Here is a 113,655-nt window from a genome sequence, read left to right on the forward strand (position 1 = left end):
AACCAGAAAGTATTTCACCCAGGTCTCCCATCAGCAAGGTTGGGAGCTCAGTTCCGGATCTGTGAGATAGATGTGAGCAAAAGTCCGAGCATCTCCGGGGTGCAATTTTTTTGCACCCTTCCTCTTGCGTGACTGCTAACGATGATCCATTATTGGCCTGTCGTGACTGCTAACGGAGGTTGTTGTGAAGAAGGAAGAATCGAAACGCCCACTATCTGCGGCCGATCGCCAGAGGATCTACAAAGAGCGTCAGCGCGAAGCTGGTTTTAGGCAAACAACCGTATGGATTCACGGTGAAACAGAGGAGGAGGGCAGGCAGGCAGCCCGAGACGGCAAGCCACTCAAGCCGATGGAGTCGAAAGACCCTCTGAGCTGGGCAGCAGGTTGGATCAGCGAGAAGGCTAAGCAATAACCGGCGGAATATTTTGCCGATTGAATCGATGGCTCTGTTTTGAGCCATCACAGAAAAGGTGCCAAGCCGCTGCGTCAACAGCGGCTTGGCGATCACACGACGTAACTAAAGGGACACGTCATGCAATTTAAACAGAATACCATCCAAATTTTGGACGCGCACGGCCAGGTCATAACCACCATGGTGCTGCCGGCCAATATCAAGCTGGCCCAGTTGGCGCCACTGAAGATCCTCGGCGACATCAGCGTGAAGGTTCTGCCAGGCGCCGCGCCATTCCGCGGAATCTGCGTAGGGGGTGCGCAATGAACCAGCCAGCCGCCCGTATCGCCGACGAAGCCCTTGAACTGCTGCGCGCCACGCACGAACGCATCACTAATATGCGAGTGCTGTTCAACGCCATCACGAAGGACTTGAAGCGCGGCAAGTCGCACGACATCGAAGAGCTCGCCAGTCTCGGGAGCTTTCTTGGATACGACTGGGCGAACTACGTCGATAGCGAAGTTGAGCAGATGCAGAAGGCGCTCGACGCGGCGGAGGTGGCCCAATGAGCGCCTCTATTCGATCACGGGACGACCTGAGCTTCACACAGCGCGATGATGCCGGTCGGCTTATCAATTGGCCGCGGTACAACTACGGCGTGCCTGGGGACTGGGAGAAGGGTATCGCCTGCTTCGATGCCGAGATTGCCGAGCTGGCCGCCTACGACGAAACAGAGGCGTTCCATGCGATCAAATTCGCGATCGTGGGAATGGGAGGGCGCTGTACAAGTCTGGAAACGGGATTCATCGATCGCGTAGCCCGGGCGGCGGTGATTGGTCTCCGTTCGCTGCGGTCTGGTGCTGAGCAGTTCGTTCCTACAGACATCGACTGACAAACTACGAAAGCTTCGTAGTATCGAAGGCACTACCCTGCAACGGGGTGGTGCCTTTTTCCATCAGGGTATCAACCCCGTCGCGAGCTTTCGAAGTTCGCTATCAGATCTGGACGGAGCGAGCGCGCGCATTCACGGCAGTAACCCGCGGTAGTCCAAGGCAACCAATCGACGACAAGGAATGTCATTCCACCAGCTTGCGCACACTGCCTGTAGTCCATGCCAATACAGCGACCTTGCTTGAAGTTCTGGATCATCTAAAACCCCCTATGGGGATGGTAATTTATAAAGGTGTCCATTTTCTGGACTCACAAAACCCTTGAAACCGGCTAAAGCAGTCCATTTTCTGGACTGGTTTTTTTATGCTCTGGAACAACCGGACGTAACCAGAAAATGTGGGTCTATTTTCTGGACTGGTGTAGTCCATTTTCTGGACTAGAAATTCTGTTGATCAGAGGAGTAATTTCCGCTTTGGCGTCTCTGTTGGGCCTTCCTCGAGGTCGGCGCCCGGGCACTCGTCGATCGGTAGCCAGGTCAGTGCATAAAGGTTCGGCCTGCCATTGTCCCGGCTCCGGTCGTACCCCCTCGTCTTCTGAATCAGATTCCGCTCAGTGAGCTCTCTCAGGGATGCAGCCAATACCGTTTTGGACATCCCGCCCCAGTCGGCCATCATTACGTGCGTTGCTGCGAGATTGCCGTTGTTTCTCCCGTTGAACTGGTACTCCAGGACTTCCAAGACCTTGCGGGCAGCCCATGACATTTCCCGGTATTCCTGCTGGGCCATGAGAACCTTCGGCTTGGCGAACGCCCCCCTAGGCCCCCAATTTGATTTGGCTATTTTTTTCTTGGCCATTCAGTGACTCGCAGGCAGGTGCGGAGATATCCCCAAAGGTGGGGACACCTCCGCTTCGCTGGGTTACGACGCTTCGCGCAGGAGGATGTATTTGGCCACTCGGTGAGGCGGTCGCCCCGGCTCCGTGGACTGATGCGTCCAGTAGGTCTGGATTTCGTGCCCCTTTTTCCTGAGGCGGCGGATGGTGCTTGGTGGTTGAACGATGTCGAGTGCCTGGGCGGCCTCGACAGAGGAGATCGGGCCGTTTCTCAGCGCGTCGATCATCTTGCGGTCTTGCTCAGTTGAAGAATGGCGTGTCATAGTTTGCCCTTCACGTTGGTGCTATCCAGTGTGTTTTCGCCTAGGCGGTGTTCCCGCACCGCCTTGGCAACTTCTCGCGCATTCCTTCGCAATTCCTCCCTGATCATTTGTCGCTCGGCTCGTCGACAAAGCGACTTAGAACAAGCCAAAGGACGGCGGATTTCTCCTCCTCCCAGCGCTTGTACAGTCGTTCGTATTTGGTGGTAGTGGTGCTCACTCCTTGCATAGCCTGGAACGTGTCGCAGGCGGACTGAAGCATCAGCTGCTCCTTATCGGTAAATTCCAAGATCATCGCGCACCGTCCTTCGCGGCGCGCTCAACCCACGCCTTAAGCTCTGTCATCAGGATCAACCGGCGGCGGCCAATTTTGAACGCCTTCAGGTCGCCCGAGGCGATCAGCTCATAAACACCAGAGCGCGAATACCCGACAATCCGCGCGGCATCTTCGACGCTCACCGATAGCGGGCTTACCTGATTTGCTTGTTCCATGGGGGCATCTCCAAATCCTCTGCCGACAGGGCGAGGTACAACAAAAGAATATTGCTGTAAGTATTGCACGTCAACTGCAATCACTGACTGATTGCAATCGCATGGACTTCGGCGGACGCAAAAGGTAGGATTCGCTTCAGGCGTAAATTTGGTGGGTAAAGCGGAATGGCGAAAAATAAGCCGAGTCAAGGAGCACGTAAGACAGAGACGCTGACGTTGCGCCTTGATCCAAAGGTTAAGCTGATGATCGAGTTGATATCACGCATCCGTCGTCAATCCATCACTGGGGTGGTGGAGGCTGCGATTGAGGAGATAGCTTTCGACCTAGATGCGCCGTTTGTTTCTGGCGGCGAAGCACATCCCATGTCTCTGCTTAGTGCCGTGAGCGAGATTTGGTCAACGGACGAAAGTGAACGATTTATTCAGCTGTGTCATTACCTGCCTTCACTGATCACTTACGAAGAGCAGCGCCTATGGGAAACCATTAAAGCGTCGAAATTCTTTCTTACTCCTGGTACGGGGGATAACGCTCAATATTGGGAGGTGCCGGGCGTGGGGCGAATCGATCGACAGAATCTTCGGCACTGGTGGCAGGAACTGCTGAATCATGTCGAGGACAACAAAGAGAGTAGAACTATTGTCCCCTACGAACCGCCGTTCTAAATGAGCTCTACTGCGGCGGCTTTCGTCCCAGGTGCCAGGTGGGCATACCTCAGCGTCATCTTTATGTCGGCGTGCCCCAGCAGATCCCGTACCGTATTGAGCGGTACGCCGGCCATCACTAGGCGTGACGCGAAATCGTGACGCATATCGTGCCAGCGGAACCCTTCGATATTGGCTCGCTCTAGCAGCTTGAGCCAGGCGCTTTTAACGTCCTCCAGACGGCCGCCTTCCTGACTCGGGAACACATATTCAGATTTGCCGGCCAGCTTCTTCCAGTCTTCCAGCACGCGCACCGTTTCCTTGTTCATCGGGATGTGTCGTGTGTCACTTGTTTTGGTGGTGGCGCCGGCGGCGGTGATCGTCTTCGTCTGGAAGTTCACCGCGGACCATTTCAGGTCGAACAGCTCTCCGCGTCTCATGCCTGTATTCAGCGATACCAGGACCATAGGCTTTAGGTGGTCTGTGAACGGGACCTGCAGCAAGCTCGGCATCAGTTCCTTACCGCGATCCGCTCGCCACTTGTTCGCACTCTCGCGCTCTGCCCTTGCTTCGTCTTGGCGGGCGTCCAGCGCTTCACGGAGCCGTTTTGTCTCTTCAGCATCTAAGTAGCGGACCAGTCCCATCGAGTCGACTTTTAAGGCTTTGAGCCTGTCCATCGGGTGGGTATCGATGTACTCCCATTCAACTGCTCTGCTGAATACCCCGCTGATGGAACCCATTTTTCGATTGACCGTCGACGGCTTGTTGCCTGACTGCATCCATCCAGTACGGATCTGGTCAAGGTCGCGTCCAGTGATCGCATCGAGACGCTGGGACATGATTGCTTCGAAGTTGTTGTTAAGCGTGTGCTGGGTCTTCTCGTGGCCTTTGTGGTGGGCCTTGAACCACGGCATATAGATGTCGTCGATGAATTCGCGAAGAGAGGGCAGGGCGGTCCCCTTTCGACCCTGAGCGACTGCCAGTGGCTCGCCGTGGGCGTGCGCGTCGGCCAAGTACTGAGCGGCCTCGGTTCTGGCTTGATCGAGCGTGAGGACACCAACGCGCCCCAGGGTGGCGTTCTTGTTGCGCCCCCATGTGACCATATAGGACTTGTGACCGCTGGGCAGAACGCGGATAAAGAAACCCGGTTGTACGGTGTCATGCACGCGGTATGCTTTCGCCTCGGCGGCCAGGCTGCCAATGAGCTTTTGGGTGATTTTGGTTTTCAAGGATTCGACCGTGACAGCAAGGTGGCAGCAAAAAGCACTATACCGCTCTGTTTTCATGGACTCAATGGGACGAATAGGACCAGTAATATTGGGCTTATGCCTGATCCTGCTGGATCTGATTTGTCCCTCCTAAGGGGAAGGTTGGCAGTTCGAACCTGCCCTGGGACACCAATTATTCAGGGCGGGACAAACGTCCGAAAAAAGCCCCGACAGGATGACCTGCCGGGGCTTTTTCATGCGCGTGAGACGGGAGTCAGTTCGCCGCGCCACCGTCCGCCTTGCCAATCGAGATGCTCACCTCCGTCACATGCCGTCGCCCATTGACGTCGTAACTGCGCCCGCCTGCCTCAACGTCCGGTTTGCGCAGTGCCAGTTGGGCGGACAAACCGTGCTTTTCGTCGTAGCTGCCAAACCAGTCGACCAGTTTTCCGATGTAGCAGTCTTTACCGATTATCACCGGTAAATCGAAAACATCCTCGACGGTGTAATGCACCGGGCCGTAGCTGTAGTAATCGTTTTCTCCCGCACCTGTCGCAGGTATCGGGCAGAGGGGAGTGCGCTTTGCCGCGTCGTGACGGGTTTGATCGTCGTTGGCCTTAGTGATTGCCCGGTTGAGCGTCAGGCGCAGACCTGGTTCCAGTTCGAAGGTGCTGATGCCGTCTTCTTTGGGTTGAGTCGAGGGCACGTTCAGGTAGTAGGCATAGCGAACCGTAACGGTAGGTACATCACAGTTGATTTTCAGCGGGGTGAGCAAGTACACGTGATCGACGCCATAGGCGCCGTTTCGGTAGGCCGCGTAAATATTGCCGCGAACCTTGATCCAGTACACCGATTGGTTGGCGCCGCGATCATTGGTGTAGAACAAGGAACTCTGCGGCTCGGCAGTTCTTTTGACGAAACGTTCGCCGTCTCGACGCCAGGTTTCCACGTAGGTGAACATGCCGGTGCCACCGGCATAGGTCTGGACGATAAGGTCCCGTTGCCCGTCGCCATTCATATCGAGCAGCGAATATGAGGTTTGGCCTGTTTCTGCTGCGCCATCAATGTTTGAGGCGATCAAGGCCTGCCATTCATCCGCAGTGACGTCTTTGGGCATGTTTTTCGGAAAGTGCGTCTGCTCGCTGGGGTTGTCTTTGTCCAGATCACCTGCAAAGGAAGTTTCTCCAGTGTCGATGACCAGTGATGCCAGCACTCGCTCCACCGCAACTTCCCGATTGGCGCCTTTACTTGCCCCCAGAAAGCTTTGCTGAAGATCTTCCATCGCTTGTTTATCAATACCGGTCGGTTGGTGGGCGACGACACTTATTTGCTGCGTCTGCAAAAGCTTCAGCCGATCACGATAACTTTGCTCCAGGCACGTGCTGTCTTCAGCGCACTGGTTGCGTACTTTCAACCAAAGTCGCTGGGTGCGTTTGAGCTCCGGCTGGCCCTCGTTGGAGGCCTTAAACAAATCCCGGTAAACCTCGCCCATCTGCGTATCCAGTTCATACAAACCGGTATTCGCACAGATAGTTTTTTCCACGGCTGTCACCGCTTTTGCACAATCCATTCCAGCCGCCATCGCCTGCTGGAAAAACAGCAGCGCACAGGCGGACACGATGCAACGTCCTTTGATGTACACGAGAGCAACCTTGTAGTGGAAAGCCAAGAAGCCGCGCAGAGTAATCGCAGAACGAGGAATCTTGAAGCGCCGGCTTCAGAGAACGCCACTGGTGGCCGATAACCCACTCGGTGACTTAAAAGTCGCGCGAAATCGCTTGATAGCATTTGGCCGCCAGCTATCATCTGCGCGCCTGAAATTGCCGCGATTCATCCTCTTCAATTGCCTGGAAATCTTCGATGCTGTCGTATCACCAAAAGAGTTTTCTGATCGTCGATGATTTCTCGGATTTCCGCAGTTCCGTGCGTTCGATGCTGCGCGAACTTGGGGTCAAGGACGTCGACACTGCGGATACCGGTGAGCAGGCGCTGAAGATGTGTGCGCAGAAGTCCTACGATTTCATCCTGCAGGATTTCCATCTCGGCGACGGCAAGAAGAACGGCCAGCAGGTGCTCGAAGACCTGATGCTGGAGAAGCTGATCAGCCATGAAGCGGTGTTCGTCATGGTCACTGCCGAGACCAGTCAGGCGATGGTGCTCAGTGCTCTGGAGCACGAGCCGGATGCGTACCTGACCAAGCCCTTCAACCGTTCCGGGCTGGCGCAGCGCCTGGAGCGTCTGGAGCAGCGCAAGACGTTGCTCAAACCGATTCTGCAAGCCCTTGATCGCGGCAAACCGGTCGAGGTGCTCAATGCCTGTATTGCCCTGTGCAAGCAGGACATTCGTTATTCGCCGCTGTGCCTGCGCTACCGCGCTGATGCGCTGCGCGACATGAACCAGAACGAAGCGCTGGAACGGCTTTACGACAGCATCATCGCCGACCGGCCGTTGCCATGGGCGTTTGCCGGACTAGGCAAGTTGCTGTTCAAGCGCGGTCAGGTGGCGCAGGCCAAAGGCGTTTATGAGAAAGCGCTGAAGGTGTTCCCGATGATGCCGTCGTTGTACGACGGTATGGCCGACGTGCTGGTTGCCGAAGGCGACACCAAAGGCGCGCAGCAGGTGCTGGAAGAGGCGATTCGCTTGTCGCCGCTGGCCGTGCGTCGTCAGGCCTTGCTCGGCAAACTGGCGATGACCAACGAGGATTTCGAAACCGCTTCGCGCGCCTATCGTCAAGCGGTGTCGCAAGGCGCGCAGTCACGCTTCAAGGACCCGGAAAGCAACCTCGGTCTCGCCCATGCGCTGATCAGCAAGGGCAGTGAGCGCGGTCTCGACACGCGCACGCGGCTGGAGATCAACACCACCCTCAGCGCCGTGGCCAAAGAGAACCCGACCGACCCGGGCCTGCAGATTCGTGCACGCCTGATGAAGGCCACCAGCCTGCTGCTCAACGATGCCGAGACTGCCGACAAGCTCACCGAGCAAGCCATGATGCGCCTCGACGGTATGGAGCAATTCATGAGTCCGGAGGCGGCGCTGTTGGTCGCCAAACAGTTGCAGATGCTTGGTCAGGCCGAGGCGGGCACTTCGATGCTCAAGAGCTGTGCGGAAATCTACGGCGACGATCCGGCGGTGATGAAAGACATCGCCAAGCTCACCGATGATCCGACGATCCTCAGTTCCAGCAACGCCGCCGCCGACCTCAACCGTCAGGGCGTGCGTGTGTACAAGACCGGCAATCTGGTGGAGGCCCGCGAGGTGTTCCGCAAGGCGCTGAAGATGCAACCGAAGAACATCAGTATCGCGCTGAACATGGCCCAGTCGCTGCTCCACGGCACCGACACCAGTGTGCCGTCGGCGGAGCTGGAAGAATGTCGGGCCTGCCTGAAAATGGTTGGCCTGATGCCCGACACCGACGCGCGTTTTGCGCGTTATCAGAAGCTGAAAAGCAAGGCGTTTGGCGAATGAACCACGACGAGCAATCTCTGGATTTTTCCACGGTGATCGCCTCCACCGTCCACGACATGAAGAACTCGCTGGCCATGCTCATGCAGGCCCACAGCCAATGGCTGGCGCGGTTGCCGCAAGAGCTGCGCGAAGGCACGGAGCCGGGCGTGATCGACTTCGAGTTCGCCCACCTCAACGGCATGCTGGTGCAGTTGCTCGGGTTGTATAAGCTCGGCGTTAACCAGATGCCGCTGCAACCGGCCTATCACGAACTCGACGATTTCATCGAGGCGCAACTGGCGGCGCATCAAGAGGTGTTCGCCAGTCGCGGCATCGTCGCCACCTATGAAGTCGATCCGCTGAGCCCGCTGGGTTTCTTCGATCGCGAGCTGATCGCCTCGGTGCTGGGCAACTGCATCAACAACGCGATTCGTTATGCGCGCGAATCGTTGCTGATCACCGTCAGCGACGAAGCCGGGCAATTGGTGCTGAGCATCAATGATGACGGCGACGGCTATCCGGTCGAGATGCTTGAACGTCAGGCCGATTACGTGCAGGGCATCAATCACAGCAGCGGCAGCACCGGGCTTGGCCTGTACTTCGCCAATCGCATCGCCGCGCTGCATCAGCGTAATGGCGTCGAAGGTCGCACCGAAATCAGCAACGGCGGACCGCTCGGCGGCGGGGTGTTCAGCCTTTATCTGCCGTGACACGGGTTTTTGTTTGACGCTGCTTGATATTCCGAACAGCCGGAGCCTATTTTGTACGGGTCGCCGTTCGCGGCTCGCACAATAACAAGGATTGCGTCATGACAAGCGATGGCCAGCGTTCACTCGCGCAGCGACTGACGGGCATTGATGAGATTGAATGTGTCACGCCGGATTTGAACGGCGTACCTCGGGGCAAGGTGATGACCGCCGAGGGTTTTCTCGAAGGGCGGCGTCTGCAGCTGGCGCGGGGTGTGCTGCTGCAATGCATCATGGGCGGTTACCCGGCCGCGCGGTTTTACGGCAGTGATGACGGCGATCTTGCGCTGATTGCCGAACCGACCCAGATCCATCGTTTGCCATGGAGTGACGACCCGCGTGCCTTGGCCATTTGCGACGCCGATGAACTGACCGGCGAAAGCTCCAATCTGTCGACCCGGGGGCAACTCAAAGCGGTCATCGCTCGGTATGCGGCACGCGGTCTGGCGCCGGTGGTGGCCACAGAACTGGAATTCTTCGTGTTCGCGCCGAACAGCGATCCGACTCAGCCGTTCCGTCCACCGGTTGGCCTCGATGGTCGCCGCGAGGATGGCCAGTCGGCGTTCAGCGTCAGTTCCAATAACGGTCTGCGGCCGTTCTTCAATGAAGTCTATAAATGCATGGCGGCCCTCGGCCTGCCGCGCGATACCTTCATGCATGAGATGGGCGTCAGCCAGTTCGAGATCAATCTGCTGCACGGCGATCCGCTGTTGCTCGCCGACCAGACATTCCTGTTCAAGCACCTGCTCAAGGAAGTCGCGCTCAAGCACGGCCTGAGCGTGGTGTGCATGGCCAAGCCGCTGGCGCACACGCCGGGCAGTTCGATGCACATTCACCAGAGCATCGTCGACAGCCGCAGCGGCAAGAATGTCTTCAGTGACGAGCAGGGTGAGCCGACGGCGATGTTCCGCCACTTCATTGGTGGGCAGCAGGCAGGCATGGCTGATTTCACCGCGTTGTTTGCCCCAAACGTGAACTCCTATCAGCGTCTGTGCCATCCGTACGCATCACCGAATAACGCGTGCTGGTCCCACGACAACCGTGCGGCGGGTCTGCGAATTCCGGCGAGTTCGCCGGTTGCTCGACGGGTCGAGAACCGCTTGCCGGGTGCCGATGCCAATCCGTATCTGGCAATCGCTGCCAGTCTGGCCGCCGGTTTGCATGGGATCGAGCACGAGTTGGAACCGACCGAGGCGATTCAGGGGGAGTTCGAGGTGCCGGACAATCTTTCGCTGCCGTGTACCTTACACGCCGCGCTCGAACGTCTGAAACGTAGCCAATTGGCGAGGGAACTGTTCGGACAGGAGTTCATCGAAGGCTACATCGCTTCGAAGACCATGGAGTTGACCAGCTTCTTTGATGAAATCACTCCCTGGGAACGGCGTGTTCTAGCAGCCCAGGCCTGACGAACTGTCGCCATCGGGCTATCGTTTGATAGCCCGGTATTTACTGCAAGGAGCCGCTCGGAACGCCGATGCGCCAAATCTGGAAATCCTTTCGAGCGCTGTATTTCGCCTCGCTGATGATGTTGATCGGCTCGGGCCTTCTATCCACTTATCTGGCCTTGCGTCTGGCCGCTGACAACGTCGACGGCCTCTGGGTCGGTGCGCTGATGGCGGCCAACTATTTCGGCCTGGTGCTGGGCGGCAAGATCGGTCACCGGCTGATCGCCCGGGTCGGGCATATCCGTGCTTATTCAGCGTGTGCCGGGATCGTCGGTGCGGCGGTGCTTGGCCATGGTCTGGTCGATTGGCTGCCGGCGTGGCTGGTGCTGCGGACCATCGTCGGTCTGGGCATGATGTGCCAATACATGGTGATCGAGAGCTGGCTCAACGAGCAGGCGGACGCCAATCAGCGTGGCCTGGTGTTCAGCGGTTACATGATCGCTTCATACCTTGGTCTGGTGCTCGGTCAACTGATTCTGGTCATGCACCCGGGCTTGGGTCTTGAACTGCTGATGCTGGTCGCGCTGTGCTTCGCGCTGTGTCTGGTGCCTGTGACATTGACTCGAAGGATTCACCCGGCGCCGCTGCATCCGGCGCCGATGGAGCCGCGCTTCTTTATCAAGCGGGTGCCGCAGTCGTTGAGTACGGTGCTGGGCGCCGGTTTGATCATCGGCTCGTTCTACGGTCTGGCGCCGTTGTATGCCTCGCAACAGGGGCTGTCGACCGAGCAGGTCGGTCTGTTCATGGGTAGCTGCATCTTTGCCGGTTTGCTGGTGCAGTGGCCGTTGGGCTGGCTGTCTGACCGCTATGACCGGGCGCTGCTGATTCGCTGCTTTGCCGGGTTCCTGGCGGTGGCGGCATTGCCGTTGGCGGTGTTGCCGCAGGTGCCGCTTGAGGTGCTGTTCGGGGTTGGCTTTCTCTGTTCGCTGGTGCAGTTCTGTCTGTATCCACTGGCGGTGGCATTCTCCAATGACCACGTGGAAGGGGATCGCCGGGTGTCGCTGACAGCAATGTTGTTGGTGACCTATGGGGTCGGCGCGAGCATCGGGCCGTTGCTGGCGGGTGTGCTGATGAAGCTGTTCGGCAGCCAGAGCCTGTATGCGTTCTTCAGCTTCTTCGCGCTGGTGCTGGTGTGGCGGATCCGGCCGAAAGCCGTGACCAATCTGCATCAGGTCGACGACGCGCCGCTGCATCACGTGGCCATGCCGGACAGCATGTCCAGCTCGCCACTGGTGGCTGCCCTCGACCCTCGGGTCGACGAGCAGGTGGTGCAGGAGCAGATGGTGCAGGACCCTGTGCAGACGCCGGCAAATCCCGAGCCTGAACCTGCTACTCAGGCAGAGCCTGCGGCAGAAGTCGAACCGGATACCGATAATCCTGCGCCTGATCTCAGCGGTGGCAGACCCTGAACTGAACAAAACACAGCGCGCGTAAAAAAGGGCAGCCCCGCCAGGGACTGCCCTTTTTATTGTCGCTAAGAATCACATATCGTCTTTATCGAAACGGCGTGCTTCACGTTGCAACTGATAAACGAAACGCTCAACGTTGCGCGCGGCCTGACCACTGATGTTGTGGAAGCGCAGGCCGGCAAAGGTGATGTTGAGTTTTTCTTCGAAGTGCAGATAGCGCAGTTCGACGGAGGTCGGCTGGTTGCCGAACAGCGGCGGGGCGATCAGACGGTCATAGACCTGACCCAATTGCAGACGATCAGTGATATCGCCTTCGAAGCGCAGCTTGCAGCCGGTCGCGGAGATATCCAGCAGTTTGCCGTTGATCGGCGCCTTGAGCTTTTCGCCGCCCAGTTCAACGCTGACCAGATCAGTCAATTTCAGCGCGGCGCGGAAAGCATTGCGGCGCTGGTGGTAAACCACTTCGGTCGGCAGTTCGCCGGTGTAGAAACGATCACCTTCGGACTCTTCGATGTTCAGTGTGCCGGTGCATTCCCAGGCAATGCGCACACCGTCATGAAAACCTTCGACCTTGAACGGCTCGCCGGCCAGCAGAAAGCGTTCGCCATCACGCGGGATCATCTCGTCCAGTGCGATCGAAGCGCTGTCGCGGTCAACTTTGATCAGGTAGCTCTGGAAGCGCTGGCTGCGCTCATGAAAGGTGATGATCAGCGGATCGTGGCTTTCTTGCAGCTGGCGCAGGTTGCTGGAGATTTCCAGTGGCGTGGTAAGCACCTTAGGGGGCTGCGGAGCATCATCCGCGCTGAGGGCGTTGGACACGGTTTATCAATCTCCAGACAAAATATGACGACTAGCCAGCATTTTGCCAGCATGTTCCGCGGGTTGATAGAGCTGGCGCATCAACGGCTCATGCCTGGCTGAGCGGACGCGGTGTGGCGGGTTTGGCAAAAGTACCGCTGGCGTTATACAGCGCCGGCGCTTCACCACCCGTGAGGATCTTCAGCTGATTGGTCGTGGCGGCCTGCTGGATCTGGATCGACTGACCATTCTTGAGGTTGGCGGCCTGGCATTGAGCGATCAGATCGGTCAATGCGTCGCCTTGCGTCAACAACTGCTCGCCAATGCTCGACTGGCCAGCCAATTGCTCAAGACCTGTACGATCAGTCGGCAGATTGAGGCTGGCGAGGATTTCACTGCGCTTGCGGCCATGCTGTTCAAGCAGAATGATCAACGCCTGTTTGTGCGCCAGAATTTCTTCCAGCAGGGGCATGTCGCGACCGTGCAACGCGAGGGATTCGGTTTGCAACAACTCCAGCAATTGTTGAGCTGGAGCAAAGTCGTCGTTGATCAATTGCAATAAATTAGTGTCGTGCATGGCTGGCCTTGGGTTTTAAGCGTCCAAAAGCCTGGCGCAGGCAAAGGCCTAGCGCTGGGCTTCGAAGTTGAGCAGTTTGCTGGCTACACGGTTGCTGTCGACTTTATAGCTGCCATCGGCAATCGCGGCTTTCAACTCGGCCACACGGGCTTTGTCGACAGCAGGTTGATCGCGCAGCTTGTCAGTGACCTTCTGCAACTGTTGAGCCTCATTGCTGAGGTGTACCGATTCCCCGCTTTTTGCGGTACTGGCCTGTTCGGCCGGGGTATTCAGCGGCGCGGAGGTGCCGGTTTCGGCGGTTTCCTTGGCGTTGCTGGTACGTGTACTGCCCGTAAGTGACGAGGAGCTGTTCAAACGGCTGAAATCGATGACCATGATAAAAACCTCTGGGAATTTGGACGCTTGCCATGTTTTCGGCCATCCCCTGGAAAACTTTAGGCACATTTACAATGAGCCTTGCATGCGCCGGCGCGTGTCCTGCTGCGGCACAGTTTAGGGAACAGCCGAGGTCAGCGCCAGTTTTCTACATCGCCACTTCCACTTGGCCCGGCGCGGTGACTTGCGCCTTGATGACCCGTTGCGAGTTGAGGTTTTTCACGCGGATCTGCTCTTTCAAACCGCCATTGGCCAGCGCTTCACCGGGCATGCGCACGGCGAGCGTGCCGCTGCGGGCGGTGATGACCACTTGATCACCTTTGCGAATGACTTCCGCCTGTTCCAGATGAACCAGGGTAATGACCTGATCGGCTACCGTTGGTCGGGTCAATTTCTGCCCGATCGCTTCGTCTACCGAGGTCAGAAAGCCTTGGTTGATCGTGCTCACGTCGCGCTCACGCAGGGTCACGTCCTGTGGTTCGATAATCCCGGCACGTTTGAGCGGTCGGGTGGTGGTCACAATCTCGCGAAACAGGCGGACTTGAGCGGGCACGAACACGGTCCATGGCGAGGCGCCTTCGCAGCGAACCTTCACGGTAACCCGGCCCAGCGGGCGTGCCGGACTCTCCAGCGTGGCTGTCAATTCCTTGTCGCACATAGGCATGCGCATACGGGGGTCGAGCTGGTTTACTTCGATTTCGTAGCGGCCTTCCGTTTGACTGGTAGCCAGATAGTCTTCTACGGTGAACTCAAGAAAGCCCTGAGTGACGCCGATAAGCATGTCAGGCAAGGTAACCGCATCAGCAATGGCAGGGCTGCCAGCGAAAAAGCAGCAGACGGCTGACATCGCGCAAAGGCTTTTGCGAGCGCGGGAGGTCAGGTGTCGGAAAAATGTCGTTTGAGCGTTCATACGAGTTAAAAAGCAAGCGCCGTGCCGTTTAGCAATGAATGTGCGTCGCAACAACACTTGGCGTTGGTGTAGGAGTCTGGGCATGGCTGGTGTAATGGATTCGGTGAACCAGCGCACGCAACTGGTAGGGCAGAATCGCCTGGAGCTGTTGTTGTTCCGTCTTGACGGTCAGCAGCTCTATGGAATCAACGTGTTCAAGGTACGGGAAGTGTTGCAATGCCCGTCGCTGACGTTGATGCCCAAGTCCAGTCCTGTCGTGTGCGGGGTGGCAAATATCCGGGGGGCAACCATTCCGATCCTTGATCTGGCAATGGCCACCGGTTCCGGAGCGTTGAAAGACAAGAACAACCCGTTCGTGATCATCACGGAGTACAACACCAAGACCCAGGGTTTCCTGGTCCGCTCGGTGGAGCGCATCGTCAACATGAACTGGGAAGAGATTCATCCACCGCCCAAGGGCACGGGTCGCGATCACTACCTGACCGCTGTGACTCGAGTGGACAATCAGTTAGTCGAAATCATCGACGTCGAGAAAGTGCTGGCGGAAGTTGCGCCGACACCGGAAGCGATTTCGGTGGGCGTGGTCGATGTCGAGACCCAGACCAAGGCACTGTCGTTGCGTGTCTTGACGGTCGATGACTCGTCGGTGGCGCGCAAGCAGGTCACGCGTTGTCTACAGACGATCGGTGTCGAAGTGGTGGCGCTGAACGACGGCAAGCAGGCGCTGGATTACCTGCGCAAGCTGGTCGATGAAGGCAAGAAGCCGGAAGAAGAGTTCCTGATGATGATTTCCGACATCGAGATGCCGGAGATGGACGGGTACACCCTGACGGCGGAAATCCGCGGCGACGCGCGCATGCAAAAGCTTCACATCATCCTGCATACTTCGTTGTCCGGGGTATTCAATCAGGCGATGGTCAAGAAAGTCGGTGCCGATGACTTTTTAGCCAAATTCCGCCCTGATGACCTGGCATCCCGGGTAGTCGACCGGATCAAAGCAGCAGATATCAGCTAGGGGCGTTTTGTCCCTGGCAGTCAACACGATTTAAGAGGCGGCATCATTGTCTACGGGTAATTTGGATTTCGAACAGTTCCGGGTCTTCCTGGAAAAAGCCTGTGGCATTTTGCTCGGTGAAAACAAGCAGTACCTGGTCTCGAGCCGTCTCAACAAACTGATGGAGCAGCAAGGCATCAAATCCCTGGGTGAGCTGGTTCAGCGCATCCAGACCCAGCCGCGCAGCGGTTTGCGCGAGCAGGTGGTCGATGCCATGACGACCAACGAAACCTTGTGGTTTCGTGATACCTATCCGTTTGAAGTCTTGAAGAACAAGGTGCTGCCTGAAGCGATCAAGGCCAGCCCCAACCAGCGTCTGCGGATCTGGTCGGCGGCGTGCTCGTCGGGCCAGGAACCGTACTCGCTGTCGATGTCGATCGACGAGTTCGAGCGCACCAACCTCGGTCAGTTGAAGATGGGCGTGCAGATCGTTGCCACTGATCTGTCTGGCCTGATGCTGACCAACTGCAAGACCGGCGAGTACGACAGCCTGGCGATCGGTCGTGGTTTGTCGCCGGAACGTTTGCAGCGTTACTTCGACCCGAAAGGGCCGGGGCGCTGGGTGATCAAGGCGCCGATCAAGAATCGCGTGGAGTTCCGCTCGTTCAACCTGCTCGACAGCTATGCCGCGCTGGGCAAGTTTGACATCGTGTTCTGCCGCAACGTGTTGATCTACTTCTCTGCCGAAGTGAAGAAAGACATCCTGTTGCGCATTCACAGCACGTTGAAGCCGGGCGGTTATCTGTTCCTTGGCGCTTCCGAAGCGCTGAACGGGTTGCCGGACCATTACCAGATGGTGCAGTGCAGTCCGGGGATCATTTACCAGGCGAAGTGATTGCATCGGCAACACAAAAAACGGCAGGCCCGCAAAGGCCTGCCGTTTTTTTATGCCCGAAGAAATTCTCCTTAACACCAAAAATCCCTGTGGGAGCGAGCTTGCTCGCGAAGAGGCCGTCACATTCTGCATTTGCATCGGCTGACACACCGCCTTCGCGAGCAAGCTCGCTCCCACAGTTGTCCGGCGGTGATAGTGATGGGACGGCAAGCGGCAGAAAAGCGGCATCCGGCGGAAACCGGTTGCCGCTTTTCTGGCATTGCCGCTTTGCCGACTTCCGGCAAAGCCCCGGTTTATGGGGGTTTTGTGGCTTGGCACGGCGCTTGCTAAAGCTCAGTTACGAAAAACCGGTCACCTGAAGGTTCCCGACATGAGCATCAGCTTCGATAAAGCGCTCGGCATTCACGAAAAGGCATTGGGCTTCCGCGCCCAGCGTGCCGAAGTGCTGGCCAACAACATCGCCAACGCCGATACCCCGAACTACAAGGCGCGGGATCTGGACTTCTCCAAAGTGCTTGAAGCACAGACCCAGAAAAACGCCAACGGCACCATCGCCCTGAACATGACCAACAGCCGTCACATCGAAGCTGAAGGCCTGGGCAACGGCGACGAATCGCTGATGTATCGCACGCCGATGCAACCTTCGATCGACCAGAACACCGTGGACGCCCAACTGGAACAGTCGAACTACGCGGAAAACGCCGTCGGCTTCCAGGCCAGCTTCACCCTGCTCAACAGCAAATTCAAAGGGCTGGTGTCAGCCCTGCGCGGAGAGTAATTCATGTCCCTGTCCAGCGTTTTCAACATTGCCGGCAGCGGCATGAGCGCACAAACCACGCGTCTGAACACCGTTGCGTCGAACATCGCCAACGCCGAGACCGTCTCGTCGAGCATCGACCAGACCTACCGCGCCCGTCACCCGGTATTCGCCACCATGTTCCAGGGCGGCCAGAACAGCGGCAGCAACTCGCTGTTCCAGAGCCAAGACGCCGCCGGTCAAGGCGTGCAGGTGCTCGGTGTGGTCGAAGATCAAAGCAACCTCGAAGCGCGCTACGAGCCGAATCATCCGGCGGCTGACGCCAAAGGCTACGTCTACTACCCGAACGTCAACGTGGTGGAAGAAATGGCTGACATGATTTCCGCGAGCCGTTCGTTCCAGACCAACGCCGAAATGATGAACACCGCCAAAACCATGATGCAGAAGGTACTGACCCTCGGTCAGTAATAAGGGGCGACTGCCATGAGTGTTTCCGATACCACCAGCAGCTTGAGCATGAACGACATCCTGGCCAACTCGTCGAAGAAGGCCAGCAGTTCGACGACCGGCGGCATCGCCTCGGCGACCAACAGCGCCACCGGCGGCCAGGCCCTGGGCAAGGACGCGTTCCTGCAATTGCTGGTTACTCAGCTGAAAAACCAGAACCCGCTCGATCCGCAGGACAACAGCGCATTCGTTGCCCAATTGGCGCAGTTCAGTAGCCTGGAAGGCATCACTACGCTGAACTCCACCGTGAGTGGCCTTGCTGGCAACTACAACTCGTCGCAAGCCTTGCAGGCATCGTCGCTGGTGGGCCGCAACGTCATCGTGCAGACCAACTCGGTTCAGCTCGACGATCCGAGCAAAGGCATGACCGGTTCGGTCACCGTTCCGTCGTCGATTGCCGGCGGCACCGTCAGCATCACCGACAGCAGCGGCACGGTGGTTCGCACCATCGATCTGGGCAGTCGTGCCGCAGGCGCCGCGAGCTTCACCTGGGACGGCAAGGACAAGGACGGCAATGTGGTCAAGACCGGTACTTATACCGTCAAGGCCAACGCATCGATCAATGGCACATCGACCGATATGGCGACCTACCTGCCGGCCACCGTCACCAGCGTGACGATCAGCCAGACCGGCGGCGAGCTGATGCTCAACCTGTCCGGCAAGGGCACCGTTGCCCTGTCCAAAGTACAAACCATTGGTATATAGAGCCGACTAACCGGCACAAAGGAGTGGAATATGTCTTTCAATATCGGCCTTAGCGGTCTCTATGCAGCCAACAAACAACTGGACGTGACCGGCAACAACATCGCCAACGTCGCGACCGCCGGTTTCAAATCGTCCCGTGCAGAATTCGAAGACGTCTACTCGGCCACTCGCCTGGGTAGCGGCAGCAAAGTGATCGGCAACGGCGTGCGCCTGGCCAACGTGTCCCAGCAGTTCACCCAGGGTGACATCAACAACACCGGTAACGTGCTGGACATGGGCATCAACGGTTCGGGCTTCTTCACCATGAGCAACAATGGCTCGGTGTCCTACACCCGTGCCGGTACGTTCAAGGTCGACAACGCCGGTTACATCACCAACACCGACTACACCTCGCGCCTGCAGGGTTACGGTGTTGACGCCAATGGCAAGATCATCAACGGCGTGTTGACCGACCTGAAGATTGATACCTCGAACCTGGCGCCGAAATCGACTTCCCTGGTGACGTCGAGCATCAACTTGAACTCGACTGCGCCGGTGATCGTTGATACCGGCACCAACGCCGTCAAGTTCGACCCAAGCAAGCTTGAGACGTACACGAAGAGCTTCAGCACTCCGATCTACGACTCGCAGGGCAACTCGCACGTCATGGATCAGTACATGGTGAAAACCGGCCAAAACACTTGGAAGGTTTACACCCTGGTGGACGGGCGTAATCCGGATGCAACCGGTAGCAATCCACTCACGACGCCTCCAACTGCTTCGACACTGACGTTTGACAGTTCGGGCAATCTGACTCAGGTCAGCACACCTAACCCGGCGGATCCGGCCAATCCGATCATCAGCAGCGACTTGAAGCTGGCCAATTGGAAGCCGGGCAACGTGGTCAACGGTAACTTTGTACCTAACGGCGCAGCAGCCAACACGGCTGGCGTGACCATCTCCATGTCCAAGACCACTCAGTACAACGCTGACACCGCGCGTTCGATCCCGACTCAGGACGGTTACGCCACTGGCCAGATCACCAACCTGACCATCGACGGCACCGGTACGTTGTTCGCCAACTTCAGCAACAACCAGAGCAAGGCCATCGGCCAGGTTGCGCTGGCCAGCTTCACCAACGAACAAGGCCTGCAGGCTATCGGTGGCACCAGCTGGAAAGAGACGTTCGCTTCGGGTATCCCGGGCTACGACGCTCCGGAAACCGGTACTTTGGGTTCGATTGCTTCCAACTCGCTGGAAGAGTCGAACGTCAACCTGACCAACGAGCTGGTGGACCTGATCAAAGGCCAGAGCAACTATCAGGCGAACGCCAAGACCATCTCCACTCAGAGCACCATCATGCAGACCATCATTCAGATGACTTGATGTGATCTGAGAGCTGCACTGAAAACCGACGCCAGAGCGTCGGTTTTTTTATGCGCGTTGCTAAATTTACATTCACCATTGAACCGTTTGTCGGAATTTATGGTTCGGAAGTTGCAACCCCGTCCAGTAGAGGACCTTCGCGTCAAAACTTTGCACAACCTGCTTCATTGAGCCAGGACACTGTATGGCCATATGGAAATCAGGAAGCTTCTACCTAGTTTCAACGTAGTTTCCAACACAAAAACACAAGGATGATGTAATGGCGATAATTAACGGGACCACTGGTGCAGATAATCTGCTCGGCACTGCGGGCGATGATCAGATAAGCGGTTTGGCTGGCAATGATGTCTTGAATGGCGGGGACGGTAATGATCTATTGATCGGCGGCGATGGCGCCGACCAACTGATTGGTGGTGCCGGCTTCGATATCGCCAGCTATGAGGATGTGCCCAACAGCGTTGCAGTTACCCTGAACCTGAAGACTGGTGTACACACCGGTTTTGCAGCGGGCGATACCTTTGTCGGGATCGAAAGCTACCGGGGTTCGAACTACGGTGACACCTTTTACGCCAGCGCAGCCGCCGACAACCTCGACGGTTACAACGGCATCGACATGCTGAGCTACTCGCAGTCGGAACAGGCCGTGAACATCACCATGACCAGTGCGCGAGCGGGCACCGGTCTGGGTGGCGACGCCCAAGGCGACACGTTCTCCGATTTTGAAAACATCGTGGGCTCGAACTACAACGACGTGTTCACCGCGTCGTTGGGTACCACGACTTTCTACGGCGGCGCCGGTAACGACGTGTACATCATCAATGGTTCGGCCAGCCAGAACGTGGTGGAAATGGCGGGTGGCGGTGATGATGAAGTGCGCACCACGCTGAGCAACATCACCCTGGTCAACGAAGTCGAACGTCTGACGTTTACCGGTACTGGCAACTTCATCGGTCGCGGCAATGCCTCTGACAACGTCATCACCGGCGGTGCCGGCAACGATATCTTGATGGGCGGCGCAGGCGCCGACCAACTGATTGGTGGTGCCGGCTTCGATATCGCCAGCTATGAGGATGTGCCCAACAGCGTTGCAGTTACCCTGAACCTGAAGACTGGTGTACACACCGGTTTTGCAGCGGGCGATACCTTTGTCGGGATCGAAAGCTACCGGGGTTCGAACTACGGTGACACCTTTTACGCCAGCGCAGCCGCCGACAACCTCGACGGTTACAACGGCATCGACATGCTGAGCTACTCGCAGTCGGAACAGGCCGTGAACATCACCATGACCAGTGCGCGAGCGGGCACCGGTCTGGGTGGCGACGCCCAAGGCGACACGTTCTCCGATTTTGAAAACATCGTGGGCTCGAACTACAACGACGTGTTCACCGCGTCGTTGGGTACCACGACTTTCTACGGCGGCGCCGGTAACGACGTGTACATCATCAATGGTTCGGCCAGCCAGAACGTGGTGGAAATGGCGGGTGGCGGTGATGATGAAGTGCGCACCACGCTGAGCAACATCACCCTGGTCAACGAAGTCGAACGTCTGACGTTTACCGGTACTGGCAACTTCATCGGTCGCGGCAATGCCTCTGACAACGTCATCACCGGCGGTGCCGGCAACGATATCTTGATGGGCGGCGCAGGCGCCGACCAACTGATTGGTGGTGCCGGCTTCGATATCGCCAGCTATGAGGATGTGCCCAACAGCGTTGCAGTTACCCTGAACCTGAAGACTGGTGTACACACCGGTTTTGCAGCGGGCGATACCTTTGTCGGGATCGAAAGCTACCGGGGTTCGAACTACGGTGACACCTTTTACGCCAGCGCAGCCGCCGACAACCTCGACGGTTACAACGGCATCGACATGCTGAGCTACTCGCAGTCGGAACAGGCCGTGAACATCACCATGACCAGTGCGCGAGCGGGCACCGGTCTGGGTGGCGACGCCCAAGGCGACACGTTCTCCGATTTTGAAAACATCGTGGGCTCGAACTACAACGACGTGTTCACCGCGTCGTTGGGTACCACGACTTTCTACGGCGGCGCCGGTAACGACGTGTACATCATCAATGGTTCGGCCAGCCAGAACGTGGTGGAAATGGCGGGTGGCGGTGATGATGAAGTGCGCACCACGCTGAGCAACATCACCCTGGTCAACGAAGTCGAACGTCTGACGTTTACCGGTACTGGCAACTTCATCGGTCGCGGCAATGCCTCTGACAACGTCATCACCGGCGGTGCCGGCAACGATATCTTGATGGGCGGCGCAGGCGCCGACCAACTGATTGGTGGTGCCGGCTTCGATATCGCCAGCTATGAGGATGTGCCCAACAGCGTTGCAGTTACCCTGAACCTGAAGACTGGTGTACACACCGGTTTTGCAGCGGGCGATACCTTTGTCGGGATCGAAAGCTACCGGGGTTCGAACTACGGTGACACCTTTTACGCCAGCGCAGCCGCCGACAACCTCGACGGTTACAACGGCATCGACATGCTGAGCTACTCGCAGTCGGAACAGGCCGTGAACATCACCATGACCAGTGCGCGAGCGGGCACCGGTCTGGGTGGCGACGCCCAAGGCGACACGTTCTCCGATTTTGAAAACATCGTGGGCTCGAACTACAACGACGTGTTCACCGCGTCGTTGGGTACCACGACTTTCTACGGCGGCGCCGGTAACGACGTGTACATCATCAATGGTTCGGCCAGCCAGAACGTGGTGGAAATGGCGGGTGGCGGTGATGATGAAGTGCGCACTAACCAAAATACCTACCGATTGAGCGTGGAAATCGAGCGCTTGAACTTCACCGGGACTGGCAATTTCACTGCATACGGCAATGCTTCCGACAACATCATCACGGGCGGGGCTGGCGATGACACGCTGTTCGGTGGTGCAGGGGCGGACCAACTCATTGGTGGAGATGGTTTTGATACGGTCAGTTATGCCGATGCCGACAAGGGCGTGAGCATCAATACTAAAACGGGGATCCACACCGGAATTGCTGCCGGCGATGTTTACACCAATATTGAAGCGATCATTGGTTCGAACTTTGGTGATGCGTTTGTCGGGGATGCGGGAGTCAATCGCTTCAACGGTGGTAGTGGTATGGATTTGGTGAGTTTTGCCAGCGAAACTGCGGGTATCACCCTGGATTTGGGGGCGCCTGTTTTCACCGGGGCTGCCGCTGGCGATATTTACACGTCGATCGAAATATTCCAGGGCACGGCGCAGGCCGACAGCTTTACCGGCAGCGCGGCAGGGGCGGAGAATTTCGTCGGTGGCGCTGGTGCGGATCTATTGACGGGGGTTGGTCGAGGTGATGGCGCTTGGTACTTGACCAGTACTGGTGGCGTTCAGATCAACTTGTTGGATGGCACAGTCGCAGGAGGCGACGCTCAAGGTGACGTGTTGATCAACATCGATAACCTGATGGGATCGGCATTCAATGACACGCTGACTGGCAACGCCTATTCGAACAAGCTTGAGGGTGGTGCGGGTAACGACATTATCTACGGCGGCGAGGGTGATGATTTTATTTACGGCGATACGGTCACTGATATCGGCGCTTTCGGGCCAACAGCTATCAGTGGTGTCCAGGCTGATACGCTCTACGGCGGTAACGGCAATGACACCATGCGTAGTGCCGATAACGATACTGGCAGTGTTCTTTATGGTGAGGCAGGCAACGACAACATCACCGTGTCGGCCGGGATTGCCTATGGTGGTGACGGCAACGATACCTTGACGGGTACCGGTTACGGCTATGAACTCCAGGGTGGTGCAGGTTTTGATACGTTGAACTTGCGCGGCTCGGGTGATGCCTTGGGCGGTGAGGGTGGTGATGCCTATGTCGTGTACTCGAAAACCATGGTAGGCATTCAGGACACAGGCACATCGGGGGTTGATACCGTCACCCTCAAGAACATTCAGAGTGTCAGTGATGTGCGGATCGTCCAGAACGATCTTGGCGCCTACGTCTTCAATGCCGCCGATCTGCAAAGCGGCAACTTGGACTCCGGCGTGTTCCTGAAGGACTGGTACAAGGGCGGTAATACCATTGAAACCTTTTTCACCAACAACGGTGAGTCCTTCACCATTCCTGTCGTAGGACAGGCGATGTCCGAGTCATTCGCAGTCTGACAAAGGCGTTGCATGCATAAAAACGGCGAAGCCTGCATTCAGGTTTCGCCGTTTTTTTTACTTCGGTTTTTACTCCAGACAAAAGAAAACCCCCGACAAACCAGAAGTCTGTCGGGGGTTTCTTTTGCCCGGAGAGTATCAGGCGTCTCGCAACGCCTGAGCGCTCAGCTTATTGGCAAGCTTCGCAATCCGGCTCGTCAATTGCGCAAGCCTTTGGCACTGGAGCAGGACCGGCAGGAGCAGCCAGAACCGAATCGTCGCCGTGGTTGCCGCCGCTGGAAACAGCGTTCAGCTTGCCGGTGTTGATGGTCGATTTCTCGGTGCTGGTCGCGGCCAGGGCACGGAGGTAGTAAGTGGTTTTCAGGCCACGGTACCAGGCCATGCGGTAGGTCACGTCGAGCTTCTTGCCCGATGCGCCGGCGATGTACAGGTTCAGCGACTGGGCCTGGTCGATCCACTTCTGACGACGGCTGGCGGCGTCAACGATCCACTTGGTGTCCACTTCGAAGGCAGTCGCGTAGAGCTCTTTGAGTTCTTGCGGGATGCGCTCGATCTGCTGAACCGAACCGTCGTAGTACTTCAGGTCGTTGATCATGACCGAGTCCCACAGGCCGCGAGCCTTGAGGTCGCGAACCAGGTACGGGTTGATCACGGTGAATTCGCCCGACAGGTTCGATTTCACATAGAGGTTCTGGTAGGTCGGTTCGATCGACTGCGAGACGCCGGTGATGTTGGCGATGGTCGCGGTCGGTGCGATGGCCATGATGTTCGAGTTACGAATGCCTTTCTGTACACGGGCGCGAACCGGTGCCCAGTCCAGGGATTCGTTCAGGTCGACATCGATGTACTTCTGGCCACGTTGCTCGATCAGGATCTGTTGCGAATCCAGCGGCAGGATGCCTTTGGACCACAGCGAACCCTGGAACGTCTCGTACGCGCCGCGCTCGTCAGCCAGGTCGCAGGAAGCCTGGATCGCGTAGTAGCTGACCGCTTCCATCGACTTGTCGGCGAACTCGACGGCAGCGTCGGAACCGTAAGGAATGTGCTGCAGGTACAAAGCGTCCTGGAAGCCCATGATGCCCAGACCGACCGGACGGTGCTTGAAGTTGGAGTTCTTCGCTTGTGGCACCGAGTAGTAGTTGATGTCGATCACGTTATCGAGCATGCGCACAGCGGTGTTCACGGTGCGTTGCAGCTTGGCGGTGTCCAGCTTGCCATCCACGATGTGGTTCGGCAGGTTGATCGAGCCCAGGTTGCAAACGGCGATCTCGTCCTTGTTGGTGTTCAAGGTGATTTCGGTGCACAGGTTCGAGCTGTGGACCACGCCGACGTGCTGCTGCGGGCTGCGCAGGTTGCACGGGTCTTTGAAGGTCAGCCATGGGTGGCCGGTTTCAAACAGCATGGAGAGCATTTTGCGCCACAGGTCTTTAGCCTGGATGGTCTTGAACAGACGAACCTTGCCTGGGTATTCAGTCAGGGCTTCGTAGTACTCGTAACGCTCTTCGAAGGCTTTACCGGTCAGGTCGTGCAGGTCCGGCACTTCGGATGGCGAAAACAGGGTCCACTTGCCGTCATCGAAGACGCGCTTCATGAACAGGTCAGGGATCCAGTTGGCGGTGTTCATGTCGTGGGTACGACGACGATCATCACCGGTGTTCTTGCGCAGTTCGATGAACTCTTCGATGTCCATGTGCCAGGTTTCCAGGTAGGCACACACAGCGCCTTTGCGCTTGCCACCCTGGTTAACGGCTACCGCGGTGTCGTTCACCACTTTCAGGAACGGAACCACGCCTTGCGACTTGCCGTTGGTGCCCTTGATGTACGAGCCCAGTGCACGCACCGGCGTCCAGTCGTTGCCCAGACCGCCAGCAAATTTCGACAACATGGCGTTGTCGTGGATCGCGTGGTAGATGCCCGACAGGTCATCCGGCACGGTGGTCAGGTAGCAGCTCGACAGCTGTGGACGCAGGGTACCGGCGTTGAACAGGGTCGGGGTCGACGACATGTAGTCGAAGGACGACAGCAGGTTGTAGAACTCGATCGCACGGTCTTCTTTTTGCTTCTCTTCGATCGCCAGGCCCATGGCCACGCGCATGAAGAAGATCTGCGGCAGTTCGAAGCGGATACCGTCCTTGTGGATGAAATAACGGTCGTACAGGGTTTGCAGGCCCAGGTAGGTGAATTGCTGATCACGCTCGTGGTTGATCGCCTTGCCCAGTTTTTCCAGGTCGAAGGAGGCCAGCACAGGGTTCAGCAGTTCGAACTCGATACCTTTGGCGATGTAGGCCGGCAGTGCCTTGGCGTACAGGTCGGCCATTTCGTGGTGAGTGGCGCTTTCGGCCACACCGAGGAAACCCAGACCTTCGGCACGCAGGGTGTCCATCAGCAGGCGGGCGGTCACGAACGAGTAGTTCGGCTCACGCTCGACCAGAGTACGGGCGGTCATCACCAGTGCGGTGTTGACGTCGGTCAGGGCCACGCCGTCGTACAGGTTTTTCAGGGTTTCGCGCTGGATCAGGTCGCCGTCGACTTCTTCCAGACCTTCGCAGGCTTCGGTGACGATGGTGTTCAGACGACCCATGTCCAGCGGCGCCAGGCTACCGTCGGTACGGGTGATGCGGATCGACGGGTGCGCGTTGACCGCTTCTTCGGCCGGGGCGTGGGCAGCACGTTCTTTCGAACGACCGTCACGGTAGATCACGTAGTCGCGAGCGACTTTCTGCTCACCGGCACGCATCAGGGCCAGTTCGACCTGGTCCTGGATTTCTTCGATGTGGATGGTGCCACCCGATGGCATGCGACGCTTGAAGGTTGCGGTGACCTGTTCGGTCAGACGGGCAACGGTGTCGTGGATTCGCGACGAAGCGGCAGCGGTGCCGCCCTCAACTGCGAGGAACGCTTTGGTGATAGCGACGGTGATCTTGTCATCGGTGTAAGGAACGACAGTGCCATTACGCTTGATCACGCGCAGTTGACCAGGCGCGGTGGCTGCCAGATCCGAATTCGAATCGGCGGCCTGCGGCAAGGTGCCCTGCGGGTTCTCGCGAGTTGTGTCGGTTTGCATGGGGGGTGATCTCCACATTCTCTATGTTTGTTTGGGCACCATCATGGTGCTCACCGTTCTGGTCCGAAGCACTACAACCGACGGGCGTCGGGCATAACAACTTCGGACCAGTAGGAAAAAGGCTAATGACGCCGCATCCTTGCCGAAGTTTTTGGCCGCGAGCCAGGGCTCGAGCCGGATTCCTTCCCAGGTGACAGTAATGACTGCAACACCCGTACCGTTCCGGTCGTTTCCAACCTGAAAAACGATGCCATCCGCAAGTGCGGTTTGGGCTTTGAAAAACTTGCTTGGTTCAACCGGAAACCGGCAATAAATCGCTTGAGTTTCAGGTCTGAAATGTGGTTGGGCGTTTAAGCGGAAAACCCTATATGTAGGGTCTCTCCCTGCGCCGTGCTACAAGATAATGCGTTTCAAGGGTGCTTGCAACGTACTAGCTGTGGATAAACCTGTGCGTAAATTGTGTAAGAAATCCGGAATTCGCGTGTAGGCCGCGAACCTGCTGAGCTAGACCGTCCGTCACTGTTTTTTCACCGGGAAAAACGCTTCAGCGGTTTTTTAAGGGCGCGAACCCTATCACAAAAAACCGCCTTGTCCGAACGCATTTACCGACTTGTGTTCTGGCTGTACGCCGTTTATACAATCGGCTCATGCACAGACATTCTTATCCTCCTCAAACATGACAAAAGGTCGGGAGGATCTGAAATTGTGGGAGCGAGCCTGCTCGCTCCCACAGGGAATTGTGTTGAGTCAGACGTTCCTCTTTTATCAATAACAATAGAAAGCAGAGGTCACCGGTGGAGCAACAAGCCTTTCAGGTATTGATCGTCGAGGATGACCAGCGACTGGCCGAACTGACGCGCGACTACTTGCAAGCCAATGGACTGCGCGTGGACATCGAAGGCAACGGTGCGCTGGCAGCGGCGCGGATCATCGGCGAGCAGCCGGACCTGGTGATCCTTGACCTGATGCTGCCCGGTGAAGACGGCTTGAGCATCTGCCGCAAGGTGCGCGACCGTTATGACGGTCCGATCCTGATGCTCACCGCGCGCACCGACGACGCCGATCAGATCCAGGGCCTGGATCTCGGTGCCGACGATTACGTGTGCAAACCGGTGCGCCCGCGTCTGTTGCTGGCGCGAATTCAAGCCTTGCTGCGACGCAGCGACACACCTGAACCGGCCGCAGAAAAATCCCGTCGCCTGCAATTCGGCCCGCTGGTGGTCGACAACGCCTTGCGCGAGGCGTGGCTGAGCGACAACGGCATCGAGCTGACCAGCGCCGAATTCGACCTGCTCTGGCTGCTGGTGTCCAACGCCGGACGGATTCTGTCGCGCGAAGAAATTTTCACCGCCCTGCGCGGCATTGGCTATGACGGTCAGGACCGTTCGATCGATGTGCGCATTTCGCGTATTCGCCCGAAAATCGGCGATGACCCCGACCATCCGCGCCTGATCAAGACCATCCGCAGCAAAGGCTACCTGTTCGTCCCGGAAGCCTGCGTAGACCTGCCGCTGTGAACTCGATCTTCCTGCGCATCTATGGCGGCATGTGCGCCGCTTTGATTCTGGTGGCGGTGCTCGGCGTGCTGGCGCTCAACCTGCTCAATCAGGTGCGCAGCGAGCAATATCGCGAGCGCCTCGCGCACGGCACGTTTTCGCTGATGGCCGGCAATCTGCAACCGATGAACGAAACCGAGCGCCATCGGGCGTTGCTGGTGTGGGAGCGGTTGCTGGGGATTCCGCTGGCACTGAAGAAGTTTGCCGAGACCGATCTTGATCTGTCCCAGCGCACCCGCGTGCAGCGTGGCCAGGCGCTGGTCGAGCAGACTGGTCCGCACGCAGCGAAAGTCTATCGAATGGTCAGCGACAAAGAGCAGCTTGTGTTGGTAGGGGAAGTGCAGCAGATCAGCGAGCAACTGGCCCGTGCGACCATTTACCTGCTGGCCGATGAACTGGTGCGCGTGCCGGTTGGCGAGCAGCCCAAGCGTCTTGCGCAGATAAAGGAAGAGAAGGGCTTCGGTTTCGATCTGCGCCTGGTCACGGTGAACGACGCCGACATGGACGAAGACCAGAGCCGCCGCGTGGCCGAAGGCGACACGGTGATGGCGCTGGGCAAGGGCGGTGATTCGATTCGCGTGTTTGCCGGCATGGTCGGCACGCCGTGGGTGCTGGAGATCGGCCCGCTGTATCAGATGAACCCGTACCCGCCGGAATGGCTGGTGCTGATTGCGGCACTCGGTCTGAGTCTGATCGGCCTCATCGTGTATTTGTTGGTGCGCCAGCTCGAACGGCGTTTGCGCGGCCTCGAAGCGGCGGCCACGCGCATTGCCAAGGGCAGCCTGGAAACCCGTGTGCCGGCGCGCGGTGCCGACTCGGTGGGGCGCCTGGCGTCAGCGTTCAACGGTATGGCCGAGCACTTGCAACAGTTGCTGGCGATCCAGCGTGAATTGGTGCGCGCGGTGTCCCATGAATTACGCACGCCGGTGGCGCGCCTGCGTTTCGGCCTGGAGATGATCGGCTCGGCGACCACCCCGCAAGCGCTGGAGAAATACCGCGAAGGCATGGATCACGACATCGAAGACCTCGATAAGCTGGTCGATGAAATGCTCACCTACGCGCGCCTGGAGCAGGGCTCGCCGGCGCTGACCTTCCAGCGCATCGATCTGGATGCCCTGGTCAATCAGGTGATCGAAGAGTTGGCGCCGCTGCGCGCCGAGGTCACGGTGCAACGTGGTTTGTGCCTGTCTGCGGCGGATAACGATGATGCCTGGGTGGAAGCCGAGCCGCGTTATCTGCACCGCGCATTGCAGAATCTGGTGAGCAACGCCATGCGCCACGCACGTTCGAAGGTGACGGTGAGTTATCAGGTCGGGCAATTGCGCTGCCGCGTCGACGTCGAAGATGACGGCCCGGGTGTGCCGGAAGTGGCGTGGGAGCGGATTTTCACGCCATTTCTGCGTCTGGACGACAGCCGCACACGGGCATCGGGCGGGCATGGTTTGGGGTTGTCGATTGTGCGGCGGATCATCCACTGGCATGACGGCCGGGCGATCATCGGCAAGAGCAAAAGCCTGGGCGGGGCTTGTTTTAGCCTGAGTTGGCCGAGGAATCAGGAACGCCGGTAAGGTTTGTGGTGGCTGTGATGCCGCCTTCGCGAGCAAGCTCGCTCCCACATTTGAAATGCGGTTCCCTGTGGGAGCGAGCTTGCTCGCGAAGAGGCCCTTGCAGGCACCGAAAGATTTCAGGCCTGAATGCTGACCAGACTCAACAACTGCCCATCTCGCACCCCGAACTGCGCCTCCAGTTCAGTGCCGTTGCGCCATTCGGCAGACAAGTCCGTCAACAAGCGCAACCGGACTTCACCGGCCTCCGTCCACTCCAGTACTTCAGCGTGCTCGAAATAAAATCGCTGCTGCACAATCGGATACAGCGCCTTGAACAGACTCTCCTTCACCGAAAAGGTCAGCGTCACCCACAACGCCAGTTGATCCCGCGATGCGGCCGTCATGCGTTGCATTTCAGGTGGCGTCAGAATCTCCCCAGCCAGGCGCTCGGCGCGTTCGGTGTTGAGCAGGTTTTCCAGATCCATGCCCAAACCGCGCCAGTGCTGCTTGTTGGCAACAATCGCCGCTGCGCGGCCGGTGCTGTGGGTAATCGATCCGCAGATGTGCGCCGGCCAGACTGGCGCGCGATCTTCGCCAATTGCCGGAACCATGCCGGTGCCTTCCAATTGCTGCAACGCAGCGCGGGCACAAATCCGCCCGGCGAGGAATTCTGCCTGGCGCTTGGCCACTGAACGCTGAATGCTCGGCGGTGCGATAACAGCGCTGCGCTGAAAGTCATCGCCGAGCAGTCGGGCCGGGTCGAAATGGGTGCTGAGCAGCACGGTGTCGGGCAACACCGTCGGCAACGGCCAGAGGCTGTCGAGCGCGGTGCAGCAGGCGGGAAGGGTAGGGTTGAGATTCATGGCGGGCATTTTGCCGGTTAGTCGGGCCAAGGTCGAGATTGGCGGTGCGGCTTTCGCGAGCAGGCTCGCTCCCACAGGGGATCTTATGGGCAACATAGATCCAGTTTGGGAGCGAGCCTGCTCGCGAAGGCCGCGCCGCGGTGTTCCTGTTCAGCTGAAGATTTTCTGCAAGAACGCTTTCATGTCCGCCCAGGATTTTTCATCCGCTGCCTTGTTGTACCCGATGTCCGGGCCACCGTGCTCACCATGGCTCAGGCGATCAGCGTCTGGATTGGTAAAGCCATGCTTGGCACCATCAAGGCTGACAAATTGATAGTCAGCGCCGGCCTTGTCCATTTCTGACTTGAACGCGGTGACATTGTCCGGCGTGACCATGCTGTCCAGCGCGCCATGTTCGACCAGAATCTTCGCTTTCACACTGCCGGGCGTCGCTGGGGTTTTGGTTGCCAGCGCACCGTGGAAACTCACCACGCCTGCCAGCGGCTCACTTTGCCGCGCGGCGTTGAGCACTACGCCACCGCCGAAGCAATAACCGATGGCGGCGATTTTGTTGACGTCGGTCTGCGGCTGCTGCTTCAGCAAGTTCAGCCCGGCCTCGAAGCGCTTGCTCGAAGCCGCCGCATCCTGGGTCGCGGCCTGCATGAACGCCATCGCGTCTTTCGGGTGCTCAGTGTTCTTGCCTTCGCCGTACATATCAATGGCCAGGGCGCTGTAGCCGAGTTCGGCCAAATTCCGCGCGCGGCGCTTGGCGTAATCGTTCAGGCCCCACCATTCATGCACCACGACGACACCCGGACGCTTGCCTTTGATGGCGTCGTCATAGGCGTAGTAGCCGATCAGCTTGGTGCCATCGGCACTTTGGTAGGGGATCTCTTCGGTCTTGATCGCCGCCTGAGTGAGGCTGCTGACGGCCAGCAAGGTGAGGGTAAGGAACAGGCGCATGGTCGGGTCTCCTGACAATAAAAGGTCAGATCAGCCTAGTTCATTTGGTTCAGGTCAGGTTCAGAGACGGTTCAGGGGCGGTACAGGGGCAGGTCAGTAACCTTGCGCCATACCCAAACAGCACTGTGAAAGAGGAAATACCCATGACTTTTAACAAACTGTTGCTGGCATTGACCGTAATGAGCGCCAGTATCGCGGCCCAGGCCGACACCACTTCGAACTTCGCCGGCCTGACCTTCGGCCAGACCAGCGACAAGATCAACAAATCCCACTCGCTGAACAACAACCTCGATCACCCGAACGCCACCGGCGCGATCGACGGCAACAATACCTACGGTGTGCGCCTCGGTCAGCAAAACAGCCAAGGTCGCTACTACGCCACCTACGACAACGTGTCGGGTTCGCACAATGGCATTAAACTGCGTCAGGAAAACCTGTTGGGCAGCTACGATCTGTTCTACCCGGTGGGTGGCAGCACCAAGTTGTTCGGCGGTGCGACGGCGGGTTTGACCAAGCTGACTCAGGAATCGCCAGGCTTCAGCCGCGACAGTGATATCGGTTACGCCGTCGGTGGTCAGTTGGGTGTGTTGCAACAAGTATCGCAGAACACTTCGGTCGAACTCGGTTACCGTTACCTGCGCAGCAACGCCAGCACCGAGATGAGCGAGCGCGGCGGCAGCAAGCAAGGCTCGCTGGATTTGACCAGCAGCGCGCAGACTTACCTGTCGGCCAACTACAATTTCTAAGGAGCGAATCGCCTTGGAACCCTGTGGGAGCGAGCTTGCTCGCGAAAGCGATGTTTCATTCAACATCATCGTTGACTGAATAACCGCCTTCGCGAGCAAGCTCGCTCCCACAGTGGTTGTGGAGATTTCAAGTGATTAGGAGAAGTCATGAAACTGTTGGTCGTCGAAGATGAAGCGCTGTTGCGCCATCACCTGCAAACCCGCCTGACGGAGAGCGGTCACGTGGTCGAGTCCGTGGCCAATGCCGAAGAGGCGCTGTACCAGACCGGACAGTTCAACTTTGACCTGGCGGTGATCGATCTCGGCCTGCCGGGCATGGGCGGTCTTGACTTGATCCGCCAACTGCGTGCGGGCGGCAAGACCTTCCCGATCCTGATCCTCACCGCGCGCGGCAACTGGCAGGACAAGGTCGAAGGCCTCGCCGCCGGCGCCGACGATTACGTGGTCAAGCCGTTCCAGTTCGAAGAACTCGACGCGCGCCTGAATGCCTTGCTGCGTCGCTCCAGCGGGTTCACCCAGTCGACCATCGTCGCAGGGCCGCTGCTGCTCGACCTCAATCGCAAACAGGCGACCCTCGACGAGCAACCGCTGGCGCTGACCGCCTACGAGTACCGCATCCTCGAATACCTGATGCGTCATCATCAGCAAGTGGTGCCCAAGGATCGCTTGATGGAGCAACTCTACCCGGACGACGACGAGCGCGATCCGAATGTCATCGAAGTGCTGGTCGGCCGTCTGCGCCGCAAGCTCGAAGGCCCGGCCGGGTTCAAGCCGATCGACACCGTGCGTGGCCTCGGTTACTTGTTCAATGAGCGCTGCACTTGATTCGTTCCCTCCGCGTTCGCTTGATGCTCGCCGCCACCACGTTGGCGGTGTTGTTCATGCTCGCCTTGCTGCCGGCGATGCAAGGCGCGTTCAGCCTGGCGTTGCAGGATTCCATTGAGCAGCGGCTGGCCTCGGACGTGACCACGCTGATCTCTGCCGCGCGCATCGAAAACGGTCGGCTGGTGATGCCCAATCAGTTGCCGGACGAGCGCTTCAACCTCACCGATTTCCGTTTGCTCGGCTACATCTACGACCGCGAAGGGCATCTGGTCTGGCGCTCGAAAGCCACCCAGGAAGAGCAGATCAACTACAAGCCGCGTTATGACGGCCTCGGTAACGAGTTCGCGCGGATCCGCGAAACCAACGGCCAGGAATTCTTCGTCTACGACGTCGAAGTCAAATTGCTTGGCGGCAAAAGCGCGGCGTTCAGCATCGTCGCCCTGCAACCGGTGCGCGAATACGAAACCACCCTCGAAGGTCTGCGCGAGAATCTCTATCTGGGCTTCGGTGCGGCCTTGCTCGTGTTGCTGGCATTGTTGTGGATCGGCCTGACCTGGGGCCTCAAAGCCTTGCGCCGGCTCAGTCAGGAACTCGATGAGATTGAAGGCGGCACCCGTGAAAGCCTCACCGAACAACATCCCCGCGAACTGCTGCGCCTGACCGGTTCGCTCAACCGTTTGCTGCACAGCGAGCGCCAGCAGCGCAGTCGTTATCGCGATTCTCTCGATGATCTGGCGCACAGCCTGAAAACCCCGCTGGCGGTATTGCAGGGCGTCAGTGAAGACATGGCCCAGCGTCCTGAAGAACGCGATCAGGCCTGGGTGCTGCAAAGCCAGATCGAACGCATGAGCCAGCAGATCAGCTATCAACTGCAACGGGCGAGCTTGCGCAAAAGCGGACTTGTGCGACATCAGGTGCGCTTGCAACCGGTGCTGAAAAGCCTTTGCGACACGCTGGACAAGGTGTATCGCGACAAGCATGTGCGCGTGGCGTTCGATCTGCCCGAGCATTGCTACGTGCCGATCGAGCAGGGCGCGCTGCTGGAAATGATGGGCAACTTGCTGGAAAACGCTTATCGCCTGTGTCTGGGTGAAGTGCGCATCAGCGTGCGCGAGACCCTCGCCGGGATTGAACTGTGCGTGGAAGACGATGGCCCGGGTGTGCCACCGGATCAGCGTGCGCGGATTCTGGAGCGTGGCGAACGCCTGGATGCCCAGCATCCGGGGCAGGGGATCGGGTTGGCGGTGGTCAAGGACATTATCGAAAGCTACAACGCCAAATTGGCCCTGGGTGATTCGCCGATGGGTGGGGCGGCGTTCAGGATTCATTTTCCGGCGGCGTGATTGGGAGTTGCCCTCACCCTAACCCTCTCCCAGAGGTAGAGGGGACTGACCGAAGTGTCTTGCGAAAATGATCGACCTGAGCGATTTGCGTCGAATATGGATTCAGCGAGAGCTGTCAGGTCGGCGGATTTATTGAACATCCCCCAATCAGTCCCCTCTCCCTCGGGGAGAGGGTTAGGGAGAGGGGCTTTTGATTTAGCGCCTCACTGCTCCTGCGCCCGATACGCCCCCGGCGTCAACCCCGTCCACTTCTTGAACGCCCGATGAAACGCCGACGGTTCGGAAAACCCCAACTGCTCGGCAATCTGTTGCAACGACAGATCCGCCCGCCCCAAATGATAAATGGCGATATCCCGCCGCAATTGATCCTTCAATTCCTGAAAACTCGTGCCTTCCTCACGCAAGTGCCGGCGCAAGGTCTGCGGGCTGATGTGCAAGTGCGCCGCCACCGCTTCCAGATCCGGCCAGCGCGCCGTGTCGCGACTGAGCAAACGACGCAGGCGGCTGCTCAGGCTGTCGCCGTCGTCCGGGCGCGAGAGCAGGTCCGCAGGGGAGCGTTCGAGGAAATGTTTGAGCGTGCGTTCGTCCTGCAACAGCGGCATAGACAGATAGCGGCTGTGGAATAAAAGGCTGCTTTGATCGGCGCCGAAGGTCAGCGGGCAGGGAAACAGCAGATCGTATTCGGCACCATGCTCGGGGCGGGGATAGCTGAAACTCGCCTGTTCGAGGCGAATCCGCTGACCGATCAGCCAACTCCCCAAGCGATGCCAGATCACCAGCAAGCTCTCGGTGAGAAAGTGATCCGGGTCCCATAACTGCGAATCGTCGAGGCTCAAACGCACCCATTCGTCTTCGCGCGTCAGGCTCAGGCGCGGGGCTTCGGGGAATAGGCTATAAAACAATAAACCGCGTTGCAGCGCTTTCTCCAGATTGCGGCAGTGAATCGAGGCGTGGCACATCATGGCGAAACTGCCGGGTTTGCTCGGCGCATTGCCGAAACCCAGGTATTCGTCGTCCAGCGCTAGCCACAGGGTCTGAATCAACCGGGTGAATTGTTCCGGGGCAATGCGCGCGCGTGGCTCATCGAGCAGCTCCGGGCTGATGCCCAGTTGTAACAGCAGGCCGGAACAATCGAACCCTTGGCGGCGTGCGCCACCGAGGGCGGCACGGGCGAAATGACTGGCAATGGTGCGTTCGCGCATAAACGGCAGATCCTTCCTCAGGCGCCGGATGGTAGCCGGCGGCTGGACACCCCTACAAGGCGGATTTCCGCCAAATTGTAGGACGAGAAGCGGCGAGTTGGCGGAAATCCGCCACACTTGAGTAACCGGATGGTGACATCCATGCACCTGTGATCCCTGATATCAAAAGGCTTGCAGGCAATCGCACCAAAGTGGCACGACGTTTGCGATACAAGCTACAGAAGCGTGCGTTTGGCCCTGATGGAAAACGCTGCTCCAACAACAAATCCCTCCAGTGCAGGAGGGTTCGCAATTCAGGTTTCGCGGCCAACAGATGGATGTTGCCACGCGAGGCTCTTGAGGAAATCTGCAATGACGACTCGTCAGCCACTGTACAAATCCCTGTATTTCCAGGTGATCATCGCAATCATCATCGGTATTGCGCTCGGTCATTACTACCCGCAGTTCGGTGTCGCGGTTAAGCCACTGGGTGACGGGTTCATCAAGCTGATCAAAATGATCATCGCCCCGATCATCTTCTGCACCGTGGTCAGCGGTATCGCTGGCATGCAGAACATGAAGTCGGTCGGCAAGACCGGTGGTTACGCACTCCTGTACTTCGAAATCGTTTCGACCATTGCTCTGCTGGTCGGTCTGGTTGTGGTCAACATTGTGCAACCGGGCAACGGCATGCACATCGACGTTGCCACCCTCGACGCCTCGAAAGTCGCCTCTTATGTAGCGGCTGGCGCTGACCAAAGCGTTGTCGGCTTCCTGCTCAACGTGATCCCGACCACCATCGTCGGCGCGTTCGCCACCGGTGACATCCTGCAAGTCCTGATGTTCTCGGTGATCTTCGGTTTCGCCCTGCATCGCCTGGGTGCCTACGGCAAGCCGATCCTCGACTTCATCGATCGCTTCGCCCACGTGATGTTCAACATCATCAACATGATCATGAAGCTCGCGCCAATCGGTGCCTTCGGTGCCATGGCCTTCACCATCGGCGCTTATGGTGTCGGCTCGCTGGTGCAGCTGGGTCAACTGATGATCTGCTTCTACATCACCTGTCTGCTGTTCGTGCTGATCGTGCTCGGCGGCATCGCCCGCATGCACGGTTTCAGCGTGCTGAAGATGATTCGTTACATCCGTGAAGAGCTGCTGATCGTACTCGGCACCTCGTCGTCGGAATCGGTACTGCCACGCATGCTGATCAAGATGGAGCGTCTGGGCGCGAAGAAATCGGTAGTGGGTCTGGTGATCCCGACCGGTTACTCGTTCAACCTCGACGGAACCGCGATCTACCTGACCATGGCCGCCGTGTTCATTGCTCAGGCAACTGACACGCACATGGACATCACTCACCAGATCACTCTGCTGGTGGTGTTGCTGCTGTCCTCCAAAGGCGCAGCCGGTGTGACCGGTTCGGGCTTCATTGTGCTGGCAGCGACCCTGTCGGCGGTAGGTCACCTGCCAGTGGCCGGTCTGGCGCTGATCCTCGGTATCGACCGCTTCATGTCCGAAGCCCGCGCCCTGACCAACCTCGTTGGTAACGCTGTAGCGACCATCGTGGTTGCCAAGTGGGTGAAAGAGCTGGACACCGACACGCTGCAAACCGAGCTGGCCTCGGGCGGTCGTGGTATCGCTGATACCCGTCCGGAAGATGACCTGGGTGTGGCTGAAGGCCCGACACCTAGCAGCGTCAAGTAACCCTCGCTTCATGAAAAACCCGCTTCGGCGGGTTTTTTCTTGCCTGCTGTTTGAGCGTAACGGTCACACCCGCTGACATTTGCGGTGATTGCCGTGCGCGGCATCGCTGCCTAGGCTGAGTGCATCGCCCAAGGAGTTCGCCCATGTCCGCACCGCTGGCCTCACTGAAAATCCTCGATTTCTCAACGCTGCTGCCGGGGCCGTTCGCCTCGTTGTTGCTGGCGGACATGGGCGCTGAAGTGCTGCGCATCGAGTCGCCGACGCGCCTGGATCTGCTGCGCGTGTTGCCGCCGCATGATGGCGGAGTTTCGGCCAGTCATGCCTACCTGAACCGCAACAAACGCAGCCTGGCGCTGGATTTGAAGCAGCCCGAAGCACTGGAAGTGGTCAAGCAATTGCTGGGCGATCACGACATCGTTCTGGAACAGTTTCGCCCCGGTGTGATGGAACGTCTGGGCCTGGGCTATGAAGCGCTGAAGGCGATCAACCCGAAGCTCATTTACGTGTCGATTACCGGTTACGGCCAGACCGGGCCGTACAAGGATCGCGCCGGGCACGACATCAACTATCTGGCGCTGGCGGGGCTGGCCAGTTACACCGGCCGCGCCGACAGCGGGCCGTTGCCGCTGGGCATGCAAGTGGCGGATGTTGCCGGTGGTTCGCTGCACGGGGTGATCGGCTTGTTGGCGGCGGTGATTGCGCGTCAGCAGACCGGGCAGGGCACGCATCTGGATGTGAGCATGACCGATTGCGCGTTCAGTCTGAATGCGATGTCCGGTGCCGGTTATCTGGCGTGCGGTGAAGAGCCTGAATGGGAAGATCAGATGCTCAACGGCGGAAGCTTCTACGATTATTACCGTTCTCGCGATGGCCGCTGGATGTCGGTGGGCAGTCTGGAACCGGGCTTTATGCAGCAGTTGTGTACGGCGTTGGGGCGGCCGGAGTTGGCGGCACAGGGCCTGTCGCCCAAGGCTGAGCAGCAGCGGGCGCTGAAATATGCGCTGACGGTCGAGTTTGAAAAACACGACTTTGCTGAGTTGTGCGAGATGTTTGCCGGGATCGATGCGTGTGTCGAGCCGGTATTGAGTCTGGGGGAGGCGGTAAGCCATCCGCAGTTGCGGGCACGGGAATTGGTGACGCAGGTGCCGCGTGGGGATGGTTCGACGCAGGCGCAGATGGCCTGTCCGTTGAAGTTTTCCGAAGCGTTGCCGGCGCCGCGGCATGTTGGCGCGGTGTTGGGGCAGCATACGGATCAGGTGCTGGCGGAGTTGGGGTTTAGTGCTGAGCGGATTGCTGAATTGCGTTCATCCAAAGTGATTCTTTAGTGCCTGTACCGACCCTTTCGCGAGCAAGCTCGCTCCCACAGGAGAATGCATTCCAAGGTGGGAGCGAGCTTGCTCGCGAAGAGGCCACAACAGGCAATAGAAGACTGACTATTCGACGCGCATCTCGCCACTGAACACCAAGGTATTGCGGCAGCGCCGACACAAATACCGCCGCCCCTGCCTGACCAGACTATGGCGCTGCGCTGAAAACGGAAAATCGCTTTCTGCGCACGGGCATGTGTAGATATAGCGGGTCACGCTGCGGCGCTTGATTGCATAGGTGTGGCAGCGATCCGGCGGCAGTTCGTAAACCCCGCGCATGATCAGTTGCCACTCCTCGCCATGGGGCTGGATACGGTCGCCGAACAACTGATGAGCGATCAGGTGCGCGACTTCGTGGGCCACGGTCTGCTTGAGGAAGTGTTCAGCGTTTTCCCGGTACAGCTGCGGGTTGAAGCGCAGCAGGTTCTCGTGCAGATGCGCGACACCGGCTTTTTGCCCGCGCAGCTTGAGGCTGACAACTGGGCGAGGGAAGGAACGTTTGAAAAAGGATTCAGCGAGTTGGTAACAGTCTTCGACGCGGGTATTGAGTTGCTCGGGCATGCTTGATGGATCTCCAGAGGCACCGAGTATGCCGCAACGCCGTGGACTTGCGAATCGCCAAACTGCCGAATGGTCATCGCGCAAACGACAAGGCCGCCTTGCGGCGGCCTCTGATTGGCTTATCGAGTCAGTTCGTATAGACGGGACCAACGCCCAACCCCCAGACAATCACGGTAAACGCCATGATGGCGACCAGCACCACCAGACCCACCGCCAGCACCGAGCTTGAGAACAGAAAACCTTCGTCCGACGGAATATTCATGAACGTCGGCAGCCCCACATACAACAGATACACCGTGTAGCAGATGGCCGCCGTACCGACGATCATCCCCAGCCACATATGCGGATACAGCGCCGCCAGCCCACCGACGAATAACGGTGTCGCGGTGTAGGTGGCAAACGCCACGCAACGGGCCAGACTCGGATTGGCGTCGTAGGTGCGGGCCATCCAGTGCACAAAAGCACCCATGACCGCGACCCCGCCGAGCATGGCCAGATACGACATGACCGTCATCCAGATCGCGCTTTCGACGGTGAGCATCACCGGCGCGCGGTTGCCGATCACCCAGCCGACTTGTGTCGTACCGATAAACGCCGAAACAGCGGGGATCGCCGCCAGAATCAGCGTGTGGGTGAGGTACATGTGGCTGATGCTTTCCTCTTGGTCGCCACGGATTTCCTTCCATTCCTGATCGGGGTGGGTGAAAAGTCCCACTACGTGATGGATCATGCCAGTCACTCCTCTTGTTATTGCCATCGCCCCCCAACGGAGCGCCTACGGGCCAAGGTGGCCGAGCAAATACAGGTCTTCAGATTGTGTGCGACCTTATGTCGCAGTATAGAAAGGACTTACCCGCACAGGTATTAGGGGCTTAGAGCAAATCGCGCTGTAAACACAGGGCTTAATCGCCTTGGGGTCTGTAAGGAATGCAAACCTGGGCGACGACAACCTGTGCCCACAACGCCGGGGTTTTTGCGTAAAATGCCGGCCTTTCGTCACACCTCACGGATTTCGCGTCATGGGCACTCTTACGGTCAACCAGAACAAACTGCAAAAGCGCCTGCGCCGCCTGGCCGGCGAAGCGGTCGCCGATTTCAACATGATCGAAGACGGCGACAAGGTCATGGTCTGCCTGTCCGGGGGCAAGGACAGCTACACCATGCTCGATGTGCTGCTGCACCTGCAGAAGGTTGCTCCGATCAAGTTTGAGATCGTCGCGGTGAACATGGACCAGAAGCAGCCGGGTTTCCCTGAGCACGTGCTGCCGGCTTATTTGAAAGAGCTGGGCGTCGAGTACCACATCGTCGAGAAAGACACTTATTCGGTAGTCAAGGAACTGATCCCGGAAGGCAAGACCACCTGCTCGCTGTGCTCGCGCCTGCGTCGCGGCACGCTGTACACCTTTGCCGATGAAATCGGCGCGACCAAGATGGCCCTCGGGCATCACCGTGACGACATCGTCGAGACGTTCTTTCTCAACATGTTCTTCAATGGCAGCCTCAAGGCAATGCCACCGAAGTTGCGCGCCGACGACGGCCGCAACGTGGTGATCCGTCCGCTGGCGTACTGCAACGAGAAAGACATTCAGGCGTATTCGGACTTCAAGGCATTCCCGATCATCCCGTGCAACCTCTGCGGTTCGCAGGAAAACCTGCAGCGTCAGGTGGTCAAGGAAATGCTCCAGGACTGGGAGCGCAAGACCCCGGGCCGAACTGAAAGCATCTTCCGCAGTCTGCAAAACGTGATCCCGTCGCAACTGGCCGACCGCAACCTGTTCGACTTCACCAGCCTGAAGATCGACGAGACCGCAGCTTCGCGCTTCGTCAACGTCGTCAATCTGTAAACCCGATCCATGTGGGAGCGAGCTTGCTCGCGAAGGCGTCGTGTCAGCCGACATCCGTGTTGAATGACAGACCGCTTTCGCGAGCAAGCTCGCTCCCACAGTGTTTTGTGTTCACAGGTAAAATTTCATTTTCAATTCCCGGGAGAGGGCATGCGCGATTACAAGTGGCTGCACGAATACTGTCTGAACCGTTTCGGTTCGGCGGCTGAACTGGAAGCCCATCTGCCCGTTCCCAAGACCCCGGCGCAACTGCGCAAGATCAGCGACGACCGCTACCTCTCGACCATGGCCCTGCGTGTTTTCCGTGCTGGCCTCAAACACAGCCTGGTCGACGCCAAGTGGCCGGCCTTCGAGGAAGTGTTCTTCAAGTTCGACCCGGAAAAAGTCGTGCTGATGAGTGCCGAACACCTTGAGCGTCTGATGCAGGATGCGCGGATCATTCGTCATTTGGGCAAACTGAAAAGCGTGCCGCGCAATGCGCAGTTCATTCTCGATGTCGAGAAAGACAAAGGTAGTTTTGGCGCGCTGATCGCCGACTGGCCGGTGACCGATATCGTCGGTCTGTGGACCTACCTGAAAAAGCACGGTCATCAGCTGGGCGGGCTGTCGGCGCCACGTTTTTTGCGCATGGTCGGCAAGGATACCTTTGTGCCGAGCTACGACGTGGTCGCGGCGCTGAATGCACAGAAGATCGTCGACAAGGCGCCGACCAGTTTGCGTGATCTGGCAATTGTCCAGGACACGTTCAACCAGTGGCATGAGCAGAGCGGCGGACGGGCGATGAGCCAGATTTCGATGATGCTCGCGTACACCGTCAACCATTAAAACCGGGTCGCCTCATTCGCGAGCAGGCTCACTCCTACAGGGGAATGCATTCCAAATGTAGGAGCTGCCGAAGGCTGCGATCTTTTTCCATCAGGCGACGGAGATCTCGCCTTCACCCGCCAGTTTGCGATTCAACTGATAGCGCCAGCGCACATACAACAGCGCCGAGCAGAACACCGCCAGGCTCGCGACCATTTCCAGCACGCCAAACCACTGCCGGTTCGGGTCATACGCCGCCAGTGCGCCTTTGATGAAATACAGATTCACCACAAAGCACATCCACGAATGCCCACGGGCGCTGCCCATGATCATTGCGGGCGCCAGGATGATCCACGGGATCAGTTCGACCACCAGAATCACCCACGGCCGCGCGCCGTGCAGGTCAGCGAAAATCAGATAGTAGGCTGCGAGCAATCCGCCCAAGGCGAAAAAACTCAGCAGACTGATGATGCGCATTGCCTTGACGCGCGGCTCCAGCCATTCGACGGCGGGCAGGATTTTCGGCTTCTTCGCCACTGTCAGCCCTCCAGTTTCTGCGCAGTCTTGGCCAGCCGCAGACCCAACGCACGACACAGCGCCACTTCGTGCTGATCGAGACCTTTTTTACCGTCAGCCCCGGCGTGGTGACTGGCACCGTAAGGCGTGCCGCCGCCCTGGGTTTCCAGTAACGCCGATTCACTGTACGGCAGACCGGTGATGAGCATGCCGTGGTGCAACAGCGGCAGCATCATCGACAACAGTGTGGTTTCCTGGCCGCCGTGCAAACTGGCGGTAGAGGTGAACACACCGGCCGGTTTGCCGACCAGCGCGCCGGTCAGCCAGAGGTTGCTGGTGCCATCGAGGAAGTATTTCAGCGGCGCGGCCATGTTGCCGAAACGCGTCGGGCTGCCGAGGGCGAGGCCGGCGCAGTTCTTCAAGTCATCGAGGGTGGCGTAGAGCGCGCCTTCGTCTGGAATGTCTGGAGCCACAGCTTCGCACTCGGTCGAGATCGCCGGCACCGTGCGCAAACGCGCTTCGAGGCCGGCCTGCTCGACACCACGGGCAATCTGCCGGGCCATCTCGTTGGTCGAGCCGTTGCGGCTGTAATACAGCACCAGAATGTACGGCGCGCTCACGGCAACAACTCCAGAATATTTTCCGGCGGACGACCGATGACGGCTTTGTCGCCAACTTCAAGAATGGGCCGTTCCATCAGTTTTGGATGCTGGGCGATGGCGTCGATCAATTGCGCTTCACTGAGGCTTTCGTCAGCCAGCTGAAGCATTTTGTATTCATCTTCCCCGCTGCGCAGCAATTGGCGCGCGCTGATTCCGAGTTTGCCGAGCAGAGCCTTGATTTGCGCCGCATTCAGCGGGCTTTCGAGGTAACGCACGACGTTCGGGGTCAGGCCGCGGGCTTCAAGCAGCTCCAGTGCGCCGCGGGATTTCGAGCAGCGCGGATTGTGATAAAGCGTCAGATCGGTCATGGCGGGTCGCTTCTGGCGTAAAGTGGCGGCTATTCTAACTGTGCAGCGCGCAATCCAGAACCTTCGGAGGCAATGGGTCGCAGGCGCCTTCAAATTTTCACAAGGAACACGACATGACACGGCGATTGGCAGCGGCATTGACGATAATCGGGGCGTTGATGCTGGGGGGCTGCGGCAATGATTACGGGATCGACCAGAATGGTCAGAAAGTTGCGTCCGAGCGTTTGGACAAACAATGGGTAGTGCTGAACTACTGGGCCGAGTGGTGTGGCCCGTGCCGCACGGAAATCCCGGAGCTCAACCATTTGGCTGATGAGCTCAAGAGCAAGAACGTTGGCGTGTTCGGGGTCAATTTCGACAACGCGCAGGGCGCGGAACTGAAAGAGGCGAGCGAGAAGCTCGGCATCAAGTTCACCGTGCTGGCGCAGGATCCGGCGGAACTGTTCGAGTTGCCGCGCAGTGAAGCATTGCCGGTGACGTACATCATCGACAACAAGGGCAAGGTGCGTGAGCAGTTGATGGGCGAGCAGACGGCGGCGGGGGTGATGGCGAAGCTGGAGGCGTTGCAGGCGACCAAGTAACGTCAAAAGCCCCTCACCCCAGCCCTCTCCCAGAGGGAGAGGGGGCCGACCGAGGTGTCTGGCGAGTTACATCGACCTGAGAGATCGAGTCGATTGTAGATTCGCCAAAGCAAGATCAGGTCGATTATGGGGTCGCCAAAGCAAAATCCGGTCGATTATGGATTCGGCATAGGCCTTTCAGGTCGGCGTAGCTCCCCAATATCCCCCAATCATTCCCCTCTCCCTCTGGGAGAGGGTTAGGGTGAGGGCTTTTTAGCCTTCTTCCAGCCACCAACGCAACGGCTTGCCTTCCGCCGGCCAGAAACGCATCTGCTCGATCGGCGAGATGTCCCAGCGCTCGACATGCTCCAGCGCCTGCAGGAAGCGTTGCTCCTGCTCCATCAGCGCCGGTGCACAGAGTTTGCGGGTCTTGCCGATCTTGCCGAAGGTCAGCTTGTCACCTTCCAGCGTGTACGGTGCGAACCAATGGTTGCAGCCACCGTTGCCATAGGCGCGACCATCATCGCCAAGGGTCACGGTCAAATGGCTGTAATCCATCAACGGTCGCTCGCCGATCCACTCCAGAATGTAGCTGCGGTTCTGTTGCAGTTGCACAGGTTCGGCGGCGCAACCCACCAGGCCGGCACCAACCAGCGCGGTCAGGGCAAGGCGTTTCATCATGCCGGCTCCTGGCATTTCGGGCACAGGTGCTTGTCGCCAACGGCTTTCCAGCCCAGCTCGGCGATACGTGCGGTGGCAGCCGGTTTTTCGGCGGTTTTGCCGAGTTTGGCGTCTACCGCGAATTCGAAGCTCAGCTCTTTGGCGCAGCTGTCGCAGTTGACCTGCCAGGTGTAGATCGCCAGCTCGCCGAACACCGGACCTGTAGTCATCGCGGTCCATTGGCCCGGCGGGTTGATCAGGTGGCGGACAGTTTCAACGGTCAGGCGCATGGACAAGTCCTTGCTGCCTTTGAGGGTGACCAACAAGGCGTCACCGATGCGAATCGAGCCACCATTGCCGGTGACCTGATAGCGGCCCGGAACGAGGGCGCGGCATTCGGTGAGGGTGTGTTGCGGGTTCATCAGGGTATAGCGGAAATCGTGTTCGACCATGGGTCCTCCAAATATGCGCGACATGCTAGCACGGGCTTGATTGCAGAATGATGCGCGCGTGTGACCTTCGATCCGGTTCAAATGAAGCGACGCTCATGGCAAACTGCCGGCCTCGACTCTGAAGGAACGGAACATGGCGCTGATCGAATGTTATGAATGCAAGAAGAGCATCAGCTCCGAGGCCAACGCGTGCATTCATTGTGGGGCTCCAATGGTGGAGCAAGCAGTACACGCGCAGACCGCAGCCGCGCCCATACAGGCTGCGACAATCTCGTTCGGCAGTCTGCCGCGTAACAAGGCAGTGCCCGAAGTCAGTGCTCCAGCGCCTGAACCGCAACCTTTGCCGAAAGTCATGCCGGCCGCCGCGCGGCGTCGGCGCCAGCCGCCCATCGAGCAACCTGTTGCCGAGCAGGCCAATGCCGACGGCAGTCGTCCGGTGGAAGGCTGGCTGAAGATCATGATCTTCCTGCTGCCGATGGTTTTCGTCTGGTTCCTGCTGCGCTACGGCCACTCAATGAAACAGCGCTTTTTTGGCTTCGGCTGGCTGGCGTTGCTGATTCTGGCGTCTTCGCTTTCACCGAAATAAGCTGAAAAAATTTCAGCCCTCGACCTGGTTCTGTGGCGTCCCCGCCGCCCAGGTCGCGATGTTGTGCAAGGTCGTTGCGGCAATTGCGCCCAATGCTTCACGCGTCAAAAAGGCCTGATGCGCGGTAATGATCACGTTCGGAAAGGTCAGCAACCGCGCCAGCACATCGTCCTGCAAGGGCAGGTCGGAGCGATCCTCGAAAAACAGTTGCGCCTCTTCTTCATAGACATCCAGGCCCAGATAGCCGAGTTGGCCGTCCTTCAAGGCGTCAATCAATGCCGGGGTATCGACCAGGCCGCCGCGACCGGTATTGATGAGCATGGCGCCCGCTTGCATGTGCGCCAGTGAGTCGCGGTTGATCAGGTGTTTGCTTTGCTCGTTGAGCGGGCAGTGCAGGCTGATGATCCGCGACTGCGCGAGCAGTTCCGGCAGGCTCAGATAGCGTGCACCCAACGCCAGTACATCCGGGTTCGGGAACGGATCGTAGGCCAGCAACTCACAGCCGAAGCCGTGCATGATCTTGGCGAAGGTCGCGCCGATCTGCCCGGTGCCGACAATCCCGACGGTTTTGCCCACCAGATCGAAACCGGTCAGGCCATGCAGGCTGAAATCGCCTTCCCGGGTGCGGTTATAGGCCCGGTGCAGACGACGGTTAAGGGCGAGGATCAGCGCCACCGCGTGTTCGGCCACCGCGTGTGGCGAGTAGGCCGGCACGCGTACCACGGCCAGACCCAGACGTTTCGCCGCAGGCAGGTCGACATGGTTGTAACCCGCCGAGCGCAAGGCAATCAGGCGTGTGCCACCTGCAGCCAGACGCTCCAGCACTGGCGCGCTGAGGTCATCATTGATGAAGGCGCAGACCACTTCATGTGCGTCGGCCAGCGCCACCGTATCGAGGCTGAGCCGCGCCGGTTGAAAGTGCAGTTCGATACCCGTCGGGCAATCGGCGGCGAGGAAGCTGTCGCGGTCGTAGGTCTGGCTGCTGAAAACGATCGTGCGCATGAAATCCTCCTGGAACATCGACACGGATTGAATCACCCGAGCTCATTTTAGCGGTGCTGGCGTTGATCGACATTGCCGTGGATCAGGCGCTGATCTTCGCTTGCGCCGCGAGACGGTTGATCGCGCGCTCGAGTTCCTCCAGCGCTGCCACGGCCTTCGGGTCGCCCTGCTTGAGCAGGGTTTCGCTGCGCTGGCAGGCCGCGCGCAATTGCGGTACGCCGCAATAACGGGTGGCACCGTGGAGACGATGGACGCGCTCGATCAAGGCGTTCTGGTCGCGGTTTTCGCACGCCGCGCGGATGGCTTCGCGGTCAGCTTCCAGTGAGGCGAGCAGCATGGCCAGCATGTCCGCAGCGAGATCAGCCTTGCCGGCGGCCAGGCGTAAACCTTCCTCGTGATCGAGCACCGGCAGCTCATTGCCAGCGGAATTTTCGCTGGTCCGCTCCGGCCCTTGATTGCGCAAGGCCAGACCGGTCCATTTCAGCACCACCTGCGCCAGTTGCCGCTCGCTGATCGGTTTGGTCAGATAGTCGTCCATGCCGCTTTGCAGCAGCGCACGCTTTTCGTTGGCCATGGCGTGGGCAGTGAGGGCGACAATCGGCAGCGGCGTGCAGTGTCGCTCGCTTTCCCATTGGCGAATGGTTTCGGTGCTCTGGCGACCGTCCATGCCCGGCATCTGTACGTCCATCAACACCAGATCGAAGGATTCGCTCTGCACCGCTTTGACCGCCGCGTAGCCACTTTCCACTGCGAGCACCTTGGCACCCATGTCTTCGAGCAGGGTCTGCACCAGCAGCAGGTTGGCCGGGTTGTCGTCGACGCACAGCACTTTCGGCGCGCGGCTCGACAACGGTTCGCCCGGCTCGGTGCGCGGTTGGCGGGGATTGGCCAGATCGGATAACGCCCGACGCAATTTGCGCGTACAGGCCGGTTTGGCTTGCAGCTGACTGTGCGGGTTGGGCACCGACAGATGAAACAGCGTCTGTTCGGTGGTCGGGCACAGCACCAGCACTTTGCAGCCGAGGTGTTCGAGATCCCAGATATGCTGATTCAGGCGCTCGGGGAGCATGTCGTTGCTGGTGATGCCGATCACCGCCAGATCAATCGCCTGATCGGTCTGATGCGCGCCAGTGACGCCATTGGTCAGACTTTCCAGGGTATTGAACGGCGTGACAATGAGGCCGCAGTCTTCCAATTGATGCTGCAAGGCCTGACGCGCCAGTTCATGGTTTTCCAGGACTGCCACCCGGCGTCCGAGCAGCGGCGCCGAGGGCAAGTCTTCGGCATCGTCACGGGTCTTGGGCAGGCTCAGGCTGATCCAGAACTCCGAGCCTTCGCCCGGCGTGCTGTCGACGCCGATTTCACCGCCCATCTGTTCGATCAGGCGTTTGGAAATCACTAGCCCCAGGCCGGTGCCACCCGGCTGGCGCGACAGCGAGTTGTCCGCCTGGCTGAATGCCTGGAACAGGGCACGCACGTCCTGAGTGGACAAGCCAATGCCAGTGTCCTGAATACTGATACGCAACTGCACACTGTCTTCGTGTTCTTCTTCCAGCATCGCTCTGGCGACGATGGTGCCTTCGCGGGTGAACTTGATGGCGTTGCTGACCAGGTTGGTGAGGATCTGTTTCAGGCGCAGCGGGTCACCGACCAGCGACAGCGGCGTGTCGCGATAGACCAGACTGACCAGCTCCAGTTGTTTGGCGTGAGCGGCGGGGGCGAGGATGGTCAGGGTGTCCTGCAGCAGGTCACGCAGGTTGAACGGGATATGGTCGAGCACCAGTTTGCCGGCCTCGATTTTCGAGAAGTCGAGGATCTCGTTGATGATCCCCAGCAGGCTGTCGGCGGACTTTTCGATGGTGCCCAGGTAGTCGAGCTGGCGCGGGGTCAGTTCGCTTTTTTGCAACAGGTGCGTGAAGCCGAGAATGCCGTTGAGCGGCGTGCGGATCTCGTGGCTCATGTTGGCGAGGAATTCGGACTTGATCCGGCTGGCCTCCAGCGCTTCTTTGCGCGCAAGGTCCAGTTCGATGTTCTGGATCTCGATGGTTTCCAGGTTCTGCCGGACGTCTTCGGTGGCCTGATCGACACTGTGCTGCAGTTCTTCGCGAGCGTTTTGCAGGGTGCCGGCCATGCGGTTGATGCCCGACGCCAGTTCGTCCAGCTCCTGACTGCCGAGCGGCGGCAGACGCGTTTCCAGATGACCGTCCTTGAGTTGCGCGACGGCTTGTTTGATCTGGCTCAGCGGACGGTTGATGGTGCGGCCCATGCGCAATGCCAGCAGCGCCGCGCCTGCCAGACCGGCGGCAATCAACAGCAGGCTGGCAAACAGACTGCGATAACCGCGCAGCAGCATGCCGTTGTGCGACAGTTCCAGTTCGACCCAGCCGAGCAAGCGGTCGGACTCTTCCGGAATCAGTTCGCCAGCAAGATTGCGATGCTTGCCGAATACCGGCATCAGGTAACGGGTTGCGTCATTGCCGCTGCGCCGTTGCAAATGCGCGCTGTCGCCGCTGGGCGCCTGATTGAGCATGGTCGGGCCGGCATGGGCCAGCGGTGAGCGATCCGGGGCGAGGAAAGTCACCGCGCGCACGTCCGGTTGTTCAAGGGACTGCGTAGCGATGCGCTCAAGCAGATCATTGTTGCCGTGACCCATGGCGGGTGCCACCAGTGGCGCCAGTTGCTCGGCGATCATTTCGCCGCGCTGCATCAATTGGCTCTGCAAGTCGGACTGCTGCGTCCAGGTGAAATAACCACCCAGCACCAGCGCCATCAGGCTGGTTGGCAACAAGGTCAGCAACAACACGCGACCTTTGATTCCCAGTTTCTTGAGCACGCCTATCTCCTGCATCCCGCTGATCTGTTGACTCATGCGTGCATCCGGCACGCGACATGGGCGCAGTGTAGCGATTTGCTCGCAGGCAATCTTCGGAAAAATGCTGTCGCGATGGGGCAGGGCGCGGGTGCTCGTTGGTCAGGTGGGTCAACCTTGAGTTGCCCGCTGTCCGACAATCTTGAATAATCGCTCTTAACTGAGAATTACTTGCAGATACTCATGACTCCTGTTTCCGCTGGCCAACCACGCATTCTTTCTATCGAAGACGATCCGGTGCTCGGCGCCTATGTTCACGAGCATCTGGGCCGCAGCGGCTTTCAGGTGACCTGGTGCCAGAACGGCCAGGAAGGCCTGAGTATTGCCAGGCGTCAGCCATTCGATGTGGTGCTGATGGATATCCTGTTGCCGGGCATGGACGGTCTGAATGTGCTGACGCAATTGCGCCAGAGCCATTCGACGCCAGTGCTGTTGATGTCGGCCCTCGGTGCCGAGGCGGATCGCATCAGCGGTTTCCGTCTGGGCGCCGACGACTATTTGCCCAAACCCTTCAGCATGGCTGAGCTGCATGTGCGCATCGAAGCGATTCTGCGTCGGGTCGCGCTGGATCGGCGCCCGGCCGTGCACGCGGCGCCAGTGGTGGTCGGTACGCTGCGATTCGATGACGAACAGTGCGAGGTGTTTTTCCGCGAGCAACCCGCCGGGCTGACCCGTAGCGAATACCGTCTGCTCGAAACCCTCAACCGCAATGATGAGGAAGTGCTGAGCAAAGCGTTCCTTTATCAGCACGTTTTGCAGCGCGGCTACGCGGCCCACGACCGCAGTCTCGACATGCACATCAGCCAGATCCGCCGCAAACTCAAAGCCATCGGTTACACCGAGCGTGAAGTGCGGACTGTCTGGGGCAAGGGTTACGTATTGAGTGCTGCTGATGAAGCGGTCTGAACTGCCGGGGCGGCATTCGCTGTTCTGGAAACTGGCGTTTCTGCTGGTCGCATTTTGTCTGCTGATGATCTGGTTGAGCTGGTCATGGGGACGTTATATGGAGGAGCGCAATCAGTTCCTCTCCGACGAGGCGCGCGGCACCCTTTCACGTTATGCGATGCAAGCCGAGCAAGCATGGCAGCGCGGCGGACGCAGCGGTGTCGATGACTGGTTGCAGAGCATGGAGTTGCGCGAAGCCAGTTGGGTCGGCGTTATCGGTGGCAATTTGCAGTCGCTGAGCAGTGATCCGCTGAATGATCAGGAGATCCAGCATCTGACTTTCCTGCGTGGTCTCGACTGGCCGATTCACAAACAGAATCGGCCGTGGCTGCGCATACCTTTCCCTAAAGAGCCTTCCGCCGGCAGCCTGGTGATCGAATTGCCCGAGCGATTCCTGCCGGGTAAATATCGCGTGTTCTGGCGCGTCATCACTAACGGCGTGATTCCGGGGTTGTTCACTTTGCTGCTGTGCGTCGGTCTCTATCGTCTTCTGGTAGTGCCGCTGAACAACTTGCGCGAACAGGCCAACGCCTGGCGCGCCGACCAGTTGAATGTGCGGTTGTCGAGCGGCATCACCCAGCGCCCGGATGAGCTCGGTGAACTGGCCCGGGCGTTCGACTCGATGTCCGAGCGCCTGCAATCTACAGTCGCCCTGCAACAGCAACTGCTGCGTGATCTGTCCCACGAATTGCGCACGCCGTTGAGCCGCTTGCGTGTCGCCAGTGAAAGCGAACAGGGTCTGGTGCAACTGCGCGAGCGCATCGGTCGTGAAGTCGACGGCATGCAACGCTTGGTCGAAGACACCTTGCAACTGGCCTGGCTCGATACCGACCGCACGCCGCTGCCGGATGAAGCCATTCAAATTCAGGCCCTGTGGGAAATGCTCACTGACAATGCCTGTTATGAAAGTGGCTGGCCGAGTCTGCAATTGCAGTGTTCGGTCGAAGCGTCGTGCTGGGTGCGTGGCAACCTGAATACACTGGCGCAGGCGTTGGAGAACATTCTGCGTAACGCGATTCGGCATTCGCCGGCGGGCGGGATCGTGCGTCTTGATGGACGGTGCGATGGCGATTTCTGGCATCTGTGGCTGGAAGATCAGGGCGGTGGCGTAGCGGAAGGGGATCTGGAGCGGATCTTCTCGCCGTTCACCCGACTTGACGGCTCGCGGCCCGGAGATGGTGGATTTGGCTTGGGGCTGAGCATCGCGCGCAATGCCGTGCAGCGTCAGGGCGGGAGTATTTGGGCGGAGAACAGCGGGGTGGGGTTGCGGTTGAATTTGCGCTTGCTGGCTGACGATGGCGTTGCGCCGTCTGACGCTTTCGCGAGCAGGCTCGCTCCCACATTGGAGCTCGGTTCGCCGCAGATTGTGTGATCAACAGTTAATAGGGTCATCACTGCTGACACGATTCTGCGAATGACACTACTCCCTGTGGGAGCGAGCCTGCTCGCGAAGAGTCTCTGCGCATCACCACCAATGAAAATGGCTCAACACAAAAGTCGCACCACTGGTGCGACTTTTATCGCTTACTCCCACCCCATAGGGAGTGTGTTTTACCCGCAGATTGTTTGAGCAATACAAGACAGTGTCAGCACTGCTGACATTATTAATAGAGCAACACGGGTCACTGTGGGAGCTGGTTTGCCAGCGATGAGGCCATTTGCATCACCGCAAAAAAAAATGACCCAGCGTAAAAGTCTCACCAGTGGTGAGACTATTGCTGCTTATTCCCATAAACCATAAGCACCGCACTTTGCGTGATATGGCCTGCGCGGGTTTGCCGGTATGATAGGCGCCCCCGCACGTCTGGATTGCGAATACGCCATGACCTTGCAGTACCCAACCATCGCCGATTGCGTCGGCAACACGCCGCTGGTGCGTTTGCAGCGCCTGCCCGGTGCTACCAGCAACACCCTATTGCTCAAGCTCGAAGGGAATAACCCGGCGGGTTCGGTCAAGGACCGTCCGGCGTTGTCGATGATCACTCGCGCCGAGTTGCGCGGGCAGATCCACGCCGGCGATACGCTGATCGAAGCGACCTCGGGTAACACCGGGATCGCTCTGGCCATGGCTGCGGCGATCAAGGGTTACAAGATGATCCTGATCATGCCGGACAACTCCAGCGCCGAGCGTAAAGCGGCGATGACCGCTTACGGTGCCGAGCTGATTCTGGTCAGCCAGGAAGAAGGCATGGAAGGCGCCCGCGACCTCGCCCAGCGGATGGAAGCCGAAGGTCGTGGCAAGGTGCTCGATCAGTTCGCCAACGGCGACAATCCTGAAGCGCACTACACCACCACCGGCCCGGAAATCTGGCGTCAGACCCAGGGCACCATCACCCATTTCGTCAGTTCGATGGGCACCACCGGCACCATCATGGGCGTTTCGCGCTACTTGAAAGAGCAGAGCGACAGCGTGCAGATCGTTGGTCTGCAACCGATGGAAGGCTCGGCCATTCCGGGTATCCGCCGCTGGCCGCAGGAATACCTGCCGAAGATCTATCAGGCCGACCGCGTCGACCGTATCGTCGACATGGCGCAAAGCGAAGCCGAGGACGTCACCCGGCGTCTGGCCCGCGAAGAAGGCATCTTCTGTGGCGTGTCCTCGGGCGGTGCGGTGGCAGCGATGCTGCGCCTGTCCAAAGAAGTTGAAAACGCGGTGATCGTCGCGATCATCTGCGACCGTGGCGACCGTTACTTGTCGACCGGCATTTTCGACGCGCCCAACTGATGGCCAAGCACGAGAGAGGCCTGCGCTTTCAGCCCACCGGCGGTAGCAAGGCTGCGCAAATTCCGACCGGGAAAAAGCAGCGTTTGAGCATCGAACGCCTGGCCAATGACGGTCGCGGCATCGCGTTTTTCGAAGGCAAAACCTGGTTCGTCCTCGGCGCCCTTGCCGGTGAAGAGGTCGAAGCGCGGGTGCTCGGCGCCCACGGCAAAGTGGTCGAGGCGCGCACTGAGCGCGTGTTCACAGCCAGCGAACTGCGCCGCCCGGCACCGTGTCAGCACGCCGGCCGTTGCGGCGGTTGCAGCGTCCAGCATTTGCCCCACAGCGAACAGCTTGCCCTGAAACAGCGCATGCTCGCCGAGCAATTGTCGCGTGTGGCCGGTGTCGAACCTGAACAGTGGGCAGCGCCGCTGACCGGTCCCGAATTCGGCTATCGCCGTCGCGCCCGGATTGCAGTGCGCTGGGACATGAAGGCGAAGAAACTCGAAGTGGGTTTCCGTGCCGCCGGCAGTCAGGACATCGTCGCCATCAACGAATGCCCGGTGCTGGTACAGCCCTTGCAACCGATCATGACCCGTTTGCCGGAGATGCTCCGTCGCTTGAGCAAACCGCAAGCGTTGGGTCACGTCGAGTTGTTCTGCGGTTCGTCACTGGCGGTATTGCTGCGGCACATGGCACCGCTGTCCGAAGCGGATCTGACCATCCTCAAGGACTTCTGCCAGTTCCATGAAGCGCAATTGTGGCTGCATGGTGAAGGCGAGCCGCAACCGGTCGATGCCAGCCAGTCGCTGGGCTATCGCCTGGAACAGTGGGGTCTGGATCTCGCGTACCGGCCGGGCGACTTTATCCAGGTCAACGCCGGCGTCAACGAGGCAATGGTGGCGCAGGCACTGGACTGGCTGAAACCGGGTCGCGATGAACGCGTGCTGGATCTGTTTTGCGGCCTGGGCAACTTCGCTTTGCCGCTGGCCAAAGCCGTGCGCGAAGTGGTGGCAGTTGAAGGCGTGCAGACGATGGTCGATCGCGCCGAAGCCAATGCCGCTAGTAACAATTTGCATAACACAAAGTTTTTTCAAGCCGATTTATCCCAGCCTTTGAGCGATGCCCAGTGGATCGGAAACGGCTTTTCTGCGGTACTCTTGGACCCACCGCGTGACGGTGCTTTCGAGGTGGTTCGCAAGCTGGCGACCCTGGGTGCCAAACGGTTGGTGTATGTGTCGTGCAACCCTGCAACTCTGGCGCGCGATACGGTCGAATTGATCAAGCAGGGCTACCGGTTAAAACGTGCCGGGATTCTCGATATGTTTCCTCAGACGGCACATGTCGAGGCCATGGCGTTATTTGAAGCGAGCCAGGATGGCTCGTCTGAATCCGTCTGATCTGTCCGCGCAGCGCTCGCTTTAGCCCCGCGAGCGCAAACGGACAATAAGGATCAGCGATTTGACGCATTGAATCTGCGTCGTAGGGAAGGTAAAGCAAGATGGTACAGGTGAGAGCACACCAGCCGATCAACACTGACGGCAGTATCAATCTCGAGGCTTGGCTCGATCACGCGGTCAGTGTCGATCTGGCACTGGATCGCGAAGCCTTGAAAGAAGCCTGCGAGTTCGCTCGCGAGGCCGAACAACAGTCCAATGCCAAGAAGAATCTGTGGGCCGAAGGCTCCGGCAGTTTCAGTACGGGCCTGGAAATCGCCGAGATTCTCGCCGACCTCAAGCTCGATCAGGATTCGCTGGTCGCGGCGGTCCTGTATCGCGGCGTACGCGAAGGCCAGATCGAACTCGCGGCCGTCGGCCAGCGCTTCGGCCCGGTAGTCGCCAAGCTGATCGACGGCGTGCAGCGCATGGCGGCGATCAGTGCCAGCCTCAGTCCGCGCCAGTCGATGGTCATGGGCACGCAAGGGCAGGTGGAAAACCTGCGCAAGATGCTCGTGGCGATGGTCGACGATGTACGCGTCGCGCTGATCAAACTGGCCGAACGTACTTGCGCCATTCGTGCGGTGAAAACCGCCGACGATGAAAAACGTAACCGTGTCGCCCGCGAAGTCTTCGACATTTATGCGCCGCTCGCGCACCGCCTCGGCATCGGTCATATCAAATGGGAACTGGAGGACTTGTCCTTCCGTTATCTCGAACCCGATCAATACAAGCAGATCGCCAAGTTGCTCCATGAGCGACGGCTTGATCGCGAGCGTTTCATCGCTGACGTGATGACCCAGCTCAAGGACGAATTGCAGGCCACCGGCGTCGATGCCGACATCAGCGGCCGGGCCAAACACATCTATTCGATCTGGCGCAAAATGCAGCGCAAGGGTCTGGAATTCAGCCAGATCTACGACGTGCGTGCGGTGCGTGTGCTGGTGCCGGAAATGCGCGACTGCTACACCGCGCTGGGCATCGTCCACACCTTGTGGCGGCACATCCCGAAAGAATTCGACGACTACATCGCCAACCCGAAAGAGAACGGCTACCGCTCGCTGCACACGGCGGTGATCGGCCCTGAGGGCAAGGTGCTTGAGGTGCAGATCCGTACGCATTCGATGCACGAAGAAGCCGAACTCGGCGTCTGCGCGCACTGGCGCTACAAAGGCACCGACGTCAAATCCGGCTCGAACCACTACGAAGAGAAAATCTCCTGGCTGCGTCAGGTCCTCGAGTGGCACGAAGAGCTGGGCGATATCGGTGGTCTGGCGGAACAGTTGCGCGTCGATATCGAGCCGGACCGGGTCTACATCTTCACCCCCGACGGCCACGCCATCGACTTGCCGAAAGGCGCGACGCCGCTGGACTTCGCCTACCGCGTGCACACCGAGATCGGCCACAACTGCCGTGGCGCGAAGATCAACGGGCGCATCGTACCGCTCAACTACAGCCTGCAGACTGGTGAACAGGTCGAGATCATCACCAGCAAGCACGGCACGCCGAGCCGCGACTGGCTGAACTCCAACCTTGGTTATGTCACCACCTCGCGGGCGCGGGCGAAGATCGTTCACTGGTTCAAATTGCAGGCGCGCGACCAGAACGTTGCCGCCGGTAAAACCCTGATCGAGCGCGAACTGACGCGCCTCGGCCTGCCAGCGGTGGATTTCGACAAGCTGGCCGACAAGGCCAACATGAAAACCGCCGAAGACATGTTCGCTGCCCTCGGTGCTGGCGACCTGCGTCTGGCGCAACTGGTCAACCTCGCACAGCAACTGGTCGAGCCGGAACGTGGCAACGAACAGCTGGAGCTGATTCCGCGCAAAGCCACCGGTTACAAACCGGGCAAGCGCGGCGACATTCAGATCCAGGGCGTCGGCAACTTGATGACGCAGATGGCCGGCTGCTGCCAGCCACTGCCGGGCGACGCGATTGTCGGTTACATCACTCAGGGCCGTGGCGTGAGCATTCACCGTCAGGATTGTGCCTCGGTGCTGCAACTGGGCGGGCGCGAGCCGGAGCGGATCATTCAGGTCAGCTGGGGCCCGGTGCCGGTGCTCACCTATCCGGTCGACATCGTCATCCGCGCCTACGACCGTTCCGGTCTGCTGCGTGATGTGTCGCAGGTGCTGCTCAACGAGCGGATCAACGTGCTGGCGGTCAACACCCGCTCGAACAAGGAAGACAACACTGCGCTGATGTCCCTGACCATCGAGATCCCGGGTCTGGATGCACTGGGGCGGTTGCTCGGGCGGATTTCGCAGTTGCCGAACATCATCGAAACGCGGCGTAACCGTACGCCTTGAACATCGACGATTTCGAATGTGAACGCCGATCCAATGTGGGAGCGAGCTTGCTCGCGAAGACGGTATCGCATCCAGCATTGATGTGATTGAAAGTCCGCCTTCGCGAGCAAGCTCGCTCCCACAGGGATCTATGTAGTGAGTGAAATGATGTACAGCCTTGAAGACCTGCTCCACCTCATGAGCCGGCTGCGCGATCCGCAGTACGGTTGCCCGTGGGACATCAAGCAAACCTACGCGACCATCGTCCCGCACACGCTTGAAGAAGCCTACGAAGTGGCCGACGCTATCGAGCGTGGCGACTTCGATCATTTGCAGGGCGAACTCGGCGATCTGCTGTTTCAGGTCGTCTATTACAGCCAGTTGGCCAAGGAAGAAGGGCGCTTCGAATTCGCCGGCGTGATCGACAGCATCACCCGCAAGCTGATCCGTCGTCACCCGCACGTGTTCCCCACCGGTGATCTGTACGCGCCGCTGGATGTTCCGCGCTTGAGCGAAGAACAGGTCAAACAACGCTGGGAAGAGATCAAGGCCGAAGAGCGCGCCGAGAAATCCGCCGCGCCCGAGCAACTGTCACTGCTCGACGATGTGCCGGCAACGCTGCCGGCCTTGTCGCGCTCCGCCAAGTTGCAGAAACGCGCAGGGCAGGTCGGTTTCGACTGGCCGGACGCCTTGCCGGTGCTCGACAAGGTGCGCGAAGAACTCGATGAAGTCCTCGAAGCCATGTCGGAAAACGATCCCGTCGCCGTGGCTGACGAGATCGGCGACCTGCTGTTTTCCGTGGTCAATCTGGCCCGGCATCTGAAGGTCGACCCGGAAACGGCACTGCGTGGCGCCAACGGCAAGTTCGAAAGACGTTTCCGATTTATCGAACAGGCATTGCGCGACACCCACCGTCCCATAGAAGATTGCACCCTCGAAGAGTTGGACGCCCTGTGGGGTGAAGCCAAACGTCAGGAAAAGAATGCGCCCAGCTGCGGCTGAGCAACTGCCCAAGTGAGTAAGTCCCATGAGTATTTCCCTTCGCGACCAGTTGCTCAAAGCAGGCCTGGTCAACCAAAAGCAGGCCAAGCAGGTCAGCAAGGACAAGCAGAAGCAGCAGCGTCTGGCGCACAAAGGCCAGATCGAGCTGGATGACTCGCAGCAGCGTGCAGCCCAGGAAGCCATGGCCGAGAAGGTCAAGCGTGACCAGGAGCTGAACCGTCAGCAGAAAGAGAAAGCCGAAGCCAAGGCGCGTGCCGCTCAGGTCAAACAACTGATCGAAGTCTCGCGTCTGCCGAAGCTGACCACCGAGGACTACTACAACTTCGTCGATGACAAGAAGGTCAAGCGTATCTCGGTCAACACGCTGATGCGCAACAAGCTCAGCAGCGGTTCGCTGGCGATCGTGCACCATGCCGGCGGTTACGAAGTGATCCCGCGTGAAGCGGCCCTGAAGATCCAGGAGCGCGATCCACAACGCATCGTCCAGCTCAACGTGCAGACCGAAGAGGTCAGCAGCGAGGACGATCCGTACGCGGCGTATCAGATCCCTGATGATCTGATGTGGTAAATCGATAAAGCTGTAACAACGACAAACCCCGCTCATGGCGGGGTTTGTCGTTTTCAATGCTGTGGTTGAATCAGGCGGATTTCAGATCTCGTTGCTGTTCTTGCACTTCCAGTTCGGCCTTGTAATTGTGGGCGTCGATCTCGTTGTGGAACATGCCGACCAGCAAGTCTTGTTGATGCACGTCCCAGATGCGGATACCGGCGGCTACGCCTTCGTGGGACATGTGTGAATCGTCGCGTTCAGTTACTTTTACAGTCATCTGCTAGCTCCAAATCTCAAGTTATCTGCAGCAAGGCGTGTGCAGGACTCTTTTATAGAATTTGTTAGCCTGCTAAGTAAACGCTTGATTTGCGCAAGGTGTTATTGCGTTTTTTGCAACAGTGCTGCAGCCCGCGCAAACCGCGACATTCAGTCGCAGGGGGCAAAGTTTCATGACAGAAGTTTCATTTTCAGAAGCGCCGAAACCCCTGTAGGAGTGAGCCTGCTCGCGATGGCGGAGTGTCAGTCACCGACGCTGTTGGCTGATCCACCGCTATCGCGAGCAGGCTCACTCCTACAGGGGATTTGTGTCGGCCATGAGTTTTCTGCAGGCGAAAAAAAACGCCCCGAACCAGTCGGGGCGTTTTCATGTGTGGCTCAAACGGGGGGAATTACTTGCCTTCCCAGCGCTTCAGTACCAGCGTGGCGTTGGTGCCGCCGAAGCCGAAGCTGTTGCTCATCACGGTGTTGATGGTGGCGTTCTCGCGGGTCTTGGTCAGCACTGGCAGATCGGCCACTTCTGGATCCAGCTCGTCGATGTTGGCGGAACCGGCAATGAAGTTGCCTTCCATCATCAGCATGCAGTATATCGCTTCGTGAACGCCGGCGGCGCCCAGGGAGTGACCGGACAGGCTCTTGGTCGAGCTGATCGCAGGTGCCTTGTCGCCGAACACTTCACGCACACCTTTCATTTCCGCAACGTCGCCGACCGGAGTCGAGGTGCCGTGGGTGTTCAGGTAGTCGATCGGGGTATCAACGGTGGACATCGCCATCTGCATGCAGCGGATCGCGCCTTCGCCACTCGGGGCAACCATGTCGTAGCCGTCGGACGTTGCGCCGTAGCCAACGATTTCGGCATAGATCTTGGCGCCACGGGCCAGAGCGTGTTCCAGCTCTTCAACCACGACCATGCCGCCACCGCCCGCGATGACGAAACCGTCACGGTCTTTGTCGTAGGCACGGGAAGCTTGTTCCGGGGTGTCGTTACGCTTGCTGGACAGAGCGCCCATGGCGTCGAACAGGAACGACTGGCTCCAGTGCTCTTCTTCACCGCCACCGGCGAAGACGATGTCCTGCTTGCCCATCTGGATCTGTTCCATGGCGGTACCGATGCAGTGAGCACTGGTGGCGCAGGCAGAAGCGATGGAGTAGTTCAGGCCCTTGATCTTGAATGGCGTGGCCAGGCAAGCGGAAACGGTGCTGCTCATGGTCCGCGTTACGCGGTATGGGCCAACACGTTTCACGCCTTTCTCGCGCAGGATGTCCAGCGCTTCCATCTGGTTGAGCGTGGAAGCACCACCGGAACCGGCGACCAGGCCAGTACGCGGGTTGGACACTTGCTCTTCGGTCAGGCCGGAGTCAGCAATGGCGTCTTTCATGGCCAGGTAGGCGTAAGCCGCTGCGTGGCCGACGAAGCGATAGATCTTGCGATCGATCAGCTCTTCAAGGTTGAGGTCGATGGAGCCGGAAACCTGGCTACGCAGACCCATTTCGGCATATTCCGGGTTGAACCGGATGCCAGGGCGGCTTGCACGCAGGTTAGCGGAGACGGTCTCTTTGTCATTGCCCAGGCACGAAACAATGCCCAGACCAGTGATAACGACGCGGCGCATGCGAATAACCCTTAGAAGTTGTCAGTGGAGGTGAACACGCCGACGCGAAGGCCTTCGGCGGTGTAGATTTCGCGACCGTCGACAGTCACCGAACCATCGGCAATGGCCAGGTTCAGCTTGCCCTTGAGGACGCGTTTGATATGAATGTTGTAAGTGACTTTCTTGGCGGTCGGCAGGACCTGACCGAAGAACTTCACTTCGCCCGAACCCAGCGCACGGCCACGGCCCGGCAGGCCTTGCCAGCCCAGGAAGAAGCCGACCAGTTGCCACATGGCATCCAGACCCAGGCAGCCCGGCATTACCGGATCGCCTTCGAAGTGGCAGGCGAAGAACCACAGATCAGGGTTGATATCCAGCTCGGCGACCAATTCACCTTTGCCGTACTTGCCGCCTTCTTCGCTGATCAAAGTGATGCGATCAACCATCAGCATGTTCGGGGCGGGCAGTTGCGCGTTACCTGGGCCGAACAGCTCACCGCGACTGCAGCGCAGCAGATCTTCCCGAGTAAAGGCGTTTTGTTTGGTCATGCGAGCTCCTCAATAATCCCATGCGGCAGGTGGGGCAAATCTTCCCGACCGTTCGAAGCGTTCATGCCTCGAACCGGCAGCCTACTCATAGACTATTGCGTTGTGGTGAAAGTCACAGCACCAAGGACATGAATGTACACTTGTGCACTGAAATTTTTATTCAAGCCCCTTTTGAGGCTCGTTCGGGTGCCTAAGACTGCCGCACTTTCGCTTTTCACGCCAGTCGCAGATGGTCGAAAGGCCCACACTACGACACCCAGCGCTGCAGAATCTGCTGCAGATCATTACGTTTGAACGGCTTTGCCAGGTAATCGTTCATGCCCGCCGACAGACAGGTTTCGCGGTCGCCCTGCAAGGCATTGGCGGTCAGTGCGATGATCGGCACGTCGCTGCGTCCGGGCAGGCAACGGATCTGCCGGGTGGCCTCATAGCCATCGATAATCGGCAGCCGGCAATCCATCAGAATCACTTCAAAGTCGCTGCTCTCGGCACTGCGCACTGCTTGTGCGCCATCGGTGGCGACACTGACAGTAAAGCCCAGACTGCGCAGCATCGCTTCGATAACCGTCTGGTTAACCGGATTGTCTTCGACCAGCAAGACGTTGCGGCCTTCACCATGACCCTTGCCATTGAGCGCGCGCGGTGCGGCCAATGTCAGCAGCGTCTGTTTATAGAGTGCCAGTGGGATTTCCAGAGTGAACACCGAGCCGCGACCTTCCTCACTTTGCGCACGCAAGGTGCCGCCCATGCGTTCGGCCAGCGTACGGGCGATCGGCAGACCGAGGCCGGTGCCGCCGTAGCGCCGTGAGATCGAACTGTCGGCCTGCTGGAAGGCGTTGAACATCAGCTCCAGGCTTTCTGACGAAATACCGATGCCGCTGTCGCGCACCGAGCAGGTGAACCACAGCAGTTCATGATCCAGCGATTGCCACTGCGCCTCGATGCTGACCCGACCCTGCTCGGTGAACTTCAGTGCGTTGCCGACCAGGTTGACCAGAATCTGCCGGATCCGCGTCGGATCGCCCTGCACCTGTAAACCACGCATGTCGTCCGGTATCCGCAGATTCAAAGCCAGGCCGCGTTGCACCGCGCTGTGCTGGAACGACTGCGCACAGGCGCCGATCAGTTCGGCGAGATTGAACGGAATGTGTTCCAGTTCCAGCTCGGAACGTTCGATGCGCGAGAAGTCGAGAATATCGTTGATGACTTTCAGCAAGTGCTCGGTGGACTCCGAGGCGAGGGCGGCGTATTCGACCTGCTCCTCGGTCATCTCGGTGGTTTCCAGCAATTGCAGCATGCCCAGTACGCCGTTCATGGGCGTGCGCAATTCATGGCTCATCATCGCCAGAAAGTCGGATTTGGCGTTGTTGGCCTTTTCCGCTTCTTCACGGGTCTGGATCAGTTGCGCCATGGCTTGATGCTGCTCGCGGCTGGCCTGTTCCAGCGCCTGCGCGAGGTTGTTGATGTGCTGCGACAGCGCGCCCAGTTCGGTGTCATCGACGATCGGCAGCGGGGTTTTATAGTCGCCGTCCTGAATCGCCTTGACCGCATCGCCGATATCGCGGATCGGCTGCGACAGGCTGCCGGCCAGGCGCCGTGCCAAGACAAAGGTGAAGAGCAGGGCGAACAGCGCGAGAATCCCGGCCTTGAGCAGAATCTCCTGCTGGCGCTGGCTGAAGGCATCGTTGGACAGGCCGACGATCACCCGGCCCAGATAGTCCTCGCTGGCGCCGCCATTGTTGACCTTGCCGTCCTGAAAGAAATCATTGTGCAGGGCGATGCGTTGCAGGCGCACCGGGGCCTGGAACACCTCGACCTGATGTGGCCGGCTGTGCGCAGCGGCAGGTTGTTCGACGTACACCAGAATCCGGTTGGCACTGTCCTGCACTTCAAGAAAACGTACGTTGGGCGTGGCCAGTGTGGCTTTGAGCAGGCTTTCCAGCACTTCGTTGTTGCCGGAAATCACCCCGTATTCGGTGGCGGGCGCCAGTTGGTTGGCGATCAATTGGCCGGTGTGATTGAGTTCCTGACGCAAATCCTGAATTCGCACAAACGTGAAGAAACTGATCAATAGCAAGGTCAGCAACAGCGCCGGGCCCAGGCTGATCAGCTGGGTGCGGGTATTGATGTCCCAACGGCGACGGAAACTCATGGGCGGCGTTCTCCTTCAGCCAGTGCGCTGGCAACAGATGCGTCATTCAGCGGTTCGATACCCAGTGAACGAGCGACCTGCGCATTACTTGAGACTTTAAAACGTGCGGGATAGAGCGCTCGTGGCCAATTGGCCGTTGGTTGGTCGAGCAATTGATCGAGCAGCGCCAGCCAGTCGTTCTGATCGCTGTACGTACTGGCAAGGCTGCCGGCGCGAACGAAGGCGACATTGGGGCCGACCAGCGCAACCTGCCGTGAGTAGCTGCTGAGCAGCAGGTTTTTCGCGGTTTTCGGGTTGTACAGATCGGGATCGTCGAGCCCCAGCAACACATCGCTGCTTTTCAGTACAGCTTGCAGGGGACGGCTGTCGTGGGTGTTGTCCCAGCGCTGGCTGACGACTTGCAGGTTCAGCTGTTCGGCGGCGAGATTCAGTTCCTTGAGAAGGAATTCGCTGTGCTCATCGAACAGCACGCCGATCCGCCGGGCCTGCGGCAAAATGCGCCGGATCAATTGCAACTGACGGCCCAGTGGCGGATCACTCCAGAGCAAACTCAGATGCGCCGGTTGCGTGCCGCCGAGACGCTGGCGAGCCTGCAGGCGACTGATGCGTAATACCAGCGTCGCCGGGCCTTGGGGTTCTTGCAGACGCCAGTCGAGACTCGGCAGATCGAGCAGAATCAGCCGCAGGCTGGCGGACAGTTTGCCCGGTGCCGGCAGACTGGCCAGCGGCTGGAAACGCACGTTGTCGGTCGGCCGCAGTTCGCTCAGTGCCTGGACGAACGCTTGTACGCCCGGGCTTTCCTCGGCGCCGGTCAACAGAATATCGGCAGCCTGCACCGCCACGCCGTGCAGCCAAGCGGTCAGAAACAGACAAACCCCGGCCAGCCAGTGGCCAAAGGTTGGCAGCTTCCGTGACGGCCCGTAGCGCATCCTAGAACTCCAGCTCGGCACTGAAGTACATCACTCGGCGCTCGTCGTAATTATTGTCGACGAAAGTGCTCGGCTCATGGTCGAGGCGTTGCTGCAGCACGCCGGCCATTTGCAGCTGGGCTTTGCCCAACGGGATGCGTTTGGCGATGCGTGTGTCGACCCTCTCGAAGCGGTAGCCGTTGAGCGCGTTGTCACCGTAATAGAAGAGGGCGCTGTTCCAGCCATGGCCCCAGTCGCGCAGCCAACCGGCCGAACCGCTGTTGCGTGAAGTGAACTGCTGATCCAACGGATTGCTCGCCTCGGCATCGACGAAGGCGTAGGTGAAGCGCAAGCGGTCGGCGAGGCTCACGCGCCAGTCGAGCTGGGTTTCCGTGCCGCGAAACCGTGAGCTGTTGGCGTTGCTGGCGATGTATTGGTTGTTGCGCAGCGGCTCACTGATCATCCCGGTGATCTCGTCGTAGAACAGCTTCACATCGAGGGCCAGACCGAGTTCGGCGAAATAGCCGTTGTAACCCAGTTCGCGCGAGCGCATGTGCTCCTGATCGAGATCGCCCGGGCCGCGGGTCTTGACGAAGTAACGCGCCGACGATTGACCATAGGCCGAGGGTCGCAGGTTGCTGACCTGATAGCTCCAGTTGACGTTGTTCTCGAACATGTCTGGCGAACGGATCGCCTCCGAGTACACCGCGCGCAGACCATGTCGCGGGTTGATCAGGTAATTGACGGCAAATCGCGGGGTCAGCGAACTGCCAATCAGTTGCGTGTTTTCAAACATCGCACCGCCCTGCAACAGCCAGTGTTCCGTGGCGCGCCATTCCAGTTGGCCGAACGCGCGCCACGTGGTGTCGTCCAGCGTGCCATTGAAGTAGGTTTCGGAGTCGGCGCGGTCGTAACGATAGTTCATGCCGCTGACCAGACGCAGGCTGTCGGACAGGCTGAGGGTGTCCTGCAGTTCGAGATCGTAGCGCGATTCGCGGGCACTCTGGTCGATGTCGCCGCACAGGGTTCTACTGGCACCGTTGCGCCACTGATCGAGCACCTGATTGGCCAGGGCCATTTCCTGCGGTGTGCCGGGCGCCGCGCCGGGGCCGGTGAAACGGGTGATGTTGCGCGCCAGACGTTCGGTGTAATTCGGGTTGAGTTGCCACAACTGCGTCAGCTCGGGGCTGAACGACACCTCGGCATCGCAGGCGCGCCACGTTTGCTGCCGATCCCAGTGTTGCGCCGAGCCTTGTATATAGAGGCTGTGTTCGGGATTGATGTCGAGGTTCCAGCGCACCGAGCCGGCGTAATCCTTGGCGACTACGTCGGAATTGTTCCCGGCGGCGGTAATCCCTGAGAACACCGGGCGGTAGGTGTAGGGCCGTTGGTTGGTGCCGTCCTTGGCGTTGACTTGCCAGTCGAGGCTCTGGTTATCGCTGAGGGTGTGGCTGACCGCAAGACTGAAACGGTTCAAGCGGCGGCTGTCACGGTAGTCGGCACCACTGCGATCGCTATCGAAGCCGTCATCTTCCTGACCGGACAGCGACAGGCGCAGATCGCCGCCATTCCAGCCAGTGCCCTGGCTGGCATAGAAATCATTGATGCCACGCTGACCACGGGTGTACTTCAACCGCGTGCCGTGGCTGTCTGCCGGGTGCCGAGTTATGATGTTGACCACCGCCATCAGCGCGTTGGCGCCGTAACTGACGGTGTTCGGGCCGCGAAAGACTTCGATGCGCTCGATGTCTTCCATGGCCACCGGAATATCGCTCCAGTCCACCGTGGACAAACCGGCGCGATACACCGAGCGGCCGTCGATCAACACTTGCATGCGTCGCGCTTCGCTGGCGTTGGTGCCGTGATAATTGACCGCCGCCTGATTGCCGCTGATGTTGCCGACCATCATCCCCGGCACCAGCCGCAGCAGTTCGCTGATGTCGCGGGCGCCGCTGGCGTTGATCAACTCGCTGTGGAGTACGGTCATGCTCCCCGGGACCTCCGCCGGCGTCTGTTTCAGGCGCGTGGCCGTCAGCACCTGCGGCAGTGCTTCGTTGTCCATGAACAGGTCGTCCGCCAGCACTAGCGGGCTGAACAGCAGCGCCAGTAAGACGGACGAACGCGGGGACGAAGAGCCAAAAGACACGACACAACCTTGATAGTGAAGAATTGGCGCGCATGTTAACCGAGGGCAGTGACTTTTCCAGTCACGTTGCAGGCATTTTCCTAGGTTTTATTGGTCTTCTTCCTACAAGTGTCGGTAATTGTTGCTGGGGCTGGCCGCGCGTTGGCCGCCCCGTATAATGCCGCCATCGCCACTGGTATGGATTAACGGATTGCATATGACTGAACAGCGCCCGATTGCGGTCCTGGGAGGCGGAAGTTTTGGTACCGCCGTGGCCAATCTTTTGGCCGAGAACGGCCATCAAGTCCGGCAGTGGATGCGTGATCCCGAGCAGGCCGAGGCCATCCGGGTCAATCGCGAAAACCCGCGTTACCTCAAAGGCATCAAGATTCTGCCGGGCGTGACCGCCGTCACCGACCTGCAGGAAACCCTTGACGCCTGCGATTTGTGCTTCGTCGCGTTGCCGTCCAGCGCATTGCGCACAGTGCTCGCTGCCCACGCCGAGCGCCTGAGCGGCAAGATGCTCGTCAGCCTGACCAAAGGCATCGAAGCACAGACTTTCAAGCTGATGAGCCAGATTCTCGAAGAGATCGCCCCGCAAGCGCGCATCGGCGTGTTGTCCGGGCCAAACCTGGCGCGGGAAATTGCCGAGCACGCCCTGACCGCCACGGTGGTCGCCAGCGAAGACGAGGAGCTCTGTAAACAAGTGCAAGCCGCGCTGCATGGTCGAACCTTCCGTGTTTATGCCAGTGCCGACCGTTTCGGCGTCGAGTTGGGCGGGGCGTTGAAAAACGTTTACGCGATCATCGCCGGCATGGCGGTGGCGCTGGAGATGGGCGAGAACACCAAGAGCATGCTGATCACTCGCGCCCTCGCCGAGATGACCCGCTTTGCCGTGAATCAGGGCGCTAATCCCATGACCTTCCTCGGTCTGGCCGGTGTCGGCGATCTGATCGTGACCTGCTCGTCGCCGAAGAGTCGCAACTATCAAGTCGGTTTTGCGCTGGGTCAGGGCTTGAGCCTCGACGAAGCGGTGTCGCGCCTCGGTGAAGTCGCCGAAGGCGTCAACACTTTGAAGGTGCTCAAGGCCAAGTCCCAGGAAGTCGGCGTGTACATGCCGCTGGTCGCCGGGCTGCATGCGATCCTCTTTGAAGGACGCACGCTGGAGCAGGTGATCGGTCTACTGATGCGAGCCGAGCCGAAAACCGACGTCGACTTTATTTCCACCAGTGGTTTCAACTGAGTGAGCCGGGAGTAGCAAGCCATGAACGATCCGAAAACCGAAGCCAAGTACGAATCCATCCTCCTGCGTGTGTTGTGGATGATCGTCTACGTGCTGGTCTGGCAAGTGGCGCAGTTCATCCTCGGCGCGGTGGTGTTGGTGCAATTGATCTATCGTTTGATCTATGGCGCCCCGAGCGCCAGCCTGATGAATTTTGGCGACAGCCTGAGCCAGTTTCTGGCGCAGATCGGCCGCTTCGGCAGCTTCCACAGCGACCAGAAACCCTGGCCGTTCGCCGACTGGCCAATGCCGCGTACCCCGGAAGGTGAAGCGCCACACGCCGTCGCGCCGGCGCCGCATCCGGTTCGAGATGAGGAACCCAAGCTATGAAACTCTGGGTGTTGCGTCACGGTGAGGCCGTGCCTTACGGCTCGTGCCCCGACTCCGAACGGGAGCTGACCGAGCACGGTCGCAAAGAGGCCTTGAGCAGCGCCGCGCGTTTGATCGGCCAGCCGCTGACGGCGATCTACGCCAGCCCTTATCTGCGTGCGCAACAAACCGCGCAGATTGTGCGCGAAGCGCTGGGTTTCGAGCCGGAAATTCGCACGGTCGAGTGGCTGACGCCGGAGGTTGATCCGGACAAGGTCACCGATCAACTGGTATCGGTGAGCAATGTGCTGCTGGTCAGCCACAACCCGTTGGTGGGCAATCTGCTGAGCTATCTGCAGCATGGCGCCGGGTATCCGCCGGAGAAGGTCAGCACTGCCGGGTTGGCTGAACTGGAAAGCCCTGAGTTGCTGATCGGCTCAATGACCCTCAACAGCCTTAAACATCCGTAACGCTGGCCCCTTGTGGGAGCGAGCTTGCTCGCGAAAGCGGCGTGTCATTCACCCTTTATGTGTCTGACACACTGCATTCGCGAGCAAGCTCGCTCCCACATTGTTTTTTGCAACTCCCATGAAATTATTTGTTTGAAAATTCCAACCAAGCACTTGCTTGGTTGACTACGCTTGCTCCAGATCAAAAAAACAGGAGCGAGTCGCATGTCTGCCGCCTTCCGTTTGCCGCTGGACGTGTTTTACGAACGTGAAGCCCGGCACCCGCGCCAGCGCTTTCTTGTGCAACCCATCGGCGGCGGTCAGGTCGAAACGCTGAGCTGGGCCGACGTCGGCCATCAGGCTCGCTGCGCCGCGCATTGGCTGCGCGCTCGCGAGTTGCCACAAGGCAGCCACATCGCCCTGATCTCGAAAAACTGCGCGCACTGGATCATCGCCGACCTGGCGATCTGGATGGCCGGGCACGTCTCCGTTCCGTTGTATCCCAACCTCACCGCCGACTCCGTTGCGCAAGTGCTCAATCACTCGGAAAGCGTCCTGGCCTTCATCGGCAAGCTCGACGACTGGCCGGGCATGTCCAAAGGCGTGCCGGCGGATCTGCCGACCATCAGCCTGCCGCTGCACCCGCCCGGGGATTTCGATTTCAGTTGGGCCGACCTGCAGCGCAGTTCACCGATTCAGGACGATCCGCGCCCGGCCGCCGGGCAACTGGCGACGATCATCTACACGTCAGGCACCACCGGCCTGCCCAAAGGCGTGATGCACAGTTTTGCCAATTTGGGGTTCGCCACAACGCGCGGCACGCAATTGTTCGGGCTTAACGAGAATGATCGATTGCTCTCGTACTTGCCGTTGTGCCACGTCGCCGAGCGCATGTTCGTGGAACTGGCGTCGATCTACACCGGGCAGACAGTGTTCTTTGCCGAGAGCCTCGAGACCTTTATCACTGACTTGCAGCGAGCTCGGCCGACCGCGATGTTCGGTGTGCCGCGGATATGGACCAAATTCCAGATGGGCGTGTACAGCAAGATCCCGGCGAAGCGTCTGGATTTTCTCCTCGGCCTGCCATTCATTGGCAAACGGGTCGGGCACAAAGTCCTGGCCGGCCTTGGGCTGGACGCCTTGCGCGTAGCGTTGTCCGGCGCTGCACCGGTGCCGCAGACCTTGCTCGCCTGGTATCAGAAACTCGGCCTCGATGTATTGGAGGTCTACGGCATGACCGAGAGCTGCGGCTATTCGCACATCTGCCTGCCGGGGCAGTACAAACAGGGCTGGATCGGCAAGCCTTGCCCGGATGTCGAGGTGCGTATCGATGAGTCGGGCGAGGTGCAGGTACGCAGTCAGGCGAACATGCTCGGTTACTTCAAGGAACCGCAGAAAACCGCTGAGACGATCACCGGGGACGGTTTTCTGCGCACAGGCGACAAGGGCGAGCAGGATGCCGAAGGGCGCCTGCGCCTGACCGGCCGACTCAAGGAAATCTTCAAGACCAGCAAGGGCAAATACGTCGCCCCGGCACCGATTGAAAACCGCTTGGCCGTGCATTCGCGGATCGAACAGGTGTGCGTGGTGGGGGACGGTTTGAGTGCACCGTTGGGGTTGTGCGTGCTCTCGAGCGTCAATCAGGAGGAGGGCCGGGCGAGTCTGCATTCGAGCCTGGAAAAACTCCTCGAAGAGGTCAACGCCGTACTCGACAAGCACGAACGCCTGCGCCGACTGGTGGTGGTCAAGGACAGTTGGGCGGTGGAGAACGGCTTTCTCACGCCGACCCTGAAGATCAAGCGCAACGTCATCGAAGACACTTACGGTGCGCGCTTCGAAGAATGGAGCGAGCGCAGCGAGGCAGTGCTGTGGCAGGATTGAGCGACCACTAAAACAACCAAGGAAGTCTGCGATGAGCTTGTGGCGTACTACTCCCGACATCGAGCAGTTGAACGCGATCCAGAAGAACACCATCGGCGAAGTGCTCGACATTCGCTTCGAAGCGTTCGACGAAGAGTCGCTGACTGCGAGCATGGTCATCGACCATCGCACCCATCAGCCCTACGGTTTGCTGCATGGCGGCGCGTCGGTGGTGCTGGCGGAAACCGTCGGCTCGATGGCCAGTTACCTGTGCATCGATGCCAGCAAGTTTTATTGTGTCGGCCTTGAAATCAACGCCAACCACTTGCGCGGCTTGCGCAGTGGCCGGGTGACGGCGGTGGCCAGGCCGATTCACATTGGTCGCACCACGCATGTGTGGGATATCCGCTTGACCAGCGATGAGGGTAAGGCCAGTTGTGTGTCGCGGCTGACCATGGCGGTGGTGCCGTTGGGGCAGACACCTCCCTCACAATGAGTCAAAAAGCGTTGTGCGTTTGCATGCTGATTACGCGCAGGTTGGGCAACTCGTATGACTCAGGGTGATGGTTGCCAGCGGGTGTATTCCTTATCTCGCTGTTCGGTGGAGTGAAACGGTCGAGAATGAAACTGGCATCATCGGCCCTTGCCAGCTCAAAAGCGCCGCGCTGTACATGTTGTCCCAGGTAGGTTCGTGCCTCGGTGGGCGTTGCCAGACTGGCAACAGTGGCCGAGCGCAGGTTGGAGTTGTCAATGGCGTCTGTCAGAGGCTCCGCAAGCAATGTCAATGAGGCCGTCAACGTCGAGCCGGCGGTGCGCGTCAATACGCCGTACAACCATTCAGCAGTGTTCGGTAGAGTAAGGGCCGGGTGGTCCGGACTGTGGTAGTTACCTCCGCGTAATGCATTGATCGTAGTGATGGACACCCCGTCCAGGCCTTCGACGACTGCACTTGCAGAGATTTCCAGGCTGGCCGGGAGGTTGGACCCGAGCGCGCCATCAGCGAAAAGCACTGCGCCGTAGAAAGCCATGCGCATGCCTGTGGTAGTGGCCGAAGGCGCGATTGTGACGCTGGGGCCTACGTTGGCGAGCGCACGTTGGCCTGTTTCCCTTGTCATGCTACCCGGCACGCTGGAAAGCATACTGATGGCTGTGAGGTTCAAGGCTTGCGGGTCGTTCCAATAGGCATAAAGAGGGGCGGCCGCTCCCGCTGACGCGCCCGCGACGCCAAAGATTGTGGCCATGATGATCTGGGCCGTGCGCCCATGATTACGACTGCTTGCAATGCGACTGCCTGCACCAATACCCATGGCACCCCCAGCCACTGCGCCAGTGGTGGCGCCTGCGATGGTCAATCCCAGGTTTATCCCGGGATCTGGATGCGCGTCCGAATCGGATGCCCATTGTGTCAACCCTTGAGCTGCAAAGTATCGCATCGCGTTTCCAGCCAACGCACTTAACCCATCCCGGACAAAGGTAGCGAGCGCCGCGCCGGTTCCTTCTCTGACGGTGACCAGTCCCTGAAAATCCACGTGTCCGACAGGGTTGCCGTGCACCATGGCAAACAGGTTCAACCCGTCTTGCACGCCGAGCGGGTCCGCATTCAGCCAGCGCTGAAGCCACGGTGCGTAGTAACGAAATCCGTAGTAATACAATCCCGTCGCATCGCGTTCTTTGCCCGAATAACGCAGAGTTTTGTAGCTTGCCTCAACCAGGCTGCGTCCTGCCCACCAGCAGGTGGCGCCGTAGGGATAATAGCTTTCACGGGAGATGAGCTGAGCCTGCGCATCCAGTTCCAGGGTGCTGGAATTCAGCTGGTCGCTGAAGCCGTAACGTTGTTGATCCTGAGGCATGCGGTGCGGGGGCGGTTTTTCAAAGTGCAACACCTGCACCGTCGCACGACCGGCCTTGATCGTGAGGACATGGACGCACTGATCCGCGGTGATGCGAATTTCCAGACCTGGCAGGTAACGGGTTTCATTGAGCCGTTGCACGGAGCCTGTGTAAGTCCGACGGATCTTGCGCTGGCGTTGTCCGCCTGCGTCATACACATAACACTCGCTATCATTCGGTCCATCTTCCCGAACCACTTGATCAACCTGTTGCAAGCCATTGCGCCGGCTCCACTGCAGATCCTGTCCATCCTGAAGAAACATGCGATTGCCATTGGCATCGTAAGCGGCGGCAATTTCCTGCTCCTCGGGGAGCTGGCCGGTGGACTTTTGCGCCAGGCTACGGTTGCTGGAGCAGGCGACAACCGTGCGTTCGGTGCGGCTGCCACTGGCGGCGCGATGCTCCATCAACAATAGATTGGCGGCGGCATCATAGGTGTAGGTTCGTGTGTAGTTTTCCAGCTGTGCCGGGTCGGCGGGGGAGACAAATGCTGGCAGCTGCGGTCCGCCGGGAGCGTTGCGAATCTGCCGGCCACTGGCTTCGATGAGACGTGAAAGGCTGTCGTAGCGGTAGTGACAGATAGCTTCGGTGCGCTGATTACGGTGATGGATGACGGCCACTGCGTTATCGGCGAGACGGGTGATATTGCCGACAGCGTCATAGTCATAGGTCAGGTCCTGCAGGACGGTCCCCTCGCTTGTACGACAGCCCAGATGTTGCAGTCGGCCATCTTCACGGCCGAAGGTTGCGTTGGATACCACGCCATTGCCGGCGCGCTGTTGTTCGATGTGGCCAAATGCGTTGTAGCGGATATCGCTGACCAGTGTCTGACTGTCGCCTTTTGTCGCCATTTTCAGGCGAATTTCCTTCAATTGGCCTGCCAGATCTTGCACCAGCGTTTGCTGGTTGCCCATTGCATCCGTTTGGGTAATCAGTTCACCGATGGGGTTGTAGCTGAATTGGGTCGTTGCGGGGCACTCTTCCAGAAATACATCGCGATCGGCTGCTGATTCCGGCCAGTTCACTGTCCATCCGGGATCAACGCAGAAGGTTCGCTGCAAATACAGAGGCTGGCCGCTCATCGTGAAGTCAGAGAAGTGCAGTGTGCCTGCCGTATCGTCATGCCGAATCAATCGGCCGTAACGGTTATGGTCGTCATCAACTGGGCCGGTAAAGTAAGTGAAGCGTTCGGTGCAGTACTCAGGTTCTCCCTCTGATTGCTCATACGTGGCACTCGGTCGTCGCAGGGCGTCATGGCGGGTACGGTTGTGGTTGCGCTTCTGATCCCAGCCTTCAAGGTGAATGCCGTCTTCTGCGTTCAGGCTCAAGCGCCAGCCGGCGTCAGTGTTTTCGTTCAAGAGCAAGGCGCTCGACAGACTGAATACATTGCGTTGGTTCGCAGGCATGTCCTCGAGGAACAGTCTGGGGTCGCGATTGAGCACCGTCCGACCGGCTGCATCATGAGCCTGTTGAGTGATGTAAGCCTCAGGCGTCGAGTTGCTGTCACGACGGTGATAACTCACATTGCGCAGTACCAGCCCGCGCGGGTCGATCACTTGGATGGCGGGTGTCTGAGCGTGCGTCATGGGGGCCGGCAATCGGGTCAATGAGGACGAGTTTCTTATCGGGCCGCGCGCAACACCTGTCAACTGACAGAACTGACAGTTGACACCTGCACATTCATGGCGGTGGATAAGGTATAGCCGTGGCGCGACTGTCATCATTCCTGGCAGTTACGGTCATTGCTGTAAGACACGGTCTTACGGACAATCAACACCCTATTTCCCGCTCATTGGATTTACCGGCATGTCGCAACCGATCTTTTTCGCCCACGCCAACGGCTTCCCTTCGGGAACCTACGGCAAGTTGTTCGCGGCGCTGGCGCCCGAGTACCGGGTTGCGCATCTGGAGCAGCATGCTCATGACCCGCGTTTTCCGGCGGACGACAACTGGTACAACCTGGTTGATGAGCTGATCCACCATTTGCAACAGCAGGATCAGCCGGTGTGGGGCGTCGGCCATTCTTTCGGCGGCGTCCTGCATTTGCACGCGGCGCTGCGTTGCCCTGAGCTGTATCGTGGCGTGGTGATGCTCGATTCACCGGTGCTGACTCGTACCGATCAGTGGGTGATCCGCGCGGCCAAGCGTTTTGGCTTCATCGACAAACTGACCCCGGCGGGCCGCACCCTTGGCCGCCGTGAAGAATTCGCCGATCTCGACAGTGCGCGCAGCTATTTCGCTGGCAAGACACTGTTCCGTGGTTTCGACCCGGAATGCTTTGATGCCTACCTGCAACACGGTTTGCATCAGGTTGGCGACAAACTGCGCTTGCGTTTCGACCCGGCCACCGAGATCAGCATCTATCGTGGCGTGCCGCACACCAGTCCTGGCCGCACCCGGCAATTACAGGTGCCGCTGGCGGTGGTACGCGGGCACAAGAGTCGCGTGGTCATGCGCCATCACACCCGTTTTGTTTCGCGTCTGGCCCAAGGCGAAGCGCTGAGCATGCCTGGCGGGCACATGTTCCCGCTTGAGCGTCCGCAGGACACCGCACGGTTGTTGAAGAATCTGTTTACCCGTTGGGAAAACCGTCAGGACAAGGATTGCGCATGAGCCCGACCTTCGAAGAAGTGCGCCTGAGCTTGCCGCACATCGAACTGGCCGCGCATTTGTTCGGTCCCGAGGACGGTTTGCCAGTCATCGCCCTGCATGGCTGGCTCGACAACGCCAACAGCTTTGCCCGTTTGGCGCCGAAGCTCAAAGGCTTGCGCATCATCGCGTTGGATATGGCCGGGCACGGGCATTCCGGGCATCGACCAAACGGCGCAGGTTATGCACTGTGGGATTACGCCCATGACGTGCTGCAAGTCGCCGAGCAACTGGGCTGGAAGCGTTTCGGCCTGCTCGGGCATTCCATGGGCGCGATTGTTTCGCTGGTGCTGGCGGGGTCGTTGCCGCAACGCATCAGTCATTTGGCACTGATCGACGGTGTCATTCCTCCTACAGACAAAGGCGAAAATGCCGCTGAACGTATGGGCATGGCCCTGCAAGCACAACTGGATCTGCGGGAAAAGCGCAAACCGGTTTACAACACCCTCGACCGCGCCATCGAAGCACGGATGAAGGGGCTGGTGGCGGTCAGTCGAGAGGCCGCCGAATTGTTGGCTCAACGTGGGTTGATGCCGGTGCCGGGCGGTTACACCTGGCGCACCGACAATCGCCTGACCTTGCCATCGCCGCTGCGCCTGACCCAGGAACAAGCAATGGCGTTCGCGCTTCGAGTCAGTTGCCCGGCGCACTTGGTGGTCGCGGCTGAGGGCATGCTGGCCAAACATCCCGAGCTGCTGGAACGTCTACCCTTTAGCCGGGAACAGTTGGCGGGCGGGCACCATTTGCACCTGAACGATGAGGCCGGGGCGGACCTTGTCGCAGACTGTTTCAATCGGTTCTTCGCCATTCCTTGACTTGCTGCGGGCAACTGTCGAGGCTGGGCGGGTTGAAATGGGAGACAACCACGATGGATTTCTACACCGCTGTGACCTCGAATTACCCAGTCATGCCGATCCGATGAGCCTGACTATGCGGTCACTCAGTCTGTTGGCACTGTGCTGTTTCAGTACCGTTTCGTTCGCCGCCGATGTGCCGGGCAGTCAGGATCTGCAGATCGTGCCGCGTCTGGCCGATGCACAGATCGTCGACTACCGCCCGCCCGTAGAGCTTGAGCGGATCTATCCGCTGGGTTCGATCCGCAAGATCAGTGGCCAGCTGCGTTTCGATGGCCAGGTCACCGCTCGCGGCCAAACCACGTCGGTGACCTACGAGTTGCCACCCGAACATTCCGCCACCGAAGCCTTCACCGCTGCCCGCGAAGCCTTGCAAAAGCAGGACGCCGAATTGCTGTTCTGGTGCCAGGCGCGTGATTGCGGCGAAAGCAGCCTGTGGGCCAACGAGGTGTTCGGTAACGCCAAATTGTATGGCGCCGACGAGCAACAGGCTTATCTGCTGCTGAGGCTGGCCGCGCCGCGGGACAACACGCTGGTGGCGCTTTACAGCATCACTCGCGGCAATCGCAAAGCCTACCTGCATGTCGAACAGTTCGAAGCAGTGGCACCGCTGGGCGAGTTGCTGCCGACCTCGGCGACTCTGTTGCGTCAACTCAAAAGTACCGGTGAACTGGATTTTCCTGATCGCGTGAATGACCCGGACGACACGTGGCTACGCCTGATTTCCCGTGGCCTGAACCTTGATACGACGTTGCGCGTAACGGTCTCCGGGCCGAAAGCCGAGGCGTGGCGACAGGCGCTGATCAATCAGGGCGTGCGCGCGGCGCGTATGGAAACCGGCAGTGTCGAAGGCTCTGGCCTGCGTATCGATCTGTTGCGTTAAGCTGTTTCGGGCGAGCACGAACCGTGTGTTCGCCTACTCTTTGCCTGACTGACTTTTTCGAGACCTTACATGCTCAATAACGATCGCCTGCTGGTGCAGATCCTGTTGCTGGTGTTGTTTGGTGCCAGTCTGTGGGTGATGGCGCCGTTCTGGTCGGCGCTGTTCTGGGGCGCGGTGCTGGCATTTGCCAGTTGGCCGCTGATGCGCCTGTTGACCCGTTGGCTCAATGGCCGTGAGTCCTTGGCTGCGGCGATTCTGACGTTGGGCTGGATGCTGCTGGTGGCGGCGCCGCTGGTGTGGCTGGGGTTCAACCTGGCGGATCATGTGCGCGATGCCACGGCGTTTATCAAGGATGTGCAGGTCGACGGTCTGCCGGAAGCGCCGGTGTGGCTGGGCACGGTGCCGCTGGTCGGTGAGCGACTGGTCGGACTCTGGAACAGTATTGATCAGCAAGGTGCGGCGCTGATGGTGTCGGTCAAGCCGTATCTGGGGCAGGTCGGTAACTGGCTGCTGGCGCGCAGTGCGCAGATCGGCGGCGGGATCCTCGAGCTGACCCTGAGCATTGTCTTTGTGTTCTTTTTCTATCGTGACGGGCCGCGGCTGGCGGCATTTGTGCACAGTCTGCTGGAGCGCTTGATCGGTGATCGCGCCGGGTATTACATCGAATTGGTCGCTGGCACGGTGCAGCGGGTGGTCAACGGAGTGATCGGCACGGCGGCGGCGCAGGCGGTTCTGGCGTTGATCGGGTTTTTGATTGCCGGGGTGCCGGGGGCGTTGGTGCTCGGGATCGTGACGTTTCTGCTCAGTCTGATTCCGATGGGGCCGCCGTTGGTGTGGGTGCCGGCCACGGCCTGGCTGGCGTGGAAGGGTGAGTATGGGATGGCGGTGTTTCTCGGGATCTGGGGGACATTCATCATCAGTGGCGTGGATAACGTGCTCAAGCCGTACCTGATCAGCCGCGGCGGGAATTTGCCGTTGGTGATTGTGTTGCTTGGGGTGTTTGGCGGGTTGATTGCGTTTGGGTTTATCGGGTTGTTTATCGGGCCTACGTTGTTGGCGGTGGCTTATAGTTTGTTGACGGATTGGAGCAAGAGTCAGGGGCGGGTTGAGGAGCGGCGCTAGCGGTTTTGGGGTTGGGTTTGGGTTTGGGGGAATATCCGTTGCTGCGGTAACGGCTGCTTAGGGTTCCGCCCTGACGGCGGGTCACCTTTTCCAAACGCCGAAAAGGTAACCCAAAAGGCTTGCTCCTACGTGCGGCCCGCTCGCTGGGGCTCGGGGTTCCTTCGCTCCGGGATCGATCCGGGCGCAGCGCCTACGGTTTGCTTCGCTGCACCTCCTCTCGCTGTGTTTGGCTGCGCCAAACGGTCGCTGCGCTCCCACGCCCGGATCAATCCCTCCACTCAGCCTTCCGACGTCGCCCGTGGATCAAGATCAAGAGCAGGCGAGCTGACACTCGGCCTATTGGCGAAGAGCGGGTGTTCGGCTTTGGATTTGTGGTGGATTTTCCCCTCACCCCAGCCCTCTCCCGGAGGGAGAGGGAGCCGATTTTTGAGCTTTTCAGAATCTGAGTTCAACTCGGTATCGCACGTCGGCGTACCTTGCCCAAACACCTCGATCAGTCCCCTCTCCCTCCGGGAGAGGGCTAGGGTGAGGGGCTTTTGAGCTGTTTCAGAGTCTGAGTTCGACTCGGTATTTCACGTCGGTGTAACTCGCCTAAACACCTCGATCAGTCCCCTCTCCCTCTGGGAGAGGGTTAGGGTGAGGGGCTTTTGAGCTGTTTCAGAGTCTGAGTTCGACTCGGTATTTCACGTCGGCGTAACTCGCCCAAACACCTCGGTCAGTCCCCTCTCCCTCTGGGAGAGGGTTAGGGTGAGGGGCTTTTGAGCTGTTTCAGAGTCTGAGTTCGACTCGGTATTTCACGTCGGCGTAACTCGTCCAAACACCTCGATCAGTCCCCTCTCCCTCTGGGAGAGGGTTAGGGTGAGGGGCTTTTGATCTGTTTCAGAATCTGAGTTCGACTCGGTATTTCACGTCGGCGTAACTCGTCCAAACACCTCGATCAGTCCCCTCTCCCTCTGGGAGAGGGTTAGGGTGAGGGGCTTTTGATCTGTTTCAGAATCTGAGTTCGACTCGGTATTTCACGTCGGTGTAACTCGTCCAAACACCTCGATCAGTCCCCTCTCCCTCTGGGAGAGGGTTAGGGTGAGGGGCGTCGACTCAAGTCGCCACATTCAAATACTTGCCCACCGGCGCTGCGCTATCGAGCGAGTATTGCTTGCTCAAATTGGCAATCATGCGATTCAGCGCTTCTGTCGTGCTCTGGGTCGATGCCGTCTGTTCTTCGTCCGGTCGTTCACGCCCGGCCTGTAAAGCCGCTTTCAGTTCATCACTGCTCACGCCGCCACTGCTGTCGCTGTCGAGTACTTTGAGCAGTGCGGCGCTGGTGTAGGTGCTGGTGGTTGAAGTCGCGCTGTTGCTGGATTGCAATGCGCTGCTGAGTTCTGTCGCGGTCACGCTGCCATCGCTATCCGCATCGAGCTGGCTGAACAGTTCGTCACTGTTGATGTGTGGCGGCGGCGGAGGGGGCGGGGTCAGGCTGGCGGTGAGTTCGTCCTGGCTGACGGTGCCGTCCTTGTTCTTGTCGAGGGCGGAGAAGAGTTCGTTGCTGTCGGCAGTGCTGCCGGCGCTGGTCAGGCCGCTGCTCAATTCGTCGCTGCTGATGGCGCCGTCGCCATCGCTGTCGAGGGCGCTGATCAGGGCGTCGGCGAGGTCGGTGTCTGGTGCTTGATCGTTTGGCGAAGGCGGCGCCATGGCGGTCATTTCTTCGGCGCTGAGGCTGCCGCTGTCGTCGCTGTCCAGATCGCCAAATTGCTTGCTCAGGTTGACCAACAGGCCGTCGTCGGACTTCTGCGACAAGGCGCTTTTCAGTTCGTCCTGATCCACCGCACCGTCGCCGTTGCTGTCGAGTTTGGCGAACAGTTCTTTTTGCAGTTGCTGGCTGCGGGCGTTTTGCGTGGAGGTGCTGCTGGTACTGGTATAGCTCGTGTAGTTGCTGACGCTACCGATCATCGGACTCACTCCCTGGAATGGCAAACCGGTGGGTGTACCGGCTTATGCAGCGTCAAGGCGCAAGTTGTCGGGCGTATGTGGGGTTTGTACCGGTGGGTACACACGATGCAATGAGCACCGCTGAACCCCTGTGGGAGCGAGCCTGCTCACGAAGAGGGCGGTACATTCAAAAGAGATGTTGGATCAGCTGACGCCTTCGCGAGCAGGCTCGCTCCCAGAGTTGGTCGGTGGTGTTCTCAGGGGCGCGGCAGGCGAATGATGGCGGTAAGGCCTCCGCCGGCTGTTTCCTCAAGGTTGAGCTGTCCGCCCAGACGCTGCGCCGCCTCGCGGGCAATGGTCATGCCCAGTCCCACACCGCCGGAATTGCGATTGCGCGAGCCTTCCAGGCGATAAAACGGTTCAAACACAGCTTCACGCATGTCCTCGGCAATCCCCGGGCCGTGGTCGATCACGCGGATCAGCAGTTGCTCGCGCTGATCGTGCAACTCGATGCGTGCCTGCCCGGCATAACGCAGGGCATTGTCCATCAGGTTATTGATGCACGAACGCAGTGCCATCGGCTGCACCGGCAGTGGTGTGCAATGGCCGCTGACTTGCACGTCGGCGCCTTGGTCCTGTGCGTTTTCGCACAGCGATTCGACCAGCGCCTGCACATCCATCAACTGCAACGCTTCGCTGGTGCGCTGTTCGTGCAGGTAGGTGAGGGTGGCGTCGAGCATGCCGATCATGTCGTCCAGGTCCTGACGCATCTGGCCTTGCAGCTTTTCGTCGCTGATGTTTTCCAGGCGCAGTTTCAGCCGAGACAACGGTGTGCGCAGATCATGGGAAACCGCGCCAAGCATCCGCGCGCGTTGCTGCACCTGTTCGCGAATGCGCCGTTGCATCAGGTTGAAGGTGTGCGCCGCTTGTCGTGCTTCGCGCGGGCCGGACTCGTCGAGCGGCGGGCTGTCGAGGTCTTCGCTGAGGCGTTCGGCGGCGTCGCTCAGGCGCTGGATCGGACGACTGAGCAATTTGGCGCCGTACCACGCCGCGATCATCAGCGTGATGAACTGAAAGGTCAGCGGCACCACCGGGCCACCGAACCACGGGCGCGGGGGGCGTGGCGGGTAACGCGGGTCCTGTGGGGGGGGCCGCTCCGCGCCTTGGGAAAACTCTGGCGGCGGAGGCGGTGGGGGCGGGCCGTAAAGATGGAACCAGGTGAACGCCAGCAGGTGCGCGAGGACGATCGCCACGAACAGCACGCCAAACAGGCGCCCGAACAGCGTGTCGAAGCGCGCCCGCATCAGCCGATGTCTCGCGCGTCGAACAGATAACCCTCACCGCGCACGGTTTTGATCAACTGTGGCGCTTTCGGGTCGTCACCGAGTTTCTGCCGCAGGCGCGACACCAGCAGATCGATGCTGCGGTCGAACGCTTCGATCGAACGACCCCTGGCCGCGTCGAGCAATTGCTCGCGGCTGAGCACCCGGCGCGGACGCTCGATGAAAACCCAGAGCAGACGGAATTCGGCGTTGGACAGCGGCACCACCAGACCATCGTCGGCGATCAACTGGCGCAGCACGCTGTTCAGGCGCCAATTGTCGAAGCGTATGTTCGCCCGTTGCTCGGTACGATCATCGCGCACCCGGCGCAGGATGGTCTGGATGCGCGCGACCAGTTCTCGCGGTTCGAACGGTTTGGCCATGTAGTCATCGGCGCCCAGTTCCAGGCCGATGATGCGGTCGGTCGGTTCGCAGCGGGCGGTGAGCATCAGGATCGGGATGTCCGATTCGGCGCGCAGCCAGCGGCACAGCGACAAGCCGTCTTCACCGGGCAGCATCAGATCCAGCACGACAACATCGAAATGCTCAGCCAGCAGCGCCTGACGCATCGCCGCGCCATCGGTGACGCCGCTGGCGTGGATGTTGAAGCGGGCGAGGTAGTCAATCATCAGCTCGCGGATCGGCACGTCATCGTCGACGATCAGCGCACGAATGCTCCAGCGCTTGTCGTCTTTAGGCTCATCCGTCGCGGTCATTTGGGTGTTGTGCATGAGGCTGTTCATCTGCCGGTAGGCCGCCAACCACAAAAGATGGGCTGCGAGGTGGTGGTTTCAGCATAGGCGTCCGGCCGTGAGGCGGGAAGTGCTGATGTAAGGACGTGTTGCGGCTGGCGAGGCTAGCGCGGGTGCGTGTTGGCGGCATGTCGGTTGTGTATCGGAGTCGACACAATAGCAGCGAGCGCTATGCTGATCACGGTCGGCGCGACGATTTACCGATCATCGGGTGCCGCGCCGCCGCCGGTTCCGCTACAATGCGCGCCGATTTCGACCTGCCTGAGAGCCCATTCATGTCCGCCTGCCAGACTCCTATCATCGTCGCCCTGGATTTCCCCACCCGTGACGCCGCACTGAAGCTGGCCGACCAGTTGGACCCGAAACTGTGCCGGGTCAAAGTGGGCAAGGAACTGTTCACCAGTTGCGCCGCGGAAATCGTCGGCACCCTGCGTGACAAGGGTTTTGAAGTATTCCTCGACCTGAAATTCCACGACATTCCCAACACCACCGCGATGGCCGTGAAAGCCGCTGCCGAGATGGGCGTGTGGATGGTCAACGTGCATTGCTCCGGTGGCCTGCGCATGATGGCTGCCTGCCGGGAAGAGCTGGACAAGCGCAGCGGCCCGCAACCGCTGCTGATCGGCGTGACCGTACTGACCAGCATGGAGCGTGAAGACCTCGCCGGTATCGGTCTGGATATCGAGCCGCAGGAACAAGTGCTGCGTCTGGCGGCACTGGCCGAGAAGGCTGGGATGGACGGTCTGGTGTGCTCGGCGCTGGAAGCCACGGCACTGAAAACCGCACATCCGTCGCTGCAACTGGTGACTCCGGGGATTCGTCCGGCCGGCAGCGCGCAGGACGATCAGCGCCGTATTCTGACCCCGCGTCAGGCGCTGGATGCCGGTTCCGATTACCTGGTGATTGGCCGTCCGATCAGCCAGGCGGCTGATCCGGCACAGGCGCTGGCGTCGGTTGTAGCCGAAATCGCCTAAACAAACACTGCAAAACCCTGTAGGAGTGAGCCTGCTCGCGATAGCGGTGTGTCAAACAACGTTAATGTTGACTGACACACCGCTATCGCGAGCAGGCTCGCTCCCACATTGGTTTTGTGCTGGCCTTAAACTTTCAACACCAACTTGCCAAAGTTCTCACCGCTGAACAATTTCATCAGCGTTTCCGGGAAGGTCTCCAGGCCTTCGACGATATCTTCCTTGCTTTTGAGCTGCCCCTTGGCCATCCAGCCGGCCATTTCCTGCGCGGCGCTGGCGTATTGCGCCGCGTAATCCATCACCACAAAGCCTTCCATCCGCGCACGGTTGACCAGCAGCGACAGGTAGTTGGCCGGGCCTTTGACCGCTTCTTTATTGTTGTACTGGCTGATCGCGCCGCAAATCACTACCCGCGCTTTCATGTTCAGACGGCTGAGCACAGCATCGAGAATATCGCCGCCGACGTTGTCGAAATACACGTCGACACCTTTCGGGCATTCGCGTTTAAGCCCGGCCACGACATCTTCGGACTTGTAGTCGATGGCGCCGTCAAAACCCAACTCATCAATGAGGAATTTGCATTTGTCGGCGCCGCCGGCAATGCCAACCACGCGGCAGCCTTTGATCTTGGCAATCTGCCCGGCAATGCTGCCCACCGCGCCGGCCGCACCGGACAGCACAACCGTATCCCCGGCCTTCGGTGCACCGACATCCAGCAGGGCGAAGTAAGCGGTCATGCCGGTCATGCCCAGTGCCGACAAATACACCGGCAGCGGGGCCAGTTTCGGATCGACCTTGTAGAAACCTCTTGGCTCGCCAAGGAAATAATCCTGCACGCCAATGGCACCGTTAACGTAGTCGCCGACGGCAAAGCCCGGATTGTTCGAGGCGATGACTTTGCCCACGCCCAGCGCACGCATGACTTCGCCGATACCCACCGGCGGGATGTAGGACTTGCCCTCGTTCATCCAGCCACGCATGGCCGGGTCGAGGGACAGGTATTCGTTCTTGACCAGAATCTGGCCCGCCGCCGGTTCGCCGACCGGCACTTCCTGATAGGTGAAGGTCTCGCGGTTGGCCGCACCCACCGGGCGTTGGGCGAGCAGGAACTGGCGATTGGTCTGGTTGGTCATGGCAGGCACTCGAACGGAATGAAGTCTTGTTGATAGACGCTTGGCTGCATTGGCGCAAGGTTGGCTGATGCGGCGAATGCACGTCGATCCAGTGCAGTGATGATCACCTGGCCCGTTTTATCACTGCGACGCATGGGCGCCTAAACAGCCATTGGATAGTGGTGACGCTCGGCAGACCGCAATGGCTATGCTGCAAATCACCTGCAGCTATCCCTTTGAGGACATAACAATGAGCATGACGTTTTCCGGTCAAGTTGCCGTAGTCACCGGCGCGGCCAACGGCATCGGCCGGGCGACCGCGCAGGCGTTCGCCGCCGAAGGCCTGAAAGTGGTGGTCGCTGACCTGGACGCGGCTGGGGGCGAGGGCACGGTGGCACTGATTCGTACAGCCGGTGGCGAAGCGACCTTCGTACGCTGCAACGTGACCGTCGAAAGCGAAGTGAAAAATCTGATGGACGAGGTGATCAATACTTACGGCCGTCTCGACTACGCCTTCAACAATGCCGGCATCGAAATCGAAAAAGGCAAACTGGCCGACGGCTCGATGGACGAGTTCGACGCGATCATGGGCGTCAACGTCAAGGGCGTCTGGCTGTGCATGAAGTATCAACTGCCGCTATTGCTGGCTCAGGGCGGCGGGGCGATCGTCAATACCGCCTCAGTGGCCGGGCTGGGCGCGGCGCCAAAGATGAGCATCTATGCGGCGTCGAAGCATGCGGTGATCGGTTTGACCAAATCGGCAGCCATCGAATACGCCAAGAAGAAAATCCGCGTCAACGCTGTGTGTCCGGCGGTGATCGATACCGACATGTTCCGTCGCGCCTATGAGGCCGATCCGAAGAAGGGCGAATTCGCCAATGCCATGCACCCGGTCGGGCGCATCGGTAAAGTCGAGGAAATCGCCAGCGCTGTGTTGTACCTGTGCAGCGACGGTGCAGCATTCACCACCGGCCACTCGCTGGCAGTCGACGGCGGCGTCACTGCATTCTGAACAAAGCGCAATAAAAACAGCCCGCATTCGTTGCGGGCTTTTTTATGGATCGCGGTCAGTTCCGTGAAGCCCCTTAAACAATGTGTATCAAACGGTTAGAACGGTCGCTTTTGGCGGTGTTGTCGCACAGCCTGTCCGGCGCGGCTGTGATTTACTGCCGCCAGCAAAACGGACAGGAGTTTGCTTGCTCATGGAATTGAGAATTGATCGACAGGCAATGGTGCCGGTCGTGCAGCAGATTGTTGACGGACTGACTGAGTGGATCCTGCAAAGTGGCGTAGCGCCGGCCACCCGTTTGCCCTCCGTGCGGCAAATCGCGCGGGATAATCTGCTCAGTCAGTCGTGTGTTGTCGAGGCGTGTGAACGGCTGGTATCGCAGGGCGTTCTGAGCGCCTGCCAAGGCACCGGGTTCATTGTCGCCGCCTCGCCGTCGACACAGGGCTCCGATGATGAACTGGCGCCATTCGAGGGCCGTTATGCCTGGTGTGATGCAGTGTGTGAGGCCGCCGGGGGGTTGAAGCTGGGTGCCGGTGGTCTGCCGCAAAGCTGGCGCGAGCCGGACGACCTCAGCTACGCGCTGCGCGAGGTGGCGCGCACCGATATGGCCAGCCTGTTCAACTACAGCACGCCTTTGGGACTACCGGCGTTGCGCGAGCAGATCGTCAAGCGTCTGAAGCTGTTCGGTATCGAGGCGCGCAGTTCTCAGTTGTTGAGTACCTGCGGCGCCAGCCACGCGCTGGATCTGATCGTGCGCACCTTGTTCAAGGCCGGAGACTGCGTGGTGGTCGAGACGCCAGGGTATGCGCCGCTGTTCGATCTCCTGCGCCTGCATGGCGTGCGGATGCTCGAGGTGTGTCGTACCCCGAACGGGCCGGATATCGAAGCGCTGGAGGCTTTGCTGCAACAGTTTCGGCCTGGCGCATTGTTCATCAACAGCCATCATCACAACCCCACCGGCAGTTGCCTGTCGGCGAGTGTGGCCCAACGCATCCTGCAACTGAGCAAGGCCTATGATTTGCGCGTGATCGAAGACGATGTCTATGCGGATTTGCATACGGGCAACGGTACGCGACTGGCGGCGCTGGATGATGAGGGACGGGTCATCTATGTGGGCAGTTTTTCCAAGACACTGAGCAGTTCGTTGCGAGTCGGGTTCGTCTTCGCCGACAGCGAAATGGTCAGGCGACTGGCTCAGGTCAAGATGATCAGCGGTTTGGGGGCTTCGAGGTTTACCGAGGCGGTGCTGGCCAGCCTGATGGTCAGCGGCGCTTACCGCAAACTGGTGCAGCGCCAGCGCCAACGCTTGAATGCCGATCGTGCCGCCGCGCTGCAGGCGCTGGAGGACGCTGATTGGGAGGTTTTCGGCAAGCCTGTTGGCGGGTTGTTCATCTGGGCGCGTTCGCGCATGAGCGATCATGCGCGGGTACGTCGGCAGGCTCAACGCTGTGGCGTGCTGCTGTCCGCGCCTGATGCCTTCAGTCCCAGCGGTGAGTCGGGCGACTGGCTGCGCATCAACGTGGCATACGCCTGCGATCCGCGCGCCCGGCAGTTTTTTCGCCACACCGGTTCGGATCGACCTCAAGCGTTCTGAAAACGACGCAGACGTAGCTTTTTGCCATTATTCCGACGCCAGAGACTTGTGCCGGTGGATGGCCGTTGCGACTCTTCGCTCTACTGACAATGGCAGGGGACTACGCGCAATGATTTCGGCCATGCAAGGACGTTTTGCCAACCTCGGTATGGCAAAAAAACTGGGTATCGGATTTGTACTGGTCTTGCTCCTGACCGCGCTGGTGGCGGCCATTGGCGTCTGGTCCCTGCAAACCATCAGTCAGCGTTTCGACGGGCTGAAACAGATGTCCTCGCTCAACAGTGGCCTGCTCAAGGTGCGCCTGCTCGAGCAGGAATATGCTTTGCGCGGCAATCCGAAAACCGCCGATGCCCTGCGTGAAGGTGTGGACGGGCTGAATGCCCTGGCCAACGAGCTCAAGGTGCAGACGCCGGCCAATGTGCCGGTGATGACCGATGTCGAGCAATCGCTGGCGGCCTATCGCAAAGCGTTCGATGAGTTTGTGTCGTTGACCCAGGCCAAGGACCTCGCACTGGAAATGGCCAGTTGGTCGGTGTCCAGTGTGGCCAATAACCTCGATGTGTTGCAGGCCGGACTTGCCGACGACGGTGCGTATACCTTGAAGGACACCGAGGGCAAGGACGGAGCGCAGTTCATTGAGCAGGCCAACCAGGTCAGTCAGGTGTCGCGGTTGATGCTGCAAGCGATGAACGAAGCGCGGACCCGCCTCGATCAAAGCCGCAAGGGCGATGCCGACAGTGCCGGCAAAGGCAATATCGAACAGGCCGCGCAGGCTCAGGCGCAAGCCGAAGAACTGAAAACCACGGTCAAGGACGAGGGTTACCTGACCGTGCTCAATGAAGTGTCCGGGCATATCGCCGGTTTCAACGACAAGCTGGCCGAATACACGGGTTTGCTCGCGCAGGAAAAAACCGTCTACGAGCAATTGCACCAGCGTGCCGACCAAGTGGTCGAGCGGGTGAATCAGGCTTATGTCGCTGAAGACGGCGCGATGCAGGCGGAACTGAAGAAAAACTCGTTGCTGATCATTGGTTCATCGGCGCTGGCGCTGTTGGTCGGATTGTTGGCTGCGTGGCTGATCACTCGACTGATCGTCGCACCATTGCGCAGCGTGATTCAGGTCGCCCAGCAGATTGCCGCCGGTGACTTGAGTGCGACCGTGGAGGTGACCCGGCGTGACGAGATCGGCCAGTTGATGTTGGCGATGCAGCAGATGGGCGCGGGACTGAGTGCGATTGTCAGCGGGTTGCAGGCGGGTATCGAGCAACTGGCCAGTTCGGCGCAATCGTTGTCGGCGGTTACCGAGCAGACCAACCTTGAGGTCAGCAGCCAGAAGGAAGAAACCGAGCAGGTCGCCACGGCGATGAACCAGATGACCGCCACTGTGCATGACGTCGCGCGCAATGCCGAAGAGGCGGCGCTGGCCGCGCAAACGGCGGACGACAAGGTCGAGAGTGGCCAGCAGGTGGTGCGCCAGAGCATGGTGCGGATCGAACAATTGGCCGATTCGGCGACGTCGGCCAGTTCCAGCATCGAAAGCCTCAGTGCGGAAATTCAGAATATCGGCACGGTGCTGGGGGTGATCAAAAGCGTCGCCGAGCAGACCAATCTATTGGCGTTGAATGCGGCGATCGAGGCGGCACGGGCCGGTGAGCAGGGCAGGGGCTTTGCGGTGGTGGCCGATGAGGTGCGCGCGCTGGCTCGACGCACGCAGCAATCGACTGAGGAAATTGAACGGCTGGTCAGTGCGTTGCGTTCGGCGGCACATGCTTCGGTGCAGCAGATTCAGAACAGCGGGGAGTTGGTGAAGCTGGCGGTCAGTGATGCGTTGCAGACCGAGAGTGCGCTGGGGAGTATTGCGGTGGCGGTGTCGTTGATTCAGCAGATGAATCAGCAGATTGCGGCGGCGGCCGAGGAGCAGAGTTCGGTGGCGGAGGAGATCAATCGCAGTGTGACGAGTATTCGTGCGAGTGCGGATCAGTCGTCGATCGCGATGCGCGGGAATGCGGCTTCGAGTGTTGAGCTGGCGCAGTTGGGGAGTGAGTTGCGCGGAATGGTTGGGCATTTTCGGCTTTGACGCTTTGGGCTTGGCGGCCTTTGGGCCGACCATGCTCTTGGGGTTTTTGGGATATATCCGTTGCTTCGGGTGCTGCGGCTGGCGGTTCCGCCCTCACGGCGGGTCACTTTTGCAGACGCCCAAAAGTAACCAAAACGCTTTGCCCTGACGTTCGGCCCGCTCGCTAAAGCTCGGGGTTCCTTCGCTCCGGGATTCATCCGGGGGGGGCATCGCCTACGGTTTGCTTCGCTGCACCTCCTCTCGATGTGTTCGACTTCGTCGAACGGTCGCTGCGCTCCCAACCCCGGATCAATCCCTCCACTCAGCCTGCCGACGGGCTTTCAGATCAAGATCAAAAGCTGCAGCCGAGCTAACGCTCATCCTGTTGAGTGGTGAGAAGCGGAAGCGATGCGCGGTCTGCTCTTGATCTTCTGTGGGAGCGAGCTTGCTCCGGGCGGCGTTCCGACGAAGGCGGCCTGACAGCCGACCCATCTCTGCCGGATGTACTCAGTCCCAATGTAGGAGTGAGCCTGCTCGCGATCGCGGTCTGGCAGCCGACCCATCTCTGCCGGATGTACTCAATCCCAATGTAGGAGTGAGCCTGCTCGCGAAAGCGGCCTGACAGCCGACCCATCTCTGCCGGATGTACTCAGTCCCAATGTAGGAGTGAGCCTGCTCGCGATCGCGGTCTGGCAGCCGACCCATCTCTGCCGCATGTACTCAATCCCAATGTAGGAGTGAGCCTGCTCGCGATCGCGGTCTGGCAGCCGACTCATCTCTGCCGGATGTACTCAGTCCCAATGTAGGAGTGAGCCTGCTCGCGATCGCGGTCTGGCAGCCGACTCATCTCTGCCGTATGTACTCAAACCTTGTGGGAGCGAGCTTGCTCGCGAAAGCGGCCTCTCATTCACCGGTTGTCTATCGTGTTCACTCCCGCGAGCCCACAAAAAAGCCACCTCTCGGTGGCTTCTCTCAACATCTGCAATCAGTCGTAAATCACTTTCTTCTTCCAGTCCGCATCGGCCTCGACATCTTTTAGGCCGGCAGTCAGTTGGTTCTCTTCACCTTCAACCGGTGCAATTTTATCCATGACCTGGGCGTTGGCGCGGGCCAGCAGTTTTTCCAGGTATTGCAGTTGTTCTGCATACATCTGTGGATCCTGCTGTTTGCGCAGGTATTGCACGCCGCGTTCGAAGGCGAGGCGGGCCTGGCCGGGTTGGTTTTGTTGCAGGGACTGTTGGCCGAGATTGTTGAAGAATTCGATGTGCAGCAGCACCAGAATGTGGCGGACTTCGCGGATCCAGTGCTTGGCTTCGTTCGGTGGCAGGAAGCCGTCGTGCGCGGCTCGGGTGATCTGGCCGTGGAGGGCTTCGAGCAGGAAGCGTACGTCTTTGGCTTTGGCTTCGGTCAGGATCGGCGCCGGTGGGTTGTTGACCGGGATCGATTCACCTTGGGCGACCAGTGCGCTCAGTTCGGTGATGCGCGCTTTGGTGGTGGCGCTGGTTTTTTCCAGGTTCAGCAGGCGCTGGCAGACGTTCAGTTCCAGACGGGTCAGCAGCAGTTTGAGTGCCGGGGTCATGAACTGGCCCGGGAAGGTCTCGGTCAGTTCGCCGCAACGGCGCAGGCGGTCGTTGAGTTCGACCTTGGTGCGGGCTTTCTCCAGTTTGTTGTTTTCCACCACATGGTTCATGTAGCCAATGGCGATCAGAATTGCGATCCCGGCTATGACAAGCAGGGTGATCATGAGTGGTGTCACCGGTAAGACCTCTTTATAGGGTTCGCATGCGAGTGTAGTGGCTGGGCATTTAACCGCCTAGCGCCGCTCGACTGGTTGGTTCGGCAGGTTCAATCTGTATCGGCCGCACGCTGCTTATATGAATGCTGGCGATGCATGTGCAGATTGCCACCACTGTGCGGTGGACTATAACGTCTTGGCGAGTGGCGGAATATAGGCGTCAATGGTCGGGCGACGGAAAAGCCCGGTTGCCGCCGTAAAGCAGGTCGAAGTCATTGATTTAAATAAATTTATATCAAGGGGTTGACGACTTCTCAATCCATCCATAGAATGCGCGCCACTTGCAGCGTAAAGCACACAGCGAAGCGCGGCAGGGAGTGAATGTTGTAGTGTGTCCCCTTCGTCTAGTGGCCTAGGACACCGCCCTTTCACGGCGGTAACAGGGGTTCGAGTCCCCTAGGGGACGCCAATGCGGGAATAGCTCAGTTGGTAGAGCACGACCTTGCCAAGGTCGGGGTCGCGAGTTCGAGTCTCGTTTCCCGCTCCAATTTTAAACAGCAGTGCTTTCGGGCGGTGCTGAGTGAAATCAGAACCAAGTCTTCGGATGCGGATCTGGACACCGAAACACACACCATGTGTTCCGGGTAGCGTGTCCCCTTCGTCTAGTGGCCTAGGACACCGCCCTTTCACGGCGGTAACAGGGGTTCGAGTCCCCTAGGGGACGCCATTTGCGGGAATAGCTCAGTTGGTAGAGCACGACCTTGCCAAGGTCGGGGTCGCGAGTTCGAGTCTCGTTTCCCGCTCCAAATTCTAGAAACGCCGCTCAGTGAGCGGCGTTTTTATTAGTGAAAGTTGTAGCCTGTGTCCCCTTCGTCTAGTGGCCTAGGACACCGCCCTTTCACGGCGGTAACAGGGGTTCGAGTCCCCTAGGGGACGCCATTGCGGGAATAGCTCAGTTGGTAGAGCACGACCTTGCCAAGGTCGGGGTCGCGAGTTCGAGTCTCGTTTCCCGCTCCATATTTACAAAAACGCCGCTCAACAGAGCGGCGTTTTTGTATGCGCGCGATTTGTGGTCATGTCATCCGGCATCAAGAAAAAGGCCCTCCGAAACGATTCGGCGGGCCTTTTTGCAGGTTGGCGTCTGCTTACCAGGACAGCATCAGTCGGCCGGCAAACAGAATCAGCACTACGCCCATGGTGCGTTCGAACCAATGGCCCATGCGCATGAACAGCAGGCGTACTTTGCTGCTTGAGAAAAACAGCGCCACGATCACGAACCACAGCGCGTTTACAAAACACATCCACAAACCATAGAACGCCTGGATTTGCAGAGGTGTTTCAGCGCTGATGATCGTGGTGAAGATGGCCAGGAAAAATAGCGTGGCCTTGGGGTTGGTTGCGTTGGTCAGGAAACCGGTGCTGAACGCTTTGAACAGGGTTTGTTCAACCACCGGCTCCTCGCTGGTCTTTTCACCTTCAAGGGACGATTTCGGCTTGCTGCGCAGCAGGCTGACACCCAGATACAGGATATAGGCACCGCCAATCACTTTGGCGACGGTCAGCAACCACGGGGTGGTGTGCATCAATGCGCCCACGCCAAGCAGTGTGTACAGCACGTGTACGGAAATTCCCGCGCCAATACCCAGCGCCGTACAGATCCCCACCAGTCGGCCAAATCGAACGCTTTGGCGAATGGTGACTGCGAAGTCCGGACCGGGAGCAACCACGGCCAGAAAGTGAATAGTAGCCAGCGCCAGAAACTCGCCCAGATAATTCGAATACATCTCAGCTCCAGTAGGTCAGGGGTGAAGCATTGCCGCGATAGCCGACAAAAAAGGAAAGACTCAAGCGCGGATCTGCCACGCCCGGCGTCACCGAGTGCATGCGCCGCGAATTGAACATGATGAAATCGCCGGGTTGCGGTCTGACTTCAAGCGCGGGTGGGCCGAGCAGCGCCGGTTCGATGCCGTAACTGTCGCCACGCATCTCGTCGAATTGATCCGGGGTGATGTCGTCGTCCCACATCTGCAGCGCACCGCCCTCGGTCGGCATGTTCAGATAGACGTTGCAGGCGAACTGCGCCTCCAGGCTGCGGGCCTGGAAACTGTCCGGGGCGTCCTTGGCGAAGATGTCGTGATGGGCCAGGAAGCACACGCCAGGTTTCACTACTCGCGAAAGGCCGACGTACATTTTCCGACCGTAGAGATTTTCCAGATGCGCACCCGCCGGCCAGGATTCGTCGAGCATGCAGCGCAAGGTATCGATCGGCGAGGAATAGGGGGCGCAGCGATCGCGCAGTTCCGCGATGTTGCTGGTGGCGCGTTCGAAGTAGTCCTCGATCAGCAGCGGCTGGTTTTCTGCCTCGTAAAAAGCCATGCCGATGCGGCCGATACTGGGCGCGTTGATGTAACCCTCAAAGCCTGGAGCAAGAATTTTGTTGCCAATCTGAATGGCCAGCGGCTCAGGCAAAAAACCTTTGACGCGGATGGCGAGGACTTCTTCGTTGGCCAGTTTTTTTATGCACGTCTCATCGAGACGCTCGACGTCTAGCATCATTGTTTTTAGGTCCATCTATCGATAGTCAACGGAACCGGCGAATGCGGTTCCCCCGGCGTCGGACGCTGCGTGAGGCAGCGCCCGAAATGCTCAATCCACGCTGTAGTGGACGGACAACGTGCCTTTCTTCTGCGAAAGGGACGCGATCGTGACTGTGCCCAGATCCTTCAGGCTACGTACATGGGTGCCGCCGCAACCGTAGGCCGGCAGCTCACCAAAACCGATTTCCCGCGCGCCTTCGCGTAGCGAGGTCAGGCGGGGCAGGTCGTGCTCGATCCAATGATCGATCCCGTGTTGGACTGTCTCGGTGTCGACTTCCTGCGCAGCATCGCCGGGTTTGAATTGCACTCGGCCTTCATTCGGCCAGTGGTGTGCCTTGATCGGCATCCAGCCCATGGCCTGAACGAAATGTCCGATCAGGTGGCCGGCCGAATGCATGCGGGTGTTGAAGCTGCGGCGTTCTCCATCGACCCGGATACAGGTCATGCCGAGCTTTACGGGGCGGTCGACGTAATGAACGATCCGGTCCGGTTCCTGTACGACGCGTAATACCTGGCTCTCATCGATCCAGCCGGTATCGCAGGGCTGGCCACCCCCTTGCGGATGGAACAGGGTGGCGCGCAGCACTACGGCAAATTCGTTCTCGTGGGGCGTGCAGTCGAGGACTTCTACATTAGCCTTGAGGTCATCACTATGGAAAAAGAGGCGAAGCGTCATATTCCATGCCCTTATTTAAATTTCTATTTTTATTATATGAATCGTGTAATAACGTGATAATCCGTTAAAACATCAAAGGACTTGTGCGCTGTGAGCATAAATCTTCCGCTCCCGCTGCTCGGTGAGATGGCAATCTTCGTGAAGGTCGTGGAGACCGGCAGCTTTTCTGAAGCGGCTCGGCAACTGGGTTCATCGCCGTCGGCGGTCAGTCGCAGTATTTCGCGGCTGGAAAAAGCCTTGGCCACGCGACTGTTGCAGCGCACTACGCGCAAGCTGCGTTTGAGTGATGGCGGCGAAGAGGTCTTCAAGCGTTGTCAGGAAATGGTCAGCGCGGCCAAATCGGTCATGGAAATCAGTGGCCAGTTCACCCATGAAGCGGAAGGACTGGTGCGAGTCAGCGTACCGAAAGCGGTGGGTCGCTTCGTGATCCATCCGCACATGCCCGAGTTTCTGCGGCGTTATCCGAAGGTCGATGTCGAGTTGCTGCTGGAAGATCGCCAGGTCGATTTGATCGACGACCATGTCGATCTGGCGATTCGCATCACCGATCGACCACCGGCGGGGCTGGTCGGGCGGCAGTTACTGACCATCGACCACTTGCTCTGTGCCACGCCGCAATACCTGGCCGAACATGGCACGCCGACTCACCCGCATGATTTGCTCAATCACAGTTGTATTTATCTGGGCGAAACCCCGAGCGATGCACGCTGGAAGTTCAAGAAAGGTAGCAAAGCGGTAACGGTGGGTGTGCGCGGTCGCTATGCCGCCAATCACACCGGTGTGCGGCTGGGCGCGGTGTTGCAGCACATCGGCATTGGCAGCTTGCCGTATTTCACTGCCCGCTATGCCCTTGAGCAAAAGTTGGTGGTGCAGGTGCTACCGGACTGGACCTTTCTTGCTTCCTATCACGGCGGACTGTGGTTGCTGCACTCGCCGACGCGTTATCTGCCACCCAAGTTGCGCGTGTTTATCGACTATCTGGTGGAGTGCCTGGAGAAAGAGCCGACTTTGAGCAAGCCGGGCAAGTCCGGTGGTGTGAGTAACGCAGCGATGGCGTATGAATTGCCCGAAAGCGAAGGCCTGCTCTAACGCCAGCGCAAAAAAAGGCCCGCATGGTTCACCATGCGGGCCTTTTCATGACCGGGTGAAAATCAGTGCTTGCTGTCCTGAGCGGACATCGCCAGCAGCTGTTTTTCCTGATTCCAGTCGAACGGTTCGTCGTTCTGTTCAGCTTCGAAGCGGCGTTCTTCCAGTGCCTGATACAGGTCGATCTCTTCATCGGACAGGTAGTGCAGGCAGTCACCTGCGAAGAACCACAGCAGATCGCGCGGGATCAGGTGGGCGATCTGCGGGTAACGGGTAATCACTTGAGTCAGGATGTCCTGGCCCAGGTACTGGCTTTCGATCGGATCGATCGGCAGCGATGCCAGCAGTTCGTCGAAGCGCTCCAGGAACAAGGCATGGCTTTCTTCGGGAACCTGTTCGGCCTCACCTACGGCGACCAGGATACTGCGCAGGTGGTCGAGCAAAACAAGATGATCGGCAACGACGTTGGACACGAGATAAGTCCTCAAGAGCAAAACGGGCGCGGGAGTATAAAGCTCCTGCGCCCTCTTGGACATGCTTGTCAGGATCAGCGGACTTTGCCCTCTGCCAGCGCCAGCTCCTCTTTGTCGAAATCATCGACGTCGATCACCTTGCGCCGTGCCGCTTCGGCATCGCGCAGACTCTGCGCTTCCATCGGTTGCAACACCCCGGCCTCAAGTGCTGCATCGATGGCGTGTTCACCCGCGGCCGGTTTGACCTGACCGCTTTTCAGCGAGGTGTGCAGTTTTTTGTGCAACGGTTGCGCGGCATGCAGCAGATCGCTGGCGTGTTGCAGCGCGCCGACGGCATCGTCTGCCGACTGCGGGCGATAACAACCGGCAAGCAGTTCTTCCAGGGCCGGATCACCCTTGGCGCGACCAATGACGCCCGCCACTTCGGCCCCGAGTTTGTCCGACGGGCCTTTGTGACGGCGACCAAACGGGAAGACGATGACGCGCAGCAGACAGCCAAACACTTTGTTCGGGAAGTTGCGCAGCAATTCATCCAGCGCCCGTTCCGCTTGGCCGAGGCTTTCTTCCATCGCCCAACGGAACAACGGTTCCATGTACGCCGGCGAATCCAGATCGTGGTAACGCTTGAGTGCGGCAGAGGCCAGATACAGGTTGCTCAGCACATCACCCAAGCGTGCCGACAGACGTTCACGACGTTTCAGTTCGCCGCCCAGCAACATCATGCTGAAGTCGGCGAGCATGGCGAACGCCGCTGCCTGACGGTTCAGGGCACGGAAGTAACCCTGACTGATCTTGTCGCCCGGCGCGTGTTCGAAGTGACCGAAACCGAGGTTCAGCACCAGCGTGCTGGCCGCGTTGCTTACGGCGAAACCGATGTGTTTGAGCAGTAGGCCATCGAACTCTTTCAGCGCCTGATCCTTGTCCTCACGCCCCGCCAGCGCCATTTCCTTGAGCACAAATGGATGGCAGCGAATCGCGCCCTGACCGAAGATCATCAGGTTGCGCGACAGGATGTTCGCACCTTCCACGGTGATGAAGATCGGTGCACCGTTCCAGCTGCGCCCGAGGTAGTTGTTCGGGCCCATGATGATCGCCTTGCCGCCGTGCACATCCATGGCGTGGCTGATGCACTCGCGACCGCGCTCGGTCAGGTGATACTTGAGGATCGCCGACAGCACCGAGGGTTTTTCGCCGAGGTCCACCGCGTTGGCGGTGAGCATCCGCGCCGCGTCCATCATCCACGCGTTACCGCCGATGCGTGCCATGGCTTCCTGAATGCCTTCAAACGCCGACAACGGTACGTTGAATTGTTCACGAATCTGCGCGTACTGACCGGTGACCAGACTGGTGAACTTGGCCGCGCCGGTGCCGACGGCTGGCAACGAGATAGAACGGCCGACCGACAGGCAGTTCATCAGCATCATCCAGCCCTTGCCGAGCATTTCCTGACCGCCGATAAGGAAGTCCAGCGGGATGAACACATCCTTGCCGGAGTTCGGGCCGTTCATGAACGCAGCGCCCAGTGGCAGGTGACGACGACCGATTTCCACGCCGGCGGTATCGGTCGGGATCAGCGCAAGGCTGATGCCGAGGTCTTCCTTGTCGCCCAGCAGATGTTCCGGGTCATAGGCCTTGAAAGCCAGGCCGAGGAGGGTAGCGACCGGGCCGAGGGTGATGTAGCGTTTTTCCCAGTTCAGGCGCAGGCCGATGACTTCCTGACCTTCCCATTCGCCTTTGCAGATGATCCCGGTGTCGGGCATCGCCCCGGCATCGGAACCCGCGAGCGGGCCGGTGAGGGCGAAACAGGGAATGTCATCGCCGCGAGCCAGGCGTGGCAGGTAGTGATTGCGTTGCTCGTCGGTGCCGTAATGCAGCAGCAGTTCGGCCGGGCCGAGTGAGTTCGGCACCATGACGGTGGAAGCGAGGTCACCGCTGCGGGTGGCCAGTTTCATCGCCACTTGCGAATGCGCGTAAGCAGAGAAGCCTTTGCCACCGAATTCTTTCGGGATGATCAGGGCGAAAAATCCGTGTTCCTTGATGTGCGTCCAGGCTTCGGGTGGCAGGTCCATCGACTGGCCGATCTGCCAGTCAGTGACCATCGCGCAGAGTTCCTCTGTCGGGCCGTCGATGAACGCCTGTTCCTCTTCGCTCAGTTGCGCCTTGGGATAGGCCAGCAGTTTGTCCCAGTCCGGGCGGCCGCTGAACAGCTCGCCATCCCACCACACGGTGCCGGCGTCGATCGCGTCGCGTTCGGTCTGCGACATCGGTGGCAGGGTTTTCTGGAACCAGTTGAACAGCGGCGCGGTGAAGTGCTTACGGCGCAGGTCGGGCAGCAGCAACGGTGCAGCGACCACCGCCAGCAAGACCCAGAACACCAGCAACAACCAGCCCGGTGCGTGACTGAATATCCCCATCGCCAAAAGGTAGACGGCAACGATGCCCAACGCGGGCAGAGGCGAAATACGCCGGTGGGCGAGATACGCCACGCCGACGATCAAAACCAGTATCCACAACAACAGCATATTCAGTCCTCCGTGAACCAAGGCAAATCGACCCTCCAGAGCTTAGACGGCATCTGTAAAACCGGGTGGTCAGACCAAGGTGATTGAAATCGTGGGAAACCCCGGATGGTTTTCGTAGGTTCGGTGGGCAACACGTGTGGGAAATCGTTCGCTGATCCCGCGTCTTTGCGTCCAAGTTTGGCCGAAACGTCGTTATCTCTGTGCTGAAGCTGTCGCTAGACTCGGGACTCACCCAGGAGATTGTCGTCATGCACGAGTATCTGAATTCCGGCCGCTTCATCGATAGTGACCACCCGGCGGTGGTGGAGTTCGCCGAACAGCATCGGGGCGCCAGCCGCGATCCGCTCGCGCAGGCGATCAGTCTTTATTACGCCGTGCGTGAGGCGGTGCGCTACAACCCCTACACCTTCAGCCGTGATCCAAAGACCTTGCGCGGCAGTTATGCGCTGGCGACGGGGGAGAGTTATTGCGTACCGAAAGCCACGCTGCTGGCGGGCTGCGCTCGGCATTGCGGAATCGCGGCGCGGATCGGTCTGGCCGACGTGAAAAATCACCTGTCGACCCCGCGTCTGCTCGCGTTATTGAAAAGCGACATGTTCGCCATGCACGGCTACACCGAGTTATTTCTCAATGATCGCTGGGTCAAGGCCACGCCGGCGTTCAACCAGAAGCTCTGCGAGCTGTTCAACGTTGCGCCGCTGGAGTTCGACGGTATCAATGACAGCGTTTTCCACCCGTTCAACCGCGACGGTGCACAGTTGATGGAGTACTTGGTCGATCACGGACAATTCGCCGATGTCCCGGAAACGTTCTTCTTCGAACATCTGCAAAAGTGCTATCCGCATCTGTTCACTGATCAGCAGCCACCATTGCTGGGCGATATGCAGAGTGATTTGAGCCGCGTCTGATCCGGCGTATGCTGCCTGCCCACTCATTTGAAAAGAGGCGGTCATGCTGAAGATTTGGGGACGGAAAAACTCATCGAATGTCAGGAAGCCGTTGTGGGCTGCTGAAGAGCTCGGCCTGGCCTACGAGGCGATCGATGCCGGTGGCGCATTCGGCGTGGTCGACACACCCGAGTACCGGGCGATGAACCCGAACGGGCGGGTGCCGGTGATTGAGGACGACGGTTTTGTACTCTGGGAATCCAACGCCATCGTTCGCTATCTGCTGGCCAGACATGCCCTCGACAGCCATTGGTATTCGGCGGATCCGCAAGCACGCGCCATCGCTGACAAGTGGATGGACTGGACCACGTCGAGTTTTGCCGGCCCTTTCCGCACGGTGTTCTGGGGTGTGTTGCGCACGCCGGCGGAGAAGCAGGACTGGGCGGCCATCAACGCCGCGATCAAGGAATGCAACGAGCTGCTCAACATGGCCGATCAGGCGCTCGCCAGCCAACCTTACCTGTCTGGTGAAGAAATCGGCATGGGCGACATTCCACTGGGCAGTTTCATTTATGCCTGGTTCGAGATGCCCATCGAACGCGCCCCGCAGCCGCATCTGCAAGCCTGGTACGAGCGCTTGAAGCAGCGTCCGGCTTATAAAAAAGCCGTTATGACCGCGTTGACTTAATACCTACTATCGACACACTTGACTGTACTTGTGCGGCGGCGGCAAGCACCATTGCGCACTTGCGCTGCGGTTCGATCTTTCGCCGCCGTCTCCTTTTTTCCTTCAATGGTGCGTAAATCAGATATGAGTTCCGCTCTGTCCATCCGGCAGCTAACCAAAACCTACGGCAACGGGTTCCAGGCCTTGAGTGGTATCGATCTGGACGTCGCCGAAGGTGACTTTTTCGCCTTGCTCGGCCCCAACGGTGCTGGCAAATCCACGACCATCGGCATTCTCTCGACCCTGGTCAACAAGACCAGCGGCACGGTGAACATCTTCGGTCACGACCTGGACAAGAATCCTGCGCAGCTCAAGCGCTCGATCGGCGTGGTGCCGCAGGAATTCAACTTCAATCAGTTTGAAAAGACCTTCGACATCGTCGTCACTCAGGCCGGTTACTACGGCATTCCGGCGAAAGTTGCCAAGGAACGCGCCGAGCAATATCTGACCCAGCTCGGCCTGTGGGACAAGCGCGATGTGCCGTCGCGTTCGTTGTCCGGCGGCATGAAGCGGCGCCTGATGATTGCCCGTGCGCTGGTGCACGAACCGCGTCTGCTGATCCTCGATGAGCCGACCGCAGGCGTCGATATCGAACTGCGCCGTTCGATGTGGACGTTCCTCACCGAACTGAACCAGAAAGGCATCACCATCATCCTCACCACGCACTATCTGGAAGAGGCTGAGCAGTTGTGCCGCAACATCGGCATCATCGACCACGGCACCATCGTCGAGAACACCAGCATGAAACAATTGCTGGGCCAGTTGCACGTGGAAACCTTCTTGCTGGACCTGAAACACGACTTGCACGCCGCGCCGCAACTGCTCGGTTATCCGGCCCGGTTGATCGACAGCCATACCCTGGAAGTCCAGGTCGACAAATCCATGGGCATCACGGCGTTGTTCACCCAGTTGGCGCAGCAGAACATCGAAGTATTGAGCCTGCGTAACAAAACCAATCGCCTTGAGGAACTGTTCGTGTCCCTGGTGGAGAAAAATCTGTCGAAGGTGGCGGTATGAGTTCCGAATTCCGTCCCAACCTCGTCGCCCTGCAAACCATTGTTTACCGCGAGGTCAAACGCTTCACGCGGATCTGGCCGCAGACGCTGCTGCCGCCAGCTATCACCATGGTTCTGTACTTTGTGATCTTCGGTAACCTGATCGGCCGGCAAATCGGCGACATGGGTGGCTTCACTTACATGGAGTACATCGTGCCGGGGCTGATCATGATGTCGGTGATCACCAACTCCTACGGCAACGTCGTCTCGAGTTTCTTCGGCAGCAAGTTCCAGCGCTCGATCGAGGAATTGATGGTCTCGCCGGTTTCGCCTCATACAATTCTGATTGGCTTCACCATCGGCGGCGTGTTGCGTGGTCTGATGGTCGGCGTGATTGTGACGATCCTGTCGCTGTTCTTCACCCATTTGCAGGTGCATCACCTGGGTGTGACCATTCTGGTGGTGGTGCTGACGGCGACGATCTTCTCGCTGCTGGGCTTTATCAACGCGGTGTTTGCGCGCAACTTCGATGATATTTCGATTATCCCGACCTTTGTGCTGACGCCGCTGACGTACCTGGGCGGGGTGTTCTACTCGATAACGTTGTTGCCGCCGTTCTGGCAGACCGTGTCGCTGGCCAACCCGGTGCTGCACATGGTCAACGCCTTCCGCTACGGCATTCTCGGTGTGTCGGATATCAAGATCGGCATAGCGATCACCTTTATGCTGGTGGCGACGGTGGTGCTGTATCTCGGTTGCGCACGGTTGCTGGTGAGTGGACGCGGGATGCGTACCTGATCCAGAACCGCGTCGACTTCTTCGCGAGCCTGCTCGCGAATGCAAACGCCACAAATCAAAACGGCCTCCCACTGCGGAGGCCGTTTTGCATTCAGCGCATTCTGTTTTTCTTGCGCCGCGCCCATTGCCGCGCCACCCACCAGCGCCAATACATCATCACAATGCAGTAGGCGAGTGCGCCGAGTACCAGTCCCACCACCACCGAGCCGAGCAGAAACGGCTGCCACAACGTCGACAACTCGCCGCTGATCCACTCCCAGGTCAACTCGTCCGGCAGATGCCGGGCAGGCACGTCCATCAAAAACGCCCCGGCCTGATACGTGCAGAAGAACACCGCCGGCATGGTGATCGGATTGGTCAGCCACACCAGACTGACCGCAATCGGCATGTTCCCCCGCACGGTGATCGCCAGCGCGGCCGCGACCAGCATCTGCGCCGGAATCGGCAGGAATGCGGCAAACAAACCGACGGCCATTGCCCGCGCGACCGAGTGGCGATTGAGGTGCCAGAGGTTCGGGTCATGCAGCAACTTGCCGAGAAAGCGTAAGGATTTGTGTTCCCTGATGCTCGTCGGGTCGGGCATGTAACGTTTGAATAAGCGCCGGGGCATAAGGCTTCTCGGTCGGTTAAGGCGGCAAGTATGTCTGGATTCTACGTAGCGCCCATTCAGACTTTGTGACAATTGTTGACGACGCCCGTGCCCGACACCCGCTATGCCTAAGTGCGGGACTCTCAAGGACGGGCTTATGCGCACAGGGATGATGGCGCTGGCAGTCGGTCTGCTGGCCCCGGTTTTTATGTCGGCATTACCGCCGGTCTGGTTGCTGCTGTTATTGCCGGTCGTGGCTTTGATGTTGCTGCCGTTTCGCAGCTATCCGTTGGCGTTTCTGCTGTTTGGCTTCACGTGGGCCAGTGTCGGTGCGCAGTGGGCGTTGAATGATCGTTTGCCGGCCGAGCTGGATGGCGAAACCCGGTGGGTTGAAGGGCGGGTGGTCGGGTTGCCGCAGAACAGCGACGGCGTGGTGCGTTTCGAATTGGCTGATGCGCTCTCCCGTCACGAAAAACTGCCGCCGCTGATGCGCCTTGCCTGGTACGCCGGGCCGCCGGTCAACAGCGGCGAGCGCTGGCGTCTGGCGGTCAAGCTCAAGCGTGCGGGTGGTTTGCTCAATCCGGACGCTTTCGATTACGAGGCGTGGTTACTGGCGCAACGCATCGGTGCGACTGGCACGATCAAGGACGGCCAACGCCTGAGCGAGGCACGCTGGGCCTGGCGCGACAGTATTCGGCAGCGTTTGCTCGAGGTGGACGCACAGGGGCGGGGCGGGGCATTGGCGGCGCTGGTGCTGGGCGATGGCTCGGGACTCAGTCGTGAGGACTGGCAGATTTTGCAGGATACCGGCACCGTGCACTTGCTGGTGATTTCCGGTCAGCACATTGGCTTGCTGGCGGCGGTGATGTACATGCTCGTCGGCGGATTGGCCCGCTTTGGCCTGTGGCCGCTGCGCTGGCCCTGGCTGCCGTGGGCCTGCGGCCTGGCATTCGCGGCTGCGCTCGGTTATGGCCTCCTTGCCGGTTTCGACGTGCCGGTACAGCGCGCCTGCGTGATGGTCGGGCTGGTACTGTTGTGGCGCCTGCGCTTTCGTCATCTTGGTGCGTGGTGGCCGTTGTTGCTGGCGTTCAATGCGGTACTTTTGTTCGATCCCCTGGCCAGCCTGCGCCCCGGCTTCTGGTTGTCCTTTACGGCCGTAGCAGTGTTGATTTTTACCTTTGGTGGCCGCTTGGGTGGGTGGCGTTGGTGGCAAACCTGGACGCGGGCGCAATGGTTGATAGCCATCGGTCTGTGCCCGGTGTTGCTGGCACTGAATCTGCCGATCAGCCTTAGCGGGCCATTGGCAAATCTGTTGGCGGTGCCTTGGGTCAGCCTCGTGGCGTTGCCGCCGGCACTGCTCGGCACGCTGATGTTACCGGTGCCGCATGTCGGGGAAGGTCTTTTGTGGCTGGCCGGCGGTTTGATCGACGCGCTGTTTCGCGCTTTGGCGGTGATTGCCGGGCAGTGGCCGGCATGGACAGCCGCCGCCGTGCCGGGCTGGGTCTGGTTGCTCGGCAGCCTCGGTGCCGTGTTGTTGCTGTTGCCGCGCGGTGTGCCGATGCGCCCGCTGGGCTGGCCATTGCTGTTGCTATTGGTTGTGCCGCCACGCGAACGCCTGGATGCGGGATTGGCCGACATCTGGCAACTCGATGTCGGCCAAGGCCTGGCCATTCTGATCCGCACGCGTCATCACACGCTGCTGTATGACGCCGGGCCGCGCTTTGGCGACTTTGATCTCGGCGAGCGGGTGGTGCTGCCCGCGCTGCGCAAACTGAGTGTAAAAAAACTCGATCTGATGCTGCTCAGCCATGCGGACGCCGATCACGCTGGCGGCGCTTTGGCGATCACCCGTGGTCTGACCGTCGATCAAGTGATCAGCGGCGACCCGGCGGGATTGCCCGCGCAGTTGCGCGCCGAAGCCTGCGAAAGCGGCCGGCAATGGCAGTGGGACGGCGTGCGTTTTCAACTCTGGCAGTGGGCGGATGCCCGCGACAGCAATCAGCGTTCCTGCGTATTGCAGATCGAGGCCAATGGCGAGCGCCTGCTGCTGACCGGCGATATCGACACCCACGCCGAACGCTCGCTGCTCGACAGTCCGCTGGTTGCCCCGACGCACTGGCTGCAAGCGCCTCACCATGGCAGCCGCAGTTCATCGTCGATGGCGCTGCTTAACGTCTTGAAGCCAGAGTCCGTGCTGATTTCGCGAGGTCATGGCAATTCATTTGGCCATCCCCACCCAACCGTGCTCGCGCGTTATCGGAAACAGGGCCTGCGCATTTACGACAGCGCCGAGCAGGGCGCCATTCATCTGCAACTGGGCCGCTTCAAACCGCCGTGGACGATGCGTCAACAGCGGCGTTTCTGGCGTGATACGCCTGCGCTCGCCCGTTGATCGGTGCCAGCATGGATGCCACCTCACGGTCGTCGGGGCGGCGGGTCTTAATCGTCAATCGGTATGGTAAAGTGGCGCACTTTTTCGAGGGGACTGTCACTGTGTGGGAATTGGTCAAATCCGGCGGCTGGATGATGTTGCCGATCATTCTGAGCTCCATCGCGGCCATGGCGATCGTCGCCGAACGCCTGTGGACCCTGCGCGCCAGTCGCGTCACCCCCGAGCATCTGCTGGGCCAGGTCTGGGTCTGGATCAAGGACAAGCAGCTCAATAAAGAAAAACTCAAGGAATTGCGTGCCAATTCGCCTCTGGGGGAAATCCTCGCTGCCGGTCTGGCCAACTCCAAGCATGGTCGCGAGATCATGAAAGAGTGCATTGAAGAGGCCGCCGCCCGCGTCATTCACGAACTCGAACGCTACGTCAATGCGCTGGGCACCATTGCCGCCATGTCGCCGTTGCTCGGTCTGCTGGGCACGGTGCTGGGCATGATCGACATTTTCAGCGCCTTTACTGGCTCAGGCATGACCACCAACGCTTCGGTATTGGCTGGTGGTATTTCCAAAGCGCTGATCACCACAGCTGCGGGTCTGATGGTCGGTATTCCGGCGGTGTTCTTCCACCGGTTCCTGCAACGCCGCATCGATGAACTGGTGGTGGGTATGGAACAGGAAGCGATCAAACTGGTTGAAGTGGTGCAGGGCGACCGTGACGTCGATCTGGCCGAGGGCCGCGCGTGAAATTCCGTCGCAAGCCTCGGGAAACCATCGATATCAACCTCGCGTCGCTGATCGACGTGGTGTTCATTCTGCTGCTGTTTTTCGTCGTGACCACCACGTTTACCCGTGAAACCCAGTTGCGTGTCGATTTGCCGGAAGCGGTCAGTGGCTCGCCGGCAGAAGATCAGCAACTCAAGCAGATTGACGTGGCCATCAGCGCTGAGGGCGTGTTTTCGGTGAACAACAAGATTTTGCCGAAAAATGATCTGGCGACTTTGATGGAAGCCATGCAGAAAGAATCCAACGGCGACACCAATATGCCGTTGTCGATCAGTGCCGACGGCAAGACTCAGCATCAATCAGTGATCACCGCCATGGACGCGGCCGGCAAGCTCGGTTTCAGCCATCTGCGCATGACCACGGTCGAGGCGGCGCCCAAATCCTGATGAGCCTGTCCGATCGTTTGCTCGCTGCGTGGTATCAGGGGCACCCGGCCCTGACGCTGCTGCGGCCGCTGGAAATGCTCTATCGCCGCGTGGTGGTGGGTAAGCGCCAGCGCTTTCTCGACGGTGAAGGCGAGATCTATCAGCCTCCGGTGCCGTTGATTGTGGTGGGTAACATCACCGTCGGCGGTACCGGCAAGACGCCGATGATTCTCTGGCTGATCGAACATTGCCGGCGCAGCGGATTGCGCGTCGGTGTGGTCAGTCGCGGTTACGGTGCTAAGCCGCCACAATTGCCCTGGCGCGTTGAGGCCGATCAAACCGCCGACATTGCCGGTGACGAACCGCTGCTGATCGTGCAGCGCACTGGCGTGCCGCTGATGATCGATCCCGATCGCAGCGCGGCCGTCAAAGCGTTGCTCGCCAGTGAACCGTTGGATCTGATCCTCTCCGATGACGGCATGCAGCATTATCGTCTGGCGCGTGATCTGGAGCTGGTGCTGATCGACGCTGCTCGCGGCCTCGGTAATAAGCGCTGCCTGCCCGCCGGGCCTTTACGCGAGCCGATCGAACGCCTGCAAAGCGTCGACGGCGTGCTGTTCAACGGTGCCACTGAAGATCGCGACGACGGTTTCGCTTTCCATCTGCAACCCACTGCTCTGGTCAATCTGCACAGCGGCGAGCGTAAACCGCTCGATCATTTTCCAGCAGGCCAGGCCGTGCACGCCGTCGCCGGAATCGGCAATCCGCAACGTTTCTTCAATACCATTGAGGCGCTAGACTGGCGAGCAATCCCGCATGCGTTTGCCGACCACGCCGAATACAGCGTGCAAGCCTTGAATTTCACACCTTCATTGCCGTTGGTGATGACCGAAAAAGACGCGGTGAAGTGCCGCTCTTTTGCTGCTGCCGACTGGTGGTATCTGGCCGTCGATGCCGTGCCGTCGCCGGCCTTCGTGGCCTGGTTTGACACACATCTGATGCGCCTGTTGCCCGATCGGCTTTTGCCTTAACTCTTTACTCAGGGAATGTTCATGGACACCAAATTGCTCGATATCCTCGCGTGCCCGATCTGCAAAGGCCCGCTCAAGCTCAGCGCCGACAAGACCGAGTTGATCAGCAAGGGCGCCGGTCTGGCGTACCCGATCCGCGACGGCATCCCGGTGATGCTCGAAAGCGAAGCCCGCCCCCTGACCACCGACGAGCGTCTGGATAAATGACCACTGCCTTCACCGTTGTCATCCCGTCGCGTTTCGCCTCGACCCGTTTGCCGGGCAAGCCGCTGCTGGACATTGCCGGCAAGCCGATGATCCAGCACGTCTGGGAGCAGGCGAGCAAAAGCAGCGCCACTCGTGTGGTGGTCGCGACTGACGACGCGCGCATCGTCGAGGCTTGCAAGGCCTTTGGCGCCGAAGTGGTGCTGACCCGTGAAGACCATAATTCCGGCACTGATCGTCTGGCCGAAGTCGCGGCGAAACTGGGCCTTGAGCCTGACGCGATCGTGGTCAACGTGCAGGGTGACGAGCCGCTGATTCCGCCGAGCGTGATCGATCAGGTTGCCGCCAATCTGGCCGCTCACACTCAAGCGCGCATGGCCACGCTGGCCGAGCCGATCGAGGACGTGGAAACCCTGTTCAATCCGAACGTGGTCAAGGTCGTCAGCGACCTCAACGGTCTGGCGCTGACTTTCAGCCGCGCGACCCTGCCGTGGGCACGCGACGCGTTCGCCAAGAGCCGCGAGCAATTGCCGGAGGGCGTGCCATACCGTCGCCATATCGGCATCTATGCCTACCGCGCCGGTTTCCTTCAGGACTTCGTCAGTTGGGGCCCGTGCTGGCTGGAAAACACTGAATCCCTCGAGCAACTGCGTGCCCTGTGGCATGGCGTGCGCATTCACGTTGCCGACGCGCTGATCGCACCGCCAACCGGCGTCGACACGGTTGAAGATCTCGAGCGCGTTCGTCGCCTGCTGGGGGCCTGATGCGCGTTCTGTTTGTATGCCTGGGCAACATTTGCCGCTCGCCCACGGCCGAAGGCGTGTTGCGGCACAAACTGCGTGAAGCGGGGCTGGCGGATCAAGTCGAAGTGGCTTCCGCCGGCACCGGTGACTGGCACGTCGGCAATCCGCCGGACAAGCGCAGCCAAGCTGCCGCCAAAGTGCGTGGTTATGACCTGTCGGCGCAACGCGCGCAACAGGTCAGCCGGGCCGACTTCGCCAGTTACGACTTGATTTTGGCGATGGACAACAGCAACCTGCGTAACCTCAAGGCATTGCAGCCGTCCACCGGCAAAGCCGAGCTGGACCTGTTTCTGCGTCGCTACGCCGGTGTTGTCGATGAAGTGCCGGATCCTTATTACGACGGCGATCAGGGTTTCGAGCAGGTACTGGATCTGATTGAAGCGGCCTGTGACCAATTGTTGATCGAAGTGAAGGGCCGGCTATGAGTTTGCAGGTGCAACCGCAGGTTTCCCTGAAACCGTTCAACAGTTTTGGCGTCGATGTCCGCGCGCAACTGTTCGCCGAAGCTCACAGCGATGCCGATGTCCGTGAAGCACTGGCGTATGCCACGGCTCACGACGTGCCGTTGCTGGTGATCGGCGGGGGCAGCAACTTGCTGCTGACTGCGGATATCCCGGCGCTGGTCTTGCGCATGGCGACGCGCGGGATTCGTGTGATCAGCGATGGCGGCAGCCGCGTGGTGATCGAAGCTGAGGCCGGCGAGCCGTGGCACCCCTTTGTGCAATACACCCTGGCGCAGGGCTTTTCCGGACTGGAAAACCTCAGCCTGATCCCCGGCACTGTCGGCGCTGCGCCGATGCAGAACATTGGCGCTTACGGCGTCGAGATCAAGGATGTCTTCGCTGGCCTCACCGCGCTGGATCGTCAGACCGGCGAGCTGCACGATTTCACCCTCGAAGAATGCAACTTCGCCTACCGCGACAGCCTGTTCAAGCAGCAGCCTGGGCGCTGGCTGATTCTACGTGTGCGTTTCACGCTCGATCGCGTCGCGCATCTGCATCTGGAATACGGCCCGGTGCGCCAGCGCCTGAGTGAGCAGGGGATCGAGCAGCCTACGCCGACCGATGTCAGTCGTGCGATTTGCAGCATCCGCAGTGAAAAACTGCCGGACCCTGCGGTGCTTGGCAATGCCGGCAGCTTCTTCAAGAATCCGCTGGTGTCGGCGGCCATCGTCGCGCAGATCAAAGAACAGCATCCGGATGTGGTGGCCTATGCGCAACCGGACGGGCAGATGAAACTGGCGGCGGGTTGGCTGATCGAGCGTGCCGGTTGGAAAGGTTTCCGTGAGGCCGATGCCGGCGTACATAAATTGCAGGCGCTGGTATTGGTCAACTACGGCACGGCGACCGGCCTGCAACTGCTCGATCTGGCGCAACGCATCCAGAAAGACATTGCCGAACGTTTCAATGTCGAGCTGGAGATGGAGCCTAACCGCTATTGAGGCTACGCTTTCAAAGCACATCCAAAGCCCTGCACTGATTAAAAAGTGCAGGGCTTTTTTGTTAACGCTGGGTTAACTTAGCGAGCTAACGATAACCGTCATTTGCTCCACCAAAGGCCCGGTGCAGACGTTCCCGTCGGCACAAGAGAGCCTGATTAGCCTGAGTCGATCTGCGTGAACCACCGCCGATTCAACGGCGGCAGATTGCTCGACCCCATAACCACTAAAAATATGCGGGCGTGCCCATGATTACCCTGAAACTCAACGGTCAAGACCATCCCCTCGATGTCACTGAAGACATGCCGCTGTTGTGGGCGATTCGTGATGTCGCCGGTTACAACGGCACCAAGTTCGGTTGCGGTATGGGCCTGTGCGGCGCCTGCACCATTCATATCGATGGCTTGCCGGCGCGCAGTTGCATCACGCCGATTGGTTCGGTGATCGGCCAGAACGTTACTACCATCGATAATCTTCATGCTGACCCGGTCGGGCAGATCGTCCAGCAAGCCTGGCTCGACAGCGCGGTCGCGCAGTGCGGTTTCTGTCAGGGCGGGCAGATCATGTCGGCCACCGCGTTGCTAAAGACCAACCCGAACCCGAGCGACGAGCAGATCGAAGAGGCCATGGTTGGCAATATTTGCCGCTGCGGCACCTACAACCGGATCAAAACCGCTATTCGTCAGGCGTCCACGCATTTGAAGGAGGCGAAAGCATGAGCCGTCTTCCGAATGATTTCGCCCTGAGCAATCTCAGCCGTCGTGGTTTTCTCAAAGGCGTCGGCGCCACCGGTGCACTGGTACTGGCGGCGAGTTGGGGCTGGCAGGATGCGTTGGCCGAAGACAAACCGAAACAGTTCGGTGCCGATGGCATGCCCAACGGCTGGATTGATGATCCGAAGGTCTACGTCAGCATCGCCGCCGACGGCACCGTCACCGTTGTGTGCAACCGTTCGGAAATGGGCCAGGGCGTGCGCACCAGTCTGACCATGGTTGTCGCTGATGAGCTGGAGGCCGATTGGGCGCACGTCAAAGTGCAGCAGGCGCCGGGTGATGAAGTGCGTTTCGGCAACCAGGACACCGACGGTTCGCGCAGCATGCGCCATTGGTATGAGCCGATGCGGCGTTGTGGCGCGGCAGCCCGTACGATGCTTGAACAGGCCGCCGCTGCGCAGTGGAAAGTGCCGGTCGGCGAATGCCACGCGCAGTTGCACAAAGTCATTCACAAACCGTCTGGCCGTGAGCTGGGCTATGGCGAGCTAGCCGCCGCAGCAAGTGCGTTGGCAGTACCGGCACGGGACAGCTTGCGTCTTAAGCAGCCGTCGGAGTTTCGCTACATCGGCAAGGAAGGCACCAAAGCCATCGATGGCGACGACATCGTCAACGGTCGCGCGGTATACGGCGCAGACGTGCTTTTCGATGGCATGTTGTACGCCACCATCGCCCGTCCGGCGGTGTACGGCGGCAAGGTCAAATCGCTGGATGACAGCGCCGCGCTGAAAGTCCCCGGCGTGCTCAAAATAATGCAGATCGAAAGTCGTCCGCTGCCTTCGGAGTTTCAGCCGTTAGGCGGTGTGGCCGTGGTGGCGAGCAATACCTGGGCCGCGATCAAGGGCCGCGAAGCGCTGAAAATCGAGTGGGACGACGGCCCGAACGCCAGTTACGACTCGATTGCCTATCGCAAGGAGCTGGAAGCCGCTTCGCTCAAGCCCGGCAAAGTGGTGCGCAACACCGGCGATATCGACAAGGCTCTGAGCGGCGCTGCCAGTACCCTCGAGGCGTCCTACTATTTACCGCATCTGGCGCAGGCGCCGATGGAGCCAATGGTCGCCATCGCTCGCTACACGGACGGCGTTTGCGAAGCGTGGGCGCCGAGTCAGGCACCCCAAGTCACCCGCGAACGCATTGCCGAGCGTCTTGGGCTGCCGTTCGACAATGTCACCTTCAATGTCACGCTGCTCGGCGGTGGTTTCGGGCGCAAATCCAAGCCGGATTTCGTCGTCGAAGCGGCGATCCTCGCCAAAGAGTTCCCCGGCAAAGCCGTGCGGGTGCAGTGGATGCGTGAAGATGACATCCACAACTCATATTTCCACACCGTGTCCGCCGAGTATCTGAAAGCTGGCGTGGGCAAGGACGGCATGCCGTCGGGCTGGTTGCATCGCACCGTGGCGCCGAGCATCACCGCGTTGTTCGCGCCGGGCATGAATCATGAAGCGGCGTTCGAATTGGGCATGGGCTTCACCAACATGGCTTACGCGATTCCCAATGTGCGTCTGGAAAACCCCGAAGCGACGGTACACACGCGGGTCGGCTGGTATCGCTCGGTGTCGAACATTCCCCATGGTTTCGCGATTCAGAGCTTTGTCGATGAACTGGCGCACAAGGCTGGCGAGGATCCGCTCAAGTACCAGGTCAAACTGCTCGGTCCGGATCGGCAGATCGATCCGCGCACGCTGAGCGAAGAGTGGAACTACGGCGAGTCTCCCGAGCGTTATCCGATCGACACCGGACGCATGCGCACCGTGCTGGAAACTGCCGCGAAGGCTGCCGGTTGGGGGCGCAAACTGCCCAAGGGCCGTGGTCTGGGGCTGGCTGTGCATTACAGCTTCGTCACCTATGTGGCAGCGGTGATCGAAGTCGAGGTCAAGGACGACGGCACGCTGATCGTGCACAAGGCCGATATCGCCGTGGATTGCGGGCCGCAGATCAACCCTGAACGTATTCGCTCGCAGTTCGAAGGCGCTTGCGTGATGGGCCTGGGCAACGCGGTGCTGGGCGAAATCAGCTTCAAGGACGGCAAGGTCCAGCAGGACAACTTCCATATGTATGAAGTGGCGCGCATGTCGCTGGCGCCGAAGGAAGTCGCCGTGCATCTGGTGACGCCGCCGGGCGACGTGCCGTTGGGCGGTGTCGGCGAGCCGGGCGTGCCACCGATTGCTCCGGCCTTGTGTAACGCGATCTTCGCCGCCACCGGCAAGCGCATCCGCAATCTGCCGGTACGTTATCAGTTGCAGGGCTGGCAGAAGGCAGAGGCGTAATGGACAGCGTCGACCTCAATGTCCTGCGCAGCGTCCTCGAGTGGCGCCGCGCCGGACAGCGGGTGGTGCTGTTCAGCGTGGTGCAGACCTGGGGCACTGCGCCCCGGGCTCCGGGCGCCATGTTGGCGTTGCGTGAGGATGGCGTGGTGATCGGTTCGGTGTCGGGCGGGTGCGTCGAGGATGACTTGATTGCCCGTTTGCACGACGGGCGGATCGCCAGCGCCGGGCCGCCGGTGCAGTTGATCACCTATGGCGTCACGCGAGAGGAGGCGGCGCGCTTTGGTTTACCGTGTGGCGGCACGTTGCGCCTGACCGAAGAGCGCGTCGGTCATCCTGGCTGGGTTGCCGAATTACTGAGCCGTTGCGAATCTCACGAGATTGTCGCTCGCGAGTTGAACATCGAAACCGGTGAAGTGCTTCTGTCGCCGGCCGGCAAGTCCGACTCGCTGGAATTCGACGGCAAAACCCTGCGAGCGATCTACGGTCCGCGCTGGCGTTTATTGTTGATCGGCGCCGGGCAGTTGTCGCGTTACGTGGCGGATATGGCGCGGTTGCTGGATTTTGAGGTGCTGATCTGCGATCCGCGCACCGAGTTCGTCTACGGTTGGGAGGAGCACCATGGTCGCTTCGTTCCGGGCATGCCGGATGACGCGGTGTTGAGCATTAAGACCGATGAGCGCACGGCGATTGTCGCGTTGACTCACGATCCGCGTCTGGATGACATGGCGCTGCTCACCGCGCTGGATTCGCCAGCCTTCTATGTTGGCGCGCTCGGTTCGCGCGTCAACAGCCAGAAGCGCCGGGAGAATCTGGCTCAGCTAGGCTTGTCAGCAGCGGCTATTGATCGTTTGCACGGCCCGATCGGTCTGCACATCGGTAGTCATTCGCCGGCGGAAATTGCCTTGTCCTTGCTGGCGGAAATCGTCGCGATCAAGAACGGCGTCGAATTGAAGCAGAAGAAAACTTTGGAGGACGCATGAGTCGATCCATTGCAGTGATTGTGCTGGCAGCGGGCGAGGGCAGTCGCTTTCGCCAGGTGGCCGGCGCCGATAAGGACAAGTTGCTGGCGGACTGCACCGGGCGTGATGGCGCGGTGCGTTCGGTGATTGAGCAGGTGCTGTTGAATCTGCCGGTCAGTCTGGACAAGCGTGTGCTGGTGACGACCGAGGCGCGGCCACAGGCGATGCGCATGGCGCAGGCTTATGGCTGTGACGTGGTCTCGATTGAATCGAGCGGGATGGGGGACAGCATTGCCGCTGGCGTCGCGGCTTGCCCGGATGCCGGTGGCTGGTTGATTGTACTGGGGGATATGCCGTTTATCTTGCCGTCGAGTATCGAACGAGTCGTTGCGGCGATTGCCGACGATGCGGTGAGCGTGCCTGTGCAGGGTGGCGAGTTTGGCCATCCGGTGGGGTTTGGGCGTTCGTTTGGTGCGGGGTTGCAGGCTTTGAGTGGCGATCGCGGGGCTCGGCCGTTGTTCAGGCAGGGCAGGGTGGTGGAGGTTGCTGTCGATGATCCGGGCATTCTGTGGGATATCGATGTGCCTGAGGCTTTGGTTTTTGCTTCGTCTTGAGAGCTGCGTAAATTCCTAAGAGCCCCTCACCCTAGCCCTCTCCCAGAGGGAGAGGGGACTGATCCAGGAGTTCTTTCGAGGTACATCGACCTGAAATATCCAGTTGAACTCAAGATCTGAAAACCGCGCAAATCGGCTCCCTTTCCCCCTCGCCCCCTCGGGGGCGGTCCGACGTTTCGGGAGGGCTGGGGTGAGGGGGTTGGATCTGGAGTCCACCACAAAAAATCGAGGCATAAAAAAGCCCCGCCTGAATAATCAGGCGGGGCTTTTTAACGGCTTTGGAAATTACACGAGAGGTTTAGGCTCGTGTTCTTTTTCCTCGGCCTCTTGGTGTTGCTCGACCGCGTCCTGAACGGAGCGTGGTGCTTCAGCAATCACCGCTTCAACTACCGCTTCTTCAGCGACCGGGGCAGGCGCTGCCTCGACCACTTCAGCAACAGGAGCAGCAGCGGCAGCCAGTTCGGCTTCCTTCTGCAGACGCTCTTCTTCACGCTTGCGACGACGTACTTCACGTGGGTCGTTTGGCGCGCGGCCGCTTGGCGTCAGAGCGCTGACCGGAGCCGGTGCTTCAACCACT

107 protein-coding genes, 6 tRNA genes and 1 pseudogene (1 of these 114 running past the window's edge) are annotated in these 113,655 nt (G+C 59.3%); 71 read left to right on the top strand and 43 right to left on the bottom strand.

Annotation, left to right across the window (positions count from 1 at the left end):
* Positions 1-184: 184 nt before the first annotated feature.
* From HUW52_RS09080 to HUW52_RS09095, 4 genes are all read left to right on the top strand, one after another.
* The gene (locus tag HUW52_RS09080; protein WP_175553451.1) at positions 185-412 is read left to right on the top strand and encodes a hypothetical protein; all 228 of its coding nucleotides are present in this window, start codon (positions 185-187) and stop codon (positions 410-412) included.
* A gap of 120 nt (positions 413-532) precedes the next feature.
* Complete coding sequence (locus HUW52_RS09085) at positions 533-718, top strand: hypothetical protein (protein ID WP_175553452.1); 186 nt, start codon at positions 533-535, stop codon at positions 716-718.
* Positions 715-960, top strand: a complete 246-nt coding sequence (locus HUW52_RS09090; RefSeq protein ID WP_175553453.1) for a hypothetical protein — start codon at positions 715-717, stop codon at positions 958-960. The genes HUW52_RS09085 and HUW52_RS09090 overlap by 4 nt, the downstream gene beginning before the upstream one ends.
* Complete coding sequence (locus HUW52_RS09095; RefSeq protein WP_175553454.1) at positions 957-1,283, top strand: hypothetical protein; 327 nt, start codon at positions 957-959, stop codon at positions 1,281-1,283. Before HUW52_RS09090 ends, HUW52_RS09095 begins: the two co-directional genes overlap by 4 nt.
* A 451-nt stretch (positions 1,284-1,734) precedes the next feature.
* On the opposite strand, the gene HUW52_RS09100 is transcribed toward HUW52_RS09095, so the two are convergent.
* The 4 genes from HUW52_RS09100 to HUW52_RS09115 form a co-directional block, all read right to left on the bottom strand.
* On the bottom strand, positions 1,735-2,136 hold the full coding sequence (locus HUW52_RS09100) for a MarR family transcriptional regulator (protein ID WP_085730383.1): 402 nt from the start codon (positions 2,134-2,136) through the stop codon (positions 1,735-1,737).
* Between the two features lie 63 nt (positions 2,137-2,199).
* Positions 2,200-2,436 (bottom strand): helix-turn-helix domain-containing protein, encoded by a 237-nt coding sequence (locus HUW52_RS09105; protein WP_226499613.1) that lies wholly within the window; start codon positions 2,434-2,436, stop codon positions 2,200-2,202.
* Positions 2,437-2,539: 103 nt separating this feature from the next.
* A complete protein-coding gene (locus HUW52_RS09110; RefSeq protein WP_175553456.1) occupies positions 2,540-2,695 on the bottom strand; it encodes a hypothetical protein in 156 nt (51 codons plus the stop codon).
* 29 nt (positions 2,696-2,724) lie between these two features.
* Positions 2,725-2,925, bottom strand: a complete 201-nt coding sequence (locus HUW52_RS09115; protein WP_175553457.1) for a helix-turn-helix domain-containing protein — start codon at positions 2,923-2,925, stop codon at positions 2,725-2,727.
* Between the two features lie 243 nt (positions 2,926-3,168).
* Here HUW52_RS09115 and HUW52_RS09120 point away from each other — a divergent pair, with 243 nt between their 5' ends.
* On the top strand, positions 3,169-3,588 hold the full coding sequence (locus HUW52_RS09120; protein ID WP_175553458.1) for a hypothetical protein: 420 nt from the start codon (positions 3,169-3,171) through the stop codon (positions 3,586-3,588).
* Here HUW52_RS09120 and HUW52_RS09125 read toward each other — a convergent pair.
* Positions 3,585-4,796, bottom strand: a complete 1,212-nt coding sequence (locus HUW52_RS09125) for a site-specific integrase (protein WP_256668031.1) — start codon at positions 4,794-4,796, stop codon at positions 3,585-3,587. The two genes, HUW52_RS09120 and HUW52_RS09125, sit on opposite strands and share 4 nt — an antisense overlap.
* Before the next feature lie 253 nt (positions 4,797-5,049).
* Positions 5,050-6,417 carry a lysozyme inhibitor LprI family protein gene (locus HUW52_RS09130; protein WP_175553460.1) on the bottom strand — a complete coding sequence of 456 codons (1,368 nt, stop codon included), beginning with the start codon at positions 6,415-6,417 and terminating at the stop codon, positions 5,050-5,052.
* 218 nt (positions 6,418-6,635) lie between these two features.
* Here HUW52_RS09130 and HUW52_RS09135 point away from each other — a divergent pair, with 218 nt between their 5' ends.
* The 4 genes from HUW52_RS09135 to HUW52_RS09150 all read left to right on the top strand — a co-directional run bounded on the left by HUW52_RS09135 (position 6,636) and on the right by HUW52_RS09150 (position 11,819).
* Positions 6,636-8,240 (top strand): tetratricopeptide repeat-containing response regulator, encoded by a 1,605-nt coding sequence (locus HUW52_RS09135; RefSeq protein WP_175553461.1) that lies wholly within the window; start codon positions 6,636-6,638, stop codon positions 8,238-8,240.
* Positions 8,237-8,929 carry a sensor histidine kinase KdpD gene (locus HUW52_RS09140; protein ID WP_016983970.1) on the top strand — a complete coding sequence of 231 codons (693 nt, stop codon included), beginning with the start codon at positions 8,237-8,239 and terminating at the stop codon, positions 8,927-8,929. Before HUW52_RS09135 ends, HUW52_RS09140 begins: the two co-directional genes overlap by 4 nt.
* Positions 8,930-9,129: 200 nt before the next feature.
* Positions 9,130-10,371, top strand: a complete 1,242-nt coding sequence (locus HUW52_RS09145) for a glutamine synthetase family protein (RefSeq protein WP_175555657.1) — start codon at positions 9,130-9,132, stop codon at positions 10,369-10,371.
* A gap of 68 nt (positions 10,372-10,439) precedes the next feature.
* A complete protein-coding gene (locus HUW52_RS09150) occupies positions 10,440-11,819 on the top strand; it encodes an MFS transporter (protein WP_175553462.1) in 1,380 nt (459 codons plus the stop codon).
* Between the two features lie 72 nt (positions 11,820-11,891).
* Here the strand turns inward: HUW52_RS09150 and HUW52_RS09155 are convergent, their stop codons facing one another.
* The 4 genes from HUW52_RS09155 to flgA all read right to left on the bottom strand — a co-directional run bounded on the left by HUW52_RS09155 (position 11,892) and on the right by flgA (position 14,479).
* Positions 11,892-12,638 (bottom strand): flagellar brake protein, encoded by a 747-nt coding sequence (locus HUW52_RS09155; RefSeq protein ID WP_095123064.1) that lies wholly within the window; start codon positions 12,636-12,638, stop codon positions 11,892-11,894.
* Positions 12,639-12,726: 88 nt separating this feature from the next.
* Complete coding sequence (locus HUW52_RS09160; RefSeq protein ID WP_175553463.1) at positions 12,727-13,194, bottom strand: flagella synthesis protein FlgN; 468 nt, start codon at positions 13,192-13,194, stop codon at positions 12,727-12,729.
* Between the two features lie 48 nt (positions 13,195-13,242).
* Complete coding sequence (gene flgM / locus HUW52_RS09165) at positions 13,243-13,569, bottom strand: flagellar biosynthesis anti-sigma factor FlgM (protein WP_007960324.1); 327 nt, start codon at positions 13,567-13,569, stop codon at positions 13,243-13,245.
* A gap of 148 nt (positions 13,570-13,717) precedes the next feature.
* Positions 13,718-14,479: a flagellar basal body P-ring formation chaperone FlgA gene (flgA, locus tag HUW52_RS09170; RefSeq protein ID WP_026000512.1), complete on the bottom strand. Its 762-nt coding sequence runs from the start codon at positions 14,477-14,479 to the stop codon at positions 13,718-13,720.
* 82 nt (positions 14,480-14,561) lie between these two features.
* Between flgA and HUW52_RS09175 the strand changes: the two genes are divergently transcribed.
* The 7 genes from HUW52_RS09175 (at position 14,562) to HUW52_RS09210 (ending at position 23,846) form a co-directional block, all read left to right on the top strand.
* Positions 14,562-15,494, top strand: a complete 933-nt coding sequence (locus HUW52_RS09175; protein ID WP_007917585.1) for a chemotaxis protein CheV — start codon at positions 14,562-14,564, stop codon at positions 15,492-15,494.
* Positions 15,495-15,540: 46 nt separating this feature from the next.
* Positions 15,541-16,368, top strand: coding sequence for a protein-glutamate O-methyltransferase CheR (gene cheR, locus HUW52_RS09180; RefSeq protein WP_016983976.1), 828 nt, complete (start codon positions 15,541-15,543; stop codon positions 16,366-16,368).
* Positions 16,369-16,738: 370 nt separating this feature from the next.
* Entirely contained in the window at positions 16,739-17,146 is a 408-nt protein-coding gene (gene flgB / locus HUW52_RS09185) for a flagellar basal body rod protein FlgB (protein ID WP_007917581.1), read from the top strand.
* Positions 17,147-17,149: 3 nt separating this feature from the next.
* Positions 17,150-17,593, top strand: coding sequence for a flagellar basal body rod protein FlgC (gene flgC / locus HUW52_RS09190; RefSeq protein WP_003227217.1), 444 nt, complete (start codon positions 17,150-17,152; stop codon positions 17,591-17,593).
* Positions 17,594-17,608: 15 nt separating this feature from the next.
* Complete coding sequence (gene flgD, locus HUW52_RS09195; RefSeq protein WP_175553464.1) at positions 17,609-18,337, top strand: flagellar hook assembly protein FlgD; 729 nt, start codon at positions 17,609-17,611, stop codon at positions 18,335-18,337.
* A gap of 30 nt (positions 18,338-18,367) precedes the next feature.
* Complete coding sequence (gene flgE, locus HUW52_RS09200; protein ID WP_016983978.1) at positions 18,368-19,702, top strand: flagellar hook protein FlgE; 1,335 nt, start codon at positions 18,368-18,370, stop codon at positions 19,700-19,702.
* A gap of 259 nt (positions 19,703-19,961) precedes the next feature.
* Positions 19,962-23,846 carry an S-layer family protein gene (locus HUW52_RS09210; RefSeq protein ID WP_306150154.1) on the top strand — a complete coding sequence of 1,295 codons (3,885 nt, stop codon included), beginning with the start codon at positions 19,962-19,964 and terminating at the stop codon, positions 23,844-23,846.
* A 169-nt stretch (positions 23,847-24,015) separates the two neighbouring features.
* Here the strand turns inward: HUW52_RS09210 and HUW52_RS09215 are convergent, their stop codons facing one another.
* Positions 24,016-26,910, bottom strand: coding sequence for a ribonucleoside-diphosphate reductase subunit alpha (locus tag HUW52_RS09215; RefSeq protein WP_016987426.1), 2,895 nt, complete (start codon positions 26,908-26,910; stop codon positions 24,016-24,018).
* A gap of 794 nt (positions 26,911-27,704) precedes the next feature.
* Between HUW52_RS09215 and HUW52_RS09220 the strand changes: the two genes are divergently transcribed.
* Together HUW52_RS09220 and HUW52_RS09225 are read left to right on the top strand one after the other, a co-directional pair.
* Positions 27,705-28,427, top strand: coding sequence for a response regulator (locus tag HUW52_RS09220; protein WP_016987427.1), 723 nt, complete (start codon positions 27,705-27,707; stop codon positions 28,425-28,427).
* The gene (locus HUW52_RS09225; protein ID WP_016987428.1) at positions 28,424-30,034 is read left to right on the top strand and encodes an ATP-binding protein; all 1,611 of its coding nucleotides are present in this window, start codon (positions 28,424-28,426) and stop codon (positions 30,032-30,034) included. Before HUW52_RS09220 ends, HUW52_RS09225 begins: the two co-directional genes overlap by 4 nt.
* A 116-nt stretch (positions 30,035-30,150) precedes the next feature.
* On the opposite strand, the gene HUW52_RS09230 is transcribed toward HUW52_RS09225, so the two are convergent.
* Positions 30,151-30,876: a 4'-phosphopantetheinyl transferase gene (locus HUW52_RS09230; RefSeq protein WP_218586342.1), complete on the bottom strand. Its 726-nt coding sequence runs from the start codon at positions 30,874-30,876 to the stop codon at positions 30,151-30,153.
* 150 nt (positions 30,877-31,026) lie between these two features.
* Positions 31,027-31,818 carry a dienelactone hydrolase family protein gene (locus HUW52_RS09235; protein WP_175553466.1) on the bottom strand — a complete coding sequence of 264 codons (792 nt, stop codon included), beginning with the start codon at positions 31,816-31,818 and terminating at the stop codon, positions 31,027-31,029.
* A gap of 143 nt (positions 31,819-31,961) precedes the next feature.
* Here HUW52_RS09235 and HUW52_RS09240 point away from each other — a divergent pair, with 143 nt between their 5' ends.
* The 3 genes from HUW52_RS09240 to HUW52_RS09250 all read left to right on the top strand — a co-directional run bounded on the left by HUW52_RS09240 (position 31,962) and on the right by HUW52_RS09250 (position 34,732).
* Positions 31,962-32,564 (top strand): outer membrane beta-barrel protein, encoded by a 603-nt coding sequence (locus HUW52_RS09240; RefSeq protein WP_016987431.1) that lies wholly within the window; start codon positions 31,962-31,964, stop codon positions 32,562-32,564.
* Positions 32,565-32,711: 147 nt separating this feature from the next.
* Positions 32,712-33,389, top strand: a complete 678-nt coding sequence (locus tag HUW52_RS09245; RefSeq protein ID WP_016987432.1) for a response regulator transcription factor — start codon at positions 32,712-32,714, stop codon at positions 33,387-33,389.
* A complete protein-coding gene (locus HUW52_RS09250) occupies positions 33,386-34,732 on the top strand; it encodes an ATP-binding protein (protein WP_175553467.1) in 1,347 nt (448 codons plus the stop codon). Before HUW52_RS09245 ends, HUW52_RS09250 begins: the two co-directional genes overlap by 4 nt.
* Before the next feature lie 203 nt (positions 34,733-34,935).
* On the opposite strand, the gene HUW52_RS09255 is transcribed toward HUW52_RS09250, so the two are convergent.
* Positions 34,936-35,934 carry an AraC family transcriptional regulator gene (locus HUW52_RS09255; RefSeq protein ID WP_175553468.1) on the bottom strand — a complete coding sequence of 333 codons (999 nt, stop codon included), beginning with the start codon at positions 35,932-35,934 and terminating at the stop codon, positions 34,936-34,938.
* A 351-nt stretch (positions 35,935-36,285) separates the two neighbouring features.
* Here HUW52_RS09255 and HUW52_RS09260 point away from each other — a divergent pair, with 351 nt between their 5' ends.
* Both HUW52_RS09260 and HUW52_RS09265 read left to right on the top strand, forming a co-directional pair.
* Positions 36,286-37,620: a dicarboxylate/amino acid:cation symporter gene (locus HUW52_RS09260; protein ID WP_175553469.1), complete on the top strand. Its 1,335-nt coding sequence runs from the start codon at positions 36,286-36,288 to the stop codon at positions 37,618-37,620.
* Between the two features lie 143 nt (positions 37,621-37,763).
* Positions 37,764-38,945 carry a CaiB/BaiF CoA-transferase family protein gene (locus HUW52_RS09265; RefSeq protein WP_175553470.1) on the top strand — a complete coding sequence of 394 codons (1,182 nt, stop codon included), beginning with the start codon at positions 37,764-37,766 and terminating at the stop codon, positions 38,943-38,945.
* A 108-nt stretch (positions 38,946-39,053) separates the two neighbouring features.
* On the opposite strand, the gene HUW52_RS09270 is transcribed toward HUW52_RS09265, so the two are convergent.
* Together HUW52_RS09270 and HUW52_RS09275 are read right to left on the bottom strand one after the other, a co-directional pair.
* On the bottom strand, positions 39,054-39,548 hold the full coding sequence (locus HUW52_RS09270) for a SprT family zinc-dependent metalloprotease (protein ID WP_016987437.1): 495 nt from the start codon (positions 39,546-39,548) through the stop codon (positions 39,054-39,056).
* A 127-nt stretch (positions 39,549-39,675) separates the two neighbouring features.
* On the bottom strand, positions 39,676-40,278 hold the full coding sequence (locus HUW52_RS09275) for a Yip1 family protein (RefSeq protein WP_007917515.1): 603 nt from the start codon (positions 40,276-40,278) through the stop codon (positions 39,676-39,678).
* 289 nt (positions 40,279-40,567) lie between these two features.
* Between HUW52_RS09275 and ttcA the strand changes: the two genes are divergently transcribed.
* Together ttcA and HUW52_RS09285 are read left to right on the top strand one after the other, a co-directional pair.
* On the top strand, positions 40,568-41,392 hold the full coding sequence (ttcA, locus tag HUW52_RS09280; protein WP_123453360.1) for a tRNA 2-thiocytidine(32) synthetase TtcA: 825 nt from the start codon (positions 40,568-40,570) through the stop codon (positions 41,390-41,392).
* A gap of 150 nt (positions 41,393-41,542) precedes the next feature.
* Positions 41,543-42,217 carry a DNA-3-methyladenine glycosylase I gene (locus HUW52_RS09285; protein WP_175553471.1) on the top strand — a complete coding sequence of 225 codons (675 nt, stop codon included), beginning with the start codon at positions 41,543-41,545 and terminating at the stop codon, positions 42,215-42,217.
* Between the two features lie 90 nt (positions 42,218-42,307).
* Here HUW52_RS09285 and HUW52_RS09290 read toward each other — a convergent pair whose 3' ends face one another.
* Genes HUW52_RS09290 through arsC form a run of 3 tightly spaced genes read right to left on the bottom strand, consistent with a single transcriptional unit; the run spans position 42,308 to position 43,682 of the window.
* Complete coding sequence (locus HUW52_RS09290) at positions 42,308-42,733, bottom strand: DUF2069 domain-containing protein (protein ID WP_175553472.1); 426 nt, start codon at positions 42,731-42,733, stop codon at positions 42,308-42,310.
* A 2-nt stretch (positions 42,734-42,735) separates the two neighbouring features.
* Positions 42,736-43,332 (bottom strand): NAD(P)H:quinone oxidoreductase, encoded by a 597-nt coding sequence (wrbA, locus tag HUW52_RS09295; protein WP_150592986.1) that lies wholly within the window; start codon positions 43,330-43,332, stop codon positions 42,736-42,738.
* On the bottom strand, positions 43,329-43,682 hold the full coding sequence (arsC, locus tag HUW52_RS09300; RefSeq protein WP_175553473.1) for an arsenate reductase (glutaredoxin): 354 nt from the start codon (positions 43,680-43,682) through the stop codon (positions 43,329-43,331). Before arsC ends, wrbA begins: the two co-directional genes overlap by 4 nt.
* A 113-nt stretch (positions 43,683-43,795) precedes the next feature.
* On the opposite strand from arsC, the gene HUW52_RS09305 reads away from it, so the two are divergent.
* Positions 43,796-44,263: a TlpA disulfide reductase family protein gene (locus HUW52_RS09305; RefSeq protein ID WP_175553474.1), complete on the top strand. Its 468-nt coding sequence runs from the start codon at positions 43,796-43,798 to the stop codon at positions 44,261-44,263.
* Between the two features lie 252 nt (positions 44,264-44,515).
* Here the strand turns inward: HUW52_RS09305 and HUW52_RS09310 are convergent, their stop codons facing one another.
* Both HUW52_RS09310 and HUW52_RS09315 read right to left on the bottom strand, forming a co-directional pair.
* Positions 44,516-44,920, bottom strand: a complete 405-nt coding sequence (locus tag HUW52_RS09310; RefSeq protein ID WP_175553475.1) for an META domain-containing protein — start codon at positions 44,918-44,920, stop codon at positions 44,516-44,518.
* Complete coding sequence (locus HUW52_RS09315; RefSeq protein WP_016987444.1) at positions 44,920-45,354, bottom strand: hypothetical protein; 435 nt, start codon at positions 45,352-45,354, stop codon at positions 44,920-44,922. Before HUW52_RS09315 ends, HUW52_RS09310 begins: the two co-directional genes overlap by 1 nt.
* A 133-nt stretch (positions 45,355-45,487) precedes the next feature.
* Here HUW52_RS09315 and HUW52_RS09320 point away from each other — a divergent pair, with 133 nt between their 5' ends.
* Entirely contained in the window at positions 45,488-45,940 is a 453-nt protein-coding gene (locus HUW52_RS09320; protein WP_175553476.1) for a hypothetical protein, read from the top strand.
* Between the two features lie 12 nt (positions 45,941-45,952).
* Here HUW52_RS09320 and HUW52_RS09325 read toward each other — a convergent pair whose 3' ends face one another.
* A complete protein-coding gene (locus HUW52_RS09325) occupies positions 45,953-46,942 on the bottom strand; it encodes a 2-hydroxyacid dehydrogenase (RefSeq protein WP_175553477.1) in 990 nt (329 codons plus the stop codon).
* An 82-nt stretch (positions 46,943-47,024) separates the two neighbouring features.
* Positions 47,025-49,775, bottom strand: a complete 2,751-nt coding sequence (locus HUW52_RS09330) for a response regulator (protein WP_026000779.1) — start codon at positions 49,773-49,775, stop codon at positions 47,025-47,027.
* 219 nt (positions 49,776-49,994) lie between these two features.
* Between HUW52_RS09330 and HUW52_RS09335 the strand changes: the two genes are divergently transcribed.
* The 7 genes from HUW52_RS09335 (at position 49,995) to HUW52_RS09365 (ending at position 58,751) form a co-directional block, all read left to right on the top strand.
* On the top strand, positions 49,995-50,717 hold the full coding sequence (locus tag HUW52_RS09335) for a response regulator transcription factor (RefSeq protein WP_175553478.1): 723 nt from the start codon (positions 49,995-49,997) through the stop codon (positions 50,715-50,717).
* Positions 50,704-52,128 carry a sensor histidine kinase gene (locus HUW52_RS09340; protein ID WP_175553479.1) on the top strand — a complete coding sequence of 475 codons (1,425 nt, stop codon included), beginning with the start codon at positions 50,704-50,706 and terminating at the stop codon, positions 52,126-52,128. Before HUW52_RS09335 ends, HUW52_RS09340 begins: the two co-directional genes overlap by 14 nt.
* A 450-nt stretch (positions 52,129-52,578) precedes the next feature.
* Positions 52,579-53,481 (top strand): cysteine synthase CysM, encoded by a 903-nt coding sequence (cysM, locus tag HUW52_RS09345; RefSeq protein WP_026000780.1) that lies wholly within the window; start codon positions 52,579-52,581, stop codon positions 53,479-53,481.
* A complete protein-coding gene (gene rlmD / locus HUW52_RS09350) occupies positions 53,481-54,857 on the top strand; it encodes a 23S rRNA (uracil(1939)-C(5))-methyltransferase RlmD (RefSeq protein WP_175553480.1) in 1,377 nt (458 codons plus the stop codon). The genes cysM and rlmD overlap by 1 nt, the downstream gene beginning before the upstream one ends.
* A 101-nt stretch (positions 54,858-54,958) precedes the next feature.
* The gene (gene relA, locus HUW52_RS09355; protein ID WP_007917476.1) at positions 54,959-57,202 is read left to right on the top strand and encodes a GTP diphosphokinase; all 2,244 of its coding nucleotides are present in this window, start codon (positions 54,959-54,961) and stop codon (positions 57,200-57,202) included.
* A gap of 147 nt (positions 57,203-57,349) precedes the next feature.
* The gene (gene mazG, locus HUW52_RS09360; protein ID WP_105709208.1) at positions 57,350-58,183 is read left to right on the top strand and encodes a nucleoside triphosphate pyrophosphohydrolase; all 834 of its coding nucleotides are present in this window, start codon (positions 57,350-57,352) and stop codon (positions 58,181-58,183) included.
* 25 nt (positions 58,184-58,208) lie between these two features.
* Positions 58,209-58,751 (top strand): DUF2058 domain-containing protein, encoded by a 543-nt coding sequence (locus HUW52_RS09365; RefSeq protein WP_038367495.1) that lies wholly within the window; start codon positions 58,209-58,211, stop codon positions 58,749-58,751.
* A 70-nt stretch (positions 58,752-58,821) separates the two neighbouring features.
* Here the strand turns inward: HUW52_RS09365 and HUW52_RS09370 are convergent, their stop codons facing one another.
* The 6 genes from HUW52_RS09370 to HUW52_RS09395 all read right to left on the bottom strand — a co-directional run bounded on the left by HUW52_RS09370 (position 58,822) and on the right by HUW52_RS09395 (position 66,355).
* A complete protein-coding gene (locus tag HUW52_RS09370) occupies positions 58,822-59,010 on the bottom strand; it encodes a hypothetical protein (RefSeq protein ID WP_007917473.1) in 189 nt (62 codons plus the stop codon).
* A gap of 391 nt (positions 59,011-59,401) precedes the next feature.
* Positions 59,402-60,622, bottom strand: coding sequence for a beta-ketoacyl-ACP synthase I (gene fabB, locus HUW52_RS09375; protein WP_008087472.1), 1,221 nt, complete (start codon positions 60,620-60,622; stop codon positions 59,402-59,404).
* Positions 60,623-60,633: 11 nt separating this feature from the next.
* Positions 60,634-61,149, bottom strand: a complete 516-nt coding sequence (fabA, locus tag HUW52_RS09380; protein ID WP_003227150.1) for a 3-hydroxyacyl-[acyl-carrier-protein] dehydratase FabA — start codon at positions 61,147-61,149, stop codon at positions 60,634-60,636.
* Positions 61,150-61,396: 247 nt separating this feature from the next.
* Complete coding sequence (locus HUW52_RS09385; RefSeq protein WP_016987456.1) at positions 61,397-63,301, bottom strand: ATP-binding protein; 1,905 nt, start codon at positions 63,299-63,301, stop codon at positions 61,397-61,399.
* Positions 63,298-64,230: an ABC transporter substrate-binding protein gene (locus tag HUW52_RS09390; RefSeq protein ID WP_175553481.1), complete on the bottom strand. Its 933-nt coding sequence runs from the start codon at positions 64,228-64,230 to the stop codon at positions 63,298-63,300. The genes HUW52_RS09385 and HUW52_RS09390 overlap by 4 nt, the downstream gene beginning before the upstream one ends.
* Before the next feature lies 1 nt (position 64,231).
* Positions 64,232-66,355: a TonB-dependent siderophore receptor gene (locus HUW52_RS09395; RefSeq protein ID WP_175553482.1), complete on the bottom strand. Its 2,124-nt coding sequence runs from the start codon at positions 66,353-66,355 to the stop codon at positions 64,232-64,234.
* Positions 66,356-66,551: 196 nt separating this feature from the next.
* Here HUW52_RS09395 and HUW52_RS09400 point away from each other — a divergent pair, with 196 nt between their 5' ends.
* The 5 genes from HUW52_RS09400 to HUW52_RS09420 all read left to right on the top strand — a co-directional run bounded on the left by HUW52_RS09400 (position 66,552) and on the right by HUW52_RS09420 (position 70,730).
* A complete protein-coding gene (locus HUW52_RS09400; RefSeq protein WP_064391581.1) occupies positions 66,552-67,577 on the top strand; it encodes an NAD(P)H-dependent glycerol-3-phosphate dehydrogenase in 1,026 nt (341 codons plus the stop codon).
* A 21-nt stretch (positions 67,578-67,598) separates the two neighbouring features.
* Positions 67,599-67,946: a DUF4389 domain-containing protein gene (locus tag HUW52_RS09405; protein WP_095120610.1), complete on the top strand. Its 348-nt coding sequence runs from the start codon at positions 67,599-67,601 to the stop codon at positions 67,944-67,946.
* A complete protein-coding gene (gene sixA / locus HUW52_RS09410; RefSeq protein WP_007917466.1) occupies positions 67,943-68,395 on the top strand; it encodes a phosphohistidine phosphatase SixA in 453 nt (150 codons plus the stop codon). Before HUW52_RS09405 ends, sixA begins: the two co-directional genes overlap by 4 nt.
* A gap of 204 nt (positions 68,396-68,599) precedes the next feature.
* On the top strand, positions 68,600-70,255 hold the full coding sequence (locus HUW52_RS09415; protein ID WP_016987462.1) for an AMP-binding protein: 1,656 nt from the start codon (positions 68,600-68,602) through the stop codon (positions 70,253-70,255).
* A gap of 31 nt (positions 70,256-70,286) precedes the next feature.
* Positions 70,287-70,730: a hotdog fold thioesterase gene (locus HUW52_RS09420; RefSeq protein WP_016987463.1), complete on the top strand. Its 444-nt coding sequence runs from the start codon at positions 70,287-70,289 to the stop codon at positions 70,728-70,730.
* A 1-nt stretch (position 70,731) separates the two neighbouring features.
* Here HUW52_RS09420 and HUW52_RS09425 read toward each other — a convergent pair whose 3' ends face one another.
* Positions 70,732-73,710: an RHS repeat-associated core domain-containing protein gene (locus HUW52_RS09425; protein WP_175553483.1), complete on the bottom strand. Its 2,979-nt coding sequence runs from the start codon at positions 73,708-73,710 to the stop codon at positions 70,732-70,734.
* A gap of 220 nt (positions 73,711-73,930) precedes the next feature.
* Between HUW52_RS09425 and HUW52_RS09430 the strand changes: the two genes are divergently transcribed.
* From HUW52_RS09430 to HUW52_RS09445, 4 genes are all read left to right on the top strand, one after another.
* Positions 73,931-74,737 carry an alpha/beta fold hydrolase gene (locus tag HUW52_RS09430; RefSeq protein ID WP_038367530.1) on the top strand — a complete coding sequence of 269 codons (807 nt, stop codon included), beginning with the start codon at positions 73,931-73,933 and terminating at the stop codon, positions 74,735-74,737.
* Entirely contained in the window at positions 74,734-75,588 is an 855-nt protein-coding gene (locus HUW52_RS09435; RefSeq protein ID WP_016987466.1) for an alpha/beta hydrolase, read from the top strand. Before HUW52_RS09430 ends, HUW52_RS09435 begins: the two co-directional genes overlap by 4 nt.
* A gap of 115 nt (positions 75,589-75,703) precedes the next feature.
* A complete protein-coding gene (locus HUW52_RS09440) occupies positions 75,704-76,510 on the top strand; it encodes a DUF4892 domain-containing protein (RefSeq protein WP_016987467.1) in 807 nt (268 codons plus the stop codon).
* Positions 76,511-76,579: 69 nt separating this feature from the next.
* The gene (locus HUW52_RS09445) at positions 76,580-77,632 is read left to right on the top strand and encodes an AI-2E family transporter (RefSeq protein WP_016987468.1); all 1,053 of its coding nucleotides are present in this window, start codon (positions 76,580-76,582) and stop codon (positions 77,630-77,632) included.
* 1,095 nt (positions 77,633-78,727) lie between these two features.
* Here HUW52_RS09445 and xopAW read toward each other — a convergent pair.
* The 3 genes from xopAW to HUW52_RS09460 all read right to left on the bottom strand — a co-directional run bounded on the left by xopAW (position 78,728) and on the right by HUW52_RS09460 (position 81,623).
* Entirely contained in the window at positions 78,728-79,579 is an 852-nt protein-coding gene (gene xopAW / locus HUW52_RS09450) for a XopAW family type III secretion system calcium-binding effector (RefSeq protein ID WP_016983640.1), read from the bottom strand.
* A 236-nt stretch (positions 79,580-79,815) separates the two neighbouring features.
* Positions 79,816-80,862, bottom strand: a complete 1,047-nt coding sequence (locus HUW52_RS09455; RefSeq protein ID WP_175553484.1) for a HAMP domain-containing sensor histidine kinase — start codon at positions 80,860-80,862, stop codon at positions 79,816-79,818.
* Positions 80,862-81,623 carry a response regulator gene (locus tag HUW52_RS09460; protein ID WP_007917450.1) on the bottom strand — a complete coding sequence of 254 codons (762 nt, stop codon included), beginning with the start codon at positions 81,621-81,623 and terminating at the stop codon, positions 80,862-80,864. The genes HUW52_RS09455 and HUW52_RS09460 overlap by 1 nt, the downstream gene beginning before the upstream one ends.
* 284 nt (positions 81,624-81,907) lie before the next feature.
* Here HUW52_RS09460 and pyrF point away from each other — a divergent pair, with 284 nt between their 5' ends.
* On the top strand, positions 81,908-82,606 hold the full coding sequence (pyrF, locus tag HUW52_RS09465; RefSeq protein ID WP_175553485.1) for an orotidine-5'-phosphate decarboxylase: 699 nt from the start codon (positions 81,908-81,910) through the stop codon (positions 82,604-82,606).
* Positions 82,607-82,731: 125 nt separating this feature from the next.
* Here pyrF and HUW52_RS09470 read toward each other — a convergent pair whose 3' ends face one another.
* Together HUW52_RS09470 and HUW52_RS09475 are read right to left on the bottom strand one after the other, a co-directional pair.
* Positions 82,732-83,736, bottom strand: coding sequence for an NADP-dependent oxidoreductase (locus tag HUW52_RS09470; RefSeq protein ID WP_175553486.1), 1,005 nt, complete (start codon positions 83,734-83,736; stop codon positions 82,732-82,734).
* Positions 83,733-83,870, bottom strand: coding sequence for a hypothetical protein (locus HUW52_RS09475; protein ID WP_016983636.1), 138 nt, complete (start codon positions 83,868-83,870; stop codon positions 83,733-83,735). The genes HUW52_RS09470 and HUW52_RS09475 overlap by 4 nt, the downstream gene beginning before the upstream one ends.
* Before the next feature lie 95 nt (positions 83,871-83,965).
* On the opposite strand from HUW52_RS09475, the gene HUW52_RS09480 reads away from it, so the two are divergent.
* The 4 genes and pseudogenes from HUW52_RS09480 (at position 83,966) to HUW52_RS30735 (ending at position 88,395) form a co-directional block, all read left to right on the top strand.
* The gene (locus tag HUW52_RS09480) at positions 83,966-84,727 is read left to right on the top strand and encodes an SDR family oxidoreductase (protein WP_016983635.1); all 762 of its coding nucleotides are present in this window, start codon (positions 83,966-83,968) and stop codon (positions 84,725-84,727) included.
* A 190-nt stretch (positions 84,728-84,917) separates the two neighbouring features.
* A complete protein-coding gene (locus tag HUW52_RS09485; protein ID WP_016983634.1) occupies positions 84,918-86,318 on the top strand; it encodes a PLP-dependent aminotransferase family protein in 1,401 nt (466 codons plus the stop codon).
* 991 nt (positions 86,319-87,309) lie between these two features.
* Positions 87,310-87,486: pseudogene (locus HUW52_RS30730) on the top strand (HAMP domain-containing protein); the annotation flags it as partial.
* A gap of 204 nt (positions 87,487-87,690) precedes the next feature.
* Positions 87,691-88,395 (top strand): methyl-accepting chemotaxis protein, encoded by a 705-nt coding sequence (locus HUW52_RS30735; protein WP_371929258.1) that lies wholly within the window; start codon positions 87,691-87,693, stop codon positions 88,393-88,395.
* A gap of 964 nt (positions 88,396-89,359) precedes the next feature.
* Here the strand turns inward: HUW52_RS30735 and HUW52_RS09495 are convergent.
* Positions 89,360-90,118, bottom strand: coding sequence for a hypothetical protein (locus HUW52_RS09495; protein ID WP_016986536.1), 759 nt, complete (start codon positions 90,116-90,118; stop codon positions 89,360-89,362).
* Between the two features lie 384 nt (positions 90,119-90,502).
* Between HUW52_RS09495 and HUW52_RS09500 the strand changes: the two genes are divergently transcribed.
* The 6 genes from HUW52_RS09500 to HUW52_RS09525 all read left to right on the top strand — a co-directional run bounded on the left by HUW52_RS09500 (position 90,503) and on the right by HUW52_RS09525 (position 91,126).
* Positions 90,503-90,578 (top strand) — tRNA-Glu (locus HUW52_RS09500).
* A 2-nt stretch (positions 90,579-90,580) separates the two neighbouring features.
* Positions 90,581-90,656: transfer RNA gene (locus HUW52_RS09505), tRNA-Gly, on the top strand.
* 104 nt (positions 90,657-90,760) lie between these two features.
* Positions 90,761-90,836: transfer RNA gene (locus HUW52_RS09510), tRNA-Glu, on the top strand.
* Positions 90,837-90,839: 3 nt separating this feature from the next.
* A tRNA-Gly gene (locus HUW52_RS09515) sits at positions 90,840-90,915 on the top strand.
* Between the two features lie 57 nt (positions 90,916-90,972).
* Positions 90,973-91,048: transfer RNA gene (locus HUW52_RS09520), tRNA-Glu, on the top strand.
* Between the two features lie 2 nt (positions 91,049-91,050).
* A tRNA-Gly gene (locus HUW52_RS09525) sits at positions 91,051-91,126 on the top strand.
* Between the two features lie 128 nt (positions 91,127-91,254).
* Here HUW52_RS09525 and HUW52_RS09530 read toward each other — a convergent pair.
* The 3 genes from HUW52_RS09530 to HUW52_RS09540 form a co-directional block, all read right to left on the bottom strand.
* Positions 91,255-91,893 (bottom strand): LysE family translocator, encoded by a 639-nt coding sequence (locus tag HUW52_RS09530; protein WP_016986053.1) that lies wholly within the window; start codon positions 91,891-91,893, stop codon positions 91,255-91,257.
* A 1-nt stretch (position 91,894) separates the two neighbouring features.
* Positions 91,895-92,665, bottom strand: a complete 771-nt coding sequence (locus HUW52_RS09535; RefSeq protein ID WP_016986052.1) for a 2OG-Fe(II) oxygenase — start codon at positions 92,663-92,665, stop codon at positions 91,895-91,897.
* Positions 92,666-92,755: 90 nt separating this feature from the next.
* On the bottom strand, positions 92,756-93,382 hold the full coding sequence (locus HUW52_RS09540; RefSeq protein ID WP_175553488.1) for an alanyl-tRNA editing protein: 627 nt from the start codon (positions 93,380-93,382) through the stop codon (positions 92,756-92,758).
* Positions 93,383-93,472: 90 nt separating this feature from the next.
* On the opposite strand from HUW52_RS09540, the gene HUW52_RS09545 reads away from it, so the two are divergent.
* A complete protein-coding gene (locus HUW52_RS09545) occupies positions 93,473-94,471 on the top strand; it encodes a LysR family transcriptional regulator (RefSeq protein ID WP_175553489.1) in 999 nt (332 codons plus the stop codon).
* A 62-nt stretch (positions 94,472-94,533) separates the two neighbouring features.
* Here the strand turns inward: HUW52_RS09545 and HUW52_RS09550 are convergent, their stop codons facing one another.
* Entirely contained in the window at positions 94,534-94,941 is a 408-nt protein-coding gene (locus tag HUW52_RS09550) for a PA2817 family protein (RefSeq protein ID WP_175553490.1), read from the bottom strand.
* A 74-nt stretch (positions 94,942-95,015) separates the two neighbouring features.
* Positions 95,016-97,463, bottom strand: coding sequence for an acyl-CoA dehydrogenase (locus HUW52_RS09555; protein ID WP_016986048.1), 2,448 nt, complete (start codon positions 97,461-97,463; stop codon positions 95,016-95,018).
* Between the two features lie 248 nt (positions 97,464-97,711).
* Between HUW52_RS09555 and HUW52_RS09560 the strand changes: the two genes are divergently transcribed.
* The 4 genes from HUW52_RS09560 to HUW52_RS09575 all read left to right on the top strand — a co-directional run bounded on the left by HUW52_RS09560 (position 97,712) and on the right by HUW52_RS09575 (position 100,870).
* Entirely contained in the window at positions 97,712-98,371 is a 660-nt protein-coding gene (locus HUW52_RS09560; protein ID WP_175553491.1) for a transglutaminase family protein, read from the top strand.
* A gap of 43 nt (positions 98,372-98,414) precedes the next feature.
* Positions 98,415-99,038: a glutathione S-transferase family protein gene (locus tag HUW52_RS09565; protein WP_016986046.1), complete on the top strand. Its 624-nt coding sequence runs from the start codon at positions 98,415-98,417 to the stop codon at positions 99,036-99,038.
* Positions 99,039-99,161: 123 nt separating this feature from the next.
* A complete protein-coding gene (locus tag HUW52_RS09570) occupies positions 99,162-100,094 on the top strand; it encodes an ABC transporter ATP-binding protein (RefSeq protein WP_016986045.1) in 933 nt (310 codons plus the stop codon).
* Positions 100,091-100,870, top strand: coding sequence for an ABC transporter permease (locus HUW52_RS09575; RefSeq protein ID WP_008087860.1), 780 nt, complete (start codon positions 100,091-100,093; stop codon positions 100,868-100,870). The genes HUW52_RS09570 and HUW52_RS09575 overlap by 4 nt, the downstream gene beginning before the upstream one ends.
* Before the next feature lie 91 nt (positions 100,871-100,961).
* Here the strand turns inward: HUW52_RS09575 and HUW52_RS09580 are convergent, their stop codons facing one another.
* Positions 100,962-101,480 carry a DUF2062 domain-containing protein gene (locus tag HUW52_RS09580; RefSeq protein ID WP_175553492.1) on the bottom strand — a complete coding sequence of 173 codons (519 nt, stop codon included), beginning with the start codon at positions 101,478-101,480 and terminating at the stop codon, positions 100,962-100,964.
* A 136-nt stretch (positions 101,481-101,616) separates the two neighbouring features.
* Here HUW52_RS09580 and HUW52_RS09585 point away from each other — a divergent pair, with 136 nt between their 5' ends.
* From HUW52_RS09585 to HUW52_RS09640, 12 genes are all read left to right on the top strand, one after another.
* Entirely contained in the window at positions 101,617-103,851 is a 2,235-nt protein-coding gene (locus HUW52_RS09585) for a DNA internalization-related competence protein ComEC/Rec2 (protein ID WP_175553493.1), read from the top strand.
* Positions 103,852-103,952: 101 nt separating this feature from the next.
* On the top strand, positions 103,953-104,588 hold the full coding sequence (locus HUW52_RS09590) for a MotA/TolQ/ExbB proton channel family protein (protein ID WP_007908216.1): 636 nt from the start codon (positions 103,953-103,955) through the stop codon (positions 104,586-104,588).
* Positions 104,585-105,013: a biopolymer transporter ExbD gene (locus tag HUW52_RS09595; RefSeq protein ID WP_007908223.1), complete on the top strand. Its 429-nt coding sequence runs from the start codon at positions 104,585-104,587 to the stop codon at positions 105,011-105,013. The genes HUW52_RS09590 and HUW52_RS09595 overlap by 4 nt, the downstream gene beginning before the upstream one ends.
* Complete coding sequence (gene lpxK / locus HUW52_RS09600) at positions 105,013-106,023, top strand: tetraacyldisaccharide 4'-kinase (RefSeq protein ID WP_175553494.1); 1,011 nt, start codon at positions 105,013-105,015, stop codon at positions 106,021-106,023. Before HUW52_RS09595 ends, lpxK begins: the two co-directional genes overlap by 1 nt.
* Positions 106,024-106,044: 21 nt before the next feature.
* Entirely contained in the window at positions 106,045-106,230 is a 186-nt protein-coding gene (locus HUW52_RS09605) for a Trm112 family protein (RefSeq protein WP_175553495.1), read from the top strand.
* Positions 106,227-106,991 (top strand): 3-deoxy-manno-octulosonate cytidylyltransferase, encoded by a 765-nt coding sequence (gene kdsB, locus HUW52_RS09610; RefSeq protein WP_016986042.1) that lies wholly within the window; start codon positions 106,227-106,229, stop codon positions 106,989-106,991. Before HUW52_RS09605 ends, kdsB begins: the two co-directional genes overlap by 4 nt.
* Positions 106,991-107,455 (top strand): low molecular weight protein-tyrosine-phosphatase, encoded by a 465-nt coding sequence (locus HUW52_RS09615; protein WP_016986041.1) that lies wholly within the window; start codon positions 106,991-106,993, stop codon positions 107,453-107,455. Before kdsB ends, HUW52_RS09615 begins: the two co-directional genes overlap by 1 nt.
* The gene (gene murB, locus HUW52_RS09620) at positions 107,452-108,471 is read left to right on the top strand and encodes a UDP-N-acetylmuramate dehydrogenase (protein ID WP_016986040.1); all 1,020 of its coding nucleotides are present in this window, start codon (positions 107,452-107,454) and stop codon (positions 108,469-108,471) included. The genes HUW52_RS09615 and murB overlap by 4 nt, the downstream gene beginning before the upstream one ends.
* Before the next feature lie 245 nt (positions 108,472-108,716).
* Positions 108,717-109,187 carry a (2Fe-2S)-binding protein gene (locus tag HUW52_RS09625; RefSeq protein ID WP_175553496.1) on the top strand — a complete coding sequence of 157 codons (471 nt, stop codon included), beginning with the start codon at positions 108,717-108,719 and terminating at the stop codon, positions 109,185-109,187.
* Complete coding sequence (locus HUW52_RS09630) at positions 109,184-111,505, top strand: xanthine dehydrogenase family protein molybdopterin-binding subunit (RefSeq protein WP_175553497.1); 2,322 nt, start codon at positions 109,184-109,186, stop codon at positions 111,503-111,505. The genes HUW52_RS09625 and HUW52_RS09630 overlap by 4 nt, the downstream gene beginning before the upstream one ends.
* Positions 111,505-112,485: an XdhC family protein gene (locus tag HUW52_RS09635; RefSeq protein WP_175553498.1), complete on the top strand. Its 981-nt coding sequence runs from the start codon at positions 111,505-111,507 to the stop codon at positions 112,483-112,485. The genes HUW52_RS09630 and HUW52_RS09635 overlap by 1 nt, the downstream gene beginning before the upstream one ends.
* On the top strand, positions 112,482-113,078 hold the full coding sequence (locus HUW52_RS09640; protein WP_175553499.1) for a nucleotidyltransferase family protein: 597 nt from the start codon (positions 112,482-112,484) through the stop codon (positions 113,076-113,078). The genes HUW52_RS09635 and HUW52_RS09640 overlap by 4 nt, the downstream gene beginning before the upstream one ends.
* Positions 113,079-113,363: 285 nt before the next feature.
* On the opposite strand, the gene rne is transcribed toward HUW52_RS09640, so the two are convergent.
* Positions 113,364-113,655, bottom strand: partial view of a ribonuclease E gene (gene rne, locus HUW52_RS09645; protein WP_175553500.1) — the end only. Its footprint extends 2,948 nt past the window's final position; 292 of the gene's 3,240 nt are visible here — the last part of the coding sequence; its start codon lies off the right edge, out of view — the gene reads right to left on this strand; the stop codon is at positions 113,364-113,366.

The organism is Pseudomonas sp. 43A (genome assembly GCF_013363935.1).
GTDB classification, from domain to species: domain Bacteria; phylum Pseudomonadota; class Gammaproteobacteria; order Pseudomonadales; family Pseudomonadaceae; genus Aquipseudomonas; species Aquipseudomonas crudilactis.

Bases quoted from the DNA above. Each gene is read 5' to 3' on its own strand.
- HUW52_RS09085 (WP_175553452.1), top strand. From the start codon at position 533: ATGCAATTTAAACAGAATACCATCCAAATTTTGGACGCGCACGGCCAG.
- HUW52_RS09090 (WP_175553453.1), top strand. From the start codon at position 715: ATGAACCAGCCAGCCGCCCGTATCGCCGACGAAGCCCTTGAACTGCTG.
- HUW52_RS09095 (WP_175553454.1), top strand. From the start codon at position 957: ATGAGCGCCTCTATTCGATCACGGGACGACCTGAGCTTCACACAGCGC.
- HUW52_RS09100 (WP_085730383.1), bottom strand. From the start codon at position 2,136: ATGGCCAAGAAAAAAATAGCCAAATCAAATTGGGGGCCTAGGGGGGCG.
- HUW52_RS09105 (WP_226499613.1), bottom strand. From the start codon at position 2,436: ATGACACGCCATTCTTCAACTGAGCAAGACCGCAAGATGATCGACGCG.
- HUW52_RS09110 (WP_175553456.1), bottom strand. From the start codon at position 2,695: ATGCTTCAGTCCGCCTGCGACACGTTCCAGGCTATGCAAGGAGTGAGC.
- HUW52_RS09115 (WP_175553457.1), bottom strand. From the start codon at position 2,925: ATGGAACAAGCAAATCAGGTAAGCCCGCTATCGGTGAGCGTCGAAGAT.
- HUW52_RS09120 (WP_175553458.1), top strand. From the start codon at position 3,169: ATGATCGAGTTGATATCACGCATCCGTCGTCAATCCATCACTGGGGTG.
- HUW52_RS09135 (WP_175553461.1), top strand. From the start codon at position 6,636: ATGCTGTCGTATCACCAAAAGAGTTTTCTGATCGTCGATGATTTCTCG.
- HUW52_RS09140 (WP_016983970.1), top strand. From the start codon at position 8,237: ATGAACCACGACGAGCAATCTCTGGATTTTTCCACGGTGATCGCCTCC.
- HUW52_RS09145 (WP_175555657.1), top strand. From the start codon at position 9,130: ATGACCGCCGAGGGTTTTCTCGAAGGGCGGCGTCTGCAGCTGGCGCGG.
- HUW52_RS09150 (WP_175553462.1), top strand. From the start codon at position 10,440: ATGCGCCAAATCTGGAAATCCTTTCGAGCGCTGTATTTCGCCTCGCTG.
- HUW52_RS09160 (WP_175553463.1), bottom strand. From the start codon at position 13,194: ATGCACGACACTAATTTATTGCAATTGATCAACGACGACTTTGCTCCA.
- flgM (WP_007960324.1), bottom strand. From the start codon at position 13,569: ATGGTCATCGATTTCAGCCGTTTGAACAGCTCCTCGTCACTTACGGGC.
- flgA (WP_026000512.1), bottom strand. From the start codon at position 14,479: ATGAACGCTCAAACGACATTTTTCCGACACCTGACCTCCCGCGCTCGC.
- HUW52_RS09175 (WP_007917585.1), top strand. From the start codon at position 14,562: ATGGCTGGTGTAATGGATTCGGTGAACCAGCGCACGCAACTGGTAGGG.
- flgB (WP_007917581.1), top strand. From the start codon at position 16,739: ATGAGCATCAGCTTCGATAAAGCGCTCGGCATTCACGAAAAGGCATTG.
- flgC (WP_003227217.1), top strand. From the start codon at position 17,150: ATGTCCCTGTCCAGCGTTTTCAACATTGCCGGCAGCGGCATGAGCGCA.
- flgD (WP_175553464.1), top strand. From the start codon at position 17,609: ATGAGTGTTTCCGATACCACCAGCAGCTTGAGCATGAACGACATCCTG.
- flgE (WP_016983978.1), top strand. From the start codon at position 18,368: ATGTCTTTCAATATCGGCCTTAGCGGTCTCTATGCAGCCAACAAACAA.
- HUW52_RS09210 (WP_306150154.1), top strand. From the start codon at position 19,962: ATGGCGATAATTAACGGGACCACTGGTGCAGATAATCTGCTCGGCACT.
- HUW52_RS09215 (WP_016987426.1), bottom strand. From the start codon at position 26,910: ATGCAAACCGACACAACTCGCGAGAACCCGCAGGGCACCTTGCCGCAG.
- HUW52_RS09230 (WP_218586342.1), bottom strand. From the start codon at position 30,876: ATGAATCTCAACCCTACCCTTCCCGCCTGCTGCACCGCGCTCGACAGC.
- HUW52_RS09235 (WP_175553466.1), bottom strand. From the start codon at position 31,818: ATGCGCCTGTTCCTTACCCTCACCTTGCTGGCCGTCAGCAGCCTCACT.
- HUW52_RS09240 (WP_016987431.1), top strand. From the start codon at position 31,962: ATGACTTTTAACAAACTGTTGCTGGCATTGACCGTAATGAGCGCCAGT.
- HUW52_RS09245 (WP_016987432.1), top strand. From the start codon at position 32,712: ATGAAACTGTTGGTCGTCGAAGATGAAGCGCTGTTGCGCCATCACCTG.
- HUW52_RS09255 (WP_175553468.1), bottom strand. From the start codon at position 35,934: ATGCGCGAACGCACCATTGCCAGTCATTTCGCCCGTGCCGCCCTCGGT.
- HUW52_RS09260 (WP_175553469.1), top strand. From the start codon at position 36,286: ATGACGACTCGTCAGCCACTGTACAAATCCCTGTATTTCCAGGTGATC.
- HUW52_RS09265 (WP_175553470.1), top strand. From the start codon at position 37,764: ATGTCCGCACCGCTGGCCTCACTGAAAATCCTCGATTTCTCAACGCTG.
- HUW52_RS09270 (WP_016987437.1), bottom strand. From the start codon at position 39,548: ATGCCCGAGCAACTCAATACCCGCGTCGAAGACTGTTACCAACTCGCT.
- HUW52_RS09275 (WP_007917515.1), bottom strand. From the start codon at position 40,278: ATGATCCATCACGTAGTGGGACTTTTCACCCACCCCGATCAGGAATGG.
- ttcA (WP_123453360.1), top strand. From the start codon at position 40,568: ATGGGCACTCTTACGGTCAACCAGAACAAACTGCAAAAGCGCCTGCGC.
- HUW52_RS09285 (WP_175553471.1), top strand. From the start codon at position 41,543: ATGCGCGATTACAAGTGGCTGCACGAATACTGTCTGAACCGTTTCGGT.
- arsC (WP_175553473.1), bottom strand. From the start codon at position 43,682: ATGACCGATCTGACGCTTTATCACAATCCGCGCTGCTCGAAATCCCGC.
- HUW52_RS09305 (WP_175553474.1), top strand. From the start codon at position 43,796: ATGACACGGCGATTGGCAGCGGCATTGACGATAATCGGGGCGTTGATG.
- HUW52_RS09310 (WP_175553475.1), bottom strand. From the start codon at position 44,920: ATGAAACGCCTTGCCCTGACCGCGCTGGTTGGTGCCGGCCTGGTGGGT.
- HUW52_RS09315 (WP_016987444.1), bottom strand. From the start codon at position 45,354: ATGGTCGAACACGATTTCCGCTATACCCTGATGAACCCGCAACACACC.
- HUW52_RS09320 (WP_175553476.1), top strand. From the start codon at position 45,488: ATGGCGCTGATCGAATGTTATGAATGCAAGAAGAGCATCAGCTCCGAG.
- HUW52_RS09325 (WP_175553477.1), bottom strand. From the start codon at position 46,942: ATGCGCACGATCGTTTTCAGCAGCCAGACCTACGACCGCGACAGCTTC.
- HUW52_RS09335 (WP_175553478.1), top strand. From the start codon at position 49,995: ATGACTCCTGTTTCCGCTGGCCAACCACGCATTCTTTCTATCGAAGAC.
- HUW52_RS09340 (WP_175553479.1), top strand. From the start codon at position 50,704: ATGAAGCGGTCTGAACTGCCGGGGCGGCATTCGCTGTTCTGGAAACTG.
- cysM (WP_026000780.1), top strand. From the start codon at position 52,579: ATGACCTTGCAGTACCCAACCATCGCCGATTGCGTCGGCAACACGCCG.
- rlmD (WP_175553480.1), top strand. From the start codon at position 53,481: ATGGCCAAGCACGAGAGAGGCCTGCGCTTTCAGCCCACCGGCGGTAGC.
- relA (WP_007917476.1), top strand. From the start codon at position 54,959: ATGGTACAGGTGAGAGCACACCAGCCGATCAACACTGACGGCAGTATC.
- mazG (WP_105709208.1), top strand. From the start codon at position 57,350: ATGTACAGCCTTGAAGACCTGCTCCACCTCATGAGCCGGCTGCGCGAT.
- HUW52_RS09365 (WP_038367495.1), top strand. From the start codon at position 58,209: ATGAGTATTTCCCTTCGCGACCAGTTGCTCAAAGCAGGCCTGGTCAAC.
- HUW52_RS09370 (WP_007917473.1), bottom strand. From the start codon at position 59,010: ATGACTGTAAAAGTAACTGAACGCGACGATTCACACATGTCCCACGAA.
- fabB (WP_008087472.1), bottom strand. From the start codon at position 60,622: ATGCGCCGCGTCGTTATCACTGGTCTGGGCATTGTTTCGTGCCTGGGC.
- fabA (WP_003227150.1), bottom strand. From the start codon at position 61,149: ATGACCAAACAAAACGCCTTTACTCGGGAAGATCTGCTGCGCTGCAGT.
- HUW52_RS09385 (WP_016987456.1), bottom strand. From the start codon at position 63,301: ATGAGTTTCCGTCGCCGTTGGGACATCAATACCCGCACCCAGCTGATC.
- HUW52_RS09390 (WP_175553481.1), bottom strand. From the start codon at position 64,230: ATGCGCTACGGGCCGTCACGGAAGCTGCCAACCTTTGGCCACTGGCTG.
- HUW52_RS09400 (WP_064391581.1), top strand. From the start codon at position 66,552: ATGACTGAACAGCGCCCGATTGCGGTCCTGGGAGGCGGAAGTTTTGGT.
- HUW52_RS09405 (WP_095120610.1), top strand. From the start codon at position 67,599: ATGAACGATCCGAAAACCGAAGCCAAGTACGAATCCATCCTCCTGCGT.
- sixA (WP_007917466.1), top strand. From the start codon at position 67,943: ATGAAACTCTGGGTGTTGCGTCACGGTGAGGCCGTGCCTTACGGCTCG.
- HUW52_RS09415 (WP_016987462.1), top strand. From the start codon at position 68,600: ATGTCTGCCGCCTTCCGTTTGCCGCTGGACGTGTTTTACGAACGTGAA.
- HUW52_RS09420 (WP_016987463.1), top strand. From the start codon at position 70,287: ATGAGCTTGTGGCGTACTACTCCCGACATCGAGCAGTTGAACGCGATC.
- HUW52_RS09425 (WP_175553483.1), bottom strand. From the start codon at position 73,710: ATGACGCACGCTCAGACACCCGCCATCCAAGTGATCGACCCGCGCGGG.
- HUW52_RS09430 (WP_038367530.1), top strand. From the start codon at position 73,931: ATGTCGCAACCGATCTTTTTCGCCCACGCCAACGGCTTCCCTTCGGGA.
- HUW52_RS09435 (WP_016987466.1), top strand. From the start codon at position 74,734: ATGAGCCCGACCTTCGAAGAAGTGCGCCTGAGCTTGCCGCACATCGAA.
- HUW52_RS09440 (WP_016987467.1), top strand. From the start codon at position 75,704: ATGCGGTCACTCAGTCTGTTGGCACTGTGCTGTTTCAGTACCGTTTCG.
- HUW52_RS09445 (WP_016987468.1), top strand. From the start codon at position 76,580: ATGCTCAATAACGATCGCCTGCTGGTGCAGATCCTGTTGCTGGTGTTG.
- xopAW (WP_016983640.1), bottom strand. From the start codon at position 79,579: ATGATCGGTAGCGTCAGCAACTACACGAGCTATACCAGTACCAGCAGC.
- HUW52_RS09455 (WP_175553484.1), bottom strand. From the start codon at position 80,862: ATGCGGGCGCGCTTCGACACGCTGTTCGGGCGCCTGTTTGGCGTGCTG.
- HUW52_RS09460 (WP_007917450.1), bottom strand. From the start codon at position 81,623: ATGAACAGCCTCATGCACAACACCCAAATGACCGCGACGGATGAGCCT.
- pyrF (WP_175553485.1), top strand. From the start codon at position 81,908: ATGTCCGCCTGCCAGACTCCTATCATCGTCGCCCTGGATTTCCCCACC.
- HUW52_RS09470 (WP_175553486.1), bottom strand. From the start codon at position 83,736: ATGACCAACCAGACCAATCGCCAGTTCCTGCTCGCCCAACGCCCGGTG.
- HUW52_RS09475 (WP_016983636.1), bottom strand. From the start codon at position 83,870: ATGCGTCGCAGTGATAAAACGGGCCAGGTGATCATCACTGCACTGGAT.
- HUW52_RS09480 (WP_016983635.1), top strand. From the start codon at position 83,966: ATGAGCATGACGTTTTCCGGTCAAGTTGCCGTAGTCACCGGCGCGGCC.
- HUW52_RS09485 (WP_016983634.1), top strand. From the start codon at position 84,918: ATGGAATTGAGAATTGATCGACAGGCAATGGTGCCGGTCGTGCAGCAG.
- HUW52_RS30735 (WP_371929258.1), top strand. From the start codon at position 87,691: ATGACCGCCACTGTGCATGACGTCGCGCGCAATGCCGAAGAGGCGGCG.
- HUW52_RS09495 (WP_016986536.1), bottom strand. From the start codon at position 90,118: ATGATCACCCTGCTTGTCATAGCCGGGATCGCAATTCTGATCGCCATT.
- HUW52_RS09530 (WP_016986053.1), bottom strand. From the start codon at position 91,893: ATGTATTCGAATTATCTGGGCGAGTTTCTGGCGCTGGCTACTATTCAC.
- HUW52_RS09535 (WP_016986052.1), bottom strand. From the start codon at position 92,665: ATGATGCTAGACGTCGAGCGTCTCGATGAGACGTGCATAAAAAAACTG.
- HUW52_RS09540 (WP_175553488.1), bottom strand. From the start codon at position 93,382: ATGACGCTTCGCCTCTTTTTCCATAGTGATGACCTCAAGGCTAATGTA.
- HUW52_RS09555 (WP_016986048.1), bottom strand. From the start codon at position 97,463: ATGCTGTTGTTGTGGATACTGGTTTTGATCGTCGGCGTGGCGTATCTC.
- HUW52_RS09560 (WP_175553491.1), top strand. From the start codon at position 97,712: ATGCACGAGTATCTGAATTCCGGCCGCTTCATCGATAGTGACCACCCG.
- HUW52_RS09565 (WP_016986046.1), top strand. From the start codon at position 98,415: ATGCTGAAGATTTGGGGACGGAAAAACTCATCGAATGTCAGGAAGCCG.
- HUW52_RS09570 (WP_016986045.1), top strand. From the start codon at position 99,162: ATGAGTTCCGCTCTGTCCATCCGGCAGCTAACCAAAACCTACGGCAAC.
- HUW52_RS09575 (WP_008087860.1), top strand. From the start codon at position 100,091: ATGAGTTCCGAATTCCGTCCCAACCTCGTCGCCCTGCAAACCATTGTT.
- HUW52_RS09580 (WP_175553492.1), bottom strand. From the start codon at position 101,480: ATGCCCCGGCGCTTATTCAAACGTTACATGCCCGACCCGACGAGCATC.
- HUW52_RS09585 (WP_175553493.1), top strand. From the start codon at position 101,617: ATGCGCACAGGGATGATGGCGCTGGCAGTCGGTCTGCTGGCCCCGGTT.
- lpxK (WP_175553494.1), top strand. From the start codon at position 105,013: ATGAGCCTGTCCGATCGTTTGCTCGCTGCGTGGTATCAGGGGCACCCG.
- HUW52_RS09605 (WP_175553495.1), top strand. From the start codon at position 106,045: ATGGACACCAAATTGCTCGATATCCTCGCGTGCCCGATCTGCAAAGGC.
- kdsB (WP_016986042.1), top strand. From the start codon at position 106,227: ATGACCACTGCCTTCACCGTTGTCATCCCGTCGCGTTTCGCCTCGACC.
- HUW52_RS09615 (WP_016986041.1), top strand. From the start codon at position 106,991: ATGCGCGTTCTGTTTGTATGCCTGGGCAACATTTGCCGCTCGCCCACG.
- murB (WP_016986040.1), top strand. From the start codon at position 107,452: ATGAGTTTGCAGGTGCAACCGCAGGTTTCCCTGAAACCGTTCAACAGT.
- HUW52_RS09625 (WP_175553496.1), top strand. From the start codon at position 108,717: ATGATTACCCTGAAACTCAACGGTCAAGACCATCCCCTCGATGTCACT.
- HUW52_RS09630 (WP_175553497.1), top strand. From the start codon at position 109,184: ATGAGCCGTCTTCCGAATGATTTCGCCCTGAGCAATCTCAGCCGTCGT.
- HUW52_RS09635 (WP_175553498.1), top strand. From the start codon at position 111,505: ATGGACAGCGTCGACCTCAATGTCCTGCGCAGCGTCCTCGAGTGGCGC.
- HUW52_RS09640 (WP_175553499.1), top strand. From the start codon at position 112,482: ATGAGTCGATCCATTGCAGTGATTGTGCTGGCAGCGGGCGAGGGCAGT.